We start from the raw sequence: 108968 nt of genomic DNA, 5'->3' as shown, positions 1-108968 counted from the left end.
TAACCCTCCCCCGCCGCAAGCGGGGGGAAGGGGACAGGTTGCCGCTTCCTGTGATCGCTGGATTGCCCAGAAACATGCTCATCGCGCCAGCCAGCCGCCGTCGACGGGAAGGATCGCGCCGTGGACATAGGCCGCCGCGTCGCTCGCCAGGAACACCGCCGCGCCGCCGATATCGGACGGCCTGCCCCAGCGCCCGGCCGGGATGCGGGCGAGGATCGCGGCGTTGCGCTCGGGGTCGGCGCGCAGTGCTTCCGTGTTGTTGCTCTCGACATAGCCCGGCGCGATCGCATTCACATTGATGCCCTTGCTCGCCCATTCGCAGGCGAGGAGCCGGGTCAGGCCGGCGAGCCCGCTCTTGCTCGCGGTGTAGGAGGCGACGCGGATGCCGCCCTGGAAGGAGAGCAGCGAGGCGATGTTGACGATGCGCCCCGTGCGGCCGGCCGCGAGCACCGTCCTGGCGAAGGCCTGGGCCAGGAAGAAATTGGCCTTGAGGTTGAGGTTCATCACCTCGTCCCAATCCTCTTCGCCGAACTCCAAGGCGTCGGCCCGGCGGATGATGCCGGCATTGTTGATCAGGATGTCGAGCGGCCCGGCCAATGCCGCGGCCTGCTCGATCACGCGCGCGGCGATGCCGCCCTGCTGGAGGTCGGCCTGGAGCGCGAAGCAGGTGCCGCCGACGTCCGCGATCAGCTTCTGCGTCTGCGCCATGCTCGAGCGCCCGGCGGCGACGACGGTCGCGCCCGCCTCGGCGAGGGCCAGCGCGATGCCCTGGCCGATGCCGGTGTTGGCGCCGGTGACCAGCGCCCTGCGGCCGTCCAGCGAGAAGGGCGAGCGCGCGGCCATCAGCGCAGCGTCTCCACCGGGGCGGCGTCCATGTCGGTGAACTCGACATTGTCGCCGGCCATCGCCCAGACGAAGGCGTAGTTCGAGGTGCCGCAGCCGCAATGGATCGACCAGTTCGGCGAGATCACGGCCTGCTCGTTGGCGACGAGGAGATGGCGCGTCTGCTGCGGCTCGCCCATGAAATGGAAGACGCGATGGGCGGGGTCGAGGTTGAAGTAGAGATAGGCCTCCATCCGCCGCGTATGGGTGTGGCAGGGCATGGAGTTCCAGACCGAGCCCGGCTCCAGCGCCGTCATGCCCATCACCAGCTGGTTGGTGCCCGTCGAGTTCGGCATGATGTATTGCCGGATGGTGCGCTTGTTCGAGGTCTCGGCCGAGCCGAGATGAATGGTGTTGGCGTCGTCCTTGCGGACGAGCTGGTGCTTCGCCTCGCGGTGCGCCGGGGCGCTGGTCAGGTAGAATTTGGCCGGGTCGGCTGGGTCGGCGCTGGCGAAGGAGACCTCCCGGGCGCCGAGCCCGACATAGAGCGCGTCGAGATGGGGCAGCTCGAAGCGCTCGCCGTCGACGGTGAGCGAGCCGGCACCGCCGAGATTGATCACGCCGAGCTCGCGGCGCGCCAGGAAGAAGGGCGTGCCGGTCGGCGGGAAGGGATCGAGCGTCAGCGGCGTCCCGGTCGGCATCGCGCCGCCGATGATCATGCGGTCGTAATGGCTGTAGGTCAGCGCGACCTCGCCGGGGACGAAGATGCGCTCGATCAGGAAGTCCCGGCGCAGCGCGTCAGTGTCGTAGCCGCGCACATCGCGCGGGTGGGCGCATTGGCGTTCGTCGATGGTCGTGGTGGCGCTGGTCACAGCCGGTAGGCCTCCTTGGCCAGGCGATAGGCGAGATCATGGGCCAGCTCCGCGGCCTCGTCCTCGTCGAGGCGGTGCTCGGCGACCAGCTTCGCGAGGTAGTGGCAATCGATGCGGCGGGCGACGTCGTGGCGCGCGGGGATCGAGAGATAGGCGCGGGTGTCGTCGTTGAAGCCGACCGTGTTGTAGAAGCCGGCCGTCTCGGTGGTGAGCTCGCGAAAGCGCAGCATCGCCTCGGGCGCATCGAGGAACCACCAGCCCGGCCCGAGCTTCAGCGCCGGATAATGGCCGGCGAGCGGGGCGAGCTCGCGCGAATAGCTGGTCTCGTCGAGGGTGAAGGCGATGACGGTGAGGTTCGGCTCGTTGCCGACCGCGTCGAGCAGCGGCTTCAGCGCCGCGACATAGTCCATGCCGCGCGGGATGTCGGCGCCCATGTCACGGCCGAACTGTGCGAACAGGGAGGGGTTGTGGTTGCGCCAGGAGCCGGGATGGATCTGCAGGACGAGCCCGTCATCGAGGCTCATCTTCGCCATCTCGGTCAGCATCTGGCCGCGGAAGAGGTCGGCGTCCTCGGCCGAGAACTTGCCCTTCAGGATCTTGGCGAAGAGCTTCTCGCACTCGGCCTGGGTCAGGTTGGCGGTGCGGGCGGTGGCGTGGCCATGGTCGGAGGAGGTCGCCCCCCGGGCGATGAAATAGGCGCGGCGCTTGCGATGGGCCTCGAGATAGCCGTTCCAGCTGCCGACATCCTCGCCGGTCAGCTCGCCGAACTGCTTGAGATTGTCGGCGAAGCCCTCGAATTCGGGATCGACGACGCTGTCGGGGCGATAGGCGGTGACGACCTTGCCGGCCCAGCCCGAGTCCCTGATCATGTCGTGCCATGCCAGCGGATCGAGCGCGCCTTCCGTCGTGGCGATGGCCTCGATCCCGAAGCGCTCGAACAGGGCGCGCGGACGGAAGGCGTCCTGCTCCAGCTGCTCGGCGATGCGGTCATAGATGCGGTCGGCGCTCTCGGCGGAGAGGCGCTCGGTGATGCCGAAGATCGAGAAGGCGGCGTGCTCGAACCAGAGTCTCGTCGGCGTGCCGCGGAACAGGTGCCAGTTGCTGGCGAAGAGCTTCCAGATCCGGCGCGGATCGCTCTCGACCCGGTCTGCGCCCTGACCGTCCTTGCGGGCGATGCCGAGCTGCTCGAGCCCGATGCCCTGCGAATAGAGCATGCGGAAGATGTAATGGTCCGGCTTGACGAACAGCGTCGCCGGATCGGGGAAGGGCTCGTTCTCCGCGAACCAGCGCGGGTCGGTGTGGCCGTGCGGCGAGATGATCGGCAGGTCGCGGATATCGGCATAAAGGCGCCGCGCGATACCGCGCGTCACGGGCTCCGCAGGCAAAAGACGATCGTCGTGCAGCAGCATCGCTGGCGTTTCCTCTGTCGGGCCGGACCATAGGGCCGGCATCGGTGATGCGTCAATATACTAATATACTAGTATGCACTGCCCGGCCGTGTTACGCCTTGATGGGCTGCGGAGCGCGCAACGTGGTCCAATAAGGGAGCGATCATGGCCGGGATAGGACGATGTCTGAGGCGCTAGGCGAGCGCGAGGCCGCCAGCCTGCGCCGGGAACGGAAGCCGCAGCGCCTGGCGGCAGCGTCCGCGGGGCGGGCGACGGCCGCCTCCGTCGTGCAGGACGAGCTGCGCCGCGAGATCCTCGACATGGTGCTGCGGCCCGGTGCGGCCCTCTCCGAGAAGGAGCTCACCGCCCGCTTCGGCATGAGCCGCACGCCGGTGCGCGAGGCGCTGATCCGGCTGAAGGAGGAGGGGCTCGTCGAGATATTCCCGCAGGCGGGCACCTTCGTCGCCCGCATCCCGACGGGGGCGATCCCCGAGGCAGTGTTCATCCGCCAGGCGCTGGAATGCGCCACGGTCGAGGTCCTGGCGCGGACAGCGAGCGCCGACGACGTCGCCCGGCTCGATGCGACGATCGCGACGCTGCACGAAGCTCACGAGGCGAACGACCAGGAGCGCTTCCACCTCGCCGACGAGGAATTCCACGAGGTGCTCGCCGAGATCGCAGGCTATCCCGGCGTCTGGAAGCTGGCCCAGGCGGCGAAGAGCCAGATCGACCGCTGCCGGCGGATGACACTGCCGGTGCCCGGGCGGATGGCGATGGTGATCCGCGAGCATCTCGCCATCGTCGACGAGATCAGGCGGCACGACGCATCGGCCGCCGTCGCCGCGATGCGCCAGCATCTCGGCACGCTGCTGCCCGATCTGGTGCATCTCAAGGCGAGCTATCCGGACTATTTCGTTTGATTTCTACCGTTGGCAATTTGAGGCGCGGGGAACCCTTCTCCCGTATGGGAGAAGGGCAGGGATGAGGGCCTGCCCTAACCGTAGAAGGCACAACGGCGCCGCTTCGCCCTATTAATCAACGGCGGGCCCCCCCCCCTACCCCTCTCCCATACGGGAGAGGGGATCCCGCGCCCTACTGACTTGCCTCTCTCCCATCTCCCGCGCCATCCTGCCCCGCAACGGCATGGAGGCGGACGATGACGACGCGGCGCGATCTTCTGGCGGGAGCGGGCCTCGGCGCGCTCGCAATCCAGCTTCCGCTCGGCGCGCTCGCGCAGGCCAGGGACAGCGTCACCATCGGCATGACGCTGGAGCCGCCGACGCTCGATCCGACCTCCGGCGCGGCCCAGGCGATCCGCGAGGTCGTGCTGCAGAACATCTTCGAGGGGCTGGTGGCGATGGATCGTACCGGCAAGCTCGTGCCGGCGTTGGCGCAGAGCTGGACGCTCGCGCCCGACAACCTCACCTACACCTTCAAGCTTCGGCCCAATGCGCGCTTCCACGACGGCACGCCGTTCGCTTCGCGCGACGTGAAGTTCTCCTTCGAGCGCGCGGTCGCGCCCGACTCGACCAATGCGCAGCGCTGGATCTTCACGCCGATCGCGGGCATCGAGGCGCCCGACCCGGTCACCGTCGTCATCAAGCTGAAGCAGCCGACGGCGAACTTCGTCTACGGCCTCTCCTGGGGCGATGCGATCATCGTCTCGCCGGCGAGCGCGGCGAACAACAAGACCAGCCCTGTCGGCACGGGCCCGTTCAAGTTCGCGCGCTGGAATCGCGGCGACCGGCTCGAGCTCACTCGCAACGACGAGTATTGGGGAGCGAAGCCGGTGCTCGCCAAGGCGACCTTCCGCTTCATCTCCGATCCGCAGGCGCAGGTCGCGGCGCTGCGCGCCGGCGACATCGACGTCTTCACCAATCTCTCGGCGCCGGAGGCGATCCCGCAGCTCAAGGCCGACCCGAAGCTCAAGGTCACGCTCGGCAAGACCGAGGGCGAGACCATCCTCGCCATCAACAACGCCAAGGCGCCGTTCAGCGATGTCCGGGTGCGCCAGGCGATCGCGCATGTGCTCGACCGCAAGACGATCGCGCTCGGCGTCTACGGCTTCGATCTCGATTATATCGGCAGCCATTTTTCGCCCTTGCATCCGGCCTATGTCGATCTGACCGGGACCTATCCGGTGGACCTCGCCAAGGCGAAGGGCCTGCTCGCGGCGGCCGGCTTCCCGAACGGCTTCGAATGCAGCCTGCGCCTGCCACCGCCGGCCTATGCCAGGCGCGGCGGCGAGATCGTCGCGGCGCTGCTCGCGCAGATCGGCATCACCGCCAGGATCGAGCCGCTGGAATTCCCGCAATGGCTGGAGCGGGTGTTCAAGGCGCGCGATTTCGACCTCACCATCATCGCGCATACCGAGCCGCTCGACATTGGCAACTATGCCCGCGACGACTACTACTTCCAGTACAGGAGCCCCGAATTCAAGGCGCTGATCGAGACGATCGACCGCACCGTCGACGAGACCGAGCGCAACAAGCTCTATGGCGACGCCCAGCGCATGCTGGCGCGCGACGCGGTCAACGGCTTCCTGTTCATCCTGCCGAAGATCACGGTGGCCAAGGCCGGGCTCGACGGGATGTGGACCGACTGGCCGCTGCCGCTGACGCCGCTGGCGGAGGTGAGGTGGCGGTAACGGTTGTGACAGCTTCGCCGTCATTGCGAGCGCAGCGAAGCAATCCAGGAGGACGTGGAGCTCTGCCGCCTCTGGATTGCTTCGTCGCTGTGCTCCTCGCAATGACGCCGGCTGCTCGCGGCGACGGCGTGGGGTTCATCTGATGACCGCCTACCTGCTCCGCCGTCTCCTCGCCTTCGTCGCGACGTTGCTCGGAGCGGCGATCGTCATCTTCCTCGTGCTGGAGATCCTGCCGGGCGATCCGGCGGCGGTGACGCTCGGGCTCAATGCGGCGCCGGAAGCGCTGGCGGCGCTGCGGGCCGAGATGGGGCTCGACCAGCCGGCGCCGCTGCGCTTCTTCTCCTGGATCGGCGGGCTCGTCAGCGGCGATCTCGGCCTCAGCTACACCTATCGCGTGCCGGTGACGCAATTGATCCGCGAGCGCATGGTGGTGACGCTGCCGCTGGCATCGATGGCGATCCTGCTCGCCTCGGCGATCGGCATCCCGCTGGGCGCGCTCGCCGCGGCGAACCACAACCGGGCCGGCGACGCCGCGGTGATGGTCTTCGCCCAGGCCGGGCTCGCCATCCCGAATTTCTGGTTCGGCCTGCTGCTCGTGCTGGTCTTCGCCGTCGGCGCCGGCTGGCTTCCGGCCGGCGGCTTTCCGGGCTGGCAGGCGGGTCCCGGGCCGGCGCTGCGGTCGCTGCTGCTGCCGGCCATCGCGCTCGCTCTGCCGCAGGCGGCGATCCTCGCCCGCGTCACCCGCTCGGCCATGCTGGAGACCATGCAGGAGGATTATGTCCGCACCGCCCGCGCCAAGGGGGTCAGCCGGCGGCGGACCATGCTGCGCCATGTCCTGCGCAACGCGCTGATCCCGGTCGTCACGGTGCTCGGCCTGCAGTTTTCCGTGCTGCTGGCGGGCGCGATCATCATCGAGAACGTCTTCGCCCTGCCGGGACTCGGGCGCCTCGTCTTCCAGTCGATCGCCCAGCACGACCTGATCGTGGTCAAGGATCTGGTGATGCTGTTCTCGGCCCTGGTCGTCTTCATCAACTTTGCGGTCGAGCTGCTCTACGGGCTGATCGACCCGCGCCTGCGGCAGGCTTCGTGACGCGATGCCCGTCGTCGCCCTAGCGCACCCCCAACTTCACGCGTGCCGCCTCGGCCAGATAGCCGGAGCGGGTGGCCCCGATCGCCGCCGCGGCACGGTCGACAGCCTGCAAGAGATGTTCGTCCAAGGTGATGTTGACGCGAACCGCCTTGCCGGGCAGCTCGATCGGTACGGCAGCGACGATCGCATCGGCAAAATCTTCGGCGAAAGCGGCATCGGCCTTCAACACCGCGAGCGAGCGCGGCTGGGGAATGGCTTCGCCATCCTCGATCATGCCCTCGATATGAAAGGCGAGTGCCTGCGCGCCGCGCTGCACGGCTTCGTCGAGCGTATCGGCCGTGCTGATGCACCCCGGGAAATCGGGGAAAGAGATGCCGTACGATCCGGCTTCTACGTGGATCAAGGCGATGACGTGGGTCATGGCTTCAACTTTCTTTCGCTCGCAGACAGCTCACCAATCCCACCCGGCTTGGCGATAGATGCTGCGCAAGGTGCCGCGGGGAATCTCGCGGACGCCTGTATCGATCGTCACGCGGCCCCGCTTGTGCGGATGCCGGTATTGCACATGGTCGCCGGGCCCCTGGCGGTCGATGATCCAGCCATCGTCGCGCAGGCGTCGTTCGACATCCTTGCGCTTCGTGCTGTGGTCGCTCAGCCCCATGGCGCATCCAAGCGATGTGTATAAATACTCATTTTGGCGCGGTCGTGCAAGACCAACCTCGCTGGATGCGATCATGAGCGCGGTCGCGCCTCGCACCCGCCCGCGGCGCTGGTGGGCCTCGCCGTCCTTCCTGGCCGGCCTGCTGCTGGCCGGGCTCGTCGTCGCGATGGCGCTGACCTCCTATCTCTGGACGCCCTACGAGCCGACGCAGATGGCGATCCTGAAGCGGCTGCGTCCGCCCTCGGCCGAGCACTGGTTCGGCACGGACCAGTTCGGCCGCGACGTGCTCTCGATGATCATGGTCGGCGCGCGCAACTCGCTGGCGGTGGGGCTCGGCGCGGTCGGGCTCGGCCTGACCCTCGGCAGCGCGCTCGGGCTGGTCGCCGCGATTCGGCGCGACGGCCTCCTCGACAATCTGATCATGCGCATGGCCGATTTCAGCCACGCCTTCCCGGCGGTGCTCTCGGCGATCATGATCAGCGCGGTCTGGGGGCCGGGCATGATGAACGCCGTGATCGCCATCGCGATCTTCAGCCTGCCCTATTTCGCAAGACTGGCTCGTGGCGCGGCGCTGCAATGCTGGGCGCTCGATTACGTGCTGGCGGCGCGCGCGGCGGGGCTGACCGAATTGGCGATCACGCGCGAGCATGTCCTGCCCAATATCGCCGGCGTGCTGGTGGTGCAGGCGACGATCCAGTTCGCGCTCGCCATCCTGGCCGAGGCGGGCCTGTCCTATCTCGGTCTCGGCACGCAGCCGCCGGCGCCGTCCTGGGGCCGCATGCTCAACGAGGCGCAGACCTTCATGGCGGGCCAGCCCTGGCTCGCCATCTTCCCGGGCGCGGCGATCGCGCTATCGGTGCTGGCCTTCAATTTGCTCGGCGACGGCCTGCGCGACGCGGTCGACCCGCGCATGCGCCGCTCGCGCGATTGATCTTACGATGCTTGCGGAGTTCCAGTCATGATCGAGTTCGCCGATCTCAGCGCCGTCGACATGCTCCGGGCCTTCCGCTCGCGCGAGCTCTCGCCGGTCGAGGTCACCGAAGCGGTGATCGAGCGCATCGCGATCTGGGAGCCGTCGCTCAAGGCGCTCTACGCCTATGATCCCGAGGGCGCGCGCGCCGCGGCGAAGGCGAGCGAGGGGCGCTGGCGCCGCGGCGAGGCGCTGCCGCTCGACGGCGTGCCCTGCACGATCAAGGAGAATATCGCGACGAAGGGTACGCCGGTGCCGCTCGGCACGGCGGCGATGGAGCTCGCTCCCGCCGCGGCCGACGCGCCGCCGGCGCAGCGCCTGCGCGAGGCCGGCTGCGTCATCCTCGCCAAGACGACGATGCCGGATTACGGCATGCTCTCCTCCGGCCTGTCGAGCTTCCACGCGCTGGCGCGCAACCCGTTCGATCTCTCGAAGAACCCGGGCGGCTCCTCGGCCGGCGCGGCCGCCGCCGGCGCGGCCGGCTACGGCCCGCTGCATATCGGCACCGATATCGGCGGCTCGATCCGGCTGCCGGCCGGCTGGTGCGGGCTGGTCGGGCTGAAGCCGAGCTTCGGCCGGGTGCCGATCGACCCGACCTATTACGGCCGCGTCGCCGGGCCAATGACGCGCAGCGTCGCCGACGCCGCGCTGATGATGCGCGAATTGTCGAGGCCGGACGAGCGCGACCCGATGAGCCTGCCGCCGCAGGAGATCGCCTGGACCGAGCTCGAGCGCGAGCCGCGCGGGCTCCGGCTCGGATTGCAGCTGGATGCCGGCATCGGCCTGCCGGTCGAGCCCGAAGTCAGGGCGGCGATCGCCGGAGCGGGCGACGCCTTCCGACGGGCCGGGGCGAGCGTCGAGATCATGCCGCCCTTCCTGACGCGCGACATGCTCGACGGGCTCGACGATTTCTGGCGCCAGCGCGCCTGGGCCGAGATCGGAGCGCTGCCGCGCGAGCGGCAGGAGAAGGTGCTGCCCTATATCTTCGCCTGGGCCGAGCGCGGCCGTTCGCTCACCGGGGCGCAGGTGCATCGCGGCATGAGCCAGATGCTGGCGATCCGCCATGCGGCGCTGAAGGCGGCCGCGCCCTTCGACTATGTGCTCTCGCCGGTCTCCCCGGTGCCGAGCTTCGCGGCCGAGCTCGCCTCGCCGGTCCACGACCCCGAGCGGCCTTTCGAGCACATCGCCTTCACCGTCGCCGCCAACATGTCGGACCAGCCGGCGATCTCCGTCCATGCCGGCATGACGACATCGGGCCTGCCGATCGGCCTGCAGATCACCGGCCGGCGCTTCGACGATCTCGGCGTGCTGCAGATGGCGCGGGCCTGGGAGCGGCTGCGCGGGGCCGGGCCGGACTGGCCGCGGGAGCCACGGGATCAGGCGTCTTTGCGAGCGTAGCGAAGCAATCCAGGAGCGGCCGCGCGCCAAGCTCTCCTGGATTGCTTCGTCGCTTTGCTCCTCGCAATGACGGCTTGCGCTACGTCTTCTTCCCCGCCGTGTTCAGCGCCACGGCCGCCCGGATCAGCGCCGCCAGCGCCGCCTCGTCGATCGCCTCGCCCTCGTGGATGTCAATGGCGCGTCGCATATTGCCGTCGAGGCTGGCATTGAACAGGCCGGTGGGATCGGGCAGCGACGCGCCCCTGGCGAAGGTCAGCTTGACCGCGCCCTTGTAGGGCTCGCCGGTGCAGATGATGCCGGCATGCTCCCAGACCGGGACGCCGCGCCATTTCCAGGTCTCCTCGACCTCGGGGTCCGTCTGCCGGATGATGGCGCGGACTTTTGCGAGCGCCGCGCCGCGCCAGTCGGTCAGTTCCGCGATCCTTGCGTCGATCTGCGCGGAGGCCGAGGCTGCTGCTGCCCCGCTCGTCTTGTCGCTCGCTTTTCTCATGGGGCCGGCGTCCTCGTTCTCACATCGTCTCGCCGGGCAAGGCGGCGGCCTGCTTCACCCAGGCGGTGAACTGCGCTTCGTCGAGTTCGTCATCCTCATGGATGTCGAGATAGCGCACATCCTTCTGCCTGGAGGAGCCGGGCGGGACGGGATCGAGCGCCGCGCCGCGGAAGAAGGCGACCTTCACATATCCGGTGAAGACGTGGATGCCGAGGAACCAGTGGTCGTCCTCAACGCCGTAGAGCGGCGAGTTCCACTTCACCGCCTTCCTGACGCCCGTGACGGCGGCGCCGATCAGCGCGTCGAGGCGTGCCCCGAGCGCGCTCTTCCAGCCCGGCATGGCGGCGATATAGGCCCGCACCGGTTCCTCGCCATAGCCTTTGGCGATCTGCGGATTGCCGCCGGAGAGCAGGACGGGCCGGCCGTCTCCGCCGGCCTTCGGCTTGGCTGCCGCTTTCGAGATCTTGCCGGCCACGGCTTCGCTCCTAGCCTTCCGCCCGCCGCCGCCAGCCGGCGGCATAGGGCAGCGCGAACATGTAAAGCCCGGAGACCATCAGCAGGAAAAGCGGCGGCAGCGGGGAATAGACGATCCAGGCCGGCGGCTGTCCGAGCGCCATGGCGACGAAGTTCGCCGTCACGCTCGTGGTGAAGACGAGGGCGAGCCAGCGATGGCCCTGCCGGATCGCGTCGGTCAAGGTCATGAGTCCATCCTTCCGGAGATGAGCGCCGGCATGGTCACGCCGCCCGCGCCAGCAGCTCTTCCAGCTTGCCGAAGAACTGCTGCCAGCCGGCCCTGGCGCCGCCGAAGGCCTGCTTCTGGTCAGGCCGGAAGCCGTCCTGCTCCATCCGCAGCAGCGTGCCCCTGGGCGTCGGGGTCAGCGTGAAGGTCACCGTGCTCTTCAGGGCGAAGGCCGGATCGTCATGGGCGAAGTCCCAGCTGTAGGACAGCGTCCGGTTGGGCTCGATGGCGAGGACCTCGCAATCGAGCACGCCGCCCCAGTCGCCGCGCAGGTTGAAGCGGTGGCCGACGACCGGCGCGAAATCGTTCTTCATCAGCCATTCCGCGATCAGGTGCGGTTGCGTCAGGGCGCGCCAGAGCTTGTCCGGCGGATGGGCGATCTCGCGCTCGACGACGACGGAGCGCGCCTGCGTGGCAGTGGTCATTGGTCCATCCTCCGAAGCAGATTTTCGAGGTCGTCGAACCGCGCCTCCCAGAAGCCGGCCATCTGGCTGGTCCAGTCGAGGAGGGGGCCGAGCGCGCCGGGCCGGGCGCTGTAATGGGTCTGCCGGCCGGCATGGCGGTCCTGCACCAGCCCGGCCTGCTTCAGCACGCCGAGATGCTTGGAGACGGCCGGCTGCGAGACGCCGGCCTGCGCCGTCAGCGCCCCGACCGTGAGCTCGCCGTCGCGGCACAGGCGCTCGAAGATGGCGCGCCGGGTCGGGTCGGCGAGCGTCCTGAACAGCATGTCGTGAGCGTCTGGCATCCGAGATAGATAACCCGTTGGCTATGGTTTGATTCATAACCCTCGAGATATGTATCGGTCAAGCGCCCTCACAAGCGAGGCGGGGGAGGGGTGCTGCAAGCGCGCTGGACCGGGGCGGACGGCTCGCGCAGGATGCCTTGCGAAACCCGCGGGGAATGTCGCCGCCGGCGCCCCTGCGCTCCCCTCTCGAGGACTTCGCCATGGATCTGAGGCTGAACGGCAAGCGCGCTCTGGTCACGGGCGGCAGCAAGGGGATCGGCCGCGCCATTGCCCGGCAGCTGGCGCTGGAAGGCGTCGACGTCGTCATCGCCGCACGAAACCAGGCGGAGCTCGATGCCGCCGCGGCAGAGCTCGCGCGCGAGAGCGACCGCCGGATCGTCGGGCTCGCCGTCGACACGCAGGACGACGCCTCGGTCAAGGCGCTGGTCGCCGGCACCGTCGCGGCGCTGGGCGGACTCGACATCCTCGTCAACGCCGCCGCCAAGCCCGGCGGCCAGGCGACGCCGCCGAGGCTCGCCGAGATCACCGACGCGCTGTTCTTCGACGACGTCAACGTCAAGGTGATGGGCTATCTGCGCATGGCGCGCGAGGCGGCGCCGCTGATGGCGGCCAATGGCTGGGGCCGGATCATCAACATCAGCGGGCTGGCGGCGCGCCTGACCGGCTCGACCATCGGCTCGATCCGCAATGTCGCGGTGGCGGCGCTGACCAAGAACCTCGCCGACGAGCTCGGTCCGAAGGGCATCAACGTCACCGTGGTGCATCCCGGCACGACGCGGACGGAGAAGACACCGGGCGTGGTCGCGGCGCGGGCGGCGGCGTCCGGGCTCGCGCCCGAGGAGGTCGAGCGCCGCATGGCCGCCAATGTGGCGATCGGCCGGCTGGTCGACATGGCCGAGGTCGCCGACATCGTCGCCTTCCTGGCCTCGCCGCGCAGCGTCGCCATCAATGGCGACGCCATCGCCTGCGGCGGCGGCTCGAAGGGCGCGATCCACTATTGACGTAAGTCGTCATTGCGAGCGCAGCGAAGCAATCCAGAGGCGGCAGCGCTCTGCGCCCCCCTGGATTGCTTCGTCGCTTTGCTCCTCGCAATGTCGGAGGGGCGCTGAAACGACGATCGTTTCCGGATCGCGCGGGCTCAGAACAGCGCGGTCGGCGCGACCTCGGCGACTACCATCAGCGCGAGGCCGAGCAGGCCGAGGCCCGCGCCGGTCCAGGCGAGCAGGGTGACGCCGGTGATGATCGCCGCCGAGGAGACGACGATCGCGATCTGCAGCAGGCCCGAGACGATGTCGTACTTGTCGTCGCGGGCGCTGGAGATGTCGCGCCTCGCCTCGGCCGCCTTGGCGCGGGCGATCAGCTCCTTGCGGCCTTCATTGGTCTCGGGCTCCGATTCGTAGCGAGCGACCGTGGCCTTCCAGCTGTCGATGCGCTTCTGCAGCCGCTCGCGCACGGCCGGGTCGGTGGCGCCCGCGAGCTCGACCTCCATCGCCTCGGCAGCGGTGCGCAGGGTCGTGCCGCGGATGGTCTTGGCCTGGAAGAAGGCCCAGAGGTTGGAGGCCTCGATGTTCTTGGCCAGCGCATCCTGCTCGGCGTTCTTGCCGCCGATCTCGGAGAAAGCGAGCAGGAGTGCGAGAACGGCGATCAGCAGGGCGATGCGCCTGTTCGCCTTGCTGGTCGGCTGGCTGTCTTCGATGAGGTCTGGTGCGGCTGAGGCCATGTGTGATTCCCCCGGAAAGGCCGCGCCTGATGGCCGGTTCGCACGACGGAATCAAGACGATTTCAGGGACGTCGCGGAGGCTATCCCCGGGCGCGGGGATGGGCGGAATCATAGGCCGCGAGCAGGCGGGCCGAATCGATGCGGGTGTAGATCTGCGTGGTCGAGAGCGAGGCGTGGCCGAGCAGTTCCTGGATGGCGCGCAGATCGCCGCCGCGGCCGAGCAGATGGGTGGCGAAGGAATGACGCAGCGCATGCGGCGTCGCGCTGCCCGGCAATCCGAGCGAGCCGCGCAGGCCCTCAACCGCGAGCTGGATGATGCGCGGAGAAAGCGGGCCGCCCTTGACGCCGACGAAGAGAGGCCCGTCCGGCGCCAGCCGCCACGGGCATTGCGCGAGATAACCGGCGATGGCCTCGATCACGACCGGCAGAACCGGCACCATCCGGGTCTTGCCGCCCTTGCCGAGCACGGTCAGCGCGTCGGCGGTGCTCGCCGGCGCCTGCGAACGCCTGAGGCCGAGCGCCTCGGAGATGCGCAGGCCGCTGCCATAGAGCAGGGAGAGCACGGCGGCGTCGCGGGCCAGCACCCAATCGGGCCGCTCCTCGCCGGCGCGGCTGTCGGCCCTGGTCACCGCCGCGGCCGCCTTGGCGTCGAGCGGGCGCGGCAGGCCCTTGCCGAGGCGCGGCCCGCGCGTGGCGGCGAAGGCGGCGGCGCTCAGCCGGCCGCTGCGCTCGCCGAAGCGGGCCAGCGAGCGCAGCGCCGCCAATTGGCGCATCAGCGTGCGGTTGCCGACGCCGTCGCGGCGGCGATAGCCGAGGAAGGCGCGCAGGTCGGCCGGCTTCAGGGTCGCGACCGCCTTCAGCGTCGGCGGCGCGTCGAGATGATGGGCGAGGAAGGCGGCGAACTGGTCGATGTCGCGGCCATAGGCATCGAGCGTCTTCGGCGAGAGCCGGCGCTCATGGCCGAGATGGGCGAGCCAGTCGCGCCGGAGGGTGTCGAAATCGCTCATGGCGCGATCTTGCCGCGCGAGCCTTAACAACCGTTGTCCGGCTCGCTCGCCGCCTGCTATGAACCCTCGAGAAATTGTTCAGGGCTGACCAAATTGCACGCTCCCGATCCGCACGGCCTGATCTTCCCCTTTCCCGAGCCTCCGGCGCCGGGCCAGCTGATCGAGGTCGCTCCCGGCATCTTCTGGGCCAGGGTCGGGCTGCCGTTCCGGCTCGACCACGTCAACATCTACCTGATCGAGGATGGCGACGGCTTCGCGGTGATCGACACCGGCATCGGCGACGAGGCGACGCGGCAGGCCTGGCTCGGGCTGATGGCGGGCGCGCTCGCGGGCAAAAAGCTGAGCCGGCTCTTCGTCACGCATTTCCATCCCGACCATATCGGGCTCGCGGGCTGGCTGCACGAGCGCTTCGGCACGCCGCTGCTGACCAGCCAGACGAGCTATCTCGGCTGCCTCAACATCTCGCTCAGCCCCGGCGCGGCGGAGGCGCCGGTCTACAGGGATTTCTATCTGCGCCACGGGCTCTCGGCCGAGGTGACGCAGGTCGTCTCGACGCTGGGCCATGGCTATCTCAGGCAGGTGACGCCGCTGCCGCCGACCTTCACCCGCATCGTCGCGGGCGATGTGGTGCGGATCGGCGGGCGCGACTTCTTCGTCCTCGCCGGCGACGGCCATGCGCCGGAGCAGTTGATGTTCCACTGTCCGGAGGCCGGGGTGTTCCTGGCGGCCGACCAGGTGCTCGCCAGGATCACGCCGAACATCAGCGTCTGGGCAGTCGATCCGGAGGGGGATCCGCTGGGCCTCTATCTGCGCTCGCTGCGCGCGCTGCCGCAGGCGATCCCGCCGGGGACGCTGGTGCTGCCGGGGCACCAATTGCCGTTCTACGGGCTGGCGGAACGCTGCGCCGCGCTCGCCGCCCATCATGACGAGCGCTGCCGGCTGATCGCGGAAGCAGTCGCCGGGGGGCCGCATTCTGTCGCCGAGCTGGTGCCGGTGATGTTCACGCGGCCGCTCGACCCGCACCAGCTCTCCTTCGCCTTCAGCGAGGTGTTCGCCCATGTGAACGCGATGCTGCGGCAGGGCGAGCTGCGCTGGGCGGAGCCGCAGGCGGGCATCATGCGGGTGATGGCGGCCGGCTGAGCCGTGGCGCATAAAAATTAAGCATGATCGGAAAAGAGCGGGGTGTCGCCGCGGCCGGTCCATGTGGAATTAGGATTCGCGGCGCATCAATGCGCGCCAGGAGCGCGGGGGCGGAGCAATCCGGCCGGGGGCCGCGCCGTGCCTTGCGCGGGACGACAAGACGGGACGATGGCTCTACCGGCGATGCTTCGAGCGATGCGGCCGCATCATTGGGCGAAGAACGGCCTGGTCTTCGTGCCGATCCTGCTCAATCACGACGTGTTCGACGCGAAGGCGCTGTTCTACGGGCTCGTCGCCTTCGTCTCCTTCTCGCTGATGGCCTCGTCGATCTACCTGCTCAACGACATCATCGACGTCGAGGCCGATCGGCGCCACCCGACCAAATGCAAACGTCCGCTCGCGGCCGGCGAGATCACCAAGGGCCAGGCCTATGCCATGGTGCCCGGCCTGCTGATCACCTCCGGCGCATTGACGGCGCTGCTGCCGCGCCCCGGCCTCTACATGATGGTCTGGGCGGCCTATCTCGTCCTGGCGCTGGCCTATCTCCTTGTCCTGAAGCGCAAGCTCCTGGTCGACGTGCTCGGCCTCGCCGCCCTGCACACGCTGCGCATCATCGCCGGCAATGCTGCGGCGGCGATCCCGGTCTCGTCCTGGCTCCTCGCCTTCGCGATGTTCCTGTTCCTGAGTCTGGCCCTGATGAAGCGCTATGCCGAGCTGCGCATCACCCAGGACCAGTCCGGGCTGAAGAAGGCCGGGCGCGGCTACCAGGCCGAGGACATCGAGGCGCTCTCGCAGCTCGGCATGGCCTCCGGCTGCACCTGCGCGCTGATCATGGCGCTCTATGTCGACAGCGCCGCGGTCAAGGAGCTCTATCGCCATCCGGAGATGATCTGGCTGATCTGCCCGGTCATCCTCTACCAGATGGCGCGCATGTGGTTTCTGGCGCGGCGCGGCGGCATGCCCGACGACCCGCTGGTGTTCATGATCCGCGACTGGCGCAGCCAGCTGATGGGTGTGGTGGTGGTGCTCATCATGGTCGGAGCGACGGTGCTGCCGTGAGCGGCGAACGCGCGGTCCTGCGTTCCTGGGGCGGCCTCGAGGCCAGGGACTCGACGCTGCTCGAACCGGAAGACTGGCTCGCCGAGCGCCGGCGCCGGCGCCCGGTTCTGGCTTATGGCAATGGCCGCTCCTATGGCGATTCCTGCCTGAACGACGGCGGCGAGCTGATCGCGGCGCGCCGGCTCGACCGCATCCTGTCCTTCGACGTCGAGGCCGGGACCATGCTCTGCGAGGCCGGCGTCCTGCTGGAGGAGGTGCTGAAGCTCAGCGTTCCGGCCGGCTGGTTCCCGCCGGTGACGCCGGGCACCAGCCTCGTCACCATCGGCGGGGCGCTCGCCAACGACGTCCACGGCAAGAACCATCATCGCGCCGGCACCTTCGGCCGGCATGTGCTGGGCTTCGAGCTCGCCCGGTCGGACGGTTCGGTCCTGACCTGCACGCCGACGCGGAACCCGGAGCTCTTCGCCGCCACGATCGGCGGCATGGGGCTGACGGGCCTGATCCTGCGGGTCGAGCTGCAGCTGATGCCGGTCGCTTCGGCGCAGGTGCTGCAGGAGACCGTGCATTTCGACGGCCTCGACGGCTTCTTCGCCATCGCGGGGCAGTCCGACGCCACGCATGACTACACCGTCGCCTGGGTCGATTCGCTCGCCGGCGGCCGGCATTTCGGCCGCGGCGTGTTCTTCCGCGCCAATCACGCGCCGGCCTCCGACGCGCCCCCGGCGAAGGCCCCGCCCGTCCTGCCCTTCCCGCTGACGCCACCCTTCCCGCTGATCAACGGGCTGACGCTGCGCGTCTTCAACGCGCTCTATCGCGCCGCCCAGCCGAGAACGCCCGAACCGCGGCGCGTTCCCTACCGGCCCTTCTTCTATCCGCTCGACCGCATCCGCGACTGGAACCGGGCCTATGGGCCCAAGGGGCTGCGCCAGTTCCAGTGCGCGGTGCCGACGGCGCAGGCGCGCCGGGCGGTCGAGGACATGCTGCGCCTGACCCTGGAGGCGGGCGAGAGTTCCTTCCTCACCGTGCTCAAGCTGTTCGGCGACCTGCCGTCGCCGGGGCTGATGTCGTTTCCGGTTCCCGGCGCGACTCTGACGCTCGACTTCCCGCATCGCGGCGAGCGCACGCTGAGGCTGCTCGACGCGCTCGACCGGGTCGCGATCGAGGCCGGCGGCCGGGTCAATCCCTACAAGGACGCGCGGATGTCGGCCGCGACCTTCGAGGCCTCGTTCCCGCATTGGCGCGACTTCGCGCGCCATGTCGATCCGGCCTTCTCGTCGAGCTTCTGGCGGCGGGTGACGGGCGGCTAGATGTGGAGCGTCAACAGGTTGTTCTGATCGGATCCGGCTCTCACTTTTTGCTTAGAGACCGCCTTACCGATCAGCTTGCGGTGCAAGCCGGTCGGAACGGGCTCTAGGCTCAGCCCGACCAGGCCCCGCCGGCCGCGACGATATCCGTGCGGCTGAAGTCGTCGCCGACGAAGAGCAGCGGGCAATCCTGTTGCCGCGCCAGCTGGTAGGCGAAACAATCGCCGAAGTTGAGACCGGCTGGAGCGAGGCCCTTGCCCCAGGCGCGATAGGCCTCGGCGACGCCGTGCGCGGTGGACATGTCAGCCGCCTCGACGGCAAAGCCGAGACCGCCGAGCAAATCCGCCATCTCGGTCCGCACGCCGCGCCGCCCTGCCACGATCAGCGCCTCGGCAACGGTCACGGCCGAAATCGAAAGGTTCGGCTCGTCGGCGAGTGCGATCATGCAACGCTCGGCCTCGGGTTCGTCGAGCACGATCGCCATCAGCGCCGAGGTGTCGACGACGATCATCGCGGCAGGCCATCATCGTCGTAGAGGAAGTCCTGACTCCGCGCGGCCGCCGGCCCCGGCAAAGCTTTCGCCGCTCCGGAAAGCCGAATTCGCTGCATCAGCGCGCGGCGCTCCATTCGATCGACGGCGCGCTGAACTGGAACGAGTCGCACGGCCTCCCGGCCGTGCCGGGTCAGCACGACGGTTTCGCCGGCCTCTGCCCGGCGGACGAGTTCGGTCAGCTGGGCCTTGGCCTCGGAGACGGATATGCGCATGACGGCACGATCACGATACCTCGCCAATATGGTCCATTCGATAGTCCATATCAATGAGCGAGGAGGCGATGGGCTCAGGCCGGCGCCATGGCCGGCTGCTCGACCGCCGTCACCGTCAGCACATGCTTCCTGCCGTCGCGGGCGGTCCAGGCGATCGACTGGCCGGCGGAGAGGCCGATCAGGGCCGCGCCGATCGGAGTCAGCACCGAGATGCGGCCCTGCTCGATGTCCGCCTCGCCGGGATAGACGAGCTGGACGCGGCGATGCTGGGCGCTGTCGGAATCGAAGGTGACGAAGGAGCCCATGCGCACGACGTCGGTCGGCAGCTTGCCGGGCGCGACCACCTTGGCGCGGTCCATCTCGGCGAGCAGTTCCTCGGCGACCTCGGGCACGCGCTCGAGCGCCGTGGTGGCGAGGCCGGTCAGGCGCTCATGATCGATCTCGCCGACGATGATCTTCGGCTTGCGGTGGGGCTTCTGGGTCGACTGGGGCATGGGCTTTCATCCTGCGATGGCGCGCGCGACGGCGGCGCCAGAGCGCGACCGGCAAGTTCGGGAGGCTGATTGAGGAGACGCCTGGGATGTCGGGCTGCAATGACGAAGGACAGCATCGACGGCACCCCTGGACTCGGGGCGCGCTCGGCCGAGTCCGGGGCTAGGATTCCGCGATCGGGGCGACCCGGAATACGAGGCGGTGCTTCGTCGTCATCTTCATAGAGTTGGGGGCTGCGGCCTCGCTGTCAAGGCTGGCCGGAGCGCCGGCCGAACGCAAAAGGGCCGGCGTGCGCCGGCCCCGGACATTGCGAGGTAACCAGTTTCCTCAGCCCTTCGCCACCGCGACCTTGCGCAGATAGTCGGTGACGATGCGGGTGATGCCGCGCGAGAGCAGGTCGTCGAGCGCGGCGATGAATTCATCGCACTGCTCGCGCGTGACGATCAGCGGCGGCTCGAGCCGGATGACGTTGCGATTGTACTCGGTGAAGGCGACGAGGATGTCGTAGTCCTTCAGCAGCAGCGCGCCGATGAAGCCGCAGAGCGAGCCCTTCAGCTTGTCGTCGAGCAATGCGACCATGTGCCTGACGCCGAAGGGCATGGTCTCGCTGATGTCCTGGAACTCGACGCCGATCATCAGGCCGCGGCCGCGGATCTCCTTGATCAGGGTCGGGTGCCTGGCGCGTAGTGCGTTCAGGCGCTCGATCAGGTAGTCGCCCTGGCGCTTGGCATTGCCCATCAGGTCCTCGTCATAGAGGACGTTGAGCGCCTCGATCGCGCTGATGCAGGCCTCGCCCATGCCGCCGAAAGTGGCCTGGGCGTGGATCAGCGCCGTCTTCGGCTTGCCATAGGCCTTCATGTAGATGTCGCGGCGGGCGATCATCGCGCCCATCGCCGCCTTCGAGCCGCCGAGCGCCTTGGCGAGCGCGGTCACATCGGGCACGACGCCGTCGCGCTCGAAGGCGAAGAACTGGCCGGTGCGGCCGAGCCCGCATTGCACCTCGTCGGCGACCCAGAGCACGCCATGCCTGTCGCAGAGCGCGCGCAACTGGCGCCAGAAGCCCTCGGGCGCCTCGACGATGCCGCCGCCGCCCTGGATCGTCTCCATCACGACGATGCCGATGGTCGGGTCGGCCTCGAGCGCCCGGCGCACGGCCTCGATGTCGCCGAACGGCACCTTCACCCGGTTCTCGACCAGCTTGAACTGCGACTGGTAGAGCGCCGAATCCGTGACCGAGAGCACGCCCTTGGTCTTGCCGTGGAAGGAATTGGCGGCGTGCAGGATCTTCGACTTGCCGGGTCCCTGCGCCTGCTCGGCGACCTTCAGCGCCGCCTCCATCGCCTCCGATCCGGTCGAGCCGAGGAAGACCATGTCGAGATCGCCCGGCGCGATGGTGGCGAGGTTCTTCGCCAAAGCGGACGCGTATTGCGACATGAACGCCATGCAGATCTCATGGCGGTTCTCGTCCTGGAAGCGCTTGCGCGCGGCGATGATGCGCGGATGGTTGTGGCCGAAGGCGACCGAGCAGAAGCCGCCGAAGAAATCGAGGATCTTGCGGCCGTCCCTGGTGATGTAGTGCATGCCCTCGGCGCGATCGACCAGGATCCTGTCGAAGCCGAGCAGCTTGAGGAAATGCACCTGGCCGGGGTTGATATGGGCGGTGAAGAGCTCCTTCACCTGCGCCGCATCGAGCTGCTTGGCGGCCTCGACGCTGATCAGCTGCGGGCGCGAGGGCTGGGCGGCGGGCTCGTCCGTCCTCATGGCGGGCATGCTCATGCGGCCTTCCTCCTCTGCTCGTCCTTCGCCTTGCGGTACTCGGTATAGGCCGCCATCAGCATGTCCTCGTCGCGATATTTCGGCGTCCAGCCGAGCTCGCGCTTGGCCTTGGAGGTATCGAGGATGCAGATTTCGTCGGCGATCTTGTACTGTTCCGGGTCCATGATCGGCAGGTTGATCGCGTCGAGCGTGTCGAGCGTCAGCTTGACCAGCGAGGCCGGCGTCGGCAGCAGGATCGATTTCGAGCCGGCATGGCGGATCAGGTCGCCGAGCAGCTTCTTCACCGGCGGCGGATCGTCCGAGCCGAGATTATAGGCGCTGTTCGGGAAATCGGCCTTCCAGGCGGCGATGCAGGCGCTGGCGCAGTCGAACACCGAGATGAACTGATAAGGGTTGTTGCCGGAGCCGATCATCGGCACCGGCAGGTTCAGGTCGATCAGCCGGAAAAGCTTGACCAGGATGCCGAGCCGCCCCGGCCCGATGATCAGGCGCGGCCGGAAGATCGGGATACGGAAACCCTTGTCGCGATAGCTCTGGCAGAGCGCCTCGGTGGCGAGCTTGCTCTCGCCGTATTCGCCGAGCGGCCTCGCCGGATGGGTCTCGTCCTGCGGCACCGTGACCGAATGGCCGTAGATCATGTCGGTGGTGAAGTGGACGAGCCGGCGGGCGCCGTTCGCCTCCATCCAGCTCAGGATGTTCTGCGTGCCGTGATAGTTCACCGGCCAGAAGAAATCGTGGCGTTCCTTGCGCGTCACGATCGGCGACAGCATCTTGGCCGAGAGGTTGTAGACGACGTCCTGCGGCGTCAGCGCGATGCTGCCGACGCTCGCCGGATCGGTCACGTCGACGCGCTGGAACGGCACCCGGGCATAATGCGGGTGCGGGCTCTTGTTGATGTCGCAGACGAGGGCGTCCTCGCCCATGGCCGCGAGCTCAGCCGCCAGATGCGAGCCGACGAAGCCGTCGCCGCCGATGATGATGTGCTTCATGTCTCGATCGCCGCTGTTCGAAAGGACGCGTCAGCGCCGCGCGGCGGGGCGGCGCGCCGGCACCGGGACCGGCTTCAGACGCGGCGCGGCCGGCGGAACGAAGAGGGCGCCGAGGCGGAGAATGAAACGGGCGAACAGGTCCATTGCGTCGTTCCTCAGCTTTGGGCGATGAAGATGGTGCCCAGGACGATGAGGCCGATGCCGGCGATGCGGGCCGGGCTCAGATCCTCCTGGAAGACGAAGTAGGCGTAGACGGCCACCACCACATAGGCGAGGCTCAGGAAAGGGTAGGCGTAGCTGATCTGCACCTTCGATAGCACGACGAGGTGCGAGGCCATGCTGACCACGAAGGTGCATAGCCCTGCGAAGACGAAGGGGTTGAAGACGACTCGGAAGACGGTGGGAATCAGCCCGTCGCTTCCCACGTCGAGATGCCCGACTCCGCCCATGCCGCGCTTCAGCATCAGCTGCGCCGCGGCGTTGGTCAGCACCGTGAACAGGATCAGAGGCAGGTAGGCGTTCATCGGAGCTGGGCATTCCGCGTGGCTGTTGCCGCCTTGGATCGCGCGGAAAATACTTCAAATGCCTTACGCCGCAGAAGGTTATCGGCCTGTAACCTTAAAAGTGTGCTGCGCCGCTCGACGAAACTCCACGGTGATCGGCGCTCCGGCGCCGGGCGATGCGGGCCCGGCGGAAAAGCAGCGATTGAACCGGCCCCGCGGCTCGCTTATGCCTAATGAATCGTTAACCGAGGGCGCCCCGCGACATGGCAAGTCTGTTCCGGCTCGTGGCCGATGCGCGCGCCGAACTGCTGCAGGTGAATCCCTGGGCGCGGCCGCATCAGGCCGGCTTCGCCGCCGCGCAGCGCGCGGCGCGCTATGGCGCGGCCGGGCCGGAGGCCTCCGCCTTCATGGCGGCGCGGCGCGAGGCGACGCTGGCGCGACTCGGGGAAGGGTCGGCGAGCTGGAATGGCTGGGCCGGCGCCATGGCCCGCCTGCGCGGCCGGATCGGCGCCGACGGCGCGCTTCTCGCCCTCTGGCGCCTCCTCGCCGATGTCGATCTGGTCGACGAGATCTTCGAGGGGGAATTCAACGTCGCCGGCATCATCTTTCCGGCCGCGGCCCGTTTCGCCGGCAGCGCCTTCTGCGGCGACGCCTGGTTCTCCGAGGCGCATTTCCACGGTCCGGCGAGCTTCCGTGACGCGAGCTTCCGCGCCGACGCCTTCTTCGACCGGGCGCATTTCGCCGGCGACGCCGATTTCGGCGCCGCGACCCTGCACGGCACCGCCGAGTTCCGCGACATGCGCTGCGAGGGGACGGCCTGCTTCGTCGAGGCGGAGTTCTCCGGCGACGCCTGGTTCCGCGGCGCGCGCTTCGACGGCGTGACCCAGTTTCGCGGCGTGCGTCATGCCGGCGAGGCCGGCTTCGGCGACTGCCGCTTCGCCGGAGCCGCCGATTTCGGCGAGGCCGAGTTCGCCGGCAATGCCGGCTTCGAGGCGACGCGGTTCGGGCAGATGGCGAGCTTCGCCGGCGCCCGTTTCGAGCGCGGCGCCTGGTTCAGCAACGCCGCCTTCGAGGGCCGCTCGAATTTCGAGCGGGCCCGCTTCCGTGGCCGCCGGCAGTTCGAGGGCATTTCCCTCGCCGCCCAGGTCTCCCCGGTCGCGCAGCAGATCGCGGCGCTCGAGCGGCTGCAGCTCGGCCGCCGCTGACCGGCGTGTGAGCCGGCTCAGGCCTGCCGCAGGCCCGTGGCCAGATCCTGGTCCTTCCGCATGGTCCGTTGCAGGGCCGGACGTTCGACCATCCGCCCCATATAGGCCTCGAACACCGGCAGGCGCGGCAGCACGCCGGCGACGGTCATGCCGAAATGGATGCCGGCGCCGAGCTGGGTGTCGGCGGCGGTGAAGCGTTCGCCGGCGGCGTAGGGATGCTCTCCCAGCCATTTCGCCAGGTTCGCGATGGTGTCGGCATGCGAGCCGAAGGAGAAGCCGCGCGGGTCGTAGTGGAGCTTGTGCATCGCGGTCGCGATGATCGGGTCGAGCACCGCGTCGCTGTAGACCAGTCTTGTGAGGAAGGCGGCGCGGTCGGCGTCGCCGACCGCCGGCGCCAGCCCGGCCTGCGGGAAACGCTCGGTCAGATAGAGGCAGATGGCGGCGCGCTCGGTGACGACGGTGCCGTCATCGACGATCGCCGGCACCTTCTTGTGCGGCTGGATGGCGCGGTAGCTTTCGGGCGGGCCGCCCTCGGCCCGAATGTCGACGAGCTCCATCGCATAGGGCTGGCCGAGCTCCTCGAGCAGCCAGAGCACCGAGAGGGAGCGCGAATGCGGCGCGTGATAGAAGGTCAGCATGGTGGGTCTCCCGCGAGCTGCGCCTGAGCAACCGCCGAGGAGCGGATAGGATCCGCGCCTGCCGGAGGATGTCAGGACCCGGCTGGAGCTCAGCTCTCGCCATGGCCGCGCCGGATCCGCCTGACGGCCGCCCAGACGCAGAGCAGTGCGACCGGGACGAACAGCGCCGTCGCGACGCCGACATCGACCGGCAGCAAGCCGGCGTCCTTGGCGCCCTTGGCGAGATAGCCGAACAGGCTGACGACGTAATAGCCGATGGCCGCAACGGAGAGCCCCTCGACCGTCTGCTGCAGGCGCAGTTGCAGCCGGGTGCGCTCGTTCATCGCGGCGAGCAGGTCGCGGTTCTGCTGCTCGAGCGCGACGTCGACGCGGGTGCGCAGGAGGTTGGCGGCGCGGGCGATGCGACGCGACAGGTCGAGCTGGCGCTGCTGCAGCATCTGGCAGGTGCGCATCGCGGGCGCCATGCGCCGCGACAGGAAGGCGGCGATGGTCGGCCAGCCGCCATAGGGCTCTTCGGCGATCGCCTCCAGGCGCTGGCCGACGATGCCGTCATAGGCGCGGCTGGCGCCGAAACGGTAGTTCGAGGAGGCGGCTTCGGACTCCATGGTCGCGGCGATCGCCGTCATCTCGTCGAGCAGGGCGTTGTCGGCGGCGAGCCCGTCCGTCTGCGTCATCGTGCCGGCGATGCGCACCAGCATCTCCTCGATCCGGCGCACGGAGGGGGCGAGGCGCTGGGCTTCCGGCAGTCCGAGCAGGGCGAGCACGCGATAGGTCTCGATCTCGAGCAGCCGCTGCACCAGCGCACCCGCGCGCGCCGGACCGAGCGCCCGGTCGAGCACCAGGATGCGCACGAAGCCGTCGGCGCCGGCGCGGAAGTCGGTCGCGGCCACCGCCGCTTCGCCGTCGACCAGCGAGGCGGCGAGGCTGGCGGCGTCGAACAGCGTGCCGAGCTCCGGCGCGGCCGCCTCCGGCAGCAGATGCAGGTCGACCGCCACCAGGAGCGGGCCCGGCTGCGGCAGGGCGTGCATGGCATGCGGCAAGGCCGAGCTCGCCGGCAGGAACGGGTACGCGCCGGGGGAGGGCAATTCCCAGGTGTAGGTCGTGAACTCGCTGTGCTGCTCCCAGCGCAGGCTGGTCTCGCCGAGCCTGGCGCGATGATGCTTGGCGCCGTCGGCCGGGCCGGGGACTCCCCGCTCGGCGCAGAAGCGGGCGAGCGCCTCGCGGTCGGCGGCGGCCTGGGCCTGATCGGACATGAAGGCGAAATGCAGCAGCCGCTGCGGCGTCGCCAGGGGCGCGAAGGGGCGGGCATGGATTTCGCCGAGGATGGCGCCGCGCGACGGATGCGCCGTCAGCTGCGGCGCGGCGCTGTCGGTAGTGCGATCCATCAAGCCCCCCTGCGTGCGCCTGCTCTCGGCTTCTTCCGCACGCCGGGAGCTTGCCGGAAAGCGGGGGGCGCCGCGAGTCGGGCGCGATGTCGCAAGGGAAGAGGCTGGTGACATGATCCGGCGCTGCCATCGCCCAGGGTGAGGCCATGCCGCTGCCCAACCGCGTCCGTCCCGATGGCTCCCTCTTCGCCGATCCGGCGCGCGGCCTGCTGTTCGGCAATCGCGGCGGCAGGTTCCACGATCCGGCGACGAAGGCCCTGCCGGCGCGGCTCTACGCGACGAAGCAGTGGATCTGCTGCGTCCTCGCCTTCAAGGGCCGCCGGCGCGACGTCTGGGGCCGCTACTACACGGAGCTGTTCTTCTGCGACGAGGTGACGGCGCTCGCCGCCGGGCACCGGCCCTGCGTCGAATGCCGGCGCGGCGACGCGCATGCCTATCGGGCGGCGCTGGTCGCGGGGCTCGGACTTCCCGAGGTGCCGCTCTTCCCCGCCATCGACGAGCGGCTCGATCGCGAGCGACGCGACGGTAGGCGCAAGCGCCTGCACAGCTTGCCGGCGGAGAGCCTGCCGGACGGCGCGATGATCGCCACGGGCGCCGGCGAGTTCCTCGCCCTGCGCGGGGCGAGGGCCCTGCTCTGGTCGCCTTCCGGCTATGTCGCGCCGCGACCGCGGCCGGCCGGGTTGGTCGAAACGCTGACCCCGCCGACGACACTGGCCGCGTTGGCGAACGGCTATCGGCCGCTCTGGCATCCGAGCGTCGACGATCGGCGAGGCTGACAATCTCCGCCTCGTCGGCCGGCGTGGAACCGCCGGCCGGTCCGCGACGTTGTCCCGTCATCCTCATCCGATGACAATCAAGGGGTTAGCGGCGATGCGTTCGATCATTCTGTGGCTGGTAGGCGTTCCGATCCCCGTCATTATCCTGCTCTGGTTCTTCATGCGCTGACAGGAACTGGCAGAAGGACTTGCTATGGCCGGGCTCGCCCGGCCATTCTTGTTCCGTGGGGTGTCGCCGGCAGGGCGAAACGGCGCCATCCCACCTTCATCCAATTGCCGCGGCTCCATCATAGCGTTCGCCCATGCAACCGATCATCCGGATATCCGGCCTGTCGAAGACCTATGCCTCCGGCTTCCAGGCGCTCAAGACCATCGATCTCGACATCAGGCGCGGCGAGATCTTCGCGCTGCTCGGGCCGAACGGGGCGGGCAAGACGACGCTGATCAGCATCGTCTGCGGCATCGTCAACCCGAGCAGCGGCACGGTCCTCGCCGACGGTCACGACATCATCGCCGACTACCGCGCCGCACGCAGCCGGATCGGCCTCGTCCCGCAGGAGCTGACCACCGACGCGTTCGAAACCGTCTGGGCGACGGTCTCGTTCAGCCGCGGCCTGTTCGGCAAGCCGAAGAACCCGGCGATCGTCGAGCGGGTGCTGCGCGACCTCTCGCTCTGGGAGAAGCGCGACAGCAAGATCATGACCCTGTCCGGCGGCATGAAGCGGCGCGTGCTGATCGCCAAGGCGCTGGCGCACGAGCCGCAGATCCTCTTCCTCGACGAGCCGACCGCCGGCGTCGACGTGGAGCTGCGCCAGGACATGTGGAAGCTGGTGCGCCGCCTGCGCGACGACGGCGTCACGATCATCCTGACCACGCACTATATCGAGGAGGCCGAGGAGATGGCCGACCGGGTCGGCGTGATCAGCAAGGGCGAGATCATCCTGGTCGAGGACAAGGCCGAGCTGATGCGCAAGCTCGGCCAGAAGCAGCTCACCCTGCACCTCCAGACGCCGCTGACGGCACTCCCCGAAGCCCTCGCCGGCTACGGGCTGACGCTGCAGGCCGAGGGCGAGGAGCTCGTCTACACCTACGACACCAAGGCCGAGCGCACCGGCATCACCGCCCTGATGAAGGATCTCGGTGAGGCCGGCATCCGCTTCAGCGACCTGCGCACCAGCCAGTCCTCGCTCGAGGACATCTTCGTCGGACTGCTGAGGGCGAACGCATGAACGCCAATCTCCACGCGATCAAGGCGATCTACCGCTTCGAGATGGCGCGCACCTGGCGCACGCCCCTGCAGAGCATCCTCTCGCCGGTGATCTCGACCTCGCTGTACTTCATCGTCTTCGGCGCGGCGATCGGCTCGCATATGCGGGCGATCGACGGGGTGCCCTACGGCGCCTTCATCGTGCCGGGCCTGATCATGCTTTCGCTTCTGACGCAGAGCATCGCCAACGCCTCCTTCGCGATCTATTTCCCGAAATTCACCGGCACGATCTTCGAGCTGCTCTCGGCGCCGGTCGCCTGGTGGGAGGCGGTCTTCGCCTATGTCGCGGCGGCGGCGACGAAGTCGGTGATCCTCGGGCTGATCATCCTCGCCACCGCCTTCCTGTTCGTGCCGCTGAAGATCGCCCATCCGGTCTGGATGCTGCTCTTCCTGATCCTGACGGCGGCGACGTTCAGCCTGTTCGGCTTCATCATCGGCGTCTGGGCCGACGGCTTCGAGAAGCTGCAGGCGATCCCGCTGCTGGTGATCACGCCGCTGACCTTCCTCGGCGGCTCGTTCTACTCGATCGACATGCTGCCGCCGTTCTGGCGGGCGGTGACGCTGGTCAACCCGGTCGTCTACCTGATCAGCGGCTTCCGCTGGAGCTTCAACGGCGTCGCCGATGTCGGCATCGTCGTCAGCCTCGCCATGACGCTGGCCTTCCTCGCCGCCTGCATCGCCGTGGTCGCCTGGATCTTCAAGACCGGCTACCGGCTGAAGAACTGAGGCGCGCAGGCGCTTCAGGCCGCCTTGATCTGGCCGAAGAAGGTCGCGACGGCGCCGCGCAGCGCCTCCGCCTCGCGCGCGAGGTTCTCCGCGGTGCGCGCCGTGTCGGCGGCGGCGCCCGTCGCTTCGCCGGAGGCGGCGGCGAGGCTGTCGAGCGCCAGCGCCGCCGTCGCGGCGCCGTCGGCGGTGGCCTGGGCGTTGCGGGCGATCTCCCAGGTGGTGCTCTTCTGCTGCTCGGTGGCGGCGGCGATGGCGGTGGTGTGCTGCGAGACGTCGGTGATCGTCGTGGCGATCGTGCCGATCGCGTCGACCGCGCCGACGGCTTCGCTCCGGAAGGCCTCGATCTGGCTCGCGATCGCGTTCGTGGCCTCGGCCGTGCGGCTCGCCAGGGTCTTGACCTCGGCGGCGACCACCGCGAAGCCGCGCCCGGCCTCGCCGGCGCGAGCCGCTTCGATCGTGGCGTTGAGCGCGAGCAGGTTGGTCTGCTCGGCGATGTCGCGGATCAGGTCGATCACGCTGACGATGCGTTCGGAGGATTGCGCGAGATTGTCGACGCGCCGGCTGACGCCCTGCGCATCGGTGGCGGCGTTGCGGACCATGGCGCTCGCCAGCGCGACGCGATCGGCGATCTCGGCGATCGAGCTCGAGAGCTCCTCGGCCGCCGCCGCGACATGCTGGACCTTGTCCGAGGCATCCTGCGAGGCGTTCTGGGCGCCGCCGATCTGCACCATGCGGGCGGCCGCGATCTCGCTGACGGAGCGCGCGGCGCCTTCCAGCGTGTGGGCTCCGGTTTCGACGGTTTCGAGCGCGTCGGCGAGCCGGGCGTCGAAGGCGGCGACGATCTCGGCGATCCGCTGCTGGCGCGCGGTGCGTCCGGCCTCGTTGCGCGCGGCGTCGGCCTCGAGCGCCTCGCGGGCGCGGGCATTGTCGCGGAAGACCTCGACCGCCCGCGCCATGTCGCCGATCTCGTCCTGGCGATGCGCGAGCGGAATGTCCGTGACCGGTTCGGCGGCGGCCAGGCTGCGCATGGTCGTCGCGAGCCGGCGCAGCGGGCGCGAGACGCGGCGGTGCACGACCAGGATCGTGAGACCGAGGCCGGTCAGGATCGAGAGCACGCCGACGCCGATCTGCAGGTTGACGCTGTCGCGCTGCATCGCTTCGAGCCTGGCGTCGAGAGCGGCGCTGCGCCCGTCATAGCTGCCGGCGATGCGCTTCAGCGTGTCGTTCAGCGCCTTGCGGTTGCTGCGATTGGCCTCGTCGTTGCCGGCCTCGCGCGCCGCCCCGGTGGCGCCCTGGCGCCCGAGCCGGACGATGTCGCGCCGGAAATGGAGGAACTCCTCGATGCGCGCTTCGAGGGTCTCGAAGGCGGCGCGCTCGTGATCCTCGATGAGCGGCCGCCATTCGGCCATCAGCAGCTCGATCTCGGCGAGGTTCTGCAACAGCGGCGGCGCGAAGCGCTCAGCTCCGATGGCGCCGTCGCTCATGTAGATGCCGCGCGATTCCATCACGACCGCGTTCACCAGCCCGTTGATCCTCTCGGCGATGGCGGAGCGGTGCGTGACCGACTGCATCTCCTTGGTCGTGCTCGCATAGCGGCCGAGGCTGTGGACGCCGAGCCCGATGGCGATGGCGGCTGCGATGACGAGAAGCGATATCGCTGCGAGGATCTGGCTCGGGATGGTGCGCGGCGTGGCCATCTGGTGTCGCGAGTCAGGCCACGGCTTCGTCATGGTGCGCGGCGGGGAACCCGCCGGTCACAAGAGCATGGCTTGGTTAAGTTTCCGTTGGGGGAGCGGCGATGGGCGCGGCGTCCGGGACGCCGCGCCGGCGCCCCGGCCGATTGACACGAGGGACGGCATCCTGTCTTGACCACGCCATGACCGATCTTTCGACCCTCGACAGCCCGGCGGCGGCCGCGGCGCCCCATGCGCGCCGGCGCACCTTCGCCATCATCTCGCATCCGGACGCGGGCAAGACCACGCTGACCGAGAAGCTGCTCTATTTCGGCGGCGCCATCCAGCTCGCCGGCGAGGTGCGCGCCAAAGCGGGCCGGCGCCAGACCTCGTCGGACTGGATGAAGATCGAGCGCCAGCGCGGCATCTCGGTCGTCACCTCGGTGATGACCTTCGAATATGACGGGCACGTCTTCAACCTGCTCGACACGCCCGGCCACGAGGACTTCTCGGAGGACACGTATCGGACCCTGACCGCGGTCGACAGCGCCGTGATGGTGATCGACGCGGCCAAGGGCATCGAGGCGCGCACCAAGAAGCTGTTCGAGGTCTGCCGCCTGCGCGACATCCCGATCGTCACCTTCATCAACAAGGTCGACCGCGAGACGCGCGACCCGTTCGACCTGCTCAACGAGATCGAGACGACGCTGGCGCTCGACGTCGCGCCGATGACCTGGCCGGTGGGGCGCGGACGCGATTTCGTCGGGACGCTCGACCTCGCCAGCAACACGCTGCGCCGCAACCAGAAGGGCGACGAGAGCGATGCCGGCCAGAAGGTCGCCGGCGAGGACGATCCGGTCTTCGACGAGCTGCTGCCGCATGGCGGCGCCGACAGCTTCCGCGAGGAGGTCTTCCTGGCGCGCGAGGGCTGCAAGCCCTTCGACCTCGAAGCCTTCCGCGAGGGCCATCTGACGCCGGTCTATTTCGGCGCTGCGCTGCGCGACTACGGCGTGCGCGACCTGATCGATGCGCTCGGCCGCCTGGCGCCGAGCCCGCGCGCGCAGCCGGCCGACAAGCGGACGATCGAGGCGGACGAGCCGAAGATGACCGGCTTCGTCTTCAAGATCCAGGCGAACATGGACCCGAACCACCGCGACCGCATCGCCTTCATGCGGGTCTGCTCGGGCAAGCTCTCGCGCGGCATGAAGGCGAAGCTGGTGCGCACCGGCAAGCCCCTGCCGCTGAACGCGCCGCAGTTCTTCTTCGCCCGCGACCGCTCGATCGCCGAGGAGGCCTATGCCGGCGACATCGTCGGCCTGCCGAACCACGGCACGCTGCGCATCGGCGACACGCTCACGGAGGGCGAGGACATCGTCTTCCGCGGGGTGCCGAGCTTCGCCCCGGAAATCCTGCGCCGCGTCAAGCTCAAGGACGCGATGAAGGCGAAGAAGCTGCGCGAGGCGCTGCAGCAGATGGCGGAAGAGGGCGTGGTGCAGCTCTTCCTGCCGCATGACGGCGCCCCCGCCATCGTCGGCGTCGTCGGCGCGCTGCAGCTCGACGTGCTCAAGGAACGCATGGAGGCGGAGTATTCGCTCCCCGTCGATTTCGAGCCCTGCCAGTTCGCGATCGCGCGCTGGATCTCGAGCGACGACAAGGCGGCCCTGCAGAGATTCGCGGCGGCCAAGCCGTCCTCGATGGCGGACGATCTCGACGGCGACCCGGTCTTCATGGCCTCGTCGCAGTTCACCCTGAAATACGACGCCGAGCGCGCGCCGGATATCAGCTTCTCCGATGTGAAGGACTATCAGAAGGTCTCGGGCGGCTGAGGCGGCCGGCTGCGTCATGCTCGGGCGCGACCCGAGCATCTCTTGCCGTAGGAGGCTCCAACAACGCCTTCCCGTCCGGAGAGTCCCGGGTCTGCGCTTCGCTCCGCCCGCGAGTGACGAGCGACCTCAGCCCTGCCAGCGGTTCAGCGCGTCGCCGATGGTCTGGTTGCCGGCGCCGCCCTTCTCGAAGGTGATGATGCCGCGCCGGCCGGAGGCGAAACGCACCGGCAGGTCGATCCAGCTGCGGTTGCGCAGCAGGTCGAGATTGCGCTCGGCCTCGACCGGGACGTTCGAGAGGGCCGCCACGAACAGGTTCTCGCCCAGCGCCGAGGAGATCGCCGAGAGCGGCGCGCCGCGTTCGCCTTCCTCCAGCTTGAACTGCGGCACGCCGACCTCGCGGATCGCGTCGTTGGCGGCCTCGCCCGTGGTGGTGAAGCGCATGCCGATGATGTGCGAGGCCGGGAAGGCCGGATCGGTGTTGCGCCTGATGGTGAAGTCGAGCGACAGCCCGGCGTCCGCGATCTCGACGGTGGCGCGCACGATCGTCTCCACCGGCCGGCCGGGACCGGCGGTGTCGCTGTCGAGCCGCCAGAGGACGCGGCCCTGCACGGTGCGCGGCTGCTGCGGCGCGTCCGGCACCTCGATGTAGAGGATGGCGCGCTGGGCGACGGCGATGTCACCGCCCGGCTGGGCGGCCTGCTGGTTCGGGCGCTGGCCCGGCTGCTGGCCCGGCGTCGGGGCCGGCTCGCCCCCGGCGCGCTCGCTGATCTTGCCCGCCTGGTCCTGCTGGGCCGGCGGCACCTGCGTCTCGACCCGCGGCCGCACCGGCTGCTCCTGCGGAGCGATCTTGTTGACGTAATAGGCCGCTCCGGCGATCACCGCCACGGTGAGGGCGACACCGCCGCCTACGATCGCGGTGCGGACATGGCCGGGATCGACGCTGCGTTTGCGCGGCGGCGCGACGCGCGGGCGGATGGGCTGCGCGTCGTCCTGGGAGGCCGTCCGCTCCTCGAAGCGCGGCACCTCCTGCGGTGCGGCCTGGCGCGGCTTCGGCCCGGCCTGCGGACGCGCGGGTGGAGCGGCCGGCGCAGGCTCGTCCAGGGGCAAGGGCGGCAAGCTCGGCTCGATCGCCTCGGCGAGGGCGATCTCGGCCTCGATGCGCGAGACCGCCTCGTCGAGCGAGAGGCGCTCGCGGGTGATGTCGGCCTCCGAAAGCGGCGGGTCGAGGCTGCGCAGCTGCGCCAGCAGCGCCGCCCGCGCCCGGTCGTAGACGGCACGGCGCGCTTCCGGCGACTTGTCGGTCAGTCCGGCGATCGCACGCGCCAGAATGGGGTGGAAATCGGCCATTGGCCTCACATGTCCGCGTTGCTGAGGCCCGTCAACCCTCGAACGGGTTCTGGACCAGGATCGTGTCGTCGCGCTCCGGGCTGGTGGAAAGCACCGAGACGGAGGCTCCGATCAACTCCTCGATGCGGCGCACATATTTGATCGCCTGCGCGGGCAGCTCGGCCCAGGAGCGGGCGCCGGCGGTCGAGCCTTCCCAGCCCTCGATCACCTCGTAGATCGGCTCGACCCGCGCCTGGTCGCTCTGGCCGGCCGGCAGATGCTCGATGACCTGTCCGTCGAGCCTGTAGCCGGTGCAGACCTTGATCTCCTCGAAACCGTCGAGGATGTCGAGCTTGGTCAGCGCGATGCCGTCGATGCCGGAGGTCTTGACCGTCTGGCGCACCAGACAGGCGTCGAACCAGCCGCAGCGGCGCTTGCGGCCGGTGACGACGCCGAACTCCTTGCCCTTCTGGCCGATCAGCTCGCCGACCTCGTCGAAGAGCTCGGTCGGGAACGGGCCCTCGCCGACGCGCGTGGTGTAGGCCTTGGCGATCCCGAGCACATAGCCGACGGCCGAGGGGCCGAGGCCGGAGCCGGTCGCGGCCTGGCCGGCGACGATGTTCGAGGAGGTCACGAACGGGTAGGTACCGTGGTCGACGTCGAGCAGGGCGCCCTGGGCGCCCTCGAACAGGATGCGCTTGCCGGCGCGGCGCTGCGCATCGAGCAGGGCCCAGACCGTGTCGGCATAGGGCAGAACCTGCGGCGCGATCCCGGTGAGCTGCTTCAGCAGCTCGTCGGCGTCGACCACCTCGATGCCGAGTCCGCGGCGCAGCGCGTTGTGGTGCGCGAGCAGGCGCTCGATCTTGGCCTTGAGGACGGCCTCGTCCTTGAGGTCGATGACGCGGATGGCGCGCCGGCCCGCCTTGTCCTCATAGGCCGGGCCGATGCCGCGCTTGGTGGTGCCGATCTTCAGCGCCGAATTGGAGGTCTCGCGGAAATGGTCGAGCTCGCGGTGCAGCGGCAGGATCAGCGTCGCATTGTCGGCGATGCGCAGGTTCTCGGGGCTGATCGCGACGCCCTGGCCGCGCAGCCGGGCGATCTCCTCGACGAGGTGCCAGGGATCGACGACGACGCCGTTGCCGATCACCGAGAGCTTGCCCGGGCGCACGATGCCGGAGGGCAGCAGCGAGAGCTTGTAGACGGTGCCGTCGACGACGAGGGTATGGCCGGCATTGTGGCCGCCCTGGAAGCGGACCACCACATCGGCCTGGCTCGACAGCCAGTCGACGATCTTGCCCTTGCCCTCGTCGCCCCACTGGGCGCCGACCACGACCACGTTCGCCATGGCGGTGATTCCCTCTTGCTGACCTGTCGGATCAGCGCGAATTCCGGGCGCCCGGCCTGGCCGGCCGAAGGCGGAATGCGCGCTGGCGCAAGCCCCGCACGAACAAAAACCCCGGCGCAAGGCCGGGGTTTCGGGTGAGGTCCTTGCAAGCCCTCTTCGTCCAAGAGCATGGCGAGGTCAAGGCTGACGGCCGCAAAGCCGGGGAATAATCTGCACCGGGCCGCGCCGCCGGCTCCGGGGCGGGGCTGTCCTGCGCCTCGGCGTGTTGCCGGGCCGGGGCATGGCCGCTACTTGCAGGCCACCGATCAGAGGCAGGACCTTCGATGCATCCCATCGCGATTTCGACGCTCACCATCTGCGGGATCGAGGAGCTGCCGGCACAGAGCGCGCGCAAGGTCAGCCATGTGCTGTCGCTGCTCGATCCGGAGCTGCCCGAACTCGAATCCTTCGCGGCCTACGAAGCGCATGAGCGGACGACGCTGCGCTTCCACGACATCATCACGCCGCAGGAGGGCCGCGTGCATCCGACGGAAGCGCATGTGGCGGCGATCCTCGACTTCGGCGGGAGCCTGCGCGAGTCGGCGCTGACGCGCTCGGGCGGCCACCTGCTGGTGCATTGCCATATGGGCATCTCGCGCTCGACCGCGGCGATGCTCGCGCTGATGGCGCAGGTTCTTCCCGAGGAGAGCGAGGACGCGCTGTTCGCGCGGCTGCGCGCGATCCGGCCGCAGGCCTGGCCGAATTCGGTGATGATCGGCTACGCCGACGCGCAGCTGCAGCGCGGCGGCCGGCTCAGCGCGGCGCTGTGCCGGCATTATGCCCATCAGCTCGCGGCCCAGCCGCGCTATCGCCAGTGGATGGCCGATCTCGGCCGCGGCGCCGAGGTCGCGATGGCCGGCTGACCGCGCGCCCCGTTCCTCCCCGCGCTCCCGGGCGGCCGCCAGACCTCTGGAGCATGGCGGTTTTGCCGTGTTCGCAGAATGAGTTGGCGGCGATCGGCCGTATGGGAAGGAGGGGGCGGCGAACGCGATGGCACGGGCCATGCTTGCGAAGCGCCGCAGGCTGGGGGAACAGCGATCATGACGAAGCTCGACGACTGGCTCGGCGCGCACCATGCCGAGTTCACGGCGATCCGCCGCGACATCCACGCCCATCCCGAGCTCGGGCTCGAAGAATTCCGCACCGCCAGGCTTGTCGCCGACAAGCTGCGCGAATGGGGCGTCGAGGTCACCGAAAACATCGGCCGGACCGGCGTCGTCGGTGTCATTCGCGGCACTCAGCCGGGTCAGCGCGCCATCGGCCTGCGCGCCGACATGGACTGCCTCGCGCTGGAGGAGCTGACGGGGCTGCCGCACGCCTCGAAATTCCCCGGCCGGATGCACGCCTGCGGCCATGACGGCCACACCACCATGCTGCTCGCCGCCGCCCGCTATCTCGCCGAGAACCGGGATTTCGGCGGCACCGTCAACCTGATCTTCCAGCCGGCCGAGGAGGGCCGCGGCGGCGCCAACGCCATGCTCGCGGACGGGCTGTTCGAGCGCTTCCCCTGCGACGCCATCTACGGGCTGCACAATACGCCCGGCGTGCCCGCATCGCATTTCGGCACGGCGGTCGGCCCGTTCCTCGCCGCGGCGGATTCCTGGCGGGTGACCTTCCGCGGCGTCGGCGGCCATGGCGGCTCGCAGCCGCACCGCTCGACCGACATCACCTATGCGCAGGCGCATTTCGTGCTCGGGCTGCAGGGCATCGTCGGCCGCAATGTCGCGCCGCTCGACACGGCGGTGATCAGCGTCGGCTTCATCCATGGCGGCGACGAGCACGCCTCGAACGTCATCCCCTCCGAGCTCGTCATCGGCGGCACGGCGCGGACCTATTCGCAGGAGGTGCGCGATCTGGTGGAGCGGCGCATCGCCGAGCTCGCGGCGGCGACGGCGCAGGCCTGGGGCTGCGAGGCGGAGCCCCACTATCATCGCGGCACCAGCCCGCTGGTGAACGCGGCCGAGCAGGTGCGGGTCGCGATCGCGGCGGCCTCGACGGCGGTCGGGCCCGAGCATGTCGACGGCGAGATGCGGCGCGGCACCGGCGGCGAGGATTTCGCCGAGATGATGCTGGTCTGCCCCGGCGCCTTCATGCGCATCGGCAACGGCGTCGCGGCGGACGGCTCCTTCGCCGGGCTGCATACCCCGCTCTACGACTTCAACGACGCGATCATCCCGGCGGGCGTGCGCTACTGGGTCGGCCTGGTCGAGCAGGAGCTCGGCCAGGGCTGGCAGGCGATCGCGGCGGAGTAGGGCGCGAGCGGCGGCCGGGCTCGTTCAAGCCTGGCCGCCGCCCTGCGCGGCGGTGCGGCATTTGCGACGGTTGCGCCGCAGGCGCGATCGGCCCATGCGGGCCGAGCTCGAGGCCTTCGGCGTCTCTGGCGAGCACAGCCGGGTGACGCTGCGCGATGGCAGGCTGAGGGCGCCAGCCGGCGGACCCGCCTATTTCCACATCACCAGCGCGGCGCCGCCGGTGCGGATATCGGCGAGCGGCATCATCTGCCGGCCGATGCGCCAGGGGTTCATGCACCAGACGCGGTAGCCGCGGAAATTCTCGTTGTCCTCGCTGAAGCCGATATAGACGCCATAAGCGACGATAGTGTGGGCGACCTCGCCATCGGTGTCGGGCAGGTTGTAGGCGATCAGAAACGGGCCGCGCGCCTTCGCCTGGCGCCAGATCTTGTCGATGGTCAGGTCGTCGATATCGGCGCCTTTGCTGCCGCCATAGGCCTTGTACTGCAGGCCCCAGCGCTTGACCACGGCGCTCCAGCCCCGCGTCGTCATGCCTTCATTGTCCTCGTCGAGCGCGCCGGGCACCTTCTTGTAGTCCTCGAGCGCCTGCCAGACGCTAATCGTCTTCACCTTCGGCACGGCCTGCGTCCAGGAGGAGAGGGCCGATGCCCAGCAATGATAGCGGCTGGTGTTCTGCAGGATCACGATCGGGCGCGGGACGTTCTCGTACTCGAAGGAGGAGCGGGTGATGACGGCCGAGGTGACGTCGTCGACGATGCCCGTCGGCGTCAGGTTCATCATGCCCTGGAACTCCTTGACGCGGGCCGCGGTCGCCGCGTCGAACTTGCCGTTCTCCGGCAGGGCCTTGCGGCTGGCATTCGCCGGAAGCCGCAGATTGAGCTGCTCCTGGATGGTGAAGACCAAGGGTCCGGTGGACCCCTTTTGCAGGATCATCGCCGCCTCCCGCGCCGCCCGGAACGCCTGGGCGGTCGCAGCTTGGCAGCTGCGCGGATACTGTCAAATCCAAAGATGTGACCGGCGTTGAGCTTGCCTGACCCGCCGGATCTCTGCGTCAGCTCGAGTCGACGGCCGGCGGTGTCAGCGCCGCGGCTGGTCGAACACGACCTCGCGGTCGCCGGGATACTTGATCCGGTAGGCGAGGCGGATCTCCTTCTGCGCGCCGGGGGCGAGCTCGAAGCTCCAGGCCGAGACGCCGCGCTTGTCGCCGACCTGCTTCTCGGTCGGCGGCGTGGTCTGCTGCAGCAGCTCGACCGTGATGGCGCTGTTCTCCGAGAACGGCACGCGCTCGATGACCGTCAGCCTGACCGGCTGGGCGTGCAGGCTCTTCACCACCGTGCGGAACTCGCGCTGGTCGGTACGGGTGGAACCGAGCCAGCCGGAATCGTTCTCGCGCCGGCGGACGGGAGCGCGCGATACCTTGAGGCGGTCGTCGGCGCCGAAGCCGAGCTCGACCTTGTCGCCCGGCGCGACCTGGCCGAGGCGGCCCTTGCCGATATAGGCCCCGTCGCGGTGGAGATAGACCTCGCCGGCGAGCAGCGGCGCCTCGTCCTCGTGCAGGAAGCTCGCCTCGAGATAGGCCTTCTCCTCGAGCTCTGGCGTGGCGCGGGCCGAGAGCTCGGGCTTGACCTTGCCTTCCGTCAGGATCACCGCCTTGCTGGAGCCGTCCTGCGGGATGGAGACACGCCCCGGCACCTTGAAGCTCGCCTGATAGGCGCCGGCGCTGAGGCTCGCGGTCTGCACCTCGGCCTGTTTCGGCGTGCCGGCGACCGGCTCCGGCGCGGCGGGCGCGGGGGCGATCGCGAGGGCAGGTGCCCTGGCGGCGCGCTCGGCCTCCTGTTTCGCAGCGGCGGCGCGCGCCCGCTCCTCATAGAGCGCTGGCGGCTCGTAGAAGGCGATGCGCAGCGGGCTCAGCTCCGGCGCGCGCGTGCCTTGCGCCGAGCGGGTGGTCGAGAGCTCGACGGCGACCTCGCTCCAATCCTCGCCGGTGCGCTGGCGCAGTTCGGCGCGGCGGGTGAAGGCGATCTCGGCGCCGCCAGTGGCGCTGCCGGTGCTCAGCCGGGCCTCGTAGACCGGCAGCCAGCTCGCGCCGGAAACACGGTAGCTGACGGCGATGTCGGCCGCGACCGGCGCCTTGGCCTCGACGGCGATGGCGACATCGCGCTTCGGCTGGCTGGCGCGCGGCGCCACCGGCCTCGCCTTCTCCAGCGCGGCGATCTCGGCGTCGAGATCGGCGATGCGGTTGCGCAGCGAAAGCAGTTCGCCCTGGACCTTGACCAGCGCGGTGCCGATCGCGTCGAACACCGCCGGCCAGTCGGCGACCGGCAGGGCCTTGCCGTCGGGCCCGAGCTTGTCGGGGCCGATCCTGCCGAAATTCTCGATCGTGGCGCGCTTGGCCTCGGTCGCGCTGACCTCGCCGGACAGCTTCGCCTTCTCGCCCTGCAGCGCCCGGATCTTGCTCTCGAGCACCTGGTCGAGGGCGGGCCGGGCCTCGCCCGGGACCTGGCGGACATCGACCGCGCCGATCGAGAAGGCGCCGTCGCCCTGCGCCTCGACCCGGATCGAGGCCGGATCGATGCTCGCGGGCAGGCCGCGCAGCACGATCTGCGAGACGCCTTCCAGCAGCGAGGCCCTGCCGAGGCGGGTCACCACCGCGCCGTCGGGGTAGACGGTGACACGGTCGATCTTCGAGGCGAATTCGATTTCGGCGGCGCCGGCCAATCCAGGCGCGAACATCAAGGCTGCCGCCAGTCCGGTCTTCATCATGCTGTCCCCCGACAGATCAAGCGGCCGCGATTTGTCCGGTGGATTTCGGCGCGGCGAGGGCGGAATTGAGCCGGAACGCGGGACAGCGCCGCGAGAGCCGGATCCGATCAGGTTGGTTCAACCTGATCGGTGAATCCGTCTCTCACTTTTGATTAGAGACCGTTTTACCGATCGGCTTGCGGTGCAGGCTGATCGGAACGGGCTCCAGGCGCCGTCACCGCCCGGCGACGATGGCTCGCCCTTGCCGGCGCCAGCGCGATTTTCGCTACGTCAGGTGCAAGCAGCGCCTCACGGCGTCGGCAATGGCGGGATCATCGGCTCGAAGCCGTCGGAGTTCTTCTGCCGGGCCCGGTCGTGCAGATAGGCGACGACCTGTGCCATCGTGTTGGCGTTGCCGAGCGCCTGGGCGGTCGTGGCCACCTCGATGTCGCCGAGGCCGACGGTGTGGAAGTATTCATGGGTGACGACGTCGCGCTGGAGATCGGCGCTGGAGGTGAACCAGGAGGTGCAGAGGTCGGTATCGGGCGGCTTTCGTCCCGGCGTGGTCCAGGCATAGGCCGGCCTGGGGTCGACGCATTTGCCGCCGGCGCGGGCCGCATTGAGCGATTTCGGCAAGGCGAGGTTCTGCTCGATCAGGTTGACGGCGCTCGCCAGCGCGCTGCGGAAGGCCGGGTCCATCGGGTTCGACGGGACCAGCAGCTTGCGCGAGATCACCGCCATGTCGCGCCGGTAGTTCCGGCGCAACTCGTTGAAGGCGTCCTCGCTGCCATGCGAATCCTCGAAGTACTTGATCTGGCGCTGCAGCAGCCGCAGCCGGTTCAGCGCGAAGCGCAGCGCGGCGCGGCTCGCCTCCCAGGCGGCGTCGATGCGGTTCGCATCGGTCGGCACGGAGGGCGGGGTCGGCGAGGGCGGAATGAATCCGGTCTTCTCGATCCGGTACTTTCCCCTGAAATAGGGCGCTTCGTACCAGGTATGGTCGCTTCGGGTCGTCAACGGCCTCTGCCAGCTCTCGCGGGTGGTCGAGCCCTTCCACCACATGTTGACCAGCTTGGAGGTGGCGGCCCAGTTGCCGACGCCGCTTTCCATGCTGCCGAGATCGCGCCAGGTCACGCCGCCATCGCGCCGGAAATCATACTCCCAGACCCAGCTCTTGACCCGGACCGTCCAGGTTCCGATGAGCAAATCGAGATCGCCGGCCATGTGCCATCCCACCCGCAGGCAAGTCGAGGCTGCCCGGTCGGGTCGCCTGTCCTTGCGAAAGGCAAAGAACGCATCGTCGGAAGAGCGAAGGATAGACTTGCACGAAGCGCCGAAGCCAACAAGAACGGCGGACGCAATTCGCGGTTGGATCGTTTAGAACACGCTGCCTTTGGACGGAATCGTCCAAAGGCAGGTAACGTGATCGATTCCAATAGTTTAGAGCGTGCTCGATGCGAAAAGCCGCTGCCACTTTTCGCAGCATGCTTTAGCCGTCGAATTCCGCGCAATTGCCGCTAGGGCGTGTCTGCGGCCCCGGTCGCTGGCGTTGTCGGTCCACAGAGAGCGCCTGCCGCCCTCATCCCCTCAGCCCCGGCGCCTCCTGGCCGGTGCTGGCGACGTATTCGCTGTAGCCGCCGCCATATTGATGAACGCCTTCCGGCGTCAGCTCGAGCACGCGGTTGGAGAGCGCCGCCAGGAAATGGCGGTCATGGCTGACGAAGAGCATGGTGCCCTCGTATTGCGCCAGCGCCGCGATCAGCATCTCCTTGGTGGCGATGTCGAGATGGTTGGTCGGCTCGTCGAGCACGAGGAAGTTCGGCGGATCGTAGAGCATCCTCGCCATGACGAGGCGCGCCTTCTCGCCGCCGGAAAGGAAGCGGCAGCGCTTCTCGACATCGTCGCCGGAGAAGCCGAAGCAGCCGGCGAGCGTGCGCAGCGAGCCCTGCCCGGCCTGCGGGAAGGCGCCTTCCAGCGCCTCGAACACGGTGGCGTCGCCGTCGAGCAGCTCCATGGCGTGCTGGGCGAAATAGCCCAGCTTGACGCTCGCGCCGATCGCGACCGAGCCGGCATCGGGCTGCGCGGCGCCGGCGACGAGCCGCAGCAGCGTCGACTTGCCGGCGCCGTTGACGCCCATCACGCACCAGCGCTCCTTGCGCCGCACCTGGAAGTCGAAGCCGTCATAGATGGTCTTCGCGCCATAGCGGACATGCACGCCCTTCAGCGTCGCGACGTCCTCCCCCGAGCGCGGTGCCGGCTGGAACTCGAACTGCACGGTCTGGCGCCGGCGCGGCGGCTCGACGCGCTCGATCTTGTCGAGCTTCTTGACGCGGCTCTGCACCTGCGCCGCATGCGAGGCGCGCGCCTTGAAGCGCTCGATGAAGGCGACCTCCTTGGCGAGCATCGCCTGCTGGCGCTCGAACTGCGCCTGCTGCTGCTTCTCGGCCAGGGCGCGCTGCTGCTGGTAGAACTCGTAATCGCCGGAATAGCTGGTCAGCGCGCCGGCATCGATCTCGACGATCTTGCCGACGATGCGGTTCATGAAGGCGCGGTCGTGCGAGGTCATCAGCAGGGCGCCGTCATAGCCCTTGAGGAACTGCTCCAGCCAGATCAGGCTCTCGATGTCGAGATGGTTGCTCGGCTCGTCGAGCAGCATCGCGTCCGGCCGCATCAGGAGGATGCGGGCGAGCGCGACGCGCATCTTCCAGCCGCCGGAGAGGGCGCCGACATCGCCGTCCATCATCTCCTGGCTGAAGCCGAGGCCGGCGAGCACCTCGCGGGCGCGCCCGTCGAGCGCATAGCCGTCGAGCTCCTCGAAGCGGCCCTGCACCTCGCCATAGCGGGCGATGAGCTCTTCCATCTCGTCGGCGCGGCCTGGGTCGCCGAGCGCCGCCTCGAGCTCCTTCAGCTCGGCGGCGATGGCGCTGACCGGGCCGGCGCCGTCCATCACCTCGGCGACGGCGCTGCGGCCCTTCATGTCGCCGACATCCTGGCTGAAATAGCCGATGGTGGTGCCGCGATCGACGCTGACCTGGCCCTCGTCGGGCGTTTCCTCGCCGGTGATCAGGCGGAACAGCGTGGTCTTGCCGGCGCCGTTGGGGCCGACCAGGCCGACCTTCTCGCCCTTCTGGAGCGCCGCCGAGGCCTCGATGAAGATGATCTGCTGGCCGTTCTGCTTGCCGATGCTTTCGAGGCGAATCATGATGTCCGGGACGCTGCGAGACTGAGGTTGCCGCGCACTTACAGGGTGGGCGGCACAGGCGAAAGCCCGAAGCGCGGGTCAGCCCTTCGCGCTGCGCGCGACCATGGCGATGATCGTCTCGTACAGCTCCCGCTTCGCCGCGCCGGCGTCGATCTCCTGCGTCGCCGCGGCATGCGACAGTGCCTCGGCGGCGCCGAGCATGGCACGCAGGCCCGCGATCGGGATCGTCCGGCCCTCGGCGAAGGGGGCGAGCAGGCCCCGGCAGCGCTCCAGGAAGATTGCGTCGCAATCGCGCTTGACCGCGGCGAGCTCGGGCGAGCCGGCCAGCGCCGCGACGACGCCGGGGATCTCGCGCCCCTGGGCCAGGACGCAGTCGACATAGGACGAGGCGATCGCTCCGGCCTTGCCGGCGAGGCTCGCCTCGCTGGCTTCGAGCGCGGCGTCCATGATCGCGAACTCGCGCGCGTCGAAATCCCGATAGAGCGCGATCAGCAGGCCGCTACGGGTGGCGAAGTGGCTGTAGACCACCGGCTTGGCGACGCCGGCCCGCTCGGCGAGGCGGCCGAGCGTCAGCGCCTCGGTGCCTTCCTCGCCGACGATCCGCCAGGCGGTCTCGATCAGCTGGCGCTGGCGCTGCTCGCGCGTCAGGCGCTGGCGGCGCGGCTGGTCGGTTTCCGGGCTTGACATGTATTATGTACCAAAAGTAGCTTACTAAAAGTATATAGCGATCGAGGCCTGGTCGCAATCAACCGCAGGAGACAGCGCATGCACGCTCTCGTCGTCGTCGCCCATCCCGATCCGAACTCGCTCAGCCATGCGGTGGCGCAGGCGCTGGCGGACGGCGTCTCGAACGCCGGCCATACGGCCGAGATCGCCGATCTCGCCGGGGAGGGCTTCGATCCGCGTTTCTCTCTGGACGATCTCTCCGTCCACCGCCGCGAGATCGCGCAGCCCGCCGAGATCGCCGCCGAGCAGGCGCGGGTCGACCGCGCCGATGCGCTGGTGCTGGTCTATCCGATCTACTGGTGGTCGATGCCGGCGCTGCTGAAGGGCTGGATCGACCGGGTCTTCGCCAATGGCTGGGCCTATGACGAGCTGGAGGACATGAAGACGGTCAAGAAGCTGCGGCATCTGCCGGTGCATCTCGTCGCGCTCGCCGGCGCCGACCTGCGCACCTTCGCCCGCCATGGCTATTACGGCGCGATGAGGACGCAGATCGACCATGGCATCTTCGGCTATTGCGGCGCGCCGGTGGTGACCTCCGAATTGCTGGTGCCGGTGCCGGACATGTCGGCGCATCTCGACACGGCGCGCGCGCTGGGCGGCAAGGTGTTCGCGCAGGCGAACAGAGCCGCCGAAGCGGCCTAGTCCTGCCGTCAGCAGCCCTTTGCCGTCATGCTCGGGCTTGTCCCGAGCATCCACGTCTTTGCTTCGCTGATCGCATGCCGAGTTCAAGACGTGGATGCTCGGGACAAGGGCGAGCATGACGGTGTCACGCCCGCCCGCGCGCACTCGCGAACGGCTTCACCCGCATCTCCATGAAGTTGCGCAGCTCCGTCACGCGCTTCACCGGATCCAGCACCTCCTGGTCGAGGCCGTGGGCCCAGGCGAGGTCGCTGCGGGACGGCTCGGCGTCGAGCGCGTCGAGATCGGCGAGCCAGGCCCGGGTGTCGGCCTCGTCCTTGCGGAAGCCGCGTTCGATCAGGACGCCGCCATGGCGCCGCAGGATCGTCGCGACGAGGCTCAGCGAGAATTCCGGGTGGTACTGCACCCCCCAGAAGGTGCCGCCGTCCTGGCGGAACTCGGCGGCCTGGACCGGGCTCATCGCATTCGCGGCCAGGATGGTGGCGTCGGCCGGCGGCGCGACGATGCTGTCGAAATGGATCGCCGGCGCGTCGAAGGCGGCGGGCCGGCCGGCGAGCAGCGGATGGCGGGCGCCGGCCTCGGTGAGGCTGATGCGGCGCGCGAAGCCGATCTCGAGGCCGTTCGGATTGAGCGCCACCGTTCCTCCCGCGGCGACGGCACCGATCTGGATGCCCCAGCAGGAGCCGAAGCAGGGCGTGCCGCTCCGGTAGATCGCCCGCATCAATTCGATCTGCCGCGTCACCGCCGGCTCGGGGCTGTGGATGTGCAGCGAGGAGCCGGTCAGGGCGATGCCGTCATAGGAAGCGAGGCCGGCACCGTCGGGCAGGTTGGCGCCCTCGTCGGCGGGCAGGCAGATATCCGTGACCAGCGCCGGCTCGATGCGGCGCAGCTCCGCGGCATAGGCTTCCGACGGGGTGGCGCCCCAGTCGCGGGCATACTCCTCGCGCTGCTCGCGCTTGTAGCCGTCGACGACCAGGACCCGCAGCGGCTTGCGGCTGAGCATGTTCATGGCGATCCTCGGCAGGTTTGCGTCCGGCGACGGGCTGCGTTGCGCCTCCTCTCATAGGACAAGCAGCCGATGCAAGGCTATGCAGGCCTTCGACAGGCTGTCGCGTCCCGTCTCCCAGCCCTCATCCGTCGAGACGCGGCCTGCAGCGCTGCGCGGAACGGGGCGAGAGATGCGTCCGCGACGGCCGGGCCATGCCGCCAAGACGAGGATCACGCGCTTGCAGCCTGCCGCTTCCCTTCCGCAGCGAGCCTGGGCCAATGCCTATCTCCTGCTGACCCTGACCACGCTGATGTGGGCCGGCAACGCCGTCGCCAGCCGGCTCGCCGTCGGCGAGATCGCGCCGATGACGCTGACCTCGCTGCGCTGGGTCTTCGTCTGCGCCATCATGCCCTATCTGTTCCGCCGGGGCCTGCGCGAGCACTGGCCGGCGCTGAAGGCGAACTGGCTCAAGGTGACGCTGCTCGGCACCTTCGGCTTCACCGCCTTCAACACGCTGATGTACATCGCCGCCTATTCGACCACCGCGATCAATATCGGCATCCTGCAGGGCGCCATCCCGGTCCTCGTGCTGCTCGGCGCCTTCCTCGTCTTCCGCACGCCGATCGGCGGGCTGCAGGCGCTCGGCGTCGCGGTCACCATGCTCGGCGTGCTCGTCACCGCGAGCCGGGGAGACTGGCATGTCCTGACGCAGCTCGCCTTCCTGCCGGGGGACCTGTGGATGATGATCGCCTGCGTGTTCTATGCCGGCTACACGGTCGGCATCCGCTCGCGCCCGCCGATGCCCGGGCTGATCTTCTTCACCGCGATGGCGATCGTCGCCTGCTTGGTCTCGCTACCGCTGCTCGGGGTCGAGATCGCCACGGGCAAGGCCCAGTGGCCGACATTGAAGGGCTGGCTGATCCTGTTCTACGTCGTGATCGGGCCCTCGATCCTGTCGCAGCTCTTCTTCATGCGGGCGATCGAGCTGATCGGGCCGGGCCGGGCGGGGGTGTTCGTCAATCTGGTGCCGGTGTTCGCGCCGCTGCTCGCGGTGCTGATCCTCGGCGAGCGGCTCGCGCTCTATCACGGGCTGGCGCTGGCGCTGGTGCTCGGCGGCATCTGGATCGCCGAGCGCAAGCTGCGCTGAGGCGGCCGGCGGCGACGGTCCCCGTCAAGCCTTGGCGCGTCGCGCCTTCGTCTTTTTCGCCGGCATGGTCTTCGCGGCTTCGGCGGCGGCCTCGGCGTCCGCCGCCTCCTTGGCGAGCCGGAGAGCGCGCAGCCTCGCGGTCTTCTCCGCGACGGCCTGCTGCTCGGCGCGCACGGCTTCGAGCGCGCTCTCCGCTTCCTGCCTGCGCTGCTCGACCTTGGCGAAGTTCCGCTCCGCGCGAAGCTTGGCCTGCTCGGCGGTGAGTCCCTTGGTTGCCATGGCGGCAGCTCCTCTGGTCGGGATCAGGCGGCCGTCGGGCGCGGCGGCCGCACCGGACGCGGCTTCGGCTTGGGAGCGGCGATCAGGCCCTCGCGCTGCGCCTGCTTGCGGGCGAGCTTGCGGGCGCGCCGGATGGCGTCCGCCTTCTCGCGGACACGCTTCTCCGACGGCTTCTCATAGGCCGAGCGCCGCTTCATCTCGCGAAACACGCCTTCGCGCTGCATCTTCTTCTTCAGGACGCGCAGCGCCTGATCGACATTGTTGTCGCGGACGAGAACCTGCATCCGGTCTTCCTTCTCTCTCGGAAACGTCGCTTCGAAACAAAAAAGGGCCGGGCTGATCCCGACCCTTCCTCGGCTATCCTGCGGGGAGCGGAGGCCGGCGCCAGTTCATCCGTGGTCGCCTGCCCCTGAACTCTCGTGCCGGATAGCGTGTCGGCTCACTCGGCGCGCAGATGATCGGCCGACATCTTGCCCGAACGCTTGTCCTGGACGAGTTCGTAGGTGATCTTCTGGCCGTCGCGAAGGTCGCGCATGCCGGCGCGCTCGACGGCGCTGATGTGGACGAAAACGTCCTGACCGCCGTCATCCGGCTGAATGAAGCCGAAACCCTTGGTCCCGTTGAACCATTTCACAGTGCCGCTGGCCATCGTCATATTCCTTCTTGCAAGCGGTGGTTCACGCGCGGCGGCTGCCGCGCATGGTTTCGATTTGAGCAGGAAGGTCGTCAGCAGTGCGCAGAAGCCGCGCGGGCCAATTCGTTCGGCCTAGATCGAGCATCACAAATGGGGGTTTGTCCCCGGTTTGTCAATGCAACTTTGCCGTGCGCGAGGATGCGCTTGGTGCCGCCGCCTCCCGGGCGCCGGGTCAGCGCAGGCTCTCGACCGCAAGCCGCGCCGCCGCGGCATGGGCCGCCTCGCGCTCCGTCTCGCCGACCCGGGCGCCGGCGAGATAGACCGCGATGGCGAAGCGGCGCCCATCCGGCAGGGTGACGATGCCGATGTCGTTGGTGGCGTGGTTGAGCCCGTCGGCACTGGGGCCGAGCCCGGTCTTGTGAGCGAAGCGCGCGCCCGCCGGCAGCCCCGCCCTGATCCGGTTCGGACCGGTCTTCGATTCGGCCGCGAGTCGCTCGACCAGGGCGTTGTGTGCCGGCTCGCGCAGCCAGGTACCCCTGGCGAGGCCTTCGAGGAAGGCGATCGAGGCATCGGGCGTCGCGGCGTCGCGCCGGTCGGTCAGCGTCGCGGCGAGCCGTCTCCGGCGTTCGGCGGCGGGAATGGCCTGGATCGCCGCGTAGAACTGCGCCGTGTCGATCGCCCGGTCCCAGCCATAGCCGGGCAGGCCGAGGATCTCGGGCTGGAAGACGCGCTCATAGCGGTCGACCGAGATGCCGGCGACGCCACCCTCCTTCAGCAGCGCCGTCAGCGCCTGCGGGCCGCCGATCAGGCGCAGCAGCAGGTCGGCGGCGGTGTTGTCGCTGGCGATGGTCGAGCGGGTGAGCAGGTCGCGCAGCGTGTAGTCGTTGCGCGCGCCCTTGAAGGCCCTGGCGAGCGGGCTGTGATAGAGCGAGAGGTCGTTGCGAGTGACGGTGATCGCCTGGTCGAGCTGCAGCTTGCCGGCCTCGACCGCCTGCAGCACGCCGATGGCGAGCGGCAGCTTGAAGACGCTCTGCAGCGGAAAGGGCTCGGCCCCGCGATAGGACCAGCGACTGCGGTCCTTCAGGTCGAGCAGGCCGACGCCGAGGCGGCCCTTGGTGCCCTGCTCGATGGTCCTGATGCCGGCTTCGAGCTTGCTCCTGTCCCAGTCGGCGAAGGCGGGCGGGGCGGCGAGGACCGCGATTGCAGCGGAGCAGGTGTAGGCGAAGGCGCGGCGGGTCGGCATGGACAATCCCCTGTGGCGGGCCGCCACAGGGGAGGGCGATTGCGGCGAGGCTGGGGCGGCTCAGAAGGCTTTCGGCAGGCCGGCCTGTTTCAGGATTCCGTTAGCCGTGTGGCGCGACTTGATATTGCTGTCGACCGATACGCGCTTGCCGGTCTTCGTATGGTGCCAGACTTCATGATCGCCCTTACCTGAACGCAAGCGTTCATAACCAGCCTCAGCCAGTAGTTTGCGAACCATGGGGGCAAAATTGTTCATGCGCTGACGCGAGAGGCCTTCGCTGATTCGAAGGCTCGATGTTCGGTCATCCACTCAAAACCACAAGCGGGAAGAGCGACTTACGCCAGTTATCGGCGTAATCCACAGCCACTCACAGCGAAAGGCGCGCCAAGCATGCCTCAAGCTGCGGTGCTGATCCGCTCGTGAGTGTGAGCGATAATGTCGAGTTCAATTGACTCTGGCACATCGTCCCGATCCTCGAGCAGATCGGGAATAATGTCGCGGATGCGTTGGCGTAGACCCTCCAAGGTCTCGCTTTCGGTCACAAGGCCGGGAATATCGGTTTCTTCGACATACCAGACCTTGGCTTCGTCATCCCACGCAGCCCTGATGATGGCGTGCCGCTTCATGCCGACCTCTCAAATGCAACCGGGCAGATCATGCGCCATGACCCGCCCGGTTCCAACTCCTAACTGGGGCTCAGCTCAGAACCGCAGCCTTCTTGCCCGCTTGACCATCGGGATCTCGTGGATCTTCGCGAGCAGCTCGTCCGAGACCGGCTCGTCGACGGCGACATAGCAGATCGCGTCGCCGCCCGGCTTGTCGCGGCCGAGGTTGAAGGTCGCGACATTGACGCCGGCCTCGCCGAGCAGCGAGCCGAACTGGCCGATGAAGCCGGGCTTGTCGGCATTGCGGACATAGAGCATGTGCGGCGCGAACTCGGCGTCGACCTGGATGTCGCGGATCTCGACGATGCGCGGCTTGCCGTCCTGGAAGACCGTGCCGGCGGCGTGGCGCGGCATGTCCTCGGCCTCGACGATCAGCTTGATCCGGCTCTCGAGATTGCCGGCGACCTCGCGGGTCAATTCCTCGACGACGATGCCCTTCTCCTTGGCGACCATGGCCGAGTTGACCATGTTGATCTCGGGCAGGAAGGGCCGCAGCACGCCGGTGATCGCCGCCGCCGAGATCGCCTTGAGGTTCAGGCCCGCGACCGCGCCCTCATACTCGATGCGGATGCCCTTGACCGGCGCCTCGGTGAGCTGGCCGAGGAAGGAGCCGAGCTTTTCCGCCAGATCGACGAAGGGCTTGATGCGCGGCGCCTCCTCGGCCGAGATCGAGGGGAAGTTGACCGCGTTGGTGATCGCGCCCTTCAGGAGGTAGTCGCTCATCTGCTCGGCGACCTGCAGCGCGACGTTCTCCTGCGCCTCGTTGGTCGAGGCGCCGAGATGCGGGGTGCAGACGACGTTGTCCAGGCCGAACAGCGGGTTCTGCTCCGCCGGCTCGACCGAGAACACGTCGAAGGCCGCTCCCGCGACATGGCCCGACTTGATCAGCTCGGCCAGCGCCGCTTCGTCGACCAGCCCGCCGCGGGCGCAGTTGACGATGCGCACGCCCTTCTTCGTCTTCGCCAGGTTTTCGGCCGAGAGGATGTTCTTCGTCATCTGCGTCATCGGCACGTGCAGGGTGATGAAGTCGGCGCGCTTCAAAAGCTCGTCGAGCTCCACCTTCTCGACACCCAGCTGCACCGCCCGTTCCGGCGAGAGATAGGGGTCGAAGGCGATGACGCGCATCTTCAGGCCGATGGCGCGCTCGGCGACGATCGAGCCGATATTGCCGCAGCCGATCAGGCCGAGCGTCTTGGCCGTGATCTCGACGCCCATGAAGCGGTTCTTCTCCCACTTCCCGGCCTGGGTCGAGGCGTCGGCGGCCGGGATCTGGCGGGCGAGCGCGAACATCATCGCGATGGCGTGCTCGGCGGTGGTGATCGAGTTGCCGAAGGGCGTGTTCATCACGATCACGCCGCGGCTGGTCGCGGCCGGGATCTCGACATTGTCGACGCCGATCCCGGCGCGGCCGATCACTTTCAGGTTCTTCGCCTGCTCGAGCAGCCTGGCGGTGACCTTGGTGGCCGAGCGGATGGCGAGGCCGTCATAGTCGCCGATCACGGCGGCGAGCCTGTCCTTGTCCTTGCCGAGGGCGGGATCGAAGGTCACGTCGATGCCGCGATCCTTGAAGATCTGCACGGCGGCGGGGGAGAGCGCGTCGGAAATGAGGACTTTGGGTGCGGGCATGGGGATACCTCGGAGAGCCCTCGCAAAGGCGGGCTGAAAAGGGGAAGGTCGTCATGGTCGCCCTTGTGGCGACCATCCACGTCTTCGCGCGGCTCGCCGCCGCGCTTTCGGAGATCGGTTGTGCCGCCCGTCTCTATCGCCCTGCACGCCATTGGCGTCGCAAGACTTGGATGGTCGGGACAAGCCCGACCATGACGTAGCGGAGGCGGAGCTTTACGCCGCCTTCTTCAGCCCGGCCTTCGCCTCGGCGAACGCGTACGCGATCCACGGCATCAGCGCCTTGAGGTCGCGCGCCTGCACGGTCGCGCCGCACCAGATGCGCAGGCCGGGAGGGGCGTCGCGATAATGGCCGAGATCGTAGCCGGCGCCGGCCTTCTCGATGATCGAGACGACCTGCTTGGCGAAGGCCGCCTGCGCATCGGCCGGCAGCGCCGTCACCGCCGGGTCGGTGAACTTCAGGCAGACGCTGGTGTTCGAGCGCGTCTTCGGCTTCACCGCGAGGAAGTCGATCCAGTCGTTCTCGCGCACGAACTTGGCGATGACGCGCGCATTGGCGTCGGCGCGCTTCACCAGCCCGTCGAGCCCGCCGACCTTCTTCGCCCAGCCCAGCGCATCGAGATAATCCTCGACCGCGAGCATGGAGGGCGTGTTGATCGTCTCGCCCTGGAAGATGCCCTCGGAGAGCTTGCCGCCCGAGGTCATGCGGAAGATCTTCGGCAGCGGCCAGGCCGGCTTGTAGGTCAGGAGCCGCTCGACCGCGCGCGGCGAGAGCACGATCATGCCATGCGCGGCCTCGCCGCCGAGCACCTTCTGCCAGGAGAAGGTGACGACATCGAGCTTCGGCCAATCGAGGCGCTGGGCGAAGGCGGCCGAGGTGGCGTCGCAGATCGTCAGGCCTTCGCGGTCCTCGGCGATCCAGCTGGCGTCGACGACGCGCACGCCAGAGGTGGTGCCGTTCCAGGTGAAGACGACGTCGCGGGTCCTGCTGTCGACCTTCTTCAGGTTCGGCAGTTCGCCATAGGGGGCGGTGAAAGTGCGCACATCCGCCAGCTTGAGCTGCTTGGTGACATCGGTGACCCAGCCCTCGCCGAAGCTCTCCCAGGCGACCATGTCGACGCCGCGGGCGCCCAAGAGCGACCACAGCGCCATCTCGACGGCGCCGGTGTCGGAGGCCGGCACGATGCCGATGCGGTAATCGGCCGGGACCTGCAGCACCTCGCGCGTCAGGTCGATCGCGAGCTTGAGCTTGTCCTTGCCGATCTTGGCGCGGTGCGAGCGGCCGAGCGCTGCGTCACTGAGGGCTTTGAGGGTCCAGCCGGGGCGCTTGGCGCAGGGGCCGGACGAGAAATGCGGCACGCGCGGACGCGCGGCCGGAATCGTATTCGCCATCGATGTCTCCATCCTTGCAGATGGGCGCGCCGCGTTGGGGCGGCGTGTCCCGTCGATGGGCGTAGGATGGAGGGGCGGGGGGAGTCAAGCGGATACGGGCATCGTACACTTCAGAAGCAACTGGCACAGCTGTGTACTTTTTGAGATGGATTTAGTACTTAGCGGTCATGAATTCTTCTGAGCCGATGTCGCCGTATCGCTACGTAGCGTACATTGATGAGTCGGGCGATCCCGGCCTAAAGCGCGTTAAGCCGTTGGACGAGAATGGCTCTAGCGAATGGCTGATTGTTTCAGCCATTGTTGTCCGAGCGCAAAACGAGGCCGGTTGCGACACTCTCGTGCGCGAGATTGCGGCACAGTTCAAAAATTTTCAATCGAACCAACTTCATTTCGCTAAAATGAACGAATCTAAGAGGCTACAGTCATGTGAGCTTCTGGCCAAATTCCCTTGCCGAATATTTATTGTTGCATCTAACAAGAAGAATATGAAGGGCTGGAGGAACAAGTTTGCGGAATTAAGATCCCTTGATACAAACTGGTTTTACTGCTGGTTGACGCGAATTTTATTGGAGCGCGTGACCCATTGGGTCGAGGAGCGTTCGATTCACGATTTCCAAAATCCCGAGAAGCTAAAATTGGTTTTTAGCAATCGCGGAGGTCTTTCCTATTCGCAGATGAAGACCTATTTTGATTGGTTAAGAATGAAATCGAGTGCTGGAAACCTATTTTTACCTCTCGGTGATTTACGTTGGAGCGTTATGTCTCGTGAGCTGGTAGAGATCGCCCCATCTTTCGAGCGAGGTGGGCTTCAACTTGCTGACATCGCAGCAAGTGCATTCTTCAAGGCTTGTGATAAATTTGATACTGGAGCCTGCGACCCACGTTTTGCCAAGGCACTCAAACCGAGGGTGGCTTCCATTCTCGATGACGAGGGATTCCGCACCTATTCAGGATACGGGCTCAAGCTGATGCCGTCCTTTAAGACGGCAAACTTATTGCCAGAGCAGAAAGAAATATTCGAGTACTTCGGCTACCCACGACAATGGTGGGACCCAACACCGTCTAATCCGGGGGCGGCTAGCCCAGCTTCAAATTGCTGAGCGTCCCATCAGACGCCACGGATCGAATTGTCCGCAACCCGATATTGGAATCCCAAACAGATTCTATCGGTTGCGAAGAAAAAATCAATTAGAATCATGTATTTATATAAGTCATTGAACGGACTCACCTTTTCGCTTGGGCCTTGCGCTCTCGGTCGGAATTCGTTGCGATAGCAGCGCGACCCCGTCGCTAATATTTAGGATGCACGGAACCGCTGCGGCCTCCTCCGGTTAGGGCAGGCCCTCATCCGGCGCTCCGCGCCACCTTCTCCCATCCGGGAGAAGGGAGGGGCGAGGTTCCGGTCCTCACCCGTCATGGTCGCCCTTGTGGCGACCATCCACGTCTTTGCGAGGCTGATGACAGGCTGCCCAGCGCAGCACCGGTCGCTCGGGTAGAAAGACGTGGATGGTCGGGACAAGCCCGACCATGACGGGGAGGGTGCATGCGGGGATAAGCACCTGAACAATCCCCGCCTTCCAAACCTCCCATATACTCCGCCGCATCCCATCCCCAAAAGGCAGCCGACCGGAGGCATGTCGTTTGGCGGGTGGCGCCTGCGGGCGAGGGTTGCACCTCGCTCCCGGGAGGCTTCGGGAACCGCGGGGAACCCCTCTCCCGGATGGGAGAGGGGCAGGGGTGAGGGACCGCCGCTGATTGTTGGCGCGAGGCGGCACCGCAGCGCCTCCTACGGATCCGGCAGGCCCTCATCCCTGCCCTTCTCCCACACGGGAGAAGGGTTCCCCGCGCCCTTCATCAGATTCGGTGCCATCTTCTTCATCCGGGAGAAGGTTGGGTTGCGGTTGCAGCGCCCGCCGAGGCATCCTCGTCCGATGACCACCGAGCAGCGCAGCTTTGCCCGCAGGCTGCGCCGGCGTGCGACGCCGGCCGAGGAGGTCACGTGGGAGCTGCTGCGTCATCGCCGGCTCGACGGCCTTCGGTTCCGGCGGCAGGTGCCGCTGCTCGGCTACACCGTCGATTTCGTCTGCATCCAACGCCGGCTGATCGTCGAGCTCGACGGCGTCCGGCATGATCATGAGCGGGATTACGACGCGGCACGGACGCAGGAGATCGAGCGGCACGGCTTCACCGTGCTGCGCTTCGCCAACCGGCTGGTGCTGGACGATCGCGACGCGGTGGTCGCGGCGATCAGGGCGGCGCTGCGGGTTTAGGCGGGCGAACCTGAGAGAGAGGCGCCGGAACCTCGACCCAGCCTTCTCCCGGATGGGAGAAGGTGGCGCGGAGCGCCGGATGAGGGCCCGCCCTCACCGCAGGAGGCGCAGCGGTGCCGCCGTGTTTCAGTAATCAGCGGCGGTCCCTCACCCCTGCCCCTCTCCACTGATCTCGGGCCTGCCCGAGATCAGCTCTCAGAGTGATCGAAGTCGGGTAGACCCGACTTCGATGCGGGAGAGGCGCCGGAACCTCGACCCAGCCTTCTCCCGGATGGGAGAAGGTGGCGCGGAGCGCCGGATGAGGGCCCGCCCTCACCGCAGGAGGCGCAGCGGTGCCGCCGTGTTTCAGTAATCAGCGGCGGTCCCTCACCCCTGCCCCTCTCCACTGATCTCGGGCCTGCCCGAGATCAGCTCTCAGAGTGATCGAAGTCGGGTAGACCCGACTTCGATGCGGGAGAGGCGCCGGAACCTCGACCCAGCCTTCTCCCGGATGGGAGAAGGTGGCGCGGAGCGCCGGATGAGGGCCCGCCCTCACCGCAGGAGGCGCAGCGGTGCCGCCGTGTTTCAGTAATCAGCGGCGGTCCCTCACCTGCCCCTCTCCACTGATCTCGGGCCTGCCCGAGATCAGCTCTCAGAGTGATCGAAGTCGGGTAGACCCGACTTCGATGCGGGAGAGGGGTTCCGTCGCGGTTTCGGCGCCTCTCCCGTCATGGTCGCCCTTGTGGCGACCATCCACGTCTTGCGACGCTGCTCACATACAGAGCGGCGCGCCCGGTCGTTCGGATGCAAAGACGTGGATGGTCGGGACAAGCCCGACCATGACGGGGAGGGTGGATGCGGGGACAGGCGCTTGAACAATCCCCGTCCTCCAAACCTCCCGTAATATCCCCCACATCCCATCCCCGAGGGGCGGCCAACCGGAGGCATGTCGTTTGGCGGGGTGGGTGCGGCGCCTGCGGGTGGAGTTGCGATCCACTCCCGGGAGGCTTCGGGAACCGACCTGGGGACATTACGATCCCTGCGCGAGGAGCTCGCTAGATGAAGCGGCGGCGATCAGCCGGCGCGACGGCTTCAAGGACGCGACGGCCTGAAGAAGGCTACTGGCGTCCAAGAGCCATCGCGGCGCGCCCGCTACCGGCTTCGCAGAAGCGCGGCCCGGGGCCTTAAAATCGCCGCCTGGCGGAGCGCCACGGGGCGTGCGGATGGTGGCTCAATCCATCCGCGCCGCATCCTGGCTCAACGGATGCGGATCTCTACCAACGCGCCTCGCGGCGCTCCGCTGCCCCTCAGATGCGACAACGCCCGCAGGGTGAGCCTGCGGGCGGGGACGACGCCTGGGCGCGGGAGGCGCTGACGCAGATCCCCTCTCCCGGATGGGAGGGGGGCAGGGGTGAGGGAGGGACCGCCGCTGATTGTTCGAGTGCAACGGAGCCGTTGCGCCCTCTGCGGATAGGGCAAGCCCTCATCCGGCGCTCCGCGCCACCTTCTCCCATCCGGGAGAAGGCTGGTCCCGCGCCCTTGCCGGAAACCAATCGGAGGACACCCCATGCCTCGCAATCCCGACCATCGCGGCGCGACGAAGGAGGAGTTCGAGCGCTTCCAGCGCGAGCGGCCGATCATGCTGCGCCAGTTCGCGACATTGCTGCAGTGCTGGCGCTTCTGCGGCCGCAAGGATTGCCGGCGGGCCAAGGCCTGCACCGGGCCGGATAGCCTGCAATGCTCGGGTGCGTTCATGCAGGCCCTTTCCGACGAGATGCGCGCGACCTTCCAAGAGGCGATCCGCCTGCGCGGCCAGGGCGTCGAGGGCAAGGAGGCCTGGAACGAGGCCGAGCGGCGGATCGCCAGGCACAAGGCCCAGCTCGAGGCGATCCCGCTGCAGGGCGAGCGGTAGAAGGTGAGGCGCGGGGAACCCCTCTCCCGGATGGGAGAGGGGCAGGGGTGAGGGACCGCCGCTGATCGTCAGGGCGCAACGGAGCCGTCGCGCCTTCTGCGGCAAGGGCAGGCCCTCATCCGGCGCTTCGCGCCACCTTCTCCCATTCGGGAGAAGGTTGGGCCGAGGTTCCCGCGCCCTTCACCGGCAGGCTGCTATAAGCTCGGCTCAGACACGATTCACCGGAAACCCCGCCATGGCCAAAAAGACGCCCGAACAGCTCGCCCGCGAATTCGAGGGCCGCAAGGCCAAGGGGCTGGCCAAGGGCGGCGCCGCCTATTGGCCGAACGTGCTCGCCAATGCGGTGCTGAAGCTCGCGGCCGGCGGCGGCGAATTCAGCGTCGCGGCGCTGGCCGAGCGGGTCGCGCAGGAGGGGCAGGTCGCCGATCCGGCGGTGAAGGCCGGGGCCGAGGAGGCGCTGGCGCGCCTGCGCCAGGCGGCGGCGCGGGCGGCGGAGTAGGCGAGGGCGCCGCCTTCCTGAACGGAAGGCCGGCAGGGCCGGTCAGATTCCGTTCAACTTGTCGGGTGCAGGATGGCGGCAAAGGAGAATCCCCGATGCGCGCCCTCGCCCTCGCCGCCTGCCTCGCCACCGGCCTCGCCGGCCCGGCCCTCGCCCTGCCGGCCGCGCCGCTCGAGGCGCCCGGCCCGATCGTCCAGGTGCAGCTGCAGTGCACGCCGCAGAGCTGCATCGACCCGCGCACCGGCGTCTACACGCAGTCGACCTGCGATTATCGCGGCTGCCGGCCGAGCAGCGGCCCGGTCGGCCGGCTCGGCGGCCCGCAGCGCGGCTATGGCGGCTATGGCGGCTATGACGACGATCCGCCGCCGCGCCGGCGCTATGGCGGCAACCCCTATGGCGGCCAGGGCTATGACGGCGGCTATGGCGGCGGCGGGCGCTTCGACTGCAATGCCAGCCGCTGCATCGAGACCGATACCGGCCGGCTCTGGGAAAGCACCTGCGACCGCCGCGGCTGCCGGCCGCTCAGGCCGGCACGGCGGTATTGAGCGCTATTCGCCCATCGCGATCAGCGAGGCGTTGCCGCCGGCCGCCGCGGTGTTGATCGTCACCGTCTGCTCGGTGGCGAAGCGGGCGAGATAGTGCGGGCCGCCGGCCTTGGGGCCGGTGCCCGAGAGCCCGTGGCCGCCGAAGGGCTGCACGCCGACGACCGCGCCGATCATGTTGCGGTTGACGTAGATGTTGCCGGTCGAGAGCTTGTCGACGACGCGCTCGACCGTGGCCTCGATGCGCGAATGCAGGCCGAAGGTCAGGCCGTAGCCGGTCGCCTCGATCTCGGCGAGCACGGTGTCGAGCTGGCCCGCCTTCCAGCACACGACATGCAGCACCGGGCCGAAATGCTCGGCGGCGAGATCGGCGACCCTGTCGAGCTTGATGATGTGCGGGGCGACGAAGGTGCCAGGAAGTGATGGCGTCGTGCCGGCATAGGCGACCCGGCCGGCGGCGCGCATCGCGGCGATATGGGCGTCGAGCCGGTCCCTGGCGGCCCGGTCGATCACCGGGCCGATATGGGTCTCGGGCCGGCGCGGATCGCCGATGGTGAGCTCGGCGGCGGCGCCCTCGATCATCTCGACCATCTTGTCGGCGACGTCCTCCTGCACGACGAGCAGGCGCAGCGCCGAGCAGCGCTGGCCGGCCGAGCGGAAGGCGGAGATGACGACGTCGTCGGCGACCTGCTCGGCCAGGGCCGTGGCGTCGACGATCATGGCGTTGAGGCCGCCGGTCTCGGCGATCAGCGGGACGATCGGCCCGTCCTTGGCGGCGAGCGCTCGGTTGATGGCACGGGCGGTCGCGGTCGAGCCGGTGAAGGCGACGCCGGCGACGTCCCGGTGGGCGACGAGGGCCGCGCCGAGCTTGCCGTCGCCGGGGGCGAAGTGCAGCGCGCTCGCCGGCACGCCGGCCTCGTGGAGGAGGCGCACGGCGAGCGCGGCGATCAGCGGGGTCTGCGGCGCCGGCTTGGCGACGACGCTGTTGCCGGCGACCAGTGCGGCGGCGACCTGACCGGTGAAGATCGCCAGCGGGAAATTCCAGGGCGCGATGCAGACGAAGGGGCCGCGGCCGCGCAGGATCAGGCGGTTCTCCTCGCCGGTCGGACCGGGAAGCGCGGCCGGCACGGCGAATTTGGCTTCCGCCTCCGCAGCGTAATAGCGCAGGAAGTCGACCGCCTCGCGCAGCTCGGCGACGGCGTCGTCCAGGGTCTTGCCGGCCTCGGACTGGAGCAGCGCCAGGATCGGGCCGCGGCGTGCCTCCATCAGCTCGGCGGCCTGGCGCAGGGCCGCGGCGCGGTTGCGGGCGGGCGTCGCGTTCCAGGCGTGGAAGCCGGCCTTCGCCGCGCGCATGGCCTGCTCGGCGGCGGCAGCGTCGCCCTCGACGACGCGGCCGACCGGCCTGCCGTCGATCGGCGAAAGCACGTCGCGGGGGCTGCCGGAGCCCGGCCTGCCGTCGATCAGCGGCACGGCGTCGGGCACGGGCTCGGCCGCGGCGGCGCGGATTTCGGCGAGCATGGCCTCCAGGCTCGCGGCATCGCCGAGCTCGACGCCGGCGGAGTTGCGGCGGGAGGGGCCGAAGAGCTCGGCCGGCAGCGGGATGCGGCGGTGGCGGGCGGCGCTGGGCGAGCCGATCAGGTCGGCCGGCGGCACCAGAAGCTGGGCGACCGGCACGTCGGGATCGCCCGAGACCGAGACGAAGGAGGAGTTGGCGCCGTTCTCAAGCAGGCGGCGGACGAGATAGGCGAGCAGATCCTGATGGCCGCCGACCGGGGCATAGGTGCGGCAGGCAAAGCCGGCATCCTCCTGCAGCAGCCGCTCATAGAGCGCCTCGCCCATGCCGTGCAGGCGCTGGAACTCGAACTCGCCGGAGCCCTCGTGCGCCAGTTCCGCGACGGTCGCGACCGTCAGCGCATTGTGGGTCGCGAACTGGGGTATGATGCGCGGGCGCAGGGCGAGCAGCTGCTTCGCGCAGGCCTCGTAGTTCAGGTCGGTCATCGCCTTGCGGGTGAAGACCGGATAGTCGGGCAGGCCGCGCTCCTGGGCACGCTTCAGCTCGGTGTCCCAATAGGCGCCCTTGACCAGGCGGACCATCAGCCTGCGGTCGTGATGCGCGGCGAGGGCGGCGATGTGGTCGATCACCGCCGAGGCGCGCTTCTGATAGGCCTGGATGGCGAGGCCGAAACCGTCCCAGCCGGCGAGCGAGCGATCGGCCATCACGGCGGCGACGACGTCGAGCGAGAGCTCGAGCCGGTCGGCCTCCTCGGCGTCGACGGTGAAGTTGAGATCATAGGCCTTGGCCTTGCGGGCGAGCTCGATCACCTGCGGCGTCAGCTCGGCCAGCACGCGCTCGCGATTGGTGGCCTCGTAGCGCGGATGCAGCGCCGAGAGCTTGACCGAGATGCCGGGCCGGTTCGGCAGCCTGTCATTGCCGGCGGAGCGGCCGATGGCGTCGATCGCGTCCGCATAGGAGGCGTAGTAGCGCTCGGCATCGGCCTTGGTGCGGGCGCCTTCGCCGAGCATGTCGAAGGAGTAGCGGTAGAGTTTGCCCGAGCCGGAGCGGGCCCGCTTCAGCGCCTCCTCGATGGTCTGGCCGAGCACGAAATGGTTGCCCATGACGCGCATCGCCTGGCGCGTCGCGGTGCGCACGGCGGGCAGGCCGAGGCGCTTGGAGAGATTGCCGATGATGCTGGTCGGCGTCTCGCCGGGCTGGATGATGCGGGCGGTGATGCCGAGCGCCCAGGACGAGGCCGAGATCAGGAAGGCGTCGGATTTGGACTCGTGATGGGCGAAATCGCCCTGGCCGAGCTTGTCCTCGATCAGCCGGTCGGCGGTGGCGGCGTCGGGCACGCGCAGCAGCGCCTCGGCCAGCACCATCAAAGCGAGGCCCTCCTTGGTCGAGAGCGAGTATTCGCGGAGCAATTCCTCGATGCCGCCGAGGCCGACCTTGCGGGTGCGGATGGCCTCGATCAGCGAGGTGGCGCGGGCGTCGATCCTGGCCTTGGACGCAGGCTCGCGGCGGCCTCCGGCGAGCAGGCGGCCGGCGATGGCGGCGTCGTCCTCGGCATAGGGAGCGTGGAAGACGGGCGTCATGTCGACGGCAGGTCGCGGGGCGGAGGCGGCCATGGCAAAGAGGCTCCGGATCTCGGCAGCGGGATGATCTGCAGGATCATCGCAATCAGACTGGATATCAACGGAGATTTAGGCCAGAAGATAGCGATTAATCCCGAAGAGGATCGATATGGCCGAGAATCATGCGGCTCTGGACCGAACCGACAGGCGCCTGCTCGCCCTGCTCCAGGCCGATGGCCGCGCCGCCGGCGTCGAACTGGCGGAAAAGGTCGGCCTGTCGCCGACCGCGACCGGCGAGCGGCTGAAACGGCTGGCGCGCGAAGGCTTCATCACCGGCTACCGGGCGACGCTCGATCCGGTGAAGCTGGGCCTGAACCTCCTGGTCTTCGTCGAGGTCTATCTCGACAAGACGACGCCCGATGCCTTCGAGCGTTTCGCGGCCGCGGTGAAGCGGGCGCCGGAGGTGCTGGAATGCCATATGGTCGCCGGCGGCTTCGACTATCTGGTCAAGACGCGCGTCGCCGACATGGGCGCCTATCGCCGCTTCCTCGGCGAGGTGCTGCTGGCGCTGCCGGCGGTGCGGGAGACGCGCACCTATGCGGTGATGGAGGAGGTCAAGACGGATGGGGCGCTGCCGCTGTGACGGAGTTGGCGCCGCCGCAGAAAAACGTAACCATTTCCGCGATTTCGCCCCGATCTTGCCCTGTTGGCGCTTGACCTGACGGCTAGGGACGTCTTCGTTGCGTCGTGTTTCCGGCGCCGTGTTCGCCGAACGTCGTCGGCGAGGCGCTTCCGCCGTATCGGCTGTGGGTCGTTCCGGAGCTTGCCATGTCCTCTGCCACGCCCCTGCTCGGCACGCCCTCGTCGCGGCGCGGCTTCGGGCGCCTGCTCGCCGGGGCCGGCGTCGCCGCGCTTGGCGGCTTCCCCGTCGCAATGGCGCAGGCGCCGATCAGGTTCGCGCTGGACTGGCGCTTCGAGGGGCCGGCGGCGCTTTTCCTCACGGCCCTGGACAAGGGCTATTTCCGCGAGGAGGGGCTCGACGTCACGATCGAGCCGGGCGGCGGTTCGCGCGAGGCGATCCAGCGGGTGGCGACGGGCGGCTACGATGCCGCCTTCGGCGACGTCACCTCTCTGATCAGGTTCCGCGACGAGCATCCGGCCATCGACCTCAAGGCGGTGATGATCGTCTACGACCGGCCGCCTTTCGCGATCGTCGGGCGCAAGAGCCGCGGCATCACGGCGGATCCCAAGAGCCTGGAAGGCAAGAAGCTCGGCGCTCCCGCCACCGACGCGGCCTTCGCGCAATGGCCGATCTTCAGGAAGCTCAACGGCATCGACGACGGCAAGATCAAGCTCGAGACCATCGGCTTTCCGGTGCGTGAGCCGATGCTGGCATCGGGCGAGGTCGACGCGATCTTCGGCTTCGCGCAGTCCGCGGCGATCACCTTGAAGGCGCGCGGCGTGCCGATGGACGATATCGTGACGCTGGTGATGGCGGATTACGGCGTCGAGCTCTACGGCAACGCCGTGATCGCGTCGCCCAGGCTGATCAGTGAGCGGCCGGAGGCCGTGCGCGGCCTGCTGCGGGCGCTCGCGCGCAGCGTCAGGGACGTCGTCGCCGATCCCGAGGCGGCCCTCGCCTCGGTCCTCAAGCGCAATGACGGCGCGCGGCCCGAGATCGAGCTCGAGCGCCTGAAGATGGTGACGGAGCAGTTCGTCTCGACGCCGCAGGTCCGGGCCAACGGCTTCGGCGGCATCGACCGGGCGCGCTGGGAGCGGGCGCTCGACCAGATCGCCGGAACGGTCCCGCTGAAGGACAGGGCCCGGGCGGGGAATGCCTTCACCGGCGCCTTCCTGCCCGCCGAGGCCGAGCGGGGCTTCTGACCTGTCGACGACCCGGTCATGTCCCTGCGTCAAGGTGACAGCGCGTTTCGGCTTGCCCTATCTTGCGCCGCTTTTCGCGTGAGCGCGCTCCGGCCGGATTGCGCGTTTCCTGTCCATCACGACGGGCCGGAGCCCGGCAGGCTGCCTCAACCCTGCTCGGATCCGGCTCCTGGAGCCTGCCGCATGCTGCCCGATATCCGCGATTACGAGCGCCTGCGCGCCGCCTTCCGCTGGCGGATTCCGGAGCGCTACAATATCGGCGTCGATTGCTGCGACCGCTGGGCGGCGACCGATCCGGACAAGGTCGCGATCCTGGAAGTCGGATCCGACTGGTCGGTGGCGCCGGTCAGCTATGGCGAGTTGCGTGCCCGGTCGAACCGGCTTGCGAACGCGCTGCGCAAGCGCGGCATCGGCGAGGGCGACCGCGTCGCGATCCTGCTGCCGCAGGGACGGCTGGTGCCGATCGCGCATATGGCGGCGTACAAGCTCGGCGCGATCGCCGTGCCGCTGGCGGCGCTGTTCGGGGCGGACGCGCTGTCCTACCGCCTGCGCGATTGCGGCGCGAAGGCGCTGATCACCAATGCGGCCGGCCTCGCCAAGCTCGGCCAGATCGAGGAGCCGCTGCCCGATCTCGAACTGGTGATCTCCGCCGACGGGCCGGACGGACAGGCCGAGGGGCTGGCGCGCCTGCTCGAAGCCGAGAGCGAGGAGTTCGCGCCGGTCGACAGCGGGCCGGACGACCCGGCGCTGATGATCTACACCTCCGGGACCACCGGCAACGCCAAGGGGGCGCTGCATGGCCACCGGGTGATGCTCGGGCATCTGCCGGGCATGGAAATGCCGCACGAGTTCCTGCCGCAACCGGGCGACCTGATCTGGACGCCGGCGGACTGGGCCTGGGCCGGCGGCCTGCTCAACAACCTGCTGCCGGCCCTCCACCACGGCGTGCCGATCGTCGCCCGGCCGACGTCCAAGTTCGATCCCGAAGAAGCCCTGCGGCTGATGGCCGAGCTCGGCGTGCGCAATTGCTTCATCCCGCCGACCGCGCTGCGCATGCTGCGCGCCGTCGAGAACCCGCGCGGCCGCTACGACCTCAAGCTGCGCACGGTCGCCTCGGGCGGGGAATCGCTCGGCGCCGAGACGCTCGCCTGGGGGCGCGAAGCGCTCGGCCTGACCATCAACGAGTTCTACGGCCAGACCGAGTGCAACCTCGTGCTCGCCTCCTGTGCGGCGATCGGCGTGGTCAAGCCGGGCTTCATCGGCAAGGCGGTGCCGGGCCACGAGGTCGCGGTGATCCGCCCGGACGGCAGTCTCTGCGAGCCCGAGGAGGAGGGGCAGATCGCGGTGCGCCGGCCCGACCCGGTGATGTTCCTGCACTATTGGCGCAAGCCCGAGGCGACGCAGGCCAAGTTCGTCGGCGACTGGATGACGACGGGCGACCAGGGCGCGCAGGATGCCGAAGGCTACATCCGCTTCGTCGGCCGCGACGACGACGTCATCACCTCGTCCGGCTATCGGATCGGGCCGAGCGAGATCGAGGACTGCCTGCTGCGCCATCCCGCGGTCGCGCTCGCGGCGGTGGTCGGCAAGCCGGACGCGCTGCGTACCGAGATCGTCAAGGCCTTCATCGTGCCGAAGCCGGGCTGCAGGCCGTCGCCACGGCTCGTGGCGGAGATCCAGGGCTTCGTGCGCGAGCGACTGGCGGCGCACGAATATCCGCGCGAGATCGAGTTCCGCAGCGAATTGCCGATGACGACCACCGGCAAGATCATCAGGCGGCTGTTGCGCGACGCCGGATGAGGAACGGCGCCTGCCGGGCGGCCTTCGCCGTCACGGCAAGATGAACGCTGCCGAGCCGCTGGGGCGCGGTGACGGCATGTGGCCCGGGAACCCGGCCGACGATCTCGCGCCGGCTGCTCCGGCCGAGCCAGGAGACCAGCTGCGCCAGCGGAGCGAAGCTGGCGAAGCGATCGTCCTCGACACCGGAATGGAGCCAGAGACGCGACCCCTTGCCGACGAGGATCGCGCCGGCGATCGGCTTGTCGTCGAGGCTCAGCAGGCCGGCACGGCAACGGCGGGTCCATGCGAGGCTGCGGGTCATGCTGCGCAGGAAGGCGCTCTCGCGGACATCCTGCAGCGCCGCCAGACCGGCGTGTCCCCGCGCACCGGAGGCCTCGAGCGCCAGATGCAGCTCGACCATGTCGCGCAGCTCCTGGCGCGAGCCGGATTCGCTGAAGGAAAGCCTGCCATAGCGCGTCAGGCCATGGCGCAACGCAGCGAGGTCGGGCGCGCCCCCCGCAGTCGCCGGTTCCGGCACCGGCTGGATCAAGGCCGCATGCCCCACATGCTCGGCCGTTTGCAGGAGGACGGGCAGAAGCGCCCCGTCGCGATCGAGGCTGGGCAGGTGGAGGTTCCGCGCGCCGGCGAGACCGAGCTGCCCGGGCGCATGGAGCAAGGCGGCGACGACGCGACCGGCCTGGCTGCGGTCGATCAGCGGGGTCGCGATGCCGAGGCGCGGATTGCTCCAGCCGATCAGCTCGTCACGGCCGAGCAGCCGGCGCTGCAGCCGGCCCGGAATGAAGCCGAGCAGACGCCGCGATGCGGGCGAACCGCCCCAGACGAGCAGAACCGGGGCGTCGCGGAAGTCGACGAGATGCTGGGCGGCGGCGAGGGCGAAATCGGGCTCGAAGAACGGGTTCGGCTCGATCGCCCGGCAGACCAGGTTCCGCCAGTCGGCCTCGAGCGCGGCGCAGGCGGCGAGGGAGCGGCGTTCGATCCAGAGTCCGCCCGTGCCGGAAGCGGCGGCGCGGCTCTGCCTCGGCGCCGTCTCGCTCGGCATGGGCGGGGAGACGGCGGGATTCGACATGGCGCAGCCCTTTCGCGGCTCGCCCCGCTTCGGCGCGCTTTCGTGCCGGATCGGCACGCGGGCGCGGGATGGGCAGGGTCCTGCACCCGCAGAGACAAGAAGCGCGCCGGCGCGATGCGCCGTTCAGGCGAGATGATGGGCCTCGGTCCGGGCCGGGGCGGGCCGGCCGAGGAAGGCGGACCAGAGGCGCGCGACGCTCTCCTCCTCCAGATCCTTGACGATCAGGACGAGGCGGGAGCGGCGGTCCGAGTCGGGCCAGGCCGGCAGCAGCACCGGCGGATGCAGGATCTGCTGGACGGCGTGGACGAGCAGCGGGCCGTCGGGGTGTTCGGCGAGCGCCACCAGCCCCTTCAGCCGCAGCAGCTTCGTGCCGTGGGTCGAGCGCAGCAGGGTCCAGAACAGGTCGAAGGTCGCCTCCCGGATCGGCGCATCGGCGGCGAGCGTGAAGGCGCGGATGCCGGCGTCATGGCGGTTGACGTCGTGATGATGGTGGGCGTGGCCGTCGTGATGGTGATGATCGTGCCCTCCGCCATGTTCGTGGCGGTGGCCGTGATCGTGCCCGGCCAGCGCTTCGGCCGCGAGCCAGCGGCGCAGCTCGTCCGGGCGCTCGGCGATATCGTAGAGCCCGGCGCCGACGATCGCTTCGGCCGGGGCGTCGGGCGCGAGGATGTCGATGCCGGGATTGAGCTCGCCCAGCCGCTTGCGCAGCGCCGCGACGGCTCCGGCGTCGGTCGCGATGTCGGTCTTGGTCAGCACGAGCCTGTCGGCGGCGATCACCTGGCGGAGCGCCTCGGGATGGTCGTCGAGCGTCGCCATGCCGTTGACGGCGTCGACCAGGGTGACCACGCCGTCGAGCCTGAAGCGCATGGCGAGATAGGGATGGTTGATCAGCACGTTCAGGATCGGCGCCGGGTCGGCGAGGCCGGTGGTCTCGATCACCAGCCGCCGGAAGGGCGCGACACGGCCATTGTCGAGGCGGCGGAGCAGATCCTCGAGCGTGACGATCAGGTCGTCGCGGATGGTGCAGCACAGGCAGCCCGAGGCGAGCAGGATCATCCCGTCCTCGATGCCCTCGACGAAGAGATGGTCGAGCCCGATCTCGCCGAACTCGTTGACCAGCACCACGGTTTCCGCCAGCGCCGGCTCCTTGAGCAGACGGTTGAGCAAGCTGGTCTTGCCGGCGCCGAGGAAGCCGGTCAGCAGCGTCAGGGGGATCGGTGCGGGGCGCTGGGGCTGCTCGGACATGGGGTCAGGTTCCTGGCGCGGCCGCGACGGGCAGGCGGTGGGCTCGCTTTTGTTCCAATATTACATTGGCGATGATCGCGGCGACGACAAGGGCGCCGCCGGCGTATTGCAGCGAGCCGACACGTTCGCCGAGGAATGTCGCGGCGATCGCCACGGCGAAGACCGGCTCGGCGCAGAAGGCGAGCGCCGCCGGGCCGGGCGCGACGCGGGCGAGCGCCAGCACCTGCAGCAGGAAGCCGATCAGATAGCCGCCGATCGTGACGGCGACCGCGATCGGCGCGAGCAGCAGCGCCGAGGGCGGCTGGAACAGGCCGGTGACGGCGAGGATCGAGAGCGTCACCGGCAGGATGACGAGATGCGACCAGAACAGCTTCGGCAGCGTGCCGGCTTCGCCGCAGCGGGCGGCGGAGAAGAATTGCGCCGCGGCGAGGAGGCTCGCGGCGAGGGCGAGCGCGAGGCCGCGCGGGTCGAGCCCGTGCCAGTCGGGGCCGACCACCATGGCGACGCCGAGGAAGGCGACGAGCGCGACCGCGACCCGGTCGAGGCTGAAGCGGACCGGGGTGAAGAGCGGCTCGGCCAGCACGATCAGCACCGGAAAGGTGTAGAAGATCACCGCCGCGACGGTGATCGGCAGGAAAGCCACCGACGACAGATAGGCCGAGCCGACCAGCGCCGTGCTGACGCCGAACAGGGCCAGCGCCGGCCAGCGCCGGCGCGGCACGGCGAGGCTGCTGCGCCAGACCAGGGCCGCGCCGGCGGCGAGCGCCAGCATCAGGAAGACGCGGTAGAAGACGATCAGCGGGCCGCTCAGCCCGGCCTGGCCGGCGAGCTGGGCGCTGACGATGTTGGTGCCGAAGGCGGCGGCGGAGGCGAGTGCGAGCGCAAGGCCGCGCTGGGCCGTCGAGGCGTCCTGCGGCCGCACGGGTGGCGCCGGATCAGGCGTCGGGCTGGGCGGCCGGCTTCGTGCCCGGGCGAGCCGGCGGCCGGGCGATCGGCTTGGCCTGCGCCTGGCTGGGCTTGGCCTTGGCCGGGGCGGGCTTGTCCGAGGCCGGCTTGGTCAGCAACGGCCTGGCAGGCGGCTTGTTCGCCGCCCTGATGCCGGCTGCCGAGCCGGGACGCAGGCTCGCGGGCGTCGCGGCGCCCGGCTGGATCGCGCCCTGCAGACGCATCGGGCCGGCGCCCAAAGCAGCGGCGGCAGGCCGGTCTTCCGGCGTCGGCGCGACCGGCGCGAAGGCGGAAGAGGAGGGCGGTATCGCGCCGTTGCTGGAGAAGGTGCGGCTGCCGGCGACGAGCCCGGCCGCGACCGGCGCAGCGGGCTGGATCGTCTCGCGCGCCACCTGCGTGTCGGGCTTCGCGACGACATTGGCGGCGAGCGGCGCCGCGGCCGAGCCCGGCGTGCGGCCGAAGGAGACCTGCACGGGCTCGAACTTGGCGCGCGGGCCGAGGGTGATGCGGCCCGAGGGCGAGCGCGTCAGCACGGAGCCGGCGCCGCCCTGGGGGGCGGCCACGGCGAAACGGTCCGACGTGCCTTCGGCATTGCCGCCGACGGCGAAGCCGCCGCCGGTATAGGTGATCGGCCCGGCCGTCTCGGTATCGTCGCCGAGCGCGCCGCCGCCGCGGCGGACGCTGTCGCAGATGCTGTAGGCGCGCCCGCCATTGCCCGAGGGCATGCTGGCGACGTTGCCGCCGAAGCCGCCCCATTTGCCGAAGCCGTCGTCGAGCAGCTGCGCCGCCTTGACCGTGCGCTCCGCGCCGGAACTGGCGCCCATGACGACGGCGATCAGCGTCCGGCCGCCCCGGGTCGCCGTGGCGACGACATTGAAGCCGGAGGCGCAGACGAAGCCGGTCTTCATGCCGTTGATGCCGTAATAGCGGCCGACCAGGCCGTTGGTGTTGTTGAGCACCTGCTTGCCGAGCTGGACCGCGCCGGTGTTCCAGTAGTCCGAGTACTGGCCGAACTCGTTCATCAGCGCCATGGCGAGCACGGCGAGATCGCGGGCGCTGGTCTGCTGGTCGGGGTGGTGCCAGCCGTTCGGATTGACGAAATGGGTGTCGTTCATGCCGAGCCGGCGGGCCTCGGCGTTCATCATCGAGACGAAGGTCTCGACGTCGCCGCCGACGCCCTCGGCGATGACATAGGCGATGTCGTTGGCCGACTTCACCATCATGATACGGATGGCGTTGTCGAGGGTGATTTCCTGGCCGGCCCTGATGTAGACCTTGACGCGCGGCTGGCTGGCGGCCCGCTTCGAGGCGGGAATCGCGGTCTCGAGCCCGAGCCTGCCCTCGCGGACCGCCTTGAGCGCGAGGTAGAGCGTCATCATCTTGGTGGTGGAGGCCGGATGCCAGGCCTGGGTCGGGTTCTCGCTCGACAGGACGGCGCCGCTCGAGGCGTCGACCACCACGCTCGTGCCGGCCTGGGCCGGTACGGCGACGGCGAGGAGCAAGGCGAGGGGGGCGCCGGCGGCGAGGCGGAACGGGATCATCGGCTGAGGTCTGAACCTGTCGTGGCGGGGGTCGAGGGCTTCAACGCGACGCTTGAGGCATTTTCGAGACGGCGGGCGACAATCCCGCCTCGCTGATGACGCATACCTACCCCTCATCGAGCGATTTGCCTAGCGCCGCGTCGCGGTCCAAAGCAACGGCCAGCTCTTTCCTCGGGGTCTCGGCGCGTGAGTTTCAGCCTTCTGTGGATACCGGTGACGCTCGCCGCCTCGCTGCTGCAAACCGCGCGCAACCTGACCCAGCGCTCGCTCACCGAGGTGATCGGCGTCGTCGGCGCGACGCAGGTGCGCTTCCTGTTCGGACTGCCCTTCGCGCTGATCTTCCTCGCGCTCGTCTGCCTCGTCGGCGGCAGCCTGCCGCCGACGCCCGATCTCCGCTCCTTCGGCTTCGCCCTGTTCGGGGCGCTGACCCAGATCCTCGCCACCGCCCTGATGCTGGCGGCGATGCGCGAGCGCTCCTTCGCGGTGACGACCGCCTATACCAAGACCGAGCCGGTCCAGGTCGCGCTGTTCGGCGCGGCGCTGCTCGGCGACGCGCTCGGCTGGGCGAAGTTCACGGCGATCGTCGTCGCCACGGCCGGCGTCGTGCTGATGTCGTGGAAGCCGGGCGAGAAGCTCAGCGCCGCGGGGTTGCGGCCGGCGGCGCTCGGGATCGGGGCCGGCGCCGCCTTCGCGCTGTCCGCGATCGGCTTCCGTGGCGCGATCCAGGCCTTGCCGGACGGGCATTTCCTGATGCGCGCGACCACCATCCTGGCGCTCGGCCTGGCGCTGCAGACGCTGATGCTGACGCTCTACATGCTCGCCGCCAACCGCAAGGCCCTGGTGCTCAGCCTGCGCAACTGGCGCCGCTCGCTGGCCGCGGGCTTCCTCGGCGCCGCCGCCTCTCAGTGCTGGTTCCTCGGCTTCTCGCTGACGAGCGCGGCCAATGTGCGCACGCTGGCGCTGGTCGAGGTGCCGCTCGCGCAGATCGCCTCGCGCCGGATCTTCTCCGAGGGCACGAGCCGGCGCGAGCTCGCCGGCATGGCGATGATCGTCGCCGGCGTCGGCGCGCTGCTGATGCTGGCCATCGGGTAGGGCAGGGCCGCGCGCTCCGCGCTTGACTCGCGGCGCGATCGTTGGCCTTTCCACGCACGGGGGAAATGCGCGCATGCCGGCTTGTGGCCGCGCCGGTGCGGGAGCAGATACTGTGTATCTGCACATCAGCCAGGAGAAGGTCATGACTGCTGCAATTGTCGGCTGGGCCCATACGCCGTTCGGCAAGCATGATTCCGAGACGGTCGAGAGCTTGATCGTGCGCGTCGCGACCGACGCGCTGGTCGATGCCGGCATCACCGCCGACCAGGTCGACGAGATCGTGCTCGGCCATTTCAACGCCGGCTTCTCGGCGCAGGACTTCACCGCCTCGCTCGTGCTGCAGGCCGATCCGGCGCTGCGCTTCAAGCCGGCGACTCGCGTCGAGAACGCCTGCGCCACCGGCTCGGCCGCGGTGCATCAGGGCGTGCGCGCCATCAAGGCGGGCGCCGCCAAGGTGGTGCTGGTGGTCGGCGTCGAGCAGATGACGACGACGCCCGGGCCGGAGATCGGCAAGAACCTGCTGAAGGCGTCCTATCTGGCACAGGAGAGCGACGTGCAGGGCGGCTTCGCCGGCGTCTTCGGCAAGATCGCCTCGTCCTATTTCCAGCGCCATGGCGACCAGTCGGACGCGCTCGCCATGATCGCGGCGAAGAACCACAAGAACGGCGTCGACAACCCCTACGCCCAGATGCGCAAGGATCTCGGCTACGCCTTCTGCCGCGACGAGAGCGAGAAGAACCCCTATGTCGCGGGCCCGCTGAAGCGGACCGACTGCTCGCTGGTCTCGGACGGCGCCGCCGCGCTCGTGCTCGCCGACGAGGAGACCGCCAGGACGATGCGCCGCGCCGTCGGCTTCCGCGGCATGGCGCATGTCCAGGACTTCCTGCCGCTGTCGCGCCGCGACATCCTGAAGTTCGAGGGAGGCGCGCTCGCCTGGCAGAAGGCCCTGGCGCAGGCCGGCGTCGTGCTCGACGATCTCTCCTTCGTCGAGACGCATGACTGCTTCACCATCGCCGAGCTGATCGAATACGAGGCGATGGGGCTGACCAGGGAGGGCGACGGCGCCCGCGCCATCAAGGAGGGCTGGACGCAGAAGGACGGCAAGCTGCCGGTCAACGTCTCCGGCGGCCTCAAGGCCAAGGGCCACCCGATCGGCGCGACCGGCGTCTCGATGCACGTGCTCTCCGCCATGCAGCTCGTCGGCGAGGCGCCGGAGGGCATGCAGGTGAAGGATGCGCGCCTCGGCGGCATCTTCAACATGGGCGGCGCCGCGGTCGCGAACTACGTCTCGGTGCTCGAGCGGGTGAAGTGAGGCAAAACACCGCTGTCGGCTTCAAGCCGGCGGGCGTCTTCGAACTGGCCGGAGGGGCGGCGTGATCATCTTCTTCGCGCTGCTGCCGGCCTATGTGCTGTCGATCTTCTACCGCTCGTTCTTGAGCGTGATCGCCGGGCCGGTGATGGGCGACCTGCGCATCGGGCCGGCCGAGTTCGGCCTGCTGGGAGCGGCCTGGTTCATCGCCTTCGCGCTGGCGCAGTTCCCGGTCGGCTGGGCGCTCGACCGGCTCGGGCCGCGCCGGACGGTGGCGGTGACGATGGCGATCGGCAGCGTCGGCGCCTTCCTGTTCGCGCAGGCCGGCAATGCCGAGATCGCCACGGTGGCGATGGCGCTGGTCGGCGTCGGCTGCTCGCCGATCTTCATGTCGACGCTCTACCTGTTCGCGCGGACGGAGGCGCCGGCGCGCTTCGGCCTGCTGACGTCGATCTTCATCGGCCTCGGCTCGCTCGGCAATCTCGCCGGTGCGGCTCCGCTGGCGCTGGCGGCGCAATATTATGGCTGGCGGCCGACCATGACGGCCTTCGCCGTGGCGTTCCTGCTGGCGACCGTGCTCGCCGCGGCGCTGGTGCGCGATCCGCCACCGGTGACCGACGCCTCGGGCAAGCATGAAGGGCTGCTGCAGGGGCTGAGGAGCATCGCCGCGATCGGGCCGCTCTGGCTGCTCGCGCCGATCACCCTCGTCGGCTACGCGATCATCGCGACGGCGCGGGGCCTGTGGATCGCGCCTTACATGACGCAGGTTCACGGGTTCGACGGCATCGCTGCCGGCCATGCGACGCTGGGCATGGCGACGACGATGATCGTCGGCGCCTTCGCCTACGGCGCCCTGCAGAAGCGGACGGGCCGCAGCAAGGCGCTCGTCGCCTGGGGGACGGTGGTGACCGGAGCAGGCTTTTGCCTGCTGGCGCTGACGGGCGACCATTCGGCGCTGGCCGCGGCGACGTTGTTCGCGATCGTCGGTGCGACGGGCTTCACCTATGCGATCCTGATGGCGCATGCGCGCGTCTTCTTCCCGGAGCATCTCGTCGGGCGCGGCATGACCTTCATCAATTTCCTGTTCATCGCCGGAGCCGGCCTGCTCCAATGGGGCTCCGGCTGGTTCGTCGCGGCGCAGCGCGCCGCCGGGCGGGACGCGGCGCAGGCCTTCGCCAACATGCACTGGGGCTTCGCGGCGCTGCTTCTGGCCGCGACCACCATCTACCTGTTCACGCCGGAGACCCGAAGCGGCCGAGGAAGGGCATGAGCGCGTCGAGCACGCGGGCCGGCGCCTGTCGCTGCGGAAAGTGGCCGAGGCCGTCGAGCAGGATGCGCCGATAGGGGCCGGCGAACAGGCGCTCCTTGCCGTCCGAGGTGGCCGGATCGTTGCAGGGGTCGGCCCCGCCGTGCAGGACGAGGCTCGGGATCCGGATGACCGGATCGGCGGCCAGGCGCGCTTCGATCGCGTCATAGGCCGGATCGCGCTCGGCCAGGCCCCAGCGCACGCGATAGGAATGCAGCGTCACCTCGGCCCAGTCCGGATTGTCGAACGAGGAGGCGGTCGACGCGAAATCGGCCTCGGGAAAGGCCCAGCCGGGATTCCAGATGTCCCAGATATAGCGCGTGAACTCGTGCCTCCGGTGCCTGACCAGATCGGCGCCGCGTTCGAGAGCCATGAACCAATGATACCAGTAGTTCCGCGCCTGGGGCAGGGCCAGCTGCTGGTCCGGATCATTGGTGCCCCAGCCGACCGAAAGCGCGATGCAGGCGGAGATGCGCTCCGGCGCCAGCGCGCTGGCGATATAGGCGGCGCGGGCGCCCCAATCGTGCCCGATGATCGCGAGGCGTGGCAGCGCCAGCGCATCGGCGAGATCGAGTGCGTCCTGGGCAAGCGCGGCGAGCTGGCCGTTGTGCGCAGCGTCGGCCGCGCGCAACCGGGTCGGCCCGAAGCCGCGCAGATAGGGGATGATCGTGCGCCAGCCGGCCGCGTGCAGGCCGGGCAGAAGCCCATCCCAGCAGCGGACGTCGTCGGGCCAGCCATGCAGCAGCATGACCGGTCGACCGGTCTCCGGTCCGGCAATCTCGCAGGCGATGGCGAGGTGAGCGGTCTCGACGATGTGGTGCATGGCGGGTCTCCGAATTGCGGCAGACTGCCGGCCGGCCAATCAGAACGGAAACAGATAGGTCCACTATCAATCAGTGAGAAATTCGATATATCGATCGCATGTACGATATGGACCTGCTCAGGAGCCTGGTGGCGGTGGTCGATTGCGGCGGCTTCACCCGCGCGTCCGAACGCCTGAATGCGACCCAGTCGACGATCAGCGGGCATATCAGGCGCCTCGAAGCCGAGGTCGGGCACAGGCTGCTCCGGCGCTCGACCCGCGGCCTGCCGTATCCGACCGAGGAGGGCGCGGTCCTGCTCGATTATGCCAGGCGGATCCTCGCCTTGCAGGAACGGGCGCGCCAGCGCCTCTCGGGCAAGCGCCTGACCGGCCGTCTACGGATCGGCATGTCGGACGATTTCGCCAGCGGGCGCGGCTTGACCCGCGTGCTGGCGGGTTTCGCCGCGCTGCATCCGGAGATGCGGCTCGAGATCGAGATCGGCAACAGCCTCGATCTGCTGGCGGCGGTTACGGCCGCCCGTCTCGATCTCGCCTTGACCAAGACGCGCGGCGCCGATGGCGGCGGCGAGGTCCTGTGGCGCGGCGAGGTGGTCTGGGCGGGGCGGGCCGAGATGGCCGGCGTCGAGCCCCTGCCGCTGGTTCTGTTCCCCGCCCCTTGCGCCTATCGCGATCGGGCGATGGCGGCGCTGGGCGCGATCGGACGGGAGAGCCGGGTCGTCTATACGAGTCCGAGCCTGGCCGGTCTGCGTGCGGCTCTCGCGGCCGGGCTCGGGGTCGCTCCGCTTGCTCACGACCTGATCGGCGACGAGACCGCCCGCATCGGAGCCGAGCACGGCCTGCCGGCACTCGGCCTGGTCGACATCGTCCTGCACCGCCGGGCCGGCTTCACGGGTCCGGATGCGGACGAACTGCTCCGGATCCTGCGCGAACACTGGCGCCTCTGAAACGGAGCAGGCCGGACTCACCCTTCGCCCGGCGCGCGCGCCACGATCGCCAGCGCATGCACCCGGCCGGCGAGCTCTTCCGCAAGTGCGGCATTGACCAGGCGGTGGCGCTCGAGCCGGCTCTTGCCGGCGAAGGCGGGGGAGACGATCTCGACGCGGAAATGCGTCTCGCCGCCTTCGCGCCAGCCGGCATGGCCGTGATGCTGGTGCGACTCGTCGATCACCTGGAGATGCTCGGGCGCGAGCCCGGCGGTGAGCTTGCCGGCGATCCTGTCGGCCATGGTCGGCATGCGGACTCCTCCTGTCGCCAATCGGAGCGCTCGCGCTCCTTGCGAGGCGAGAACACCGATCCGCACCGGCCGGTCAAGCCAGGTGTCGAAGGCGCCGCCTCATTGGGGCCGAATTCCCCCGCTTCTGATGGCCGGCCTCGACTCCGGCTTCCCGGGCGGCGCGGGGCGATCCATGCTGTGCGCGACGGCGCTCGCAGCCGCGGCGGGCGAACGCGGCCTGCGGCGGTTGAGATCGGACCTGCGACGCATTACCTAGGAGAAGGTTCCGGCCGTTTCGGTGAGCCGGGTTCCTTAAGCAATCAGGGTCAAGCTGTCGCCGAGGCGATCGGCTTGCTGCAGGCGCGGAGCGATCCGCGCGGCGGCCGGCTTGTCGACATGGCGTTCCGCCCGCATAACCATGAGACGATGAACTTCAGCTCGCGCCTATTCGACCGGATCAGGATCGGCCCTTCCGAGGCGGAAGAGGTGGTCGAGGCCGATGCGCGCCGTTGCGACCATGCCGGCTGCGCCAGGGCGGGCGAGTACCGCGCGCCGATGGGACGCGGCAAGGAGGGCAAGTTCTTCCTGTTCTGCCTCGACCATGTGAAGGCCTACAACGCGACCTACAACTACTTCGCCGGCATGAACGACGAGGCGCTCGCCGCCTATCAGAAGCAGGAGGAGATCGGCCACCGGCCGACCTGGAAGCTCGGCGTCAACGCGAGCGCGGCCCGGATGGCGCAGCGCGGGCGGGTGACCGGCGGGCAGGAGGGCGCCGAAGTCGAAGACGCTTTCGGCCTGTTCCGCGGCCGCGTCCGCCGCGAGCAGGACAGGGCCGAACCGCGGGTCGGCGTCCTTGCCAGGAAGGCGCTGGAGACGCTCGACCTCGACGAGAGCGCCGACCGCGCCGCGATCAAGGCCCGCTACAAGGAGCTGGTGAAGCGCTTCCACCCTGACGCCAATGGCGGCGACCGCTCGCGCGAGGGCCGGCTGCAGGAGATCCTGAAGGCCTACCAGACGCTGAAGGGCAGCGGGCTGGCCTAGCCGCCTCGTCCGACCGGCCACCTTCCGGGGCTCGGCGCTGATGCGCCGCCGCGGAATCACGGCGCAGGGAACTGGACCGGGGGCGGATACGCCGGTAGGGGTTCAACCGTCTACGGATCGCCGGAGCAGGCCATGGTCACGGATTCGCAGGTGATCGCCCCGATCGACGCGGCGGAGCGGCGCAGCAAGCCGCCGGTCGTGGTCTATCCCAATGGCAGCCTGCCCGGCGCCGACATGGCGATGCTGGAACGCGCGCGCCGGACACTGCGCAAGCGCGACGAGATCATCGTGCCGCCGCGCGAGGCCGCGAGCTTCCGCGTGCCGAAGGGGCATTTCTTCCGGATCGTCAGCATCGAGGGGCCGCAGGTCGGCGATCTCAACCTGTGGAACGCGGAGGATCTCGACGAGCGCTTCTTCAGCGGCAAGACGCGGGCCCTGCACGCCACCCATGTCGGCACCGGCGACCGGCTCTGGAGCAATCTGCCGCATCTGCGACCGATGGCGACGATCACCCACGACACGCTCGGCTGGTACGGTTTCGACCAGGATGGGGCCGGCGTGCACGACGTGATCGGCACGCGCTGCGACCCCTATACCCACAGGCTGCTCGGCGATGGCGGCGACTACCACCATTGCTGCCATTCCAACCTCGCCCGGGCGCTCGGCAGGGCGAGGGGGCTGCCGGCACGCGAGGTCGAGCACCATGTCCACGACGTGCTCAACGTCTTCATGTGCACGGGCTTCACGCGCGACACGCACCGGTACTTCATGAAGGCGAGCCCGGTGCGGCCGGGCGACTTCCTCGAACTCTTCGCCGAGATCGACCTGCTGGGGGCGATCTCGGCCTGCCCCGGCGGCGATTGCGGCCAGACGCATTCGAGCGACGTCGCCATCTGCCATCCGCTCAAGGTCGAGATCTACGAGCCGGACCCCGCCATGCTCGCCGGCTGGCGCTCGCCGCCGCGCAATCCCTATGGGCGCAGCCATGGCGAGCAAGGCTGAAGGCCGGCAGCTTCGAGGGACGCCTTGTCTTTCCGAGGCAGGCCGCAGGCCTGAGCCCGGAACCCATGAATACCGCCCTTTCCTTCATGGTCGGGCTTGTCCCGACCATCCACGTCGTCCTTCACCAGGCGCGGTGCTCAAGACGTGGATGCTCGCCACAAGGGCGAGCATGGCGAGCCGGATAAGCGTCGTGGTCACAGGCTCCTGGCTCTTCGCTGCGCGAGGCCTCGCAATGGCGAAGCCGCTCAGTTCTTCAGCAGCGAATTCATCCCGTCGGTGTCGAGATTGTCGGAGCCGCGCAGGCTGCTGCGCTCGGTCGAGCCCGGCTGCTCGCCATCCTGGCCGAAGCCGCCCGAAGCGCCGGATGGCGCATCGCCGGAGGGGGCCGGCGCCTGCCCGCGCGCACCAGCCAGCTTGCGCAGCAGCGGGCTCGCCTGCAGCAGCGCCGTCATGCTGGTGGCGGTGTTGTAGCTCGACGGGTCGTCGGGAGCGAGGCCACCCTGCTTGTGCAGGGCGATGCCGCTGCTGCGCGCGTCGAAGAGCAGCGAGCCGGACGAGCCGCCGAGCGTGTCGCAGCGATGGCGCAGCTCGACCGGGTCGCCCTGCTGGCGCGTCGCCATGCAGCGGAAGCGGCTCATCACCTTGGGGCGGCCGGCGGGATGATGGATCACCATCAGCGAGGGGGCGCTGCCGGCAGGCGTCGCCGCGAGCTTGACGGAGCCATAGGTCGCGGTCGGATTCCCCTTCACCTTGGCGATGGCGTAGTCGAGCCGGGCATTGTGCTCGACCGGCCTGGGGTCGAGCTCGAAGACCTTCGCGCCCCTGCCGTCCTGCGTCAGGAAATCCATGACGATGATGGCGCGCACCGGCACCATCTCGCCATTCTGCGGCAGGCAGTGATGATTGGTCAGCACATAGTCGCCTGGCAGGAGCTCGCCGGTGCAATGGGCCCCGGATTGCCTGCCGGTCTTGCTGTCCTTCATCAGGATGTCGATGCGCCCGACGGGCCTGGCCATGGCCGCGAGCGGATCGCGCGGATCGAGCTCGGAGATCGGCTCGAAGGCGCCCTTGTTGGTCTCGATCTGGGTTGCGGCGTCGCCGGTGCTCTGGCGCCGCGGCATGCTGACCTTGCCGAAATCGGCGGGATCGAAACCGGCCGTCTGGGCCGCGGCGGAGCCGGCGAGGAGGAGGCCGGCGGCGCCGATGCAGGCGGCCCGCAGCGCGGTTCCGTTCAACCTGGTCTGCAGCCATGCAGGCATGCGGCTCTCCATTTCCTCCCAGCCACGGCCGGCCGCTCAGGAACTCCTGCCTGCGCCTGCCGGGCCGTGACGCGCTCGGCCGCAGGCATGAAGCGCCTCGGCCCAGCGACGATAGCGGTCCGCCGGCCCTTGCGGAACCCAGGGCCGCTTTCGCGGGCGCCGGCGGCTTCCGTGCTGGCGGCGAGCCTGGCCGTCAGCGGTGACCGCGGCCTTTCGCAGCCAGCTCCGCGACATCGCCGATGATGCCGTCGAGCGCGAAATCCTTCGGCGTATAGACGCGCGCCACGCCCATGTTGCGCAGCGCGTTCTCGTCGTCGGGCGGGATGATGCCGCCGACCACGACGGGAACGTCCATGCCGGCGACGCGCAGCCGCGCGGTGACGTCACGCACCAGCGGCAGATGCGAGCCGGAGAGGATGGAAAGCCCGATGATGTCGGCCTGCGTCTCCTTCGCCTGCGTCACGATCTCCTCGGGAGTCTGGCGGATGCCGCCATAGGAAACCTGCATGCCGGCGTCGCGGGCACGCACGGCGATCTGCTCGGCGCCGTTCGAATGGCCGTCGAGGCCCGGCTTGCCGACCAGGAAGCGCGGCGGCCGGCCGAGGCGCTCGGTCGCCTTCGCCACCGCCGCCTTGACGGTGGCGAGGCCGCCATCGTCACCGAGCTTCGTGGTGTCGACGCCGGTCGGAGCACGGTACTCGCCGAAGATCTCGCGCAGGGTCTGCGCCCATTCGCCTGTGGTGACGCCGGCCTTGGCGCAGGCGATCGAGGCCGGCATGACGTTGCGGCCTTCCTTCGCCGCGCCGGCGAGCGCGGCGAGCGCAGCCTCGGCCGCCTTGCCGTCACGCCCGGCGCGCCAGGCCTTCAGCCGGCCGACCGCCTCGATCTCGACCGAATCCGGCACGGTGACGACATTGCCTTCGCCGGCCGAGAGCGGCGAGGGCTCGCTGCTGGTGAATTTGTTGACGCCGACGACGACCTGCTCGCCGCGCTCGATCGCCTCGATGCGCCGGGCGCCGTTCTCGACCAGCGCCCTCTTCATGTAGCCGCTCTCGACGGCGGCGAGGGCGCCGCCCATGGCATCGATCTTCGCCAGTTCCTCGAGCGCGGCGGCCTTGAGCTCCTCGACCTTGGCGTCGATCTCCCTCGAGCCGTCGAAGATGTCGCCGAATTCGAGCAGGTCGGTCTCGTAGGCGAGGACCTGCTGCATGCGCAGCGACCATTGCTGGTCGAAGGGGCGGGGCAGGCCGAGCGCCTCGTTCCAGGCCGGCAATTGCACCGCGCGGGCGCGGGCCTTCTTCGACAGGGTCACCGCCAGCATCTCGATCAGGATGCGATAGACGTTGTTCTCGGCCTGCGGCTCGGTCAGCCCGAGCGAATTGACCTGCACGCCGTAGCGGAAGCGGCGGTGCTGCTCCTCCAGAACGCCGAAGCGCTTCAGCGTGATCTCGTCCCAGAGATCGACGAAAGCCCGCATCTTGCAGAGCTCGGTGACGAAGCGCATGCCGGCATTGACGAAGAAGGAGATGCGGCCGACGACGGCGCCGAACTCCTCGGGCGCGACCTCGGGCCGGGCCTTGATCGAGTCGAGCAGCGCGATCGCGGTCGCGAGCGCGAAGGAGAGTTCCTGCACCGGCGAGGCGCCGGCCTCCTGCAGGTGATAGGAGCAGACGTTGGTCGGGTTCCATTTCGGCAATTCGCGCGCCGTGAAGACGACGATGTCGGTGGTCAGCCGCATGGAGGGGCGCGGCGGGAAGACGTAGGTCCCGCGCGACAGGTACTCCTTGACGAGGTCGTTCTGGGTCGTGCCCTGCAGGGCGGCGCGATCGGCCCCCTGTTCGTCGGCGACGGCGATGTAGAGCGAGAGCAGCCAGGCCGCCGTCGCGTTGATCGTCATCGAGGTGTTCATCTGCGCCAGCGGAATCTGGTCGAACAGGGTCCGCATGTCGCCGAGATGGGTGATCGGCACGCCGACCTTGCCGACCTCTCCGCGCGACAGCACATGGTCGGGGTCGTAGCCGGTCTGCGTCGGCAGGTCGAAGGCGACGGAGAGGCCGGTCTGGCCCTTGGCGAGGTTGGTCCGGTAGAGCCTGTTCGATTCCGCCGCGTCGGAATGGCCGGCATAGGTCCGGAAGATCCAGGGCCTGTCGCGCCGGGTCTGGGTCCGATGCGGATCGATCGCGTTCATGCTCGCTCCCTGCCGTGCCGTCTCTTATGGTTCGCGTGAGCTCGTGCAATTTTGATTGTTGCACTGCAGCGAAGATAACGCCAGAGGGTGGAAAAGGTCGCGTCAGACGTTCGGATAATGGGCGCGGCCCGCGCCGGCCGGGTTTCACGCCTGGGCCGGCCCGTATAGCTTCACCGGATCTTGTCCTCAGCAGAGTTACGATGACGCAGTCTTCCCCGCCGCGGCCGGCCCTTGCCCGCTGGCTCTCGACCGGCAACAGCATCACCCAGCAGTTCATGGCGATCGGCGGCCGGCCCGACATCGTCAGCCTCGCCGGCGGCCTGCCGGCGGCCGAGCTCTATCCGGTCGCGGCGATCGCCGCGGCGCAAGAGAAGGCGCTGACGCGCTGGGGCACGCAGATCCTCGAATACGGCCCGATCGAAGGCTTGCCGGCGCTGCGAGCCGCGATCGCGGAGCGCTTCAGCGTCGCGACCGGATGCCGCTTCGGGCCGGAGAACGTGCTTTTGACGACCGGCGCGATGCAGGGGCTCGACCTCGTCGGCAAGGCGCTGGTCGATCCGGGCGAACTGATCCTCTCGCAGTTCCCGACCTATCTCGGAGCGCTCGACGCCTGGCGCCCACGCATGCCGCGCTATGAGAAGCTCGACTGGAGCCTCGCGGCGCCGGGGCAGGACGCGGCGCTGCGCCAGGCCAAGTTCGTCTACGCCGTGCCGAACTACTCCAACCCGACCGGGGTGCTGGTGCCGCAGGATGAGCGTGCCGCCCTGCTCGACAAGGTCGAGGCGGCAGGGACCTGGCTGCTCGAGGACGATCCTTACCTCCCGCTGCAATTCGACGGGCCGGCGGGGCCGAGCATCCTCGCCCATCATGCGCAGCGCCATCCGAACGGCGCCTATGCCGGGCCGGTGATCTATCTCGGCACGCTGTCGAAAAGCCTGGCGCCGGGGCTGCGCGTCGGCTGGATCGTCGCCGAGGCCTCGCTGATCGCGGCGCTGGCGCTGGCCAAGCAGTCGACCGACATCGCTTCCAGCCTGCTGACGCAGGCGGTGGCGCTGGAGATGATCGAGAGCGATTTCGAGGCGCAGCACATCCCCGGCCTGGTCACGACCTATCGCGAGCGGCGCGACGCGCTGTGCGCCGCCGCGGACGAGCACCTCTCCGGCTGGTTCGAGTGGGAAGTGCCGCCGGGCGGGATGTTCGTCTGGATGCGGGCGAAGGACGGATCGATCGACACCGATGCGCTCTATGCCCATGCGCTGGCCGAGAAGGTCGCCTTCGTGCCGTCGAGCGTGTTCGATCCGACCGGCGCCCTGAAGAGCGCGATGCGGGTCAATTTCACCCGCTCGCCGCCGGAGGCGCTGGTCGAGGGCGTGCGCCGGCTGGAGCGGGCAGTGCGGCGCCTCCTCGCCGAGCGCTCCGGCCGGGCGGCGTGAATTCGGCGCGTCAGGCCGCGGCCGGCGCCGGCCGCGCTTCGCCGCCGCGCATCATGATGCAGAAGCCGGCGGCGAAGAGGCAGAGCGCGCCGGCGATGAAGAAGGCCGGCAGGTAGCTGTCATAGACCGTGCGGCTGAAGCCGGCGCCATAGGCGGCGAAGGCTGCGCCGAGCTGGTGGCCGGTGAAGACCCAGCCGAAGACGAGCGTGGCCTTCTCGCCGAAGCGGTCGGCGGCGATCTTGATCGTCGGCGGCACGGTCGCGACCCAGTCGAGCCCGTAGAAGATCGCGAAGATCGAGAGGCCGTAGAAGGAGAAGTCGGTGAAGGGCAGGAAAAGCAGCGAGAGCCCGCGCAAGCCATAGTACCAGAACAGCAGCCAGCGGCTGTCATAACGGTCGGAGAGCCAGCCCGAGCCGACCGTGCCGAGGAAGTCGAAGATGCCGATCACCGCGAGCACGCTCGCGGCCGTCACTGCCGCCATGCCGTAATCGCCGCACAGCGCGACGAAATGGGTCTGCACCAGCCCGTTTGTGCTGGCGCCGCAGACGAAGAAGGTGCCGAACAGGATCCAGAAGGTGCCGGTCTTCGCCGCGTCGCGCAGTGCGACGAGCGGCGAGGCGAGCATGGCCGCGAGGCTCGTGGCCTGCGCCGGTGCCGGCACGATCTGCGTGCCGCCATAGGGGCTGAGGCCGAGATCGGCCGGCCGGTCGCGCATCAGGGCGAGCACGGCGAGCGCAGCGAGCGCGATCATGCCGAGCACGAAGGTCATGGCCACGCGCCAGCCGACCTGCTCGGTCAGCGCCGCGAGCAGGGGCAGGAAGACGAGCTGGCCGGTCGCGGTGCTGGCGGTGAGGAGGCCGACGACCAGGCCGCGGCGCTGCGCGAACCAGCGGGTCGCGACGGTGGCGCCGAGCACCATGGCGGTGAGCCCGGTGCCGAAACCGAGCACGAAGCCCCAGAGCAGCACCAGCTGCCAGAGCTGCGTCATGACGAAGGAGCCGAGGATGCTCGCCGCGATCAGGCTGAGCGCCACCAGCGCGACGGGGCGGACGCCGAAGCGGTTCATGAAGGCGGCGGCGAAAGGCGCCATCAGCCCGAACAGCAGCAGCCGGACCGCCAGGGCCGAGGAGATCTCCGAGGTCGCCCAGCCGAATTCCCTCTGCAACGGCAGGATCAGCACGCCCGGTGCGCCGACGGCGCCGGCGGTGACCAGCATGGTGAGGAAGGTCACCGCCGCGACGGCCCAGCCGTAATGGATGCCGCGGCGGGCGAGGGCGGCGGCGAGGCCGACGGGGTGCGCTTGTTCTGCGAGATCGGTCGGCATGATCGTTTCCCTTTTCGGGTATATACCCGTATGTGGTTGAAAAAAGTCAGAGCGCATCGAGCGCCGCGTGCAGCCGGCGCATGAACTCGACGCCGAGGCGGTCGTCGAGGGCCTTCTGGGCGCCGTCCCAGAGGGGGGCGCCGTCGTCCAGAACCTTGCGTCCGGCGTCGGTCAGGGTGACCGTTGCCTCGCGCTGGTCCTCGCCGCGGCCGAGCGCGACCAGTCCCATCTTCTCGAGCACGCGGACATTGCGGCCGATGGTCGAGCGGTCGAGCTCGACCCGGCGGCCGAGCGCCGTCAGCGTCACCGGCTCGACGCGGGCGATCGAGCGCATCAGGCTGAACTGCGCGATATTGACCCCGACCGGAGCGATCGCCTCGTCATAGAAGGCGATCATCCGGCGCGAGGCCGAGCGCAGCGTCGTGCAGATGCAGGGAAGCGACATGGGTTGCGGGTATATGCCCGCGACGTGGGGAAAGCAAGAGGCGACTGTCAGTCGTCGGGTCTCTTGAGTTCAACGTCCGTGATGCTCGCCCTTGTGGCGACCGTCCACGTCTTGAACACGGCCTTCGATCTGTGGGGAGAAGACGCGGATGGTCGGGACAAGCCCGACCGTGACGGTGAGGGCGGGTGCCGGAGCTAGATCACGCTGCCTTTGGACGGAATCGTCCAAAGGCAGATAGCATGATCGATTCCAATAGTTTAGAGCATGATCGGAGCGAAAAACCGTTGCCACTTTTTCGCGGCATGCTCTAGTTCCGCCCTTCCGGCAGGCGCGGCAGCGGCAGGAACTCGACGCCTTCCTCGTGCAGCATCTGCGCGTCCTCGGGCGTCGCCTCGCCATAGATGGCGCGGTTCTCGCTCTCGCCATGGTGGATCTTCAGCGCCTCCTCGGCGAAGCGCTTGCCGACGGGCTCGGCGTTGGCGGCGACGTGCTCGTGCAGGGCGGTCAGCATGGCGCGGAACGCCATCTCCTTCTCGCCCATCAGCGCGAGGGGCCGGGCGGCCGACGCGGGGAGGGGCGCGGAAGGCGGCGGCACGGCGTCCGTTGCCGGCGCGGCCGGGCGCGCGCCGCGGTCGGTCCGGGCCACGGCCGGCGCCATGACGGCGCGCTCGACCCTGGCGCTGTCGCAGACCGGGCAGGTGACGAAGCCGCGCTTCGCCTGCTCGTCGAAGCTGCCGGAACTCGCGAACCAGCTCTCGAACTCGTGGGCGTTGTCGCAGATCAGGGTGTAACGGATCATGTCACTTCAAGGGGCGGCGGTAACGGCTGCAGATAGGGGCGCGGCCGTCCGGCGACAAGTTCTCGCGCCCATCCTCACTCGGCAGCGTCGAGCCGCGACGGCTCGGCTCGGCGAGGCCGCCGCCCGGGAGCGACGATGATCGAATGGCCGTAGCCTTCGCGGCCGTCCGCAGGCGGCGGTGAAATCCGGCGCGGCCATCGGCGTCCTCCGCTCAGGCCGCCTTCAGCAGCGGGTCGAGCTCGCCGCGTGCGTCGAGCGCGTGCAGATCGTCCGAACCGCCGACATGGCGCTCGCCGATGAAGATCTGCGGCACGCTGGTGCGTCCGCCGGCCTTGGCCGTCATCTCCCGGCGCAGCTCCGGCTTGCCGTCGACGCCGATCTCCTCGAAGGCGACGCCCTTCTTCGTCAGCAGCGCCTTGGCGGCATGGCAATAGGGGCACCAGCCCGTGGTGTAGATCGTGACCTTCGGCATCTTTCCATCCTGAAAGACCAGCTTCGCCCGCAATATAGGAAGCCGTCATGCTTCCGTCACGACCCGGGCGAAGGTCAGCACGTCGACCGCGCTCGCCCCGCCGCGCAGCAAAGCGCGCGAGGCGGCGTTGGCGGTCGAGCCGGTGGTCAGCACGTCGTCGACGAGCAGGATGCGCCGTCCTTCCACGACAGGGCGCATGGCGGGCAGGACCCTGAAGGCGCCCTGGAGGTTCTCGGCGCGCTGGGCCCGCGTCAGCCCGACCTGCTGCCTTGTCCGCCTGACGCGGGCGAGCGCCAGCGGCGCGTGCGGCAGTTCCGACCGGCGGGCGATGATCGCAGCCAGCGCCGCCGCCTGGTTGAAGCGCCGCGTCCAGAGGCGGGCGCGGTGCAGGGGCACCGGCACGACGAGATCGGCCTCGGCGGTCAGCTCGCGGCCGGCCTGCGCCATCATCCGCCCGAGCATGAGGGCGAGCTCGGTCCGGTCGCCATATTTCAGCCGGTGCACCAGCTCGCGCGCCGTGCCGTCGAAGCGGCAGGCGGCGCGCGCCCGGGCGAAGACCGGCGGATCGGCGATCGCGGCCGGCGAGACCAGCCCCGGGCCGAGATCGACCTCGAAGGGCGTGCCGAGCCGCTCGCAATAGGGCCGCTCGATCAGGCCGAGTCCGGCCCAGCACCGGGCGCAGAGGCCCTGCGCCTCGCTCGTGGCGGCCCGGCAGGCGACGCATGAAGGCGGATAGACGAGGCCGACGGCCCCGGCCATCCCTGCCCGCAGCCAGCCGCGCCCCCGGCGCAGCCAGCCGGCCGCGAGCGTTTTTCCGGGCTCCTCGGGATTTCTGGAAAGGCTCATGCGCGACGGAGCTCGCGGAGAGAGCATTCTCGCTTTCTCGCGAGCGGGACGGGGCCGCCCCTGCCAATCCCTGCCATCTCGCTTATCTTGCCTGCGACGGCTCCGGCCCGCATCACGGCGGCCGGTTCCATGGATGCCTTCCCCGGCCCCGCGGCCACCCCGCGACAAGGATCGCCACGATGAGTCATGCCAACGCCTCCGCCACCACGCCCAGGCTGTTCACGCCGTTCCGCCTCGGCGATCTCGACTTGAAGAACCGCGTCGTCATGGCGCCTCTGACCCGCAACCGCGCGAGCAGGCATGATGATGCGCCGAACGCGCTCAATGTCGAGTATTACCGCCAGCGCGCCGGCGCCGGGCTGATCATCAGCGAGGCGACGCAGATCTCGCGGCAGGGCCAGGGCTATATCTGGACACCCGGCCTCTACAGCGCGGCCCAGGTCGCCGGCTGGAAGGCGGTGACCGACGCCGTGCACGCCGAGGGCGGGCTGATCTTCGCGCAGCTCTGGCATGTCGGGCGCGTCAGCCATGTCTCGCTGCAGCCGGGCAACCAGGCACCCGTCGCCCCGTCGGCGATCCAGGCCAGGACCAAGACCTATATCGAGAGCGGCTTCACCGAGGTCTCGCCGCCGCGCGCGCTCGGCCTCGAGGAGATCCCCGGCATCGTCGCCGACTATGCCCGCGCGGCGCAGAACGCCAGGGCGGCCGGCTTCGACGGCATCGAGCTGCACGGCGCCCATGGCTACCTGCTCGACCAGTTCCTGCGCGACGGCTCCAACCGGCGCGAGGACGCCTATGGCGGCTCGATCGAGAACCGCGTGCGGCTGACGCTGGAGGTTGTCGACGCGGTCACCAGGGTGTTCCCGAAGGAGCGCGTCGGCATCCGGATCTCGCCGGTGAGCCCGGCCAACGATGCCCGCGATTCCGATCCGCAGGCGCTGTTCGGCCATCTCGTCGCCGAGCTCGACAAGCGCGGCATCGCCTTCATCCATGTCGTCGAGGGGGCGACACGCGAGGCGCGCGACTACCTGCCCTTCGACTATCAGGCGCTGCGCAAGGCCTTCCGCGGCGCCTACATCGCCAATAACGGCTTCACCCGCGAACTCGCCATCGCGGCGGTGGAGAACGGCGAGGCCGACCTCGTCGCCTTCGGCCGGCTCTTCATCGCCAATCCCGACCTGCCCGAGCGCCTGCGGCTGAACGCCCCGCTCAACACGCCGGACGTCGCGACCTTCTATGGCGGCGACGCCAGGGGCTACACCGACTATCCGGCGCTGGCGCCGCAGGCGCCGGCCGCGCGCGCCGCGATGTAGGCCGCCGGCCATCCCCTGCGGGCGGGCGCCCCCCGTCCGCAGGTTTTTCGTCCGCAGCCGCACGCAGGGGCTTGCGGCGCGGTCCGGCGCCGACTATACGGACCGCCTGCCGCGCTGCTCCCTTCGTCTAGCGGTCTAGGACGTCGCCCTCTCACGGCGAAAACAGGGGTTCGAGTCCCCTAGGGAGCGCCACGGTAAATGCCGATTCTGGCTTATTTCCCAAGCGTTTAAGGTGCTCATGCGGTTGCTCCCAGGGTTACTCCGGGGGTACAAGTGCCGCGAATCGTCCTTCGTCTTGGTCCACTGATGGTTGCCGTGAAGCACCTGAGCCGGAAGCCCTCCGGTCTCTACATGTATCAGCGCCGCATACCCCTCGACATTCGGAAGCACTATCCGGGTCGGGTGATCCTCAAGGCCAGTCTGGAAACCTATGATGAGCGCGAGGCCATCCAGCGTTGCCTCAAGCGTGCCGCTGAGGATGATCGTCTGTGGGCCTCATGGCGCTCCCCCGCTGGCCAAGATGCCGGTTTGACCTCCTCTGAGGCCTATGAGGCTGCTGAGGCTCTATTGCGCCTGTGGGACCTTAAGCCGGGCGATGGCTTCCGCACCGGCCCTGACGCTAAGCAGCAAACAGGCGATGTTCTTGATGTCCCGTTGGACTATTTCGCCAGCAAGTACGGGGAGGAGTATCACCTAGCGCTACAAGGCAAACACCCCGCCGGTAGGTCTCCTTCATCATTCCTTGAGCCTCATGAAGCTCTGGCCATGGGCTGGGTACTCAACGACCCGTCCAAGAAGATTGTCCTGCTGAGCGATGCCAGAGATTCCTATCTCAAGCACAAGGGCGAAGGGGAAAAGTTTGACCAACAGAACAAGAGGTATGTGCAAGGCCTGATCGACCTTTGCGGTGATCTTCCGTTAGGGGATTACGCCAGACAGAACGTCAATGACCTCAGAGATAAGATGCTCGCCAAGGGCAACAAGACGGCTACGGTGAAGCGATATTTCAAGTCGCTGAGTGCAATCTTTACCCATGGGATTGACGAATACGATCTCAAGGGCGTCAGCAATCCCTTCGTTCGCTTCAAGATTCCTAAGGATGGTCAGGACGCGAAGGAGGTGCCGCCTTTCACTATCGAAGAGGTCAGGCGCATCCAGGCAGAGTGTAGGGTTCTGGACGATACTCCTCGCCATATGGCTGCCATTCAGTCAGACACAGGGACCCGCATCAGTGAAATCATCGGATTGAGGATTGAGGATATCATCCTCGACCACAAGGCCCCTCACATGCTTCTTAGGGAGCGTAGGGACCTAGGGCGGCGTCTCAAGACGAAGAATAGCACGCGGAAGGTTCCCCTCGTCGGTATGGCTCTGTGGGGTGCGCAGCGGGCGCTGAAGCTCTGCGGTAGTGCTTCCGAAGGATGGCTGTTTCCTCAGTATGCTGCTGATGGTGCTATCAAAAGCAATAGCGCCACGAACACCGTGAACAAATGGCTCAAGGTCAGTTTGAAGATTCCAAAGACAAGTCATTCCTTCAGGCATGCCCTTGCAGATAGGCTAAGGCATGTGGATACACGAGAGGAGCTGATCAAGGCTATTGGCGGCTGGAAGGAATACAATTCAATGTTGGCAAATTATGGCGAAGGTTTCCTGATCGAGCAGCTTCACAGGGAGTTAGTCAAAGTGGTGCTCTGAGAGTCGAGCGGCCTTCTGAAATGTAACACTATAACACTAAATACTTTTCAAATCTATTAGTGGTATTTCGACTTCATGGAGACTCCAATTGTTGGCTGGGTGGCTTTGAATCACCTTGCCCGAGGCCAGCAATCCGCCTGCGGTCAGTCGCTGAAACGCCCGTTCTCGGGAAAGCAATTCGCCAACGCGGTGAAAAAGTTCCCTATATGCTAGAGAGAGCTTCCCTCAAGAGGAATGCAGCGAAGATGATGGCTGGTATGGATCAATTATCATCATCATTTAGTGGTTAGATGAGGATCAATACCACAGATTTTCATGTAGTGACCCCTCAAGGCCTCCATGGCCATCTTCTGATCTCTCTTTCTGACGATCAGACTATCATGAACTGTCAGGCTTGGGATGCCATGGCCATCCATTAGCTCAAGCATGGCACCGAGCATGGCTTCGCTCTCGTGGTACATGAGATCACCCCATGTGACCCCCAATCGCCCCCAATCCCTCAGCAGTGGGTGCTTGGTTTCCATGGCCTGCTGAACTGCCTTGATCGGATAGGCCTTGCTCAGCTTGTGGCCTGTCAGGTGTTTGAACTCCTTAATGATCGCAGACGGCCATTTCCTAGGAGGCTTGTCTTGGCCAAGGGCTACTACAGCCCACTTCTTGGCCACCCACCGCCTGTTAACCTCGCCGAAGGGCGCAGGCAGGAGCCCCTCAAGGCCATAAGCATCCTGATTGGGATCAAAAGGCCTCCCGGTAATGCCGTGGAGCACCGTCAGGTAGCTTGCTCGAACATCGATCTCCACCACAGGCTCTCCTCCAATGGTCATCAGAGGTCGCAGATGGCTTTCCATGTTCTGGTATGAGCCGGGGCACAGGGAAAACAATCTGCCTCCCTGATTCCAGCCATAGCCCTGAGCAGTCCCGTTATTGAATATGCGGACATATCCTCTGTGGTTGCCTCCGGTGATCTCATAGCCGTCAAGGAACTCATTCAGTCGCCTGATATCGGCCTCTAACGCCACGGTCTGGGGCGTGGCCCTGAACGCGATCCTCTCGCCTCTGATCTTGTGACGCCTCTCCTGCTCAGAGGCGGTCTTGAGGACCACAAGCCGAGCCGGAAGACTCTGCCGAAAATGATCATGCACATTTGCAGGCGTGATCCCCTTGCCCTCTGCGAGCTTCAGGAGGCGCTCTGTGGCCCGCCAATGAGACGCCCGGGCTTTCGACGGCCCTCTGATCTCATTGTCCTCATGGGCCTCGACATACCCCAGCGCCATCATGCCCGAGAGCACGATCCTGAACGTCTTGATGCCGACGTCCTCCCCAGAGAAGCCAGAGGTTCGCATGGCGCGATAAGCCCAGCCGCCGCTCTCAGGGATGCCGGCCGCGATCATCAAGTCAGCGAGAAATGCTCCTGCGGCTTTGGTGAGCTTCTCTTGGCCCCTCTCAGCGCGACGATAAGCCCTATCGCGGATATCTCGTTCGTGGCCGGCAATCTCTGAGCTGAGGAGGTTACATAGGTCGTGGGCAGCAGGGGTTATAGCCTCGTATTCCAGCGCCGCATGGTGCGGTGTGAGGCTCCTTAGGTCGGTAGTCACGAAGCGTCCTTCTGAAGATATACCCTCATCAACTCATCCAAGAGGACCGCATTGCTCACGATGCCCCGCATATCCTTCGTGGCCTTTTCCTGAGCCAGCTTGAGTTGCTCTCTGCTGTCCCCGGTTACGCGAACATAAAAGCCGTAGAACGGGGTGTCCTGATGGATGCCGCGTGGCCCATCGAAACGCTTGTTGATCATGATTGATGTCCTTTCCGATATGGGAAGGGCCTCCCGAGATGCACCCGAGAGGCCCCTGTGTAGTGCTACGCTTTCCTACTGAGCCGATTGCCTCAGATAGGTGCGCATGAGTTCAAGCATCACATCGAGATTGCCGGGAGTTGAGCCAATTTCGTGAGTCATTCTGGCCTTCACATCGGCGAGAATCTTTTGATGCTCCTGATTTAACCCGGCATAGAAATGGTAGTAGGCGCTGGCTGCCTTATTGTTCTTTGCGGTATTCATTCTTATCGTCTAAAGGTCGATGCTATCTTGTGTTCGTGCTTCAGGTACGCATCCCATGCTTGGGATTGCTTGTCCCATGGCAGGGCGGTGATGGCGTCTTCAACGAAGCTGGCAGCCTCATCGGCGCTGCGGGCCTGATTGTTGATCTTGTTGATGAGACCTTCAATCTCTCGGGTATGCTGAGGGCCTACTACGGCCTCAAGATCACTCCCGAATTGAGCCCGCGTTTCCATATGGCTTCTGGTTTTGGCTGCGTATGCTTTCACATTCGCTATGCCTTCGCGTGGCCGCTCCACAACGTAAGGACCAGATTCAATACGGATTGTCTGGAGAGCAATACGCTCGGCAGAGCCCCTAGGAGACTCGCTGGCGGCATTGGCGTCCTCTGAGCTACCCTTGCCTACGAGGGGCTGTCCTTGGGCCTCCCCGGCGCTCTCTGTGGCTTTCCTGAGCGGTGCAACTGCTCTGCTGATGGCCTCCTGAACTCGAGCCTCCTCAAGATCGCTGAGAGTCCTCGTCATGAGAGGTGCATCGGTCACAGGGGATGATCGCGATGAGGCATCGCCAGCGAACCGGCTGGTCAGCTCCTTCAGAGGATTCCTGCTGCCGGTAATGCCGTCTATCGCCCTGATGCCTCCATAGGCTGCACCTTGCACGGCTAAGGCCTTCGCGAGGGCCGCAGGAGCCGCAACCGCCCTGATGGCCTCAAGCTCAGTCCCAAAGCCGAGCGCTGCTCCTATGCCGCCTATCGCTCTCTTCGTAGGGTTCCTCAGCCAGCTTGCGGGATTGATCATGTCATCAACCAGAGGGCTGCTCGAAAACCCACCAGCGAAATAGCCATCCTCGAACCGGCCCGTGTCCTTGACCTGGTTGAGCGCGCTGCGCTCCTCAAGGGTCTCGACATACCGCCTGCCCAGACGATGACCGCCAAGAGCGTCGCGAAGCTCAGCCAAATGGGAAGGGGCCAGCGCATAGCCATTTCTCAGCATCGCCTCGGCACTGTCCATGCGTTCGGTGTTGGCCTCGGTGCCTTTCTGGCCTGCGCTCATGCCGTAGTCCCTGCGGGCTCGCGATGTTGCGGCAGACAGGGCTTCGTCAGCGATCTTGACCGCCTTATAGGCCTGCTCAGGACTATCGAGAGCTACGCCAAGCCGATCGATCCTTGTGGCCAGTCTGCCGGCGACCTCAGGGTCTATATCGGCAAAGCGGATGGCATTAGTGACATCGCCAACGCCTCTGAGCGTCCTGATGGCTCCCCCGGTAGCTCCCGAGGCTACAGCGCTTCCAATGGCCTCATGGGGATCGATGGTCAGGCCCTTATCCGTGCCTGCCGTCACTCCTATCTGATCGACCACAGCGCCCGCAGCGCCACTTGCCGCATCTACTGCGCCAGCTTTGGCGACTTGGCCCGGTATCTGAGCGACAGCCCCAATCCCCGCGCCCTTGGCCACGCCTGTCAGAGCAGGGTTGAGACCGAGCTTGTTGGCATACGCTTGAAGGGCTGATGATCCTGTAGCCATGACATAGTCTGAGGCCGAAGCCGCCCGACCACCATTGTTCTCCACACGGGCATCCATGGCAGGGCCGAAGGATCGTGCTGCATTCGAGGCTAGGAAGCCAGCACCACCAGTGGCAGCACCAGCGGCAATATCCATCGCGAGGCCGGGAGCACCCTCAAGGATCATCCTGGGGACATAGCCCCAACCATAGCCACCAATGCCCTTGTCGGCCTCTCTGGGCCTGAAGAAGTCTGCTGTGGCCGGGCGATAGTTCTCAGGGGCAATGTCTCGCCCCACGTTGGCGATGGCATCCCCGGCACTCTTGGCCATATCGATGCCTGAGGCTTCACCTATCCAATGTGCGGTGCGCCCAAGCCCTACGGCTGCATTGGCAGCACCATATTGCAGGGCCTTCCGGCCAGTCTCTAAGGCGCCATCGGGCTCCTGTGGGGCGGCCGAACTCCCATGATAGGCCCTCAAGCCATCGGCGATTTCCTTGGACGAAAGGCCATTGCTGATTAGTCGGTCAATGTCCTCGGCATCATGAGGGGCATATGTGCGGTATCCACCTACAATATCATCATCAGTGAAACCTTCGGCTCTCAATCGGGCTATGTCATCTGCCAAAGCCGATGTTGTGTTATTTGTCATCCTTTATCTTATCCATTCTTCCTCAGTATGAGGTTCTTCGCGCCAACATTCGGTGTTGACATCGTTGACAACAAAAAAGGACCCGCGATCTCTCGCGAGCCCTCAGGGTTCATTCGGGGCAGCTTGGTCGCTGCCTTCTCGATTTGTGGATAGGTCAAACGCAGCTCACGGGCCGGTATCTCGATGCCTCCTGAGCGCGTCAGTCTCCTATAGTGGCACACGGATTGGCCTGAGCAGGCCTAAGCCACTGAATCTCTGATGAAAATCGATGAATTTTCGCTGACCCTCCAAGGATATGAAGTCCTCTGACGTATTTTCAAAGAAATCAAACTGTGAAAATCTCAATTAACCCGCTTCGCACAGAAAAGATAAGTTATGAACCGAGGTGATCGTTTCCATAAACTCAGCTATGCGGATGAGAGGAGCCTTAAGACTCTCATTCAGATTATGGAGATGCTATCGAATGTCGATCACAAGATGCCCATAAGCTATGTGAGGGCCTTCCTTGAGGTCGCCGCTAAGCCAGGCATGGGGCCAACGGCATACGGTGATAAGATTGGTGTACCTCAGCCAACGATGTCCCGGCTGCTTGGAGCGATAGGGTTCCGAGCTAGGCACACAGAGACAGGTCTTGGACTGGTGGACCAAGCCCCCGCACCTATGAGCGCGAGAGAGCAGCAATGCTACCTGACGCCCAAGGGGCTGACGCTGATGTATGATCTGATCCGTCAGCTTGAGAAGCGGGGTTTGACTCCTTGAGCGCCTATTGGCCGTAATCTGCCTCGCCGCCACGGGAGCTTGATCGTGTCTGAGCCTCTGACCAAGGACTACCTCAAAGCGGCCCTCGACCACCAAGCGATGAAGCTCACCCTCATCCTCGCGGTGATGTTGGTGTTTGTGATGGTCATGGTGCTCATAGCGGCGGCGTGAGGTGGCTTATGGCTCACCGGCCTGCCGTTCGTCTGTCATAAGGTGCACAATTTCGGCCGAAAACGCCTCCATACGCCTGAGATCGTGGCACAAAACGCCGAACTTTCGCCCGAGCGAGGGAAAGGGCTGCCTGCGAGCTGTCAGGTTCGCCGAGCGCCCCAGAGGCCGCAGCTCCTCTATAGTGAGACACGGATTGGCCGCCAGCCCGGCAGGACTCTGAGAATGCGAGGGATTTTTCCAAGAGGTGAGCCTTCCAATCCCGGGCAGTCCGCTGATTGGCTAAAAGCGCTCAGTCCAGCTCTTTGTCGTGCCTCGGAAGGGAACTTCCAAATCTGTTCCGACGATCTGCTTCGGTTCTACCTGGTTCTCGGGCTGTTCTCCGATCAATCGACCGCTGATCTGACCGAGCAATCGCAAGCGCCCATTATTGATTACATTCCGTGAGACCTGTCCGTAAATTATGGCCACTCCTCCTTCATCAATCACTAGGCCACCAGAAAGTTGACCGTAACAGGTCAGGATGCCGCCACGCTGCACATAGGTTGTCCCTGTGACCTGACCATTCACCTCGCGGCTGCTGGTCACGATCAAATCACCTAGATGCTGCGCCATGATTCGCTTCCCTTTGTGTCTGGTCAGAGTCTATCGCGAGCGACTGGCCTCTAGGAACTGACCGTTGAGGTATACCTGTGCGGACGGCGGCCGAAGAGTCCGAAAGCGTGTCCGCTAGGGTTGACATCGATCAACGGACATGCAATCTAACGGTCAGTATCCCAACGGACACATTTGAGGCCCGCGATGCAGACCGTTCTCTATGCCCGCGTTTCCACTCTCGACCAGACCATTGAGCATCAGCAGAAGCAGGCCGAGGCCGCAGGGTTCAAGCTCGACCGAGTGATTGCTGATCACGGCGTATCGGGAGTTAAGACCCGCCTTGAAGAGCGCCCTGAGGGAAAGCGCCTCTATGACATCCTCAGGGCTGGTGACGTTTTGGTGGTCCGTTGGGTTGATCGGCTTGGCCGCAACTATGAGGACGTGAGGCAGGCCATTCAGGAGTTCATGAAGCGCGGCGTCATTGTCCGCACGATCATCAACAGCATGACCTTCGACGGCTCCACCAAGGACCCCATGCAGATGGCCGTCAGGGACGCGCTGATCGGCTTCATGGCGGCAGCGGCGCAGTCACAGGCTGAGGTCACGAAAGCCGCCCAGGCTGCTGGCATTGCCCACGCCAAGGGGCTTGAGGACAGCAAGCGCTACAAGGGAAGGAAACCGAGCTTCACCGCAGGGCAGCTTGAGACCGTGAGGAACCTGACCGAGCAGAAGGCGGGCGTGAGCGCGATTGCAAAGGCTACAGGGCTCAGCAGGCAGGCCATTTATCGCATCATGGAAGACCCTGCGGCGGCGGAGGCTTCGCTGATCGAATGGGGAATGTCGCGGAAGGAAGCGGCCTAATGTCGCCAATGTCCCCGGCTTGCCTATCATGTTGAGGGCGCACGCGGGCAGGTAGATCATCAGGGCTCACGGGGCTGGCACGCGCTGGCCTTGCAGCTCTCTTGGCTCCCGAGGAACACGGGTCCTTTTGGGTCCCATCGTGGCTTAAGCAGCCCCCAGGCAAACAAAAGGGCGTTTCAAAAAGCCGGTAAAGGGTCGATTGTTGTTGTTAGGCCTTGCCGTGGTGAGCGAAGAGGTTCGGGGGGTGGCATAAAGATAGTAATAGCTATCCCATAGTTATAGCGATTTTTCTTCAAATTAATGATGTGATTTAGCTGATTCGCCGGGAATGATTTCGGCTTCTCCAATTGGATCAGTTGAGCCTATGACCATCGAACCTATCGCAGACATCATCATCTTCACAGAGGAACTAGGCTCAAGGACCTTCCGCCTCCTCGGGGGCACGCAAGCAGGCCTTGACTGCCTGACGAAGCGCTATGGCCCTCTAGCGCATGGAACCACGGCAGAGATCAGCGGAACCGATGACTACCTAAACGCCGAGTTCGAGGCCTTGGGTGCAACGGGACTCCATGTGAAAATGTGGTACTAGCCGGCGCTTCACGGGCCGAAAAACACCGATACCCCTTGAGGCTCCCGCACTTCCCTTGGCTCCATTAGGGCAGGGCGGGGGCTTCGTCATGTCAGAAGGGATCACAGCGATGCAAGCTCTGCATCGGCCTTCGCGTAGTGCGCCTGCATTCTCGCGATATAGCCTTCAAGCCTCTCACGTATCTCAGGGAAGAGGAAACAGATCAGGCCGGTCCAAGCTTCATCGGGCCAGTAGTCAGGGTCATAATTTCCGACTTTCTCCCGAATAGAAGACAGCTTCCTCTGCCAACGCCCGGACTTGTCTTCTTTCTCAAGGGTTGCGCGGTGGCCGTATTGATCGAGAGCGTATCCAAAGGCGATCACGCAATCCTTGTGGTTGGTTTCCAGATGGTGCGCGACTTCGATCAGAGACTTATAGCCCCAGCCCACCGGCGTGCCGGCCTTTGCGCTGAGCAAGGCGCTGATGATCGCATGAAGCCGCCACGTCTCCCCGTATTCCTCTGGCGAGCGGATGCCCATCTGTCTGAACTTGATCCACAGTGATCGCCACGCCGTCTTGCGGAGCTTGTAATGGTCCTCATCGGCGCGGGCGCTCCAAATCTCAAAGAACTCAGACCGCAAAGCCTCATCCCGCCGTGCTCGCGCTTCCGTGCGCTCGGTCTTGATGATGAGCTTAAGCGCGCTCTCCGCAGCCTCATAGTCGAATAGGAAGGCGCGTTGCCGCTCCTGATCGAAGGTTAAATCCTGAAAGCGGGCAATCTTCTCATCCCACTGGTCGATGAGCTTCGCGCCCTCGCGCACAGGGCGACGGTAGTGAGCGCGGACATGGAATGCGCCAGATGCCTCAGACAGCCTTGTGGTCTCCTCATCCACCACAAGAATGTTGGAGTTGTTCGGGAACAGGAGATCGTCAGTGGTCATACGGCGGTAGTCCGGGGAGAAGCTACCCATCACCCAGACCAGCAGCCCGCCTTGGTCTCGATAGAAGTTCCGACGCCCCGCGACGACACTGAGGAAGGTGGTCGATAGCTGGACCTCGAATGCTAGGCGCTGGTCGCCCCTTGTGGCTTGAACGTCTGGCTGCCTGCGTGCCTTCAGATTGCTAGCAGACCGCCAAGTCTTCTCAAGGGCCACTGCGGTGAAGTTCGGATCGGCTGCAAGGCTCCGCTCAATCAATCTCTTGATGCGTTGGTGCGCCGCTCCCTCCCGCTGCCCAAAGTACTTCCGAGCTAAAATCTCATCAGCGGATGCCCCGCGCGTCTTAGCAGGGCAAGAGCCATCCTCTTTGATATGACGGAAGAAGAAACGCTTTTGTGAGCTGGCAACGATGTAGGCTGGAGTTGAGCACCAAGCGCACTGATATCTATGCTTCTTCTTATGCAGTTCATCCTGCATATCGGCGCGAAGCTTGACCAGCGCGTCGTAGCGAAGGCCGCCGATGAACTCGACAGCGTTGAATATTTCGCCGGTTTCTAGGTCCAAAACCTCGGCGAGCTCCGGGTCCTTCACAGCCGGCGTTAGATCGAGAGGGTTGATGGTCACATTGCCCATGGGACACCTGCCTCGACTGGCTAGCAATTGAAGGGGACCGTGTACGGCGGCGGCAGAATCGCGTTACGGAGAATGCCACGCGGGCTTTGAGAATCTTGATCGCACGGATGGCGGACATCGATTGGTAGCAACCCCCGCCTGATCCCGCATCCCGCGCGGCATATTATGAGGCTTCAGCGTTTCCGCGAGACACCCTAGCGACGTAGCGTTCGAAGCCTGCCTCACTGGCAGCCGTCCGAGGGACCTCGTAAAATTCAGCCACGCGCTCTTCAGTGACCACCGTCGTCCCGGTTGAGAGGGTGCAGTTAAATACGTCCATCGCTGGTGAGGGCCGCCGTAGCTTGGCCTCGTTCAACCGAAAGCCAGAGCGGTGCACAGCGGATACAATATCATCAAATGATCGGCTCAATAGCTCTGCATCGTTCGCGGAGATTGAAATATCGTCCATGTATACCGATACTGTAAGCTCTTTCGATTTCTCTCTTAGAACGGCTCCAAGGTCCGATTGCATCAACACCAATGATGACAGGATGGGCGATTGAACGAAGCCATATGGCAACGCATACCTTGGATCATCATAGGGATTTCGGACAGTCGACCACTTGCCAAAGTGGGCTGGCCTTGGAACATCGGCTTCTCGCAGCGCTCTAACGACACGATTCCGCCCGATTGAATAGAAGAAGCGCTCAATATCTACGCGAGCGAAGAAGGCATTGGGCCTGTGATTATGGAGCGCGGCAACATGCCCGCCTTCTCTCAGGTGGTGATAAAAGGGGTCGAACCCGACCTTGATCTCCACCCAGTTCTTAACATCCTCGCCGATAGAGCGGCCTAGCTCACTAGGAGCAAAGATAGGCTTGCCGTTTCTCAGGAATGAATGCGTGTAGTTTTCGAACTTGACGGGCATAGTTGACGGCCTTGCTCAACAGGTCGAGGATGACGTTGATCAACTCAAGGATGATCAAGGCGTCAGCCAGATACCTGCGAGCAAGGCGCGAGAGGGACGACTTGTTAGCCATACTCTTGCTCCATGCTGTGCCACCGGCAACCTGCGACTCCAATAACAAGGAGACGTCAACTAAGAGAATTCCTTAATGTGGAATCTCGAAGTGTCTTCTTACGGCAAGCCATAGTGCCTTGCTTTCGGGTAACACCAGGTGAGTCCAGGTTATCGCCAGCGGCACAGGCGAAGCTAAGGATCAAACTTGAGCTTAGCAAGAGGGGGATACGCTACTCTCACACTCACTCCATGCCGCCCTCACCAAACGGTCTTTGATACCCGCTACCCTCTCTCTCGCCATTCAAGATGCGGTTCATCAACTCTAAGGAGTGATTGAGGGGGTCCAAGCCGATATAGACCGTGCTCGCAATCGGCACCTCTGCGGCCCATCCCCTGACTTTCCATTGGAAAGCCTTCACCTCCCGCTGCATCTCCTCGATCTTGCTCGGATGCAGAGAACGCTTCGACCTCTGGACCATCAGACAGCCCTCCGCCACGGCTGCATGCCCCGCACAAACCCATGGCTCACCAGCCGGTCAGCGTCCTGAGCTAGCGTGTCGAGATCGTGCAGGAGAGCCCTGATGGCTTCCCGAGCATCACCTTTGAACTCCGCTAGAACCGCATCAATGTCCGTATCTGTGACCACAGGCTTGGGTGGCTTGTCGTGTTCCATGGTGGGCTCTCGAATGAGAACGAAATAGGAACATAAGCCACGAACGAGTCAAGATACCTAGAGAAGGAGCCTGTTGACTCGTCACGCGAGCCTGAGACGCCGATGCCCCTGATGTATGCTATGGCCGGCAGCGCGAGCATAGGTCAGTTGCTGGCGCTTATCGTAGCAAAATGGGGTCAAATAGCCGATGAATCGCCTTCTTAGCTGGTGGAATGGTATCCATCCGAAGCGCCTAGAGGCCGTTGGCATAGGCCTAATATTGTTTGCAGCGGTATTTGAATTTGGCCTTCTTTCCGGTTCGCTTCGAGCTGTATCAGATGGAGCCTTTCTAGATCTTGATCAGAAGCTCAAGCATATATGGGCTGCAATCGGTTCTGGTGAACCGCAGGTATATGTTTCCAGAAATAACAGGACCTTCTGGGAAAATATACGAGTGAATGATCGGGTTAAAGATTCTAGAGCGTCCTTCTTGGTTGATACCTTCAATCAAATTAGGTTCGTGGCGTTTTTCATCGGATCAATTCTCATTATCACGGCAAAGTGGCGTGAAGGAGCGAAGTAACGCCTTGGCCCGCTCATCGCCCTCATTGTGAGGCTTGTTGTTGTCCCGCGCGAGGGGGGCTTTTGGACTAGGAGTACGCTGGGGTTACACGGCTCCTTGCGATCGCTAAAAGAACTCTGTAAAAACAAAGCTCTAGAGCGACTGCATGAATCCCTAAACGCCCCTAGGGAGCGCCAATAAAATCAAGCACTTGAGCTGCTTGGCTGGCGTTCAAAGCCAACAATTGTCCAATATATGCGTATTGATTTTGATGGACGCGCTTTGACGTAAGCCGTCAATGTGTCGCGGGGGAGGGGAAGCGCTCGTCCACCGGATGACGACACGGGATAGGCCGGCCGTGATCCGTGGTGGGCGATTGCTGCCCTTCTGGCGCAAGGTCTTATTGTAGAATCTGCTGCATGATGGCACGGAAATTCGTGCCGCACGTTGGTATCCCATGGCCGAGAGAGTGATAGCGCCGGTCGAAGCTCCCCTGCTTGTCTGGGCTCGTAGAACTGCGTCTGTCGGCCTGGAAGAGGCCGCGAAGGCCGCTGGGGTTGCTCCCGAACGGCTAGAAGCGTGGGAAAGAGGTGAGGCGAAGCCAACCCTGCCGCAGCTCCGCGCCTTGGCGACAAAGTACCATCGACCGCTCGCCGTAATGCTGCTTCCCAAGCCTCCACGCGATTTCCAACCGCTCCGCGATTTCCGCCGTATCGATGAGCTCGGTGGCGGAGCTATGCCGGCACGCGTCGCCTTCGAAATCCGCCAAGCTCAGGAGCGTCGGGAGATCGCCCTTGACTTGCTCGACGATGGCGCCGGCGGCAGCGAGGCCTTCACCTTGCGCGCCGCGTTGACCGATGACGTCGAGGCCGTAGCGGCCAAGGTGTGCAAGTTCCTCGGCGCAGATTTCGCTGACCAGTCCCGTGCCGCCCGCAGGGGCTTGGCCTTCGCCTACTGGCGGGATCTCATCGAGTCAAAGGACGTGCTGGTCTTCGTCATGGCCGGCAGCCAGGCGCCGAAGGTTCGGGAAGTCCGAGGCTTTGCCGTCCCATTCGATCGCTTGCCGATCGTCGCGGTAAATGGGCGCGACAAGACGGCTGGCCGCGCCTTTACGCTTCTGCACGAGTTCGCACATTTGCTGCTCGGAACGGCTGTGGTGGAAAACGCGGTTCAGCCAGGCCCATGGTTGCCGCCGGCAGAACGCAAGATCGAGCGATTTTGCAATGCCGTCGCCGCTGCAGTCCTCATCCCGGCCGACGAAGCTGCCAAGATCGCGCGGCTCCGTGACAAAGGCCCTACGGCTGCCTGGGCTGATCCGGAATTGGACGCGACGGCAGAGATGTTCGGCGCGAGCCGAGAAGCGGCATTGCTCCGGATGGTCAAGCTCGGCTTCGCCGCCCAGCGCTTCTATGTGCACAAGCGCAAGGCCTTCGAGGCGGAATATGAGCGGCTTGACGATCGAGTCGCTGGTGAAGGCTTTGCCCTCCCTCACCTCACCATGGTTGGCCGCTACGGCAAGAGTTTCGCTCGTCTCGTGCTGAACAGCTATCGCGAACGGCGCATCACGATGAATGACGCAGCCGCTTACCTCAACATCCAGGCCAAGCACATCAGCGCGGTCGAGAAACAGGCCTTCCGCGCGGCATGAAGAGAAAGGCGCTCTACTGCATCGACACGAGCGCCCTGATCGCCGCTTGGGACGAGCGCTACCCCATCGACGTCTTCCCGCAGCTTTGGAACGGGATCGCGGCGCTTATCGCAGAAGGCCGATTGATCTGTCCTGAGGAGGTCGCCCACGAGCTCGACAAGCGATCTAAGGATGTTGCGGCCTGGATGACGGACGCCGGCCCTATCGTCATTGCTATCGATCAAGACACCCTCGACCATGTTGTTCGAATTCTCGCCAGCCATGAGAAACTGGTCGCAGAGCGAAAGCGGGGATCATCGGCTGATCCGTTCGTGATCAGTCTCGCGAAGCTGCGCGGCGCCGTGGTTGTCACCGAGGAAGGGCCAGGGACGGAAGCGAAGCCGAAAATCCCAACAGTTTGCTCGGCCTATAAGATCGAGTGCATCAGCCTTCTGGAGTTTCTTCGCGCGGAAAGCTGGATGATGAGTGGCAAACGGCACGCCAGCTCGAGCGGCTTGTTCGACGATGTTCTGGGGCCAGAATAGTAGGCTGGAGCTCGATCTCTTCGATGAGAAGGAGATCGAGCTCGCGCGCGTCGGCCTAGTGCGCTGAGATTACCCGACGCCTCAGCCTTTCCCTGTGACTACAGACCATCCATGACGCCGGTCTCGGCAAGAGCGCGTGTCGATATACATGCGGGCAATGCGTGGTCGGCAGAGATTGACCTGGCTATAGCGAGCTGCCAAGCGAGCGAAAGCAGCGCAGGGCCCCGCTGCGGATTTAGATGCGCCGTTCTACGTCTGACAAACGCCCGCCGGCGCGCCATACTGCGCCGAGAAGCGCGATACACTTCCTCGCTGCTCTTATTCCAGAGGGCGAGGCGGCTGGAGGGCCCAACCGCCATCGCCCGAGTGGTCACACCCTCACCTTGATCTCGATGTCGATCTTGTCCGCGCTGACACCCATGCGCTCGGCCAAGCGAGCCTTGATCGTCTCCATGAAGCTCGCGTCATTACTCGGGGCGCGGCGGTCGGGGGACGCCTCATTGACCTCGCGTTCCTGCTTGTCGGCTGATGCCGAAATAGTCTCAGACCACAGCGCCTTTTCCCCGAAGCCAGAGCCCGTGAGCCGCCAACCCTCTTCAAACTCCGGATTCACCCAGGAGGGGATGTGTTCCATTCCGTGCGCAGCCTTTGCGGCGTGGTTCGCCTCGAACGCTGCAACGACGGTGTCCTTGTCGAACATGGTCACGACGACCTTGGCCGGTTCTTCTTCAGACCGCTGAGCATGGATGACGCGGTCAACGTCGCTCAGCACGTAGTACGAGCCATTGGCGCCGCGAGTGAACGATATGCGACCTCCCGTGGTTACCTTGATCGCGCAGGAAAGAGTCTCGCCGCCCTTGGCGATCTTGATACGCGAGAACCTCGGTACCCCTGACCCAGAGGCCGTGTTCTCAACGGCGTAACCCTTGGCATTCAGCAAGCGCACGACGGCCATTCGAACTTCACCATCATCTATCCAGTCACTCATGGCTTTCTCCTATCCGTTTCGGTTAGAGTTAAATGCCATATCTCAAGAGAAAAAGCAAGGGAGAACCGAGGGTAAAATTTTACCTCCATCCCAACGAGAAGGGTAAAGAAAAGCGAAACTGCGCCAGTGACTGACGGAGCGCAGATCGTGCCGGCCGAAGGCTGAGCCGCCATTGGGTGCGGCTCGTGCCTCCGACGCTCGCCGCTCGGCTACCTCACGCCAGCGGCCTTTGCCGCCAAACTCACCGCAACAGACGATTGGTGGCACAATACAGACCAGCTCCGACGATCGCGCGTTGCTCCGGCGCAGCATCGCCAATCTCAACAGAGGGCTCTGGCGTCAGCCGGATGACAAGCAGGGGGCACAGACCCCGCCCCGATGCGACCCCGCCGCGGGCGTGAGGTTGTTTGCGCGAGATCAAGGTCTTGGCCCTGTTCTTGCGGTTGCCTGTCTCGCTGCGCCTACGCTTTCCAATCCGGAACAACAGGGGCCGCGCGGGGGATGATGAAAGACAAGAGAAACCGGCTTCGTTTCATGTCGATCATGGCGCTGGCCAGGAAGAAGCGCCGCCAGGCCAGGCTCGCTTCGGCGGCGAAAGTGCAGCAGCCGAGACTCGTCTGGTCGGCCGACTGGCAGGATCAGCGCCCGCCGGGCGGGAAGTAGCCTGTCCCACGCGTGCTCGCACCGGCACGAGGGACATCCGATGCGGCGTCTGAACGGCCGGCGGGAGACCTTTACTCCGGCAGGACCTTGCCGGGGTTCATGATGTTGTCGGGGTCGAGGCTCGCCTTCAGCGCGCGCATCACGGCGATGGCGGCATCGCCGTGCTCCTTGCGCATGAATTTCGCCTTGCCATAGCCGACGCCGTGCTCGCCGGTGCAGGTGCCGCCGAGCTCGATGGCGCGGTTGACCAGCAGGCCGTTCAGCCGCTCGGCCTCGCGGATCTCGTCCGGCGAATCCATCATGATCTGGAAGCCCATGTGGAAATTGCCGTCGCCGACATGGCCGAGCGCCGTGACCGGGAAGGGCGCATCCTTGGCATGCTCCTTGATCTCGGTGATGCAGGCGGCGAGCTGGGAGATCGGCACGCAGGTGTCGGTGCCCCAGCTGCTGGCGCCGGGACGCAAGGCGAGCAGGGCGTAGTGCATGTTGTGCCGGGCCTGCCAGAGCTTGTTGCGCTCCTCCGTGCTGGTCGCGAAGCGCCAGCCTTCGCCGCCATGGCCTTCGGCTATCGCCTGGACCATCTCCGCCTGCGAGACCACGGCCGCTTCCGTGCCGTGGAATTCGAGGAAGAGCGCCACCGTCTCGGGATAGCTCAGATTGTTGTGGCGGTTGATCGCGCGCATGCAGATCTCGTCGAGCAATTCGACGCGCGCGACCTGGATGCCGCACTGGATCGTCTCGATGGCGCAGTTGACGGCGCTGGCGATGTCGGGGAAGGAGCAGACCGCGACCGAGCTCGCCTCGGGAATGCCGTAGAGCCGCAAGGTGACCTCGGTGATGACGCCGAGCGTGCCCTCCGAGCCGACGAAGAGGCGGGGGAGGTCATAACCGGCCGAGGATTTGCGGGCCCGCCCGCCGGTCTTCAGGACGGTGCCGTCGGCGAGCACCACGGTGAGCGCCAGGACATTGTCCTTCATCGTGCCGTAGCGCACCGCATTGGTGCCGGAGGCGCGCGTCGCGGTCATGCCGCCGAGCGTCGCGTCGGCGCCGGGATCGACCGGGAAGAACAGGCCGGTGTCGCGCAGATGCTCGTTGAGCTGCTTGCGGGTGACGCCGGCCTCGACCGTGCAGTCGAGATCCTCGGCATTGACGGCGGTGATCGCGTTCATGCGCGAGAGGTCGATGCAGACGCCGCCATGCAGCGCGACGACATGGCCTTCGAGCGAGGTGCCGGCGCCGAAGGGAATGACTGGCACCTTCGCCTGATGGCAGAGCTTGACGATGCCGCTGACCTCCTCGGTGGTCTGCGGATAGCAGACCACATCGGGCGCCCTGGTCGGATGATAGGATTCGCCATGGCCGTGATGCTGGCGCTCGCTGTCCGAGGTCGAGCAGCGCGGGCCGAGGAGTTCGCGCAGAGATGCGGTCAGGCCGTCGAGGGCGGGATGCCGGGGACTGCCGGAGATGGTGGCGGGGGCGTTCATGGGGTCTTCGATCCTCGTGCACATCTGCGGCGGCTCTGGCGCAATCTCGACCGGCCTGTCGTCATCGGCCACAGCCGATGCAGCATGAGCGCTCTGCACCGGCAGGGGAAGTGCGCCGTCAGGCCGAGTGTTCGCGCCCGGCGATGCCGAGCAGATACTGGCCGTAGCCGCTCTTCGACAGGGCCTGGCCCAGTGCCCGCAACTGCTCGCGCTCGATCCAGCCATTGTCGAAGGCGATCTCCTCCGGGCAGGCGATGCGGAAACCCTGGCGGCGCTCCAGCGTGCGCACGAATTCGGAGGCCTCGACTAGGGAATCGGGCGTTCCAGTGTCGAGCCAGGCATAGCCGCGCCCGAGCCGCTCGACGCTGAGCGCGCCGCGCTCGAGATAAGCGAGGTTGACGTCGGTGATCTCGAGCTCGCCGCGGGCCGAGGGCTTGAGCTTGCGGGCGATCTCGACCACCTGCTCGTCGTAGAAATAGAGGCCGGTCACCGCCCAGTGCGAGCGCGGCAGCTTGGGCTTCTCCTCGATCGAGAGCGCCTTGCCGGCGGCGTCGAAGGAGACGACGCCGTAGCGCTCGGGATCGCTGACGCGATAGGCGAAGACGGTGGCGCCGCTACTGCGGGCGGCGGCGCGGTGCAGCACCTCGGTGAGGCCGTCGCCATAATAGAGATTGTCGCCGAGGATCAGGGCGGAGGGGCCGCCGGCGACGAAGTCGGCGCCGATATGATAGGCCTGCGCCAGTCCTTCCGGCTTCGGCTGGACCGCATAGGAGAGCTTGAGGCCCCAGCGCTCGCCGCTGCCGAACAGCGCCTCGAAGCGCGGCGCGTCCTCGGGCGTCGAGATGATCAGGATCTCGCGGATGCCGGCGAGCATCAGCGTCGAGAGCGGATAGTAGATCATCGGCTTGTCGTAGACGGGCAGGAGCTGCTTCGACGTCACCATGGTCATCGGGTGAAGCCGCGTGCCGCTGCCGCCGGCGAGGATGATCCCCTTCATGATGCTTCCTTCAGCTTCGCGGCTGCGCGAGCAGCGCGGCGACGCAGGTTTGCACGGAATCCCGCCAGGGCGGCAGGCGCAGGCCGTACCGCTCGGCGAGCAGGCGGCAGTCGAGCCTGGAATTGCCGGGCCGGCGGGCGGGGGTGGGGTAGTCGCTCGTGGCGATGCGCCTGACGCCGGCGCTCGGCCCGCCCAGCGCCGCCGAGGCAGCGAAGACGGCCTCGGCGAGGTCGGCCCAGCTCGCCTCGCCGGTGCCGGCGGCGTGGAAGATGCCGCGCAGCGAAGCGTCGCCGGGACGGGCGACCAGAGCCTTCGCCACCGCGACGATCGCATCGGCGAGGTCGAGCGCGCTGCTCGGCGAGCCGAGCTGGTCGCTGACGACGCCGAGCTCGTCCCGCGTCCCGGCGAGGCGCAGCATGGTCTTCACGAAGTTGGCGCCATAGGGGCTGTAGACCCAGGCGGTGCGCAGGATCGTCCAGTCGGCGGCGGAGGCCGCGACCGCGACTTCGCCCGCGAGCTTGGAGCGGCCATAGGCCGAGAGCGGGGCCGTCGGGTCGGTTTCGCGCCAAGGGCGCGGCGCCATTCCGTCGAAGACGTAGTCGGTCGAGATCTGGATCAGCGGCACGCCGAGGCCCGCCGCGGCGGCGGCGACAGCGCCGGCGCCCTCGCCATTGATGCGCAGGGCGAGATCGGGTTCGGTCTCGGCCCTGTCGACGGCGGTATAGGCGGCGGCGTTGACGATGCAGTCGGGCCGGGCCGCGACCAGCGCGGGCAGAACGCTCTCCGGTCGCTTGAGATCGAGCCCGGGCCGGCCGACCGGGACGACGGCGACGCCGGCGGCCTCGGCACGGGCGAGAAGGGATTGGACGACCTGCCCGGTCCGTCCGGTCACGGCTATGCGCATTTGGCCTTCGCCATCGGAAGCATGCGGCCGGTCTAGAGCATGGCGGGGAGGGGCTCAACCCGCGTCGAAGCGGCGTCCCTCCTCGCAGAGCCAGGCCACCAGCGCGTCGAGGGCGGGGGTGCGCTCGCTTTGCGGGTTGACGGTCAGCCAGCAGCCGGTCGCGCTGTCGAAGCTCAGGCCGAGCGGATTCACGAGCGCGCCCGAAGCGAGTTCCTCGGCGACGTAGCAGCGCGGGGCGAGCGCGACGCCGAGCCCGGCCACGGCGGCCCGGATGATCACGGAATAATAGCCGTAGCGCACGGTATGGGCCGGGACGGCGCCGCGCAGCCCGTGCGCCTCGGTGAACTCGGCCCAGAAGGCCGGCATCTGGAAATGCTGCAGCAGCGTCATCTTCTGGATGTCGGCGGCACGGTTGAAGCCGCCGAGGCGTTCGAGCGCGGAGGGCGCGGCGACGAGCGCGACCCGGCGGCCGAAGAGGTAATGCGATTCCCGGTCCGGCCAGGGCCCGAAACCGTGAACGATCTCGAGATCTGCTTCCTCGATCTCGTTCTCGCTGACGAAATTGGTGAACTGGACGTCGATGCCGGGATGCGCCTGCGCGAAGTCCGGAAAGCGCTCCATGAGCCAGCGCTCGCCGGCGATGGCGATCATGTGCAGGCGGATCGGCCGGCCGATCGCGGCGCGCTCGGCGAGGCGGCGGGCGCCGCGCTCCATCTGCTCGATCGCCGCCTCGGCATAGGGGCGGTAGATCGTGCCGGCCTCGGTCGGCTTGAGTCCGGCCGGGCTGCGCTCGAACAGGACCGTGCCGAGATGCTCCTCCAGCGCCTGGATCTGCTTGGAAACGGCGCTCTGGGTCAGATGCACCTCGCCTGCGGCCTTCGCCGTCGAGCCGAGGCGGGCGACGGCGAGGAAAACCCGGAGCGCCGTGGTCGACGGCGGGAGATTGCGGCCGGCCAAGCAGATATTCCTTCGGCGACTACCCTGAGGAGATCGTTTCGTTTGCCGGTTGCGCGGTCAAGAGGGCAATGCTTTCCGCCAGGGGAGAGCATCATGAACCAGACCACGCGCCTCTGGGGCGGCCGTTTCCGCAAGCCGCCGGACCCGCGCATGATGAAGCTGTCGAGCGCGGCCGGCGCCCATGCCCGGCTCGCGCCGCAGGACATCGCCGGCGGCAAGGCGCATGCGGCCGAGCTCGAACGCGCCGGGCTGCTCAGCCAGGACGAATTCGAGACCATCGTCGCGGCGCTCGACGGCATCGCCCGCGACCTCGCGGCCGGCGCGCTCGCGCCGAACGACGGCGACGAGGACGTCCATACCTTCATCGAGCGCGTTCTGATCGCGCGGATCGGCGCGACCGGGGCCAAGCTCAGGGCCGGGCGCTCGCGCAACGACCAGGCCGCCAACAATCTGAAGCTCTATCTGCGCGCCGAAGCACGTACGGTCGGCGCGATGCTCGCCGACTTGCTCGCGGCGATCGCCGATCAGGCCGAGCGGCACGCCGCCTCGGTCTGCCCGGGCTTCACCCATCTGCAGAGCGCCCAGCCGGTCACCTTCGGTCATTGGCTGATGGCGCATGGCCAGGCGCTGTCGCGCGACGCCACGCGCCTGCAGGACTGGGAGAAGCGCTCCTCGCTCTCGCCCCTGGGAGCCGCGGCGCTCGCCGGCTCGGCGATCGCGCTGACGCCCGAGCTCAGCGCCAGGGCGCTCGGCTATGACGGGCCCTGCGAGAACTCGGTGGATGCGGTCGGTGCGCGCGACCATGTCGCGGAATTCCTGTTCGTCGCGGCGATGCTGGCGACCAATCTGTCGCGGCTGGCGGAGGAGGTGACGCTGTGGACCTCGCGCCAGTTCGGCTGGGTCGTGCTCGACGATGCCTTCGCGACGGGATCCTCGATCATGCCGCAGAAGAAGAATCCGGACATCGCCGAGATCTCGCGCGGACGGGCGGCGCGCCTGACCGGCGATCTCGTCGCCATGCTGGGCGCGCTGAAGGGCCTGCCGCTCGCCTATAACCGCGACCTCGCCGAGGACAAGCGCGCCGCCTTCGACGCGGTCGACGTGCTCGGCGAGGTGCTGCCGGCCTTCGCCGGGCTGATCGCGACGATGGAGGCCAGACCCGAGGTGATGCGGGCCCAGGCCGGCGCCGGCTTTGCGCTGGCGACCGAAGTCGCCGATCATCTCGC

At 67.3% G+C, this 108968-nt stretch carries 105 protein-coding genes, 1 tRNA gene and 1 pseudogene (1 of these 107 running past the window's edge); 43 read left to right on the top strand and 64 right to left on the bottom strand.

The window, feature by feature from the left end; translation table 11 throughout:
• Positions 1-78: 78 nt before the first annotated feature.
• The 3 genes from kduD to uxaC are packed head-to-tail and all read right to left on the bottom strand — an operon-like array spanning position 79 to position 3103.
• Positions 79-843, bottom strand: coding sequence for a 2-dehydro-3-deoxy-D-gluconate 5-dehydrogenase KduD (gene kduD, locus CS1GBM4_RS16460; protein ID WP_186419794.1), 765 nt, complete (start codon positions 841-843; stop codon positions 79-81).
• A complete protein-coding gene (kduI, locus tag CS1GBM4_RS16455; RefSeq protein WP_244607252.1) occupies positions 843-1694 on the bottom strand; it encodes a 5-dehydro-4-deoxy-D-glucuronate isomerase in 852 nt (283 codons plus the stop codon). The genes kduD and kduI overlap by 1 nt, the downstream gene beginning before the upstream one ends.
• Entirely contained in the window at positions 1691-3103 is a 1413-nt protein-coding gene (gene uxaC, locus CS1GBM4_RS16450; protein WP_186419793.1) for a glucuronate isomerase, read from the bottom strand. The genes kduI and uxaC overlap by 4 nt, the downstream gene beginning before the upstream one ends.
• Before the next feature lie 161 nt (positions 3104-3264).
• Between uxaC and CS1GBM4_RS16445 the strand changes: the two genes are divergently transcribed.
• The 3 genes from CS1GBM4_RS16445 to CS1GBM4_RS16435 all read left to right on the top strand — a co-directional run bounded on the left by CS1GBM4_RS16445 (position 3265) and on the right by CS1GBM4_RS16435 (position 6819).
• Entirely contained in the window at positions 3265-4002 is a 738-nt protein-coding gene (locus CS1GBM4_RS16445; RefSeq protein ID WP_186419792.1) for a GntR family transcriptional regulator, read from the top strand.
• A gap of 341 nt (positions 4003-4343) precedes the next feature.
• Positions 4344-5729 (top strand): ABC transporter substrate-binding protein, encoded by a 1386-nt coding sequence (locus CS1GBM4_RS16440; RefSeq protein ID WP_244607262.1) that lies wholly within the window; start codon positions 4344-4346, stop codon positions 5727-5729.
• A 142-nt stretch (positions 5730-5871) separates the two neighbouring features.
• A complete protein-coding gene (locus CS1GBM4_RS16435; protein ID WP_186419790.1) occupies positions 5872-6819 on the top strand; it encodes an ABC transporter permease in 948 nt (315 codons plus the stop codon).
• Positions 6820-6838: 19 nt separating this feature from the next.
• Here the strand turns inward: CS1GBM4_RS16435 and CS1GBM4_RS16430 are convergent, their stop codons facing one another.
• Together CS1GBM4_RS16430 and CS1GBM4_RS16425 are read right to left on the bottom strand one after the other, a co-directional pair.
• Positions 6839-7240, bottom strand: coding sequence for a type II toxin-antitoxin system HicB family antitoxin (locus CS1GBM4_RS16430; protein ID WP_186419789.1), 402 nt, complete (start codon positions 7238-7240; stop codon positions 6839-6841).
• 30 nt (positions 7241-7270) lie between these two features.
• Entirely contained in the window at positions 7271-7480 is a 210-nt protein-coding gene (locus CS1GBM4_RS16425) for a type II toxin-antitoxin system HicA family toxin (protein WP_186419788.1), read from the bottom strand.
• A 73-nt stretch (positions 7481-7553) separates the two neighbouring features.
• Between CS1GBM4_RS16425 and CS1GBM4_RS16420 the strand changes: the two genes are divergently transcribed.
• Together CS1GBM4_RS16420 and CS1GBM4_RS16415 are read left to right on the top strand one after the other, a co-directional pair.
• Positions 7554-8411 carry an ABC transporter permease gene (locus tag CS1GBM4_RS16420; RefSeq protein WP_186419787.1) on the top strand — a complete coding sequence of 286 codons (858 nt, stop codon included), beginning with the start codon at positions 7554-7556 and terminating at the stop codon, positions 8409-8411.
• Positions 8412-8438: 27 nt separating this feature from the next.
• Positions 8439-9848: an amidase gene (locus CS1GBM4_RS16415; protein WP_186419786.1), complete on the top strand. Its 1410-nt coding sequence runs from the start codon at positions 8439-8441 to the stop codon at positions 9846-9848.
• Between the two features lie 79 nt (positions 9849-9927).
• On the opposite strand, the gene CS1GBM4_RS16410 is transcribed toward CS1GBM4_RS16415, so the two are convergent.
• From CS1GBM4_RS16410 to CS1GBM4_RS16390, 5 genes are read right to left on the bottom strand one after another with little or no spacing between them, the layout of a single operon-like run.
• Positions 9928-10338, bottom strand: coding sequence for a DUF1801 domain-containing protein (locus CS1GBM4_RS16410; RefSeq protein WP_186419785.1), 411 nt, complete (start codon positions 10336-10338; stop codon positions 9928-9930).
• 19 nt (positions 10339-10357) lie between these two features.
• Positions 10358-10858, bottom strand: a complete 501-nt coding sequence (locus CS1GBM4_RS16405; RefSeq protein ID WP_186419784.1) for a DUF1801 domain-containing protein — start codon at positions 10856-10858, stop codon at positions 10358-10360.
• Positions 10824-11039, bottom strand: coding sequence for a hypothetical protein (locus tag CS1GBM4_RS16400; RefSeq protein ID WP_186419783.1), 216 nt, complete (start codon positions 11037-11039; stop codon positions 10824-10826). Before CS1GBM4_RS16400 ends, CS1GBM4_RS16405 begins: the two co-directional genes overlap by 35 nt.
• A gap of 34 nt (positions 11040-11073) precedes the next feature.
• On the bottom strand, positions 11074-11502 hold the full coding sequence (locus CS1GBM4_RS16395; protein WP_186419782.1) for an SRPBCC domain-containing protein: 429 nt from the start codon (positions 11500-11502) through the stop codon (positions 11074-11076).
• Positions 11499-11822 carry a metalloregulator ArsR/SmtB family transcription factor gene (locus CS1GBM4_RS16390; RefSeq protein WP_186419781.1) on the bottom strand — a complete coding sequence of 108 codons (324 nt, stop codon included), beginning with the start codon at positions 11820-11822 and terminating at the stop codon, positions 11499-11501. Before CS1GBM4_RS16390 ends, CS1GBM4_RS16395 begins: the two co-directional genes overlap by 4 nt.
• Before the next feature lie 200 nt (positions 11823-12022).
• Here CS1GBM4_RS16390 and CS1GBM4_RS16385 point away from each other — a divergent pair, with 200 nt between their 5' ends.
• Positions 12023-12823 carry an SDR family oxidoreductase gene (locus CS1GBM4_RS16385; protein WP_186419780.1) on the top strand — a complete coding sequence of 267 codons (801 nt, stop codon included), beginning with the start codon at positions 12023-12025 and terminating at the stop codon, positions 12821-12823.
• A 137-nt stretch (positions 12824-12960) separates the two neighbouring features.
• Here the strand turns inward: CS1GBM4_RS16385 and CS1GBM4_RS16380 are convergent, their stop codons facing one another.
• Together CS1GBM4_RS16380 and CS1GBM4_RS16375 are read right to left on the bottom strand one after the other, a co-directional pair.
• Positions 12961-13542, bottom strand: a complete 582-nt coding sequence (locus CS1GBM4_RS16380; RefSeq protein ID WP_186419779.1) for a DUF4337 domain-containing protein — start codon at positions 13540-13542, stop codon at positions 12961-12963.
• A gap of 80 nt (positions 13543-13622) precedes the next feature.
• Positions 13623-14549 (bottom strand): tyrosine recombinase XerC, encoded by a 927-nt coding sequence (locus tag CS1GBM4_RS16375; RefSeq protein ID WP_186419778.1) that lies wholly within the window; start codon positions 14547-14549, stop codon positions 13623-13625.
• Between the two features lie 93 nt (positions 14550-14642).
• Here CS1GBM4_RS16375 and CS1GBM4_RS16370 point away from each other — a divergent pair, with 93 nt between their 5' ends.
• The 3 genes from CS1GBM4_RS16370 (at position 14643) to CS1GBM4_RS16360 (ending at position 18055) form a co-directional block, all read left to right on the top strand.
• Positions 14643-15689 carry an MBL fold metallo-hydrolase gene (locus CS1GBM4_RS16370; protein ID WP_210201587.1) on the top strand — a complete coding sequence of 349 codons (1047 nt, stop codon included), beginning with the start codon at positions 14643-14645 and terminating at the stop codon, positions 15687-15689.
• A 168-nt stretch (positions 15690-15857) separates the two neighbouring features.
• Positions 15858-16748: a UbiA family prenyltransferase gene (locus tag CS1GBM4_RS16365; RefSeq protein WP_280177728.1), complete on the top strand. Its 891-nt coding sequence runs from the start codon at positions 15858-15860 to the stop codon at positions 16746-16748.
• Positions 16745-18055, top strand: coding sequence for an FAD-binding oxidoreductase (locus CS1GBM4_RS16360; protein WP_186419776.1), 1311 nt, complete (start codon positions 16745-16747; stop codon positions 18053-18055). Before CS1GBM4_RS16365 ends, CS1GBM4_RS16360 begins: the two co-directional genes overlap by 4 nt.
• Before the next feature lie 109 nt (positions 18056-18164).
• Here CS1GBM4_RS16360 and CS1GBM4_RS16355 read toward each other — a convergent pair whose 3' ends face one another.
• From CS1GBM4_RS16355 to CS1GBM4_RS16330, 6 genes are all read right to left on the bottom strand, one after another.
• A complete protein-coding gene (locus CS1GBM4_RS16355) occupies positions 18165-18563 on the bottom strand; it encodes a type II toxin-antitoxin system VapC family toxin (RefSeq protein ID WP_186419775.1) in 399 nt (132 codons plus the stop codon).
• Positions 18560-18817 carry a type II toxin-antitoxin system prevent-host-death family antitoxin gene (locus CS1GBM4_RS16350; RefSeq protein WP_186419774.1) on the bottom strand — a complete coding sequence of 86 codons (258 nt, stop codon included), beginning with the start codon at positions 18815-18817 and terminating at the stop codon, positions 18560-18562. The genes CS1GBM4_RS16355 and CS1GBM4_RS16350 overlap by 4 nt, the downstream gene beginning before the upstream one ends.
• Before the next feature lie 74 nt (positions 18818-18891).
• On the bottom strand, positions 18892-19311 hold the full coding sequence (gene rnk / locus CS1GBM4_RS16345; RefSeq protein WP_186419773.1) for a nucleoside diphosphate kinase regulator: 420 nt from the start codon (positions 19309-19311) through the stop codon (positions 18892-18894).
• Between the two features lie 325 nt (positions 19312-19636).
• Positions 19637-21085, bottom strand: a complete 1449-nt coding sequence (locus CS1GBM4_RS16340) for an aspartate aminotransferase family protein (RefSeq protein WP_186419772.1) — start codon at positions 21083-21085, stop codon at positions 19637-19639.
• Positions 21082-22074 (bottom strand): NAD(P)-dependent oxidoreductase, encoded by a 993-nt coding sequence (locus CS1GBM4_RS16335; protein ID WP_186419771.1) that lies wholly within the window; start codon positions 22072-22074, stop codon positions 21082-21084. The genes CS1GBM4_RS16340 and CS1GBM4_RS16335 overlap by 4 nt, the downstream gene beginning before the upstream one ends.
• Positions 22075-22229: 155 nt before the next feature.
• Positions 22230-22598, bottom strand: a complete 369-nt coding sequence (locus CS1GBM4_RS16330) for a transporter (protein WP_186419770.1) — start codon at positions 22596-22598, stop codon at positions 22230-22232.
• 242 nt (positions 22599-22840) lie between these two features.
• Between CS1GBM4_RS16330 and CS1GBM4_RS16325 the strand changes: the two genes are divergently transcribed.
• Entirely contained in the window at positions 22841-23782 is a 942-nt protein-coding gene (locus CS1GBM4_RS16325) for a pentapeptide repeat-containing protein (protein WP_186419769.1), read from the top strand.
• A 17-nt stretch (positions 23783-23799) separates the two neighbouring features.
• Here CS1GBM4_RS16325 and CS1GBM4_RS16320 read toward each other — a convergent pair whose 3' ends face one another.
• On the bottom strand, positions 23800-24420 hold the full coding sequence (locus tag CS1GBM4_RS16320; RefSeq protein WP_186419768.1) for a glutathione S-transferase family protein: 621 nt from the start codon (positions 24418-24420) through the stop codon (positions 23800-23802).
• An 89-nt stretch (positions 24421-24509) separates the two neighbouring features.
• The gene (locus CS1GBM4_RS16315; RefSeq protein WP_186419767.1) at positions 24510-25805 is read right to left on the bottom strand and encodes a DUF3422 domain-containing protein; all 1296 of its coding nucleotides are present in this window, start codon (positions 25803-25805) and stop codon (positions 24510-24512) included.
• Between the two features lie 146 nt (positions 25806-25951).
• On the opposite strand from CS1GBM4_RS16315, the gene CS1GBM4_RS16310 reads away from it, so the two are divergent.
• The 3 genes from CS1GBM4_RS16310 (at position 25952) to CS1GBM4_RS16300 (ending at position 28574) form a co-directional block, all read left to right on the top strand.
• Entirely contained in the window at positions 25952-26581 is a 630-nt protein-coding gene (locus CS1GBM4_RS16310; protein WP_186419766.1) for a hypothetical protein, read from the top strand.
• Positions 26582-26883: 302 nt separating this feature from the next.
• On the top strand, positions 26884-27810 hold the full coding sequence (locus CS1GBM4_RS16305) for an ABC transporter ATP-binding protein (RefSeq protein WP_186419765.1): 927 nt from the start codon (positions 26884-26886) through the stop codon (positions 27808-27810).
• Entirely contained in the window at positions 27807-28574 is a 768-nt protein-coding gene (locus CS1GBM4_RS16300; RefSeq protein WP_186419764.1) for an ABC transporter permease, read from the top strand. The genes CS1GBM4_RS16305 and CS1GBM4_RS16300 overlap by 4 nt, the downstream gene beginning before the upstream one ends.
• Before the next feature lie 14 nt (positions 28575-28588).
• Here the strand turns inward: CS1GBM4_RS16300 and CS1GBM4_RS24785 are convergent, their stop codons facing one another.
• A complete protein-coding gene (locus CS1GBM4_RS24785) occupies positions 28589-30271 on the bottom strand; it encodes a HAMP domain-containing methyl-accepting chemotaxis protein (RefSeq protein WP_186419763.1) in 1683 nt (560 codons plus the stop codon).
• Positions 30272-30450: 179 nt separating this feature from the next.
• Between CS1GBM4_RS24785 and CS1GBM4_RS16290 the strand changes: the two genes are divergently transcribed.
• Positions 30451-32073, top strand: a complete 1623-nt coding sequence (locus CS1GBM4_RS16290; RefSeq protein ID WP_186419762.1) for a peptide chain release factor 3 — start codon at positions 30451-30453, stop codon at positions 32071-32073.
• A 126-nt stretch (positions 32074-32199) separates the two neighbouring features.
• On the opposite strand, the gene CS1GBM4_RS16285 is transcribed toward CS1GBM4_RS16290, so the two are convergent.
• Together CS1GBM4_RS16285 and CS1GBM4_RS16280 are read right to left on the bottom strand one after the other, a co-directional pair.
• The gene (locus CS1GBM4_RS16285; protein ID WP_186419761.1) at positions 32200-33420 is read right to left on the bottom strand and encodes a histidine kinase; all 1221 of its coding nucleotides are present in this window, start codon (positions 33418-33420) and stop codon (positions 32200-32202) included.
• A gap of 31 nt (positions 33421-33451) precedes the next feature.
• Positions 33452-34744, bottom strand: coding sequence for an adenylosuccinate synthase (locus CS1GBM4_RS16280; protein ID WP_186419760.1), 1293 nt, complete (start codon positions 34742-34744; stop codon positions 33452-33454).
• Between the two features lie 323 nt (positions 34745-35067).
• Here CS1GBM4_RS16280 and CS1GBM4_RS16275 point away from each other — a divergent pair, with 323 nt between their 5' ends.
• Positions 35068-35646 (top strand): dual specificity protein phosphatase family protein, encoded by a 579-nt coding sequence (locus tag CS1GBM4_RS16275; RefSeq protein ID WP_186419759.1) that lies wholly within the window; start codon positions 35068-35070, stop codon positions 35644-35646.
• A 177-nt stretch (positions 35647-35823) separates the two neighbouring features.
• Positions 35824-37035, top strand: a complete 1212-nt coding sequence (locus tag CS1GBM4_RS16270) for a M20 aminoacylase family protein (RefSeq protein ID WP_186419758.1) — start codon at positions 35824-35826, stop codon at positions 37033-37035.
• A 189-nt stretch (positions 37036-37224) separates the two neighbouring features.
• On the opposite strand, the gene CS1GBM4_RS16265 is transcribed toward CS1GBM4_RS16270, so the two are convergent.
• The 5 genes from CS1GBM4_RS16265 to CS1GBM4_RS16245 all read right to left on the bottom strand — a co-directional run bounded on the left by CS1GBM4_RS16265 (position 37225) and on the right by CS1GBM4_RS16245 (position 43663).
• Entirely contained in the window at positions 37225-37968 is a 744-nt protein-coding gene (locus CS1GBM4_RS16265) for a peptidoglycan-binding domain-containing protein (protein ID WP_186419757.1), read from the bottom strand.
• Between the two features lie 144 nt (positions 37969-38112).
• Entirely contained in the window at positions 38113-39795 is a 1683-nt protein-coding gene (locus tag CS1GBM4_RS16260) for a mucoidy inhibitor MuiA family protein (protein ID WP_186419756.1), read from the bottom strand.
• A 291-nt stretch (positions 39796-40086) separates the two neighbouring features.
• Positions 40087-40998, bottom strand: a complete 912-nt coding sequence (locus CS1GBM4_RS16255; RefSeq protein ID WP_186419755.1) for a hypothetical protein — start codon at positions 40996-40998, stop codon at positions 40087-40089.
• A 355-nt stretch (positions 40999-41353) separates the two neighbouring features.
• Positions 41354-42976, bottom strand: coding sequence for an ABC-F family ATP-binding cassette domain-containing protein (locus tag CS1GBM4_RS16250; protein ID WP_186419754.1), 1623 nt, complete (start codon positions 42974-42976; stop codon positions 41354-41356).
• 78 nt (positions 42977-43054) lie between these two features.
• The gene (locus CS1GBM4_RS16245) at positions 43055-43663 is read right to left on the bottom strand and encodes a TetR/AcrR family transcriptional regulator (RefSeq protein WP_186419753.1); all 609 of its coding nucleotides are present in this window, start codon (positions 43661-43663) and stop codon (positions 43055-43057) included.
• Positions 43664-43741: 78 nt separating this feature from the next.
• Here CS1GBM4_RS16245 and CS1GBM4_RS16240 point away from each other — a divergent pair, with 78 nt between their 5' ends.
• Positions 43742-44344, top strand: coding sequence for an NAD(P)H-dependent oxidoreductase (locus CS1GBM4_RS16240; protein WP_186419752.1), 603 nt, complete (start codon positions 43742-43744; stop codon positions 44342-44344).
• Between the two features lie 124 nt (positions 44345-44468).
• On the opposite strand, the gene CS1GBM4_RS16235 is transcribed toward CS1GBM4_RS16240, so the two are convergent.
• On the bottom strand, positions 44469-45350 hold the full coding sequence (locus tag CS1GBM4_RS16235; RefSeq protein ID WP_348522330.1) for a type 1 glutamine amidotransferase: 882 nt from the start codon (positions 45348-45350) through the stop codon (positions 44469-44471).
• A 217-nt stretch (positions 45351-45567) separates the two neighbouring features.
• Here CS1GBM4_RS16235 and CS1GBM4_RS16230 point away from each other — a divergent pair, with 217 nt between their 5' ends.
• A complete protein-coding gene (locus CS1GBM4_RS16230) occupies positions 45568-46476 on the top strand; it encodes a DMT family transporter (protein ID WP_348522329.1) in 909 nt (302 codons plus the stop codon).
• A 24-nt stretch (positions 46477-46500) separates the two neighbouring features.
• Here CS1GBM4_RS16230 and CS1GBM4_RS16225 read toward each other — a convergent pair whose 3' ends face one another.
• From CS1GBM4_RS16225 to CS1GBM4_RS16190, 8 genes are all read right to left on the bottom strand, one after another.
• Positions 46501-46755 (bottom strand): hypothetical protein, encoded by a 255-nt coding sequence (locus CS1GBM4_RS16225; protein WP_186419750.1) that lies wholly within the window; start codon positions 46753-46755, stop codon positions 46501-46503.
• A 23-nt stretch (positions 46756-46778) separates the two neighbouring features.
• Positions 46779-47039 (bottom strand): 30S ribosomal protein S21, encoded by a 261-nt coding sequence (gene rpsU, locus CS1GBM4_RS16220; RefSeq protein ID WP_186419749.1) that lies wholly within the window; start codon positions 47037-47039, stop codon positions 46779-46781.
• 155 nt (positions 47040-47194) lie between these two features.
• On the bottom strand, positions 47195-47404 hold the full coding sequence (locus tag CS1GBM4_RS16215) for a cold-shock protein (RefSeq protein ID WP_186419748.1): 210 nt from the start codon (positions 47402-47404) through the stop codon (positions 47195-47197).
• A gap of 217 nt (positions 47405-47621) precedes the next feature.
• Complete coding sequence (bla, locus tag CS1GBM4_RS16210; RefSeq protein ID WP_186419747.1) at positions 47622-48632, bottom strand: class A beta-lactamase; 1011 nt, start codon at positions 48630-48632, stop codon at positions 47622-47624.
• A 60-nt stretch (positions 48633-48692) separates the two neighbouring features.
• Entirely contained in the window at positions 48693-48887 is a 195-nt protein-coding gene (locus CS1GBM4_RS16205; RefSeq protein ID WP_186419746.1) for a type II toxin-antitoxin system HicA family toxin, read from the bottom strand.
• Positions 48888-49027: 140 nt separating this feature from the next.
• Positions 49028-49258, bottom strand: coding sequence for a DUF1902 domain-containing protein (locus CS1GBM4_RS16200; RefSeq protein WP_186419745.1), 231 nt, complete (start codon positions 49256-49258; stop codon positions 49028-49030).
• Positions 49259-49333: 75 nt separating this feature from the next.
• Positions 49334-50923 (bottom strand): phosphoglycerate dehydrogenase, encoded by a 1590-nt coding sequence (serA, locus tag CS1GBM4_RS16195; RefSeq protein WP_186419744.1) that lies wholly within the window; start codon positions 50921-50923, stop codon positions 49334-49336.
• A 213-nt stretch (positions 50924-51136) separates the two neighbouring features.
• Positions 51137-52312 carry a phosphoserine transaminase gene (locus tag CS1GBM4_RS16190; RefSeq protein ID WP_186419743.1) on the bottom strand — a complete coding sequence of 392 codons (1176 nt, stop codon included), beginning with the start codon at positions 52310-52312 and terminating at the stop codon, positions 51137-51139.
• A gap of 185 nt (positions 52313-52497) precedes the next feature.
• Here CS1GBM4_RS16190 and CS1GBM4_RS16185 point away from each other — a divergent pair, with 185 nt between their 5' ends.
• From CS1GBM4_RS16185 to CS1GBM4_RS16165, 5 genes are all read left to right on the top strand, one after another.
• Complete coding sequence (locus CS1GBM4_RS16185; RefSeq protein WP_186419742.1) at positions 52498-53412, top strand: DUF3800 domain-containing protein; 915 nt, start codon at positions 52498-52500, stop codon at positions 53410-53412.
• Positions 53413-54243: 831 nt separating this feature from the next.
• Entirely contained in the window at positions 54244-54582 is a 339-nt protein-coding gene (locus tag CS1GBM4_RS16180) for a DUF559 domain-containing protein (protein WP_186419741.1), read from the top strand.
• Between the two features lie 1546 nt (positions 54583-56128).
• Positions 56129-56473, top strand: a complete 345-nt coding sequence (locus CS1GBM4_RS16175; protein WP_186419740.1) for a hypothetical protein — start codon at positions 56129-56131, stop codon at positions 56471-56473.
• A gap of 235 nt (positions 56474-56708) precedes the next feature.
• Positions 56709-56972 carry a hypothetical protein gene (locus CS1GBM4_RS16170; RefSeq protein ID WP_186419739.1) on the top strand — a complete coding sequence of 88 codons (264 nt, stop codon included), beginning with the start codon at positions 56709-56711 and terminating at the stop codon, positions 56970-56972.
• Positions 56973-57067: 95 nt separating this feature from the next.
• On the top strand, positions 57068-57517 hold the full coding sequence (locus CS1GBM4_RS16165; RefSeq protein ID WP_186419738.1) for a hypothetical protein: 450 nt from the start codon (positions 57068-57070) through the stop codon (positions 57515-57517).
• 3 nt (positions 57518-57520) lie between these two features.
• Here the strand turns inward: CS1GBM4_RS16165 and putA are convergent, their stop codons facing one another.
• Positions 57521-60640: a bifunctional proline dehydrogenase/L-glutamate gamma-semialdehyde dehydrogenase PutA gene (gene putA, locus CS1GBM4_RS16160; RefSeq protein ID WP_186419737.1), complete on the bottom strand. Its 3120-nt coding sequence runs from the start codon at positions 60638-60640 to the stop codon at positions 57521-57523.
• A 115-nt stretch (positions 60641-60755) separates the two neighbouring features.
• Between putA and CS1GBM4_RS16155 the strand changes: the two genes are divergently transcribed.
• From CS1GBM4_RS16155 to CS1GBM4_RS16145, 3 genes are all read left to right on the top strand, one after another.
• The gene (locus tag CS1GBM4_RS16155) at positions 60756-61229 is read left to right on the top strand and encodes an Lrp/AsnC ligand binding domain-containing protein (protein ID WP_186419736.1); all 474 of its coding nucleotides are present in this window, start codon (positions 60756-60758) and stop codon (positions 61227-61229) included.
• A gap of 185 nt (positions 61230-61414) precedes the next feature.
• Positions 61415-62470: an ABC transporter substrate-binding protein gene (locus tag CS1GBM4_RS16150; RefSeq protein WP_186419735.1), complete on the top strand. Its 1056-nt coding sequence runs from the start codon at positions 61415-61417 to the stop codon at positions 62468-62470.
• 183 nt (positions 62471-62653) lie between these two features.
• Positions 62654-64270, top strand: a complete 1617-nt coding sequence (locus CS1GBM4_RS16145) for an acyl-CoA synthetase (RefSeq protein WP_186419734.1) — start codon at positions 62654-62656, stop codon at positions 64268-64270.
• Here CS1GBM4_RS16145 and CS1GBM4_RS16140 read toward each other — a convergent pair.
• From CS1GBM4_RS16140 to CS1GBM4_RS16125, 4 genes are all read right to left on the bottom strand, one after another.
• Complete coding sequence (locus CS1GBM4_RS16140) at positions 64242-65336, bottom strand: GNAT family N-acetyltransferase (protein WP_186419733.1); 1095 nt, start codon at positions 65334-65336, stop codon at positions 64242-64244. The genes CS1GBM4_RS16145 and CS1GBM4_RS16140 overlap by 29 nt on opposite strands.
• Positions 65337-65459: 123 nt before the next feature.
• A complete protein-coding gene (locus tag CS1GBM4_RS16135; RefSeq protein WP_186419732.1) occupies positions 65460-66581 on the bottom strand; it encodes a GTP-binding protein in 1122 nt (373 codons plus the stop codon).
• Positions 66582-66585: 4 nt separating this feature from the next.
• Positions 66586-67503 (bottom strand): EamA family transporter, encoded by a 918-nt coding sequence (locus tag CS1GBM4_RS16130; RefSeq protein WP_186419731.1) that lies wholly within the window; start codon positions 67501-67503, stop codon positions 66586-66588.
• Between the two features lie 13 nt (positions 67504-67516).
• Positions 67517-69067: a D-alanyl-D-alanine carboxypeptidase family protein gene (locus tag CS1GBM4_RS16125; RefSeq protein ID WP_186419730.1), complete on the bottom strand. Its 1551-nt coding sequence runs from the start codon at positions 69065-69067 to the stop codon at positions 67517-67519.
• A gap of 186 nt (positions 69068-69253) precedes the next feature.
• Here CS1GBM4_RS16125 and CS1GBM4_RS16120 point away from each other — a divergent pair, with 186 nt between their 5' ends.
• The 3 genes from CS1GBM4_RS16120 to CS1GBM4_RS16110 all read left to right on the top strand — a co-directional run bounded on the left by CS1GBM4_RS16120 (position 69254) and on the right by CS1GBM4_RS16110 (position 72738).
• The gene (locus CS1GBM4_RS16120; RefSeq protein WP_186419729.1) at positions 69254-70159 is read left to right on the top strand and encodes an EamA family transporter; all 906 of its coding nucleotides are present in this window, start codon (positions 69254-69256) and stop codon (positions 70157-70159) included.
• Between the two features lie 142 nt (positions 70160-70301).
• Positions 70302-71471, top strand: a complete 1170-nt coding sequence (locus CS1GBM4_RS16115) for an acetyl-CoA acetyltransferase (protein WP_186419728.1) — start codon at positions 70302-70304, stop codon at positions 71469-71471.
• A 61-nt stretch (positions 71472-71532) separates the two neighbouring features.
• Positions 71533-72738, top strand: coding sequence for an MFS transporter (locus CS1GBM4_RS16110; RefSeq protein ID WP_186419727.1), 1206 nt, complete (start codon positions 71533-71535; stop codon positions 72736-72738).
• On the opposite strand, the gene CS1GBM4_RS16105 is transcribed toward CS1GBM4_RS16110, so the two are convergent.
• Positions 72701-73597 carry an alpha/beta hydrolase gene (locus tag CS1GBM4_RS16105; RefSeq protein ID WP_186419726.1) on the bottom strand — a complete coding sequence of 299 codons (897 nt, stop codon included), beginning with the start codon at positions 73595-73597 and terminating at the stop codon, positions 72701-72703. The two genes, CS1GBM4_RS16110 and CS1GBM4_RS16105, sit on opposite strands and share 38 nt — an antisense overlap.
• Before the next feature lie 98 nt (positions 73598-73695).
• Between CS1GBM4_RS16105 and CS1GBM4_RS16100 the strand changes: the two genes are divergently transcribed.
• Positions 73696-74541, top strand: a complete 846-nt coding sequence (locus CS1GBM4_RS16100; RefSeq protein ID WP_186419725.1) for a LysR family transcriptional regulator — start codon at positions 73696-73698, stop codon at positions 74539-74541.
• A gap of 17 nt (positions 74542-74558) precedes the next feature.
• Here CS1GBM4_RS16100 and CS1GBM4_RS16095 read toward each other — a convergent pair whose 3' ends face one another.
• Positions 74559-74831, bottom strand: a complete 273-nt coding sequence (locus CS1GBM4_RS16095; protein ID WP_186419724.1) for a BolA family protein — start codon at positions 74829-74831, stop codon at positions 74559-74561.
• 405 nt (positions 74832-75236) lie between these two features.
• Here CS1GBM4_RS16095 and CS1GBM4_RS16090 point away from each other — a divergent pair, with 405 nt between their 5' ends.
• Together CS1GBM4_RS16090 and CS1GBM4_RS16085 are read left to right on the top strand one after the other, a co-directional pair.
• Positions 75237-75854, top strand: coding sequence for a J domain-containing protein (locus tag CS1GBM4_RS16090; RefSeq protein WP_186419826.1), 618 nt, complete (start codon positions 75237-75239; stop codon positions 75852-75854).
• A 132-nt stretch (positions 75855-75986) separates the two neighbouring features.
• Positions 75987-76856 (top strand): DUF1989 domain-containing protein, encoded by an 870-nt coding sequence (locus CS1GBM4_RS16085; protein WP_186419723.1) that lies wholly within the window; start codon positions 75987-75989, stop codon positions 76854-76856.
• A gap of 245 nt (positions 76857-77101) precedes the next feature.
• On the opposite strand, the gene CS1GBM4_RS16080 is transcribed toward CS1GBM4_RS16085, so the two are convergent.
• On the bottom strand, positions 77102-78115 hold the full coding sequence (locus CS1GBM4_RS16080) for a serine protease (RefSeq protein WP_186419722.1): 1014 nt from the start codon (positions 78113-78115) through the stop codon (positions 77102-77104).
• A gap of 193 nt (positions 78116-78308) precedes the next feature.
• Positions 78309-80303: a protein meaA gene (locus CS1GBM4_RS16075; protein WP_186419721.1), complete on the bottom strand. Its 1995-nt coding sequence runs from the start codon at positions 80301-80303 to the stop codon at positions 78309-78311.
• A gap of 200 nt (positions 80304-80503) precedes the next feature.
• On the opposite strand from CS1GBM4_RS16075, the gene CS1GBM4_RS16070 reads away from it, so the two are divergent.
• Positions 80504-81736 (top strand): PLP-dependent aminotransferase family protein, encoded by a 1233-nt coding sequence (locus tag CS1GBM4_RS16070; protein ID WP_186419720.1) that lies wholly within the window; start codon positions 80504-80506, stop codon positions 81734-81736.
• 10 nt (positions 81737-81746) lie between these two features.
• Here the strand turns inward: CS1GBM4_RS16070 and CS1GBM4_RS16065 are convergent, their stop codons facing one another.
• From CS1GBM4_RS16065 to CS1GBM4_RS16045, 5 genes are all read right to left on the bottom strand, one after another.
• Entirely contained in the window at positions 81747-83060 is a 1314-nt protein-coding gene (locus CS1GBM4_RS16065) for an MFS transporter (RefSeq protein WP_186419719.1), read from the bottom strand.
• A 46-nt stretch (positions 83061-83106) separates the two neighbouring features.
• Entirely contained in the window at positions 83107-83505 is a 399-nt protein-coding gene (locus CS1GBM4_RS16060) for a MarR family winged helix-turn-helix transcriptional regulator (protein WP_186419718.1), read from the bottom strand.
• A gap of 307 nt (positions 83506-83812) precedes the next feature.
• Positions 83813-84304 (bottom strand): DUF1178 family protein, encoded by a 492-nt coding sequence (locus CS1GBM4_RS16055; protein WP_186419717.1) that lies wholly within the window; start codon positions 84302-84304, stop codon positions 83813-83815.
• A 211-nt stretch (positions 84305-84515) separates the two neighbouring features.
• Positions 84516-84776, bottom strand: coding sequence for a glutaredoxin 3 (gene grxC, locus CS1GBM4_RS16050; RefSeq protein ID WP_186419716.1), 261 nt, complete (start codon positions 84774-84776; stop codon positions 84516-84518).
• 45 nt (positions 84777-84821) lie between these two features.
• A complete protein-coding gene (locus CS1GBM4_RS16045) occupies positions 84822-85535 on the bottom strand; it encodes a ComF family protein (protein WP_186419825.1) in 714 nt (237 codons plus the stop codon).
• Positions 85536-85801: 266 nt separating this feature from the next.
• On the opposite strand from CS1GBM4_RS16045, the gene CS1GBM4_RS16040 reads away from it, so the two are divergent.
• The 3 genes from CS1GBM4_RS16040 to CS1GBM4_RS16030 all read left to right on the top strand — a co-directional run bounded on the left by CS1GBM4_RS16040 (position 85802) and on the right by CS1GBM4_RS16030 (position 88630).
• Positions 85802-86935, top strand: coding sequence for an alkene reductase (locus CS1GBM4_RS16040; protein ID WP_186419715.1), 1134 nt, complete (start codon positions 85802-85804; stop codon positions 86933-86935).
• 116 nt (positions 86936-87051) lie between these two features.
• Positions 87052-87127, top strand: a tRNA-Glu gene (locus tag CS1GBM4_RS16035).
• Between the two features lie 123 nt (positions 87128-87250).
• Entirely contained in the window at positions 87251-88630 is a 1380-nt protein-coding gene (locus tag CS1GBM4_RS16030) for a site-specific integrase (protein WP_186419714.1), read from the top strand.
• Positions 88631-88905: 275 nt separating this feature from the next.
• Here CS1GBM4_RS16030 and CS1GBM4_RS16025 read toward each other — a convergent pair whose 3' ends face one another.
• The 4 genes from CS1GBM4_RS16025 to CS1GBM4_RS16010 all read right to left on the bottom strand — a co-directional run bounded on the left by CS1GBM4_RS16025 (position 88906) and on the right by CS1GBM4_RS16010 (position 92518).
• On the bottom strand, positions 88906-90225 hold the full coding sequence (locus tag CS1GBM4_RS16025; RefSeq protein WP_186419713.1) for a hypothetical protein: 1320 nt from the start codon (positions 90223-90225) through the stop codon (positions 88906-88908).
• Entirely contained in the window at positions 90222-90425 is a 204-nt protein-coding gene (locus CS1GBM4_RS16020; protein ID WP_186419712.1) for a hypothetical protein, read from the bottom strand. Before CS1GBM4_RS16020 ends, CS1GBM4_RS16025 begins: the two co-directional genes overlap by 4 nt.
• A gap of 75 nt (positions 90426-90500) precedes the next feature.
• Entirely contained in the window at positions 90501-90689 is a 189-nt protein-coding gene (locus CS1GBM4_RS16015; protein WP_186419711.1) for a hypothetical protein, read from the bottom strand.
• 2 nt (positions 90690-90691) lie between these two features.
• Positions 90692-92518 carry a hypothetical protein gene (locus CS1GBM4_RS16010; protein ID WP_186419710.1) on the bottom strand — a complete coding sequence of 609 codons (1827 nt, stop codon included), beginning with the start codon at positions 92516-92518 and terminating at the stop codon, positions 90692-90694.
• Between the two features lie 1125 nt (positions 92519-93643).
• On the opposite strand from CS1GBM4_RS16010, the gene CS1GBM4_RS24780 reads away from it, so the two are divergent.
• The gene (locus CS1GBM4_RS24780) at positions 93644-93769 is read left to right on the top strand and encodes a hypothetical protein (RefSeq protein ID WP_280177726.1); all 126 of its coding nucleotides are present in this window, start codon (positions 93644-93646) and stop codon (positions 93767-93769) included.
• A gap of 279 nt (positions 93770-94048) precedes the next feature.
• Here CS1GBM4_RS24780 and CS1GBM4_RS16005 read toward each other — a convergent pair whose 3' ends face one another.
• Positions 94049-94381, bottom strand: a complete 333-nt coding sequence (locus tag CS1GBM4_RS16005) for a hypothetical protein (RefSeq protein ID WP_186419709.1) — start codon at positions 94379-94381, stop codon at positions 94049-94051.
• A 186-nt stretch (positions 94382-94567) separates the two neighbouring features.
• Between CS1GBM4_RS16005 and CS1GBM4_RS16000 the strand changes: the two genes are divergently transcribed.
• On the top strand, positions 94568-95224 hold the full coding sequence (locus CS1GBM4_RS16000; RefSeq protein WP_186419708.1) for a recombinase family protein: 657 nt from the start codon (positions 94568-94570) through the stop codon (positions 95222-95224).
• Positions 95225-95914: 690 nt separating this feature from the next.
• Here the strand turns inward: CS1GBM4_RS16000 and CS1GBM4_RS15995 are convergent.
• The 3 genes from CS1GBM4_RS15995 to CS1GBM4_RS15985 form a co-directional block, all read right to left on the bottom strand.
• Positions 95915-97363 (bottom strand): DUF6035 family protein, encoded by a 1449-nt coding sequence (locus CS1GBM4_RS15995; RefSeq protein WP_186419707.1) that lies wholly within the window; start codon positions 97361-97363, stop codon positions 95915-95917.
• Between the two features lie 163 nt (positions 97364-97526).
• Positions 97527-98270 (bottom strand): reverse transcriptase domain-containing protein, encoded by a 744-nt coding sequence (locus tag CS1GBM4_RS15990; protein WP_186419706.1) that lies wholly within the window; start codon positions 98268-98270, stop codon positions 97527-97529.
• Positions 98271-98605: 335 nt separating this feature from the next.
• Positions 98606-98842, bottom strand: coding sequence for a hypothetical protein (locus CS1GBM4_RS15985; protein ID WP_186419705.1), 237 nt, complete (start codon positions 98840-98842; stop codon positions 98606-98608).
• A gap of 1393 nt (positions 98843-100235) precedes the next feature.
• Here CS1GBM4_RS15985 and CS1GBM4_RS15980 point away from each other — a divergent pair.
• Together CS1GBM4_RS15980 and CS1GBM4_RS15975 are read left to right on the top strand one after the other, a co-directional pair.
• A complete protein-coding gene (locus CS1GBM4_RS15980) occupies positions 100236-101225 on the top strand; it encodes an ImmA/IrrE family metallo-endopeptidase (protein WP_244607251.1) in 990 nt (329 codons plus the stop codon).
• Complete coding sequence (locus tag CS1GBM4_RS15975) at positions 101222-101749, top strand: DUF4411 family protein (RefSeq protein ID WP_186419703.1); 528 nt, start codon at positions 101222-101224, stop codon at positions 101747-101749. Before CS1GBM4_RS15980 ends, CS1GBM4_RS15975 begins: the two co-directional genes overlap by 4 nt.
• Before the next feature lie 370 nt (positions 101750-102119).
• On the opposite strand, the gene CS1GBM4_RS15970 is transcribed toward CS1GBM4_RS15975, so the two are convergent.
• A complete protein-coding gene (locus CS1GBM4_RS15970; RefSeq protein WP_186419702.1) occupies positions 102120-102737 on the bottom strand; it encodes a hypothetical protein in 618 nt (205 codons plus the stop codon).
• Positions 102738-102935: 198 nt separating this feature from the next.
• Here CS1GBM4_RS15970 and CS1GBM4_RS24630 point away from each other — a divergent pair.
• Positions 102936-103088: pseudogene (locus tag CS1GBM4_RS24630) on the top strand (IS3 family transposase); the annotation flags it as partial.
• A 153-nt stretch (positions 103089-103241) separates the two neighbouring features.
• Positions 103242-103400, top strand: a complete 159-nt coding sequence (locus tag CS1GBM4_RS15965) for a hypothetical protein (RefSeq protein WP_186419701.1) — start codon at positions 103242-103244, stop codon at positions 103398-103400.
• A 71-nt stretch (positions 103401-103471) separates the two neighbouring features.
• Here CS1GBM4_RS15965 and CS1GBM4_RS15960 read toward each other — a convergent pair whose 3' ends face one another.
• The 4 genes from CS1GBM4_RS15960 to CS1GBM4_RS15945 form a co-directional block, all read right to left on the bottom strand.
• Complete coding sequence (locus CS1GBM4_RS15960) at positions 103472-104884, bottom strand: FAD-linked oxidase C-terminal domain-containing protein (protein ID WP_186419700.1); 1413 nt, start codon at positions 104882-104884, stop codon at positions 103472-103474.
• A 118-nt stretch (positions 104885-105002) separates the two neighbouring features.
• A complete protein-coding gene (rfbA, locus tag CS1GBM4_RS15955) occupies positions 105003-105881 on the bottom strand; it encodes a glucose-1-phosphate thymidylyltransferase RfbA (RefSeq protein ID WP_186419699.1) in 879 nt (292 codons plus the stop codon).
• 10 nt (positions 105882-105891) lie between these two features.
• Positions 105892-106785 carry a dTDP-4-dehydrorhamnose reductase gene (rfbD, locus tag CS1GBM4_RS15950; RefSeq protein ID WP_186419698.1) on the bottom strand — a complete coding sequence of 298 codons (894 nt, stop codon included), beginning with the start codon at positions 106783-106785 and terminating at the stop codon, positions 105892-105894.
• A 54-nt stretch (positions 106786-106839) separates the two neighbouring features.
• Positions 106840-107742, bottom strand: a complete 903-nt coding sequence (locus CS1GBM4_RS15945; RefSeq protein ID WP_186419697.1) for a LysR substrate-binding domain-containing protein — start codon at positions 107740-107742, stop codon at positions 106840-106842.
• A 93-nt stretch (positions 107743-107835) separates the two neighbouring features.
• Between CS1GBM4_RS15945 and argH the strand changes: the two genes are divergently transcribed.
• On the top strand, positions 107836-108968 hold the 5' portion of the coding sequence (argH, locus tag CS1GBM4_RS15940; protein ID WP_186419696.1) for an argininosuccinate lyase. 283 nt of this gene lie beyond the right edge of the window; 1133 of the gene's 1416 nt are visible here — the first part of the coding sequence; the start codon lies at positions 107836-107838; its stop codon lies beyond the right edge, outside the window.

Source organism: Allobosea sp. CS1GBMeth4, assembly GCF_900185715.1.
Classification (GTDB): domain Bacteria; phylum Pseudomonadota; class Alphaproteobacteria; order Rhizobiales; family Beijerinckiaceae; genus Allobosea.
Note: the sequence above shows the minus strand (reverse complement) of the source record. Positions and strands in the feature narration are given on the sequence as shown.

Coding starts and splice junctions, on each gene's coding strand:
- CS1GBM4_RS16340 (WP_186419772.1), bottom strand. CDS start 21,085: ATGAGCATGCCCGCCATGAGGACGGACGAGCCCGCCGCCCAGCCCTCG.
- CS1GBM4_RS16410 (WP_186419785.1), bottom strand. CDS start 10,338: ATGAGAAAAGCGAGCGACAAGACGAGCGGGGCAGCAGCAGCCTCGGCC.
- CS1GBM4_RS16425 (WP_186419788.1), bottom strand. CDS start 7,480: ATGGGGCTGAGCGACCACAGCACGAAGCGCAAGGATGTCGAACGACGC.
- CS1GBM4_RS16090 (WP_186419826.1), top strand. CDS start 75,237: ATGAACTTCAGCTCGCGCCTATTCGACCGGATCAGGATCGGCCCTTCC.
- CS1GBM4_RS16255 (WP_186419755.1), bottom strand. CDS start 40,998: ATGGCCGGCGATCTCGATTTGCTCATCGGAACCTGGACGGTCCGGGTC.
- CS1GBM4_RS16215 (WP_186419748.1), bottom strand. CDS start 47,404: ATGGCCAGCGGCACTGTGAAATGGTTCAACGGGACCAAGGGTTTCGGC.
- CS1GBM4_RS16125 (WP_186419730.1), bottom strand. CDS start 69,067: ATGATCCCGTTCCGCCTCGCCGCCGGCGCCCCCCTCGCCTTGCTCCTC.
- CS1GBM4_RS15970 (WP_186419702.1), bottom strand. CDS start 102,737: ATGAGTGACTGGATAGATGATGGTGAAGTTCGAATGGCCGTCGTGCGC.
- CS1GBM4_RS16350 (WP_186419774.1), bottom strand. CDS start 18,817: ATGCGCATATCCGTCTCCGAGGCCAAGGCCCAGCTGACCGAACTCGTC.
- CS1GBM4_RS16285 (WP_186419761.1), bottom strand. CDS start 33,420: ATGGCCGATTTCCACCCCATTCTGGCGCGTGCGATCGCCGGACTGACC.
- CS1GBM4_RS16430 (WP_186419789.1), bottom strand. CDS start 7,240: ATGACCCACGTCATCGCCTTGATCCACGTAGAAGCCGGATCGTACGGC.
- serA (WP_186419744.1), bottom strand. CDS start 50,923: ATGCCCGCACCCAAAGTCCTCATTTCCGACGCGCTCTCCCCCGCCGCC.
- putA (WP_186419737.1), bottom strand. CDS start 60,640: ATGGCCGCCTCCGCCCCGCGACCTGCCGTCGACATGACGCCCGTCTTC.
- CS1GBM4_RS16075 (WP_186419721.1), bottom strand. CDS start 80,303: ATGAACGCGATCGATCCGCATCGGACCCAGACCCGGCGCGACAGGCCC.
- CS1GBM4_RS15985 (WP_186419705.1), bottom strand. CDS start 98,842: ATGGTCCAGAGGTCGAAGCGTTCTCTGCATCCGAGCAAGATCGAGGAG.
- CS1GBM4_RS16010 (WP_186419710.1), bottom strand. CDS start 92,518: ATGGCCAAGAGTGCCGGGGATGCCATCGCCAACGTGGGGCGAGACATT.
- CS1GBM4_RS16240 (WP_186419752.1), top strand. CDS start 43,742: ATGCACGCTCTCGTCGTCGTCGCCCATCCCGATCCGAACTCGCTCAGC.
- CS1GBM4_RS16015 (WP_186419711.1), bottom strand. CDS start 90,689: ATGAATACCGCAAAGAACAATAAGGCAGCCAGCGCCTACTACCATTTC.
- CS1GBM4_RS16320 (WP_186419768.1), bottom strand. CDS start 24,420: ATGCTGACCTTCTATCACGCGCCGCATTCGCGCTCCCTCTCGGTGCTC.
- CS1GBM4_RS16180 (WP_186419741.1), top strand. CDS start 54,244: ATGACCACCGAGCAGCGCAGCTTTGCCCGCAGGCTGCGCCGGCGTGCG.
- CS1GBM4_RS16200 (WP_186419745.1), bottom strand. CDS start 49,258: ATGAAGCGGCACGCCATCATCAGGGCTGCGTGGGATGACGAAGCCAAG.
- CS1GBM4_RS16060 (WP_186419718.1), bottom strand. CDS start 83,505: ATGTCGCTTCCCTGCATCTGCACGACGCTGCGCTCGGCCTCGCGCCGG.
- CS1GBM4_RS16135 (WP_186419732.1), bottom strand. CDS start 66,581: ATGTCCGAGCAGCCCCAGCGCCCCGCACCGATCCCCCTGACGCTGCTG.
- CS1GBM4_RS16315 (WP_186419767.1), bottom strand. CDS start 25,805: ATGGATCGCACTACCGACAGCGCCGCGCCGCAGCTGACGGCGCATCCG.
- CS1GBM4_RS16085 (WP_186419723.1), top strand. CDS start 75,987: ATGGTCACGGATTCGCAGGTGATCGCCCCGATCGACGCGGCGGAGCGG.
- CS1GBM4_RS16140 (WP_186419733.1), bottom strand. CDS start 65,336: ATGTCGAATCCCGCCGTCTCCCCGCCCATGCCGAGCGAGACGGCGCCG.
- CS1GBM4_RS16065 (WP_186419719.1), bottom strand. CDS start 83,060: ATGCCGACCGATCTCGCAGAACAAGCGCACCCCGTCGGCCTCGCCGCC.
- CS1GBM4_RS16265 (WP_186419757.1), bottom strand. CDS start 37,968: ATGATCCTGCAAAAGGGGTCCACCGGACCCTTGGTCTTCACCATCCAG.
- CS1GBM4_RS16045 (WP_186419825.1), bottom strand. CDS start 85,535: ATGGCCGGGGCCGTCGGCCTCGTCTATCCGCCTTCATGCGTCGCCTGC.
- CS1GBM4_RS16190 (WP_186419743.1), bottom strand. CDS start 52,312: ATGGCGAATACGATTCCGGCCGCGCGTCCGCGCGTGCCGCATTTCTCG.
- CS1GBM4_RS16020 (WP_186419712.1), bottom strand. CDS start 90,425: ATGATCAACAAGCGTTTCGATGGGCCACGCGGCATCCATCAGGACACC.
- CS1GBM4_RS16385 (WP_186419780.1), top strand. CDS start 12,023: ATGGATCTGAGGCTGAACGGCAAGCGCGCTCTGGTCACGGGCGGCAGC.
- CS1GBM4_RS16040 (WP_186419715.1), top strand. CDS start 85,802: ATGAGTCATGCCAACGCCTCCGCCACCACGCCCAGGCTGTTCACGCCG.
- CS1GBM4_RS16375 (WP_186419778.1), bottom strand. CDS start 14,549: ATGAGCGATTTCGACACCCTCCGGCGCGACTGGCTCGCCCATCTCGGC.
- grxC (WP_186419716.1), bottom strand. CDS start 84,776: ATGCCGAAGGTCACGATCTACACCACGGGCTGGTGCCCCTATTGCCAT.
- CS1GBM4_RS16115 (WP_186419728.1), top strand. CDS start 70,302: ATGACTGCTGCAATTGTCGGCTGGGCCCATACGCCGTTCGGCAAGCAT.
- CS1GBM4_RS16055 (WP_186419717.1), bottom strand. CDS start 84,304: ATGATCCGTTACACCCTGATCTGCGACAACGCCCACGAGTTCGAGAGC.
- CS1GBM4_RS16070 (WP_186419720.1), top strand. CDS start 80,504: ATGACGCAGTCTTCCCCGCCGCGGCCGGCCCTTGCCCGCTGGCTCTCG.
- CS1GBM4_RS15990 (WP_186419706.1), bottom strand. CDS start 98,270: ATGCCCGTCAAGTTCGAAAACTACACGCATTCATTCCTGAGAAACGGC.
- CS1GBM4_RS16335 (WP_186419771.1), bottom strand. CDS start 22,074: ATGAAGCACATCATCATCGGCGGCGACGGCTTCGTCGGCTCGCATCTG.
- CS1GBM4_RS16105 (WP_186419726.1), bottom strand. CDS start 73,597: ATGCACCACATCGTCGAGACCGCTCACCTCGCCATCGCCTGCGAGATT.
- CS1GBM4_RS16100 (WP_186419725.1), top strand. CDS start 73,696: ATGTACGATATGGACCTGCTCAGGAGCCTGGTGGCGGTGGTCGATTGC.
- CS1GBM4_RS16445 (WP_186419792.1), top strand. CDS start 3,265: ATGTCTGAGGCGCTAGGCGAGCGCGAGGCCGCCAGCCTGCGCCGGGAA.
- CS1GBM4_RS16095 (WP_186419724.1), bottom strand. CDS start 74,831: ATGCCGACCATGGCCGACAGGATCGCCGGCAAGCTCACCGCCGGGCTC.
- CS1GBM4_RS16175 (WP_186419740.1), top strand. CDS start 56,129: ATGCCTCGCAATCCCGACCATCGCGGCGCGACGAAGGAGGAGTTCGAG.
- CS1GBM4_RS16250 (WP_186419754.1), bottom strand. CDS start 42,976: ATGATTCGCCTCGAAAGCATCGGCAAGCAGAACGGCCAGCAGATCATC.
- CS1GBM4_RS16435 (WP_186419790.1), top strand. CDS start 5,872: ATGACCGCCTACCTGCTCCGCCGTCTCCTCGCCTTCGTCGCGACGTTG.
- CS1GBM4_RS16145 (WP_186419734.1), top strand. CDS start 62,654: ATGCTGCCCGATATCCGCGATTACGAGCGCCTGCGCGCCGCCTTCCGC.
- CS1GBM4_RS16080 (WP_186419722.1), bottom strand. CDS start 78,115: ATGCCTGCATGGCTGCAGACCAGGTTGAACGGAACCGCGCTGCGGGCC.
- CS1GBM4_RS16000 (WP_186419708.1), top strand. CDS start 94,568: ATGCAGACCGTTCTCTATGCCCGCGTTTCCACTCTCGACCAGACCATT.
- CS1GBM4_RS16170 (WP_186419739.1), top strand. CDS start 56,709: ATGGCCAAAAAGACGCCCGAACAGCTCGCCCGCGAATTCGAGGGCCGC.
- CS1GBM4_RS16185 (WP_186419742.1), top strand. CDS start 52,498: ATGTCGCCGTATCGCTACGTAGCGTACATTGATGAGTCGGGCGATCCC.
- CS1GBM4_RS16415 (WP_186419786.1), top strand. CDS start 8,439: ATGATCGAGTTCGCCGATCTCAGCGCCGTCGACATGCTCCGGGCCTTC.
- CS1GBM4_RS16310 (WP_186419766.1), top strand. CDS start 25,952: ATGCCGCTGCCCAACCGCGTCCGTCCCGATGGCTCCCTCTTCGCCGAT.
- CS1GBM4_RS16150 (WP_186419735.1), top strand. CDS start 61,415: ATGTCCTCTGCCACGCCCCTGCTCGGCACGCCCTCGTCGCGGCGCGGC.
- CS1GBM4_RS16245 (WP_186419753.1), bottom strand. CDS start 43,663: ATGTCAAGCCCGGAAACCGACCAGCCGCGCCGCCAGCGCCTGACGCGC.
- CS1GBM4_RS16440 (WP_244607262.1), top strand. CDS start 4,344: ATGACGCTGGAGCCGCCGACGCTCGATCCGACCTCCGGCGCGGCCCAG.
- CS1GBM4_RS16205 (WP_186419746.1), bottom strand. CDS start 48,887: ATGAACAATTTTGCCCCCATGGTTCGCAAACTACTGGCTGAGGCTGGT.
- CS1GBM4_RS16390 (WP_186419781.1), bottom strand. CDS start 11,822: ATGCCAGACGCTCACGACATGCTGTTCAGGACGCTCGCCGACCCGACC.
- rfbA (WP_186419699.1), bottom strand. CDS start 105,881: ATGAAGGGGATCATCCTCGCCGGCGGCAGCGGCACGCGGCTTCACCCG.
- CS1GBM4_RS16355 (WP_186419775.1), bottom strand. CDS start 18,563: ATGATCGTCGTCGACACCTCGGCGCTGATGGCGATCGTGCTCGACGAA.
- CS1GBM4_RS16365 (WP_280177728.1), top strand. CDS start 15,858: ATGGCTCTACCGGCGATGCTTCGAGCGATGCGGCCGCATCATTGGGCG.
- CS1GBM4_RS16165 (WP_186419738.1), top strand. CDS start 57,068: ATGCGCGCCCTCGCCCTCGCCGCCTGCCTCGCCACCGGCCTCGCCGGC.
- bla (WP_186419747.1), bottom strand. CDS start 48,632: ATGCCGACCCGCCGCGCCTTCGCCTACACCTGCTCCGCTGCAATCGCG.
- rpsU (WP_186419749.1), bottom strand. CDS start 47,039: ATGCAGGTTCTCGTCCGCGACAACAATGTCGATCAGGCGCTGCGCGTC.
- CS1GBM4_RS16380 (WP_186419779.1), bottom strand. CDS start 13,542: ATGGCCTCAGCCGCACCAGACCTCATCGAAGACAGCCAGCCGACCAGC.
- CS1GBM4_RS24785 (WP_186419763.1), bottom strand. CDS start 30,271: ATGGCCACGCCGCGCACCATCCCGAGCCAGATCCTCGCAGCGATATCG.
- CS1GBM4_RS16005 (WP_186419709.1), bottom strand. CDS start 94,381: ATGGCGCAGCATCTAGGTGATTTGATCGTGACCAGCAGCCGCGAGGTG.
- CS1GBM4_RS16305 (WP_186419765.1), top strand. CDS start 26,884: ATGCAACCGATCATCCGGATATCCGGCCTGTCGAAGACCTATGCCTCC.
- CS1GBM4_RS16275 (WP_186419759.1), top strand. CDS start 35,068: ATGCATCCCATCGCGATTTCGACGCTCACCATCTGCGGGATCGAGGAG.
- CS1GBM4_RS16290 (WP_186419762.1), top strand. CDS start 30,451: ATGACCGATCTTTCGACCCTCGACAGCCCGGCGGCGGCCGCGGCGCCC.
- CS1GBM4_RS16225 (WP_186419750.1), bottom strand. CDS start 46,755: ATGGCAACCAAGGGACTCACCGCCGAGCAGGCCAAGCTTCGCGCGGAG.
- CS1GBM4_RS16235 (WP_348522330.1), bottom strand. CDS start 45,350: ATGAACATGCTCAGCCGCAAGCCGCTGCGGGTCCTGGTCGTCGACGGC.
- CS1GBM4_RS16400 (WP_186419783.1), bottom strand. CDS start 11,039: ATGACCTTGACCGACGCGATCCGGCAGGGCCATCGCTGGCTCGCCCTC.
- CS1GBM4_RS16280 (WP_186419760.1), bottom strand. CDS start 34,744: ATGGCGAACGTGGTCGTGGTCGGCGCCCAGTGGGGCGACGAGGGCAAG.
- uxaC (WP_186419793.1), bottom strand. CDS start 3,103: ATGCTGCTGCACGACGATCGTCTTTTGCCTGCGGAGCCCGTGACGCGC.
- CS1GBM4_RS15975 (WP_186419703.1), top strand. CDS start 101,222: ATGAAGAGAAAGGCGCTCTACTGCATCGACACGAGCGCCCTGATCGCC.
- CS1GBM4_RS16330 (WP_186419770.1), bottom strand. CDS start 22,598: ATGAACGCCTACCTGCCTCTGATCCTGTTCACGGTGCTGACCAACGCC.
- CS1GBM4_RS15960 (WP_186419700.1), bottom strand. CDS start 104,884: ATGAACGCCCCCGCCACCATCTCCGGCAGTCCCCGGCATCCCGCCCTC.
- CS1GBM4_RS16270 (WP_186419758.1), top strand. CDS start 35,824: ATGACGAAGCTCGACGACTGGCTCGGCGCGCACCATGCCGAGTTCACG.
- CS1GBM4_RS16420 (WP_186419787.1), top strand. CDS start 7,554: ATGAGCGCGGTCGCGCCTCGCACCCGCCCGCGGCGCTGGTGGGCCTCG.
- kduD (WP_186419794.1), bottom strand. CDS start 843: ATGGCCGCGCGCTCGCCCTTCTCGCTGGACGGCCGCAGGGCGCTGGTC.
- CS1GBM4_RS15980 (WP_244607251.1), top strand. CDS start 100,236: ATGCTGCTTCCCAAGCCTCCACGCGATTTCCAACCGCTCCGCGATTTC.
- CS1GBM4_RS16395 (WP_186419782.1), bottom strand. CDS start 11,502: ATGACCACTGCCACGCAGGCGCGCTCCGTCGTCGTCGAGCGCGAGATC.
- CS1GBM4_RS16260 (WP_186419756.1), bottom strand. CDS start 39,795: ATGAAGACCGGACTGGCGGCAGCCTTGATGTTCGCGCCTGGATTGGCC.
- CS1GBM4_RS16155 (WP_186419736.1), top strand. CDS start 60,756: ATGGCCGAGAATCATGCGGCTCTGGACCGAACCGACAGGCGCCTGCTC.
- rnk (WP_186419773.1), bottom strand. CDS start 19,311: ATGCCCCAGTCGACCCAGAAGCCCCACCGCAAGCCGAAGATCATCGTC.
- CS1GBM4_RS16300 (WP_186419764.1), top strand. CDS start 27,807: ATGAACGCCAATCTCCACGCGATCAAGGCGATCTACCGCTTCGAGATG.
- CS1GBM4_RS16325 (WP_186419769.1), top strand. CDS start 22,841: ATGGCAAGTCTGTTCCGGCTCGTGGCCGATGCGCGCGCCGAACTGCTG.
- CS1GBM4_RS15995 (WP_186419707.1), bottom strand. CDS start 97,363: ATGGGCAATGTGACCATCAACCCTCTCGATCTAACGCCGGCTGTGAAG.
- CS1GBM4_RS15965 (WP_186419701.1), top strand. CDS start 103,242: ATGAAAGACAAGAGAAACCGGCTTCGTTTCATGTCGATCATGGCGCTG.
- CS1GBM4_RS16405 (WP_186419784.1), bottom strand. CDS start 10,858: ATGCCGCCGGCTGGCGGCGGCGGGCGGAAGGCTAGGAGCGAAGCCGTG.
- rfbD (WP_186419698.1), bottom strand. CDS start 106,785: ATGCGCATAGCCGTGACCGGACGGACCGGGCAGGTCGTCCAATCCCTT.